General features: G+C 45.1%; 103 protein-coding genes (2 of these 103 running past the window's edge). 87 read left to right on the top strand and 16 right to left on the bottom strand.

The features are described from left to right. From ACE3MZ_RS09365 to ACE3MZ_RS09470, 22 genes are all read left to right on the top strand, one after another. On the top strand, nucleotides 1-326 hold the 3' portion of the coding sequence (locus ACE3MZ_RS09365; RefSeq protein ID WP_411346744.1) for a DUF3388 domain-containing protein. Its footprint begins 367 nt before the window's first position; 326 of the gene's 693 nt are visible here — the last part of the coding sequence; its start codon lies beyond the left edge, outside the window; its stop codon occupies nucleotides 324-326. A 57-nt stretch (nucleotides 327-383) separates the two neighbouring features. Next, nucleotides 384-1,493 carry a helix-turn-helix domain-containing protein gene (locus tag ACE3MZ_RS09370; RefSeq protein WP_411346168.1) on the top strand — a complete coding sequence of 370 codons (1,110 nt, stop codon included), beginning with the start codon at nucleotides 384-386 and terminating at the stop codon, nucleotides 1,491-1,493. A 224-nt stretch (nucleotides 1,494-1,717) separates the two neighbouring features. After that, the gene (locus ACE3MZ_RS09375; protein WP_411346169.1) at nucleotides 1,718-2,209 is read left to right on the top strand and encodes a YajQ family cyclic di-GMP-binding protein; all 492 of its coding nucleotides are present in this window, start codon (nucleotides 1,718-1,720) and stop codon (nucleotides 2,207-2,209) included. A 132-nt stretch (nucleotides 2,210-2,341) separates the two neighbouring features. Next, nucleotides 2,342-2,932 (top strand): CDP-diacylglycerol--glycerol-3-phosphate 3-phosphatidyltransferase, encoded by a 591-nt coding sequence (gene pgsA, locus ACE3MZ_RS09380; protein WP_411346170.1) that lies wholly within the window; start codon nucleotides 2,342-2,344, stop codon nucleotides 2,930-2,932. Between the two features lie 266 nt (nucleotides 2,933-3,198). Next, nucleotides 3,199-4,497, top strand: a complete 1,299-nt coding sequence (locus tag ACE3MZ_RS09385; protein WP_411346171.1) for a competence/damage-inducible protein A — start codon at nucleotides 3,199-3,201, stop codon at nucleotides 4,495-4,497. A gap of 314 nt (nucleotides 4,498-4,811) precedes the next feature. Continuing rightward, on the top strand, nucleotides 4,812-5,879 hold the full coding sequence (recA, locus tag ACE3MZ_RS09390) for a recombinase RecA (protein WP_411346172.1): 1,068 nt from the start codon (nucleotides 4,812-4,814) through the stop codon (nucleotides 5,877-5,879). Nucleotides 5,880-6,050: 171 nt separating this feature from the next. Next, entirely contained in the window at nucleotides 6,051-6,833 is a 783-nt protein-coding gene (locus tag ACE3MZ_RS09395; RefSeq protein ID WP_411346173.1) for a regulatory protein RecX, read from the top strand. A gap of 640 nt (nucleotides 6,834-7,473) precedes the next feature. Continuing rightward, on the top strand, nucleotides 7,474-9,015 hold the full coding sequence (gene rny, locus ACE3MZ_RS09400) for a ribonuclease Y (RefSeq protein WP_411346174.1): 1,542 nt from the start codon (nucleotides 7,474-7,476) through the stop codon (nucleotides 9,013-9,015). A 66-nt stretch (nucleotides 9,016-9,081) separates the two neighbouring features. Continuing rightward, a complete protein-coding gene (locus ACE3MZ_RS09405) occupies nucleotides 9,082-9,876 on the top strand; it encodes a TIGR00282 family metallophosphoesterase (RefSeq protein WP_411346745.1) in 795 nt (264 codons plus the stop codon). A 309-nt stretch (nucleotides 9,877-10,185) separates the two neighbouring features. Continuing rightward, nucleotides 10,186-10,446, top strand: coding sequence for a stage V sporulation protein S (locus ACE3MZ_RS09410; protein ID WP_017813748.1), 261 nt, complete (start codon nucleotides 10,186-10,188; stop codon nucleotides 10,444-10,446). Nucleotides 10,447-10,733: 287 nt separating this feature from the next. Then, on the top strand, nucleotides 10,734-11,306 hold the full coding sequence (gene pduL, locus ACE3MZ_RS09415; RefSeq protein WP_411346175.1) for a phosphate propanoyltransferase: 573 nt from the start codon (nucleotides 10,734-10,736) through the stop codon (nucleotides 11,304-11,306). Nucleotides 11,307-11,593: 287 nt separating this feature from the next. Next, the gene (locus ACE3MZ_RS09420) at nucleotides 11,594-12,298 is read left to right on the top strand and encodes a L,D-transpeptidase family protein (RefSeq protein ID WP_411346176.1); all 705 of its coding nucleotides are present in this window, start codon (nucleotides 11,594-11,596) and stop codon (nucleotides 12,296-12,298) included. 282 nt (nucleotides 12,299-12,580) lie between these two features. Continuing rightward, the gene (gene miaB / locus ACE3MZ_RS09425; RefSeq protein WP_411346177.1) at nucleotides 12,581-14,131 is read left to right on the top strand and encodes a tRNA (N6-isopentenyl adenosine(37)-C2)-methylthiotransferase MiaB; all 1,551 of its coding nucleotides are present in this window, start codon (nucleotides 12,581-12,583) and stop codon (nucleotides 14,129-14,131) included. A gap of 91 nt (nucleotides 14,132-14,222) precedes the next feature. Further along, nucleotides 14,223-14,648 (top strand): RicAFT regulatory complex protein RicA family protein, encoded by a 426-nt coding sequence (locus tag ACE3MZ_RS09430; RefSeq protein ID WP_411346746.1) that lies wholly within the window; start codon nucleotides 14,223-14,225, stop codon nucleotides 14,646-14,648. 346 nt (nucleotides 14,649-14,994) lie between these two features. Next, nucleotides 14,995-16,029, top strand: coding sequence for a GNAT family N-acetyltransferase (locus ACE3MZ_RS09435; protein WP_411346178.1), 1,035 nt, complete (start codon nucleotides 14,995-14,997; stop codon nucleotides 16,027-16,029). Between the two features lie 277 nt (nucleotides 16,030-16,306). Beyond that, the gene (locus tag ACE3MZ_RS09440; protein WP_411346179.1) at nucleotides 16,307-16,708 is read left to right on the top strand and encodes a PaaI family thioesterase; all 402 of its coding nucleotides are present in this window, start codon (nucleotides 16,307-16,309) and stop codon (nucleotides 16,706-16,708) included. Nucleotides 16,709-16,779: 71 nt separating this feature from the next. After that, nucleotides 16,780-17,553: an NUDIX domain-containing protein gene (locus ACE3MZ_RS09445; protein ID WP_411346180.1), complete on the top strand. Its 774-nt coding sequence runs from the start codon at nucleotides 16,780-16,782 to the stop codon at nucleotides 17,551-17,553. 12 nt (nucleotides 17,554-17,565) lie between these two features. Further along, complete coding sequence (locus tag ACE3MZ_RS09450; protein ID WP_411346181.1) at nucleotides 17,566-18,105, top strand: cysteine hydrolase family protein; 540 nt, start codon at nucleotides 17,566-17,568, stop codon at nucleotides 18,103-18,105. 94 nt (nucleotides 18,106-18,199) lie between these two features. Beyond that, nucleotides 18,200-19,654: a nicotinate phosphoribosyltransferase gene (locus ACE3MZ_RS09455; RefSeq protein ID WP_411346747.1), complete on the top strand. Its 1,455-nt coding sequence runs from the start codon at nucleotides 18,200-18,202 to the stop codon at nucleotides 19,652-19,654. Nucleotides 19,655-20,036: 382 nt separating this feature from the next. After that, nucleotides 20,037-21,800 (top strand): NAD-dependent malic enzyme, encoded by a 1,764-nt coding sequence (locus ACE3MZ_RS09460; protein ID WP_411346182.1) that lies wholly within the window; start codon nucleotides 20,037-20,039, stop codon nucleotides 21,798-21,800. 198 nt (nucleotides 21,801-21,998) lie between these two features. Then, nucleotides 21,999-23,486 carry an anion permease gene (locus ACE3MZ_RS09465; protein ID WP_411346183.1) on the top strand — a complete coding sequence of 496 codons (1,488 nt, stop codon included), beginning with the start codon at nucleotides 21,999-22,001 and terminating at the stop codon, nucleotides 23,484-23,486. A 172-nt stretch (nucleotides 23,487-23,658) separates the two neighbouring features. Then, nucleotides 23,659-24,657 (top strand): acryloyl-CoA reductase, encoded by a 999-nt coding sequence (locus tag ACE3MZ_RS09470; RefSeq protein ID WP_411346184.1) that lies wholly within the window; start codon nucleotides 23,659-23,661, stop codon nucleotides 24,655-24,657. Between the two features lie 67 nt (nucleotides 24,658-24,724). On the opposite strand, the gene ACE3MZ_RS09475 is transcribed toward ACE3MZ_RS09470, so the two are convergent. After that, nucleotides 24,725-25,237 (bottom strand): molybdenum cofactor biosynthesis protein B, encoded by a 513-nt coding sequence (locus ACE3MZ_RS09475; protein ID WP_411346185.1) that lies wholly within the window; start codon nucleotides 25,235-25,237, stop codon nucleotides 24,725-24,727. Nucleotides 25,238-25,541: 304 nt separating this feature from the next. Here ACE3MZ_RS09475 and ACE3MZ_RS09480 point away from each other — a divergent pair, with 304 nt between their 5' ends. The 4 genes from ACE3MZ_RS09480 (at nucleotide 25,542) to ACE3MZ_RS09495 (ending at nucleotide 30,900) form a co-directional block, all read left to right on the top strand. Further along, the gene (locus ACE3MZ_RS09480; RefSeq protein ID WP_411346186.1) at nucleotides 25,542-26,603 is read left to right on the top strand and encodes a CobW family GTP-binding protein; all 1,062 of its coding nucleotides are present in this window, start codon (nucleotides 25,542-25,544) and stop codon (nucleotides 26,601-26,603) included. Between the two features lie 123 nt (nucleotides 26,604-26,726). Continuing rightward, the gene (locus ACE3MZ_RS09485) at nucleotides 26,727-27,074 is read left to right on the top strand and encodes a four-helix bundle copper-binding protein (RefSeq protein ID WP_411346187.1); all 348 of its coding nucleotides are present in this window, start codon (nucleotides 26,727-26,729) and stop codon (nucleotides 27,072-27,074) included. Nucleotides 27,075-27,984: 910 nt separating this feature from the next. Further along, nucleotides 27,985-29,727, top strand: coding sequence for an arginine--tRNA ligase (gene argS / locus ACE3MZ_RS09490; protein WP_411346188.1), 1,743 nt, complete (start codon nucleotides 27,985-27,987; stop codon nucleotides 29,725-29,727). 228 nt (nucleotides 29,728-29,955) lie between these two features. Next, the gene (locus tag ACE3MZ_RS09495) at nucleotides 29,956-30,900 is read left to right on the top strand and encodes an S-layer homology domain-containing protein (RefSeq protein ID WP_411346189.1); all 945 of its coding nucleotides are present in this window, start codon (nucleotides 29,956-29,958) and stop codon (nucleotides 30,898-30,900) included. A 324-nt stretch (nucleotides 30,901-31,224) separates the two neighbouring features. On the opposite strand, the gene ACE3MZ_RS09500 is transcribed toward ACE3MZ_RS09495, so the two are convergent. Further along, nucleotides 31,225-32,424 (bottom strand): AI-2E family transporter, encoded by a 1,200-nt coding sequence (locus tag ACE3MZ_RS09500; RefSeq protein WP_411346190.1) that lies wholly within the window; start codon nucleotides 32,422-32,424, stop codon nucleotides 31,225-31,227. A gap of 292 nt (nucleotides 32,425-32,716) precedes the next feature. On the opposite strand from ACE3MZ_RS09500, the gene ACE3MZ_RS09505 reads away from it, so the two are divergent. After that, on the top strand, nucleotides 32,717-33,988 hold the full coding sequence (locus tag ACE3MZ_RS09505) for a methyl-accepting chemotaxis protein (protein ID WP_411346191.1): 1,272 nt from the start codon (nucleotides 32,717-32,719) through the stop codon (nucleotides 33,986-33,988). A 713-nt stretch (nucleotides 33,989-34,701) separates the two neighbouring features. On the opposite strand, the gene ACE3MZ_RS09510 is transcribed toward ACE3MZ_RS09505, so the two are convergent. Next, a complete protein-coding gene (locus tag ACE3MZ_RS09510; RefSeq protein ID WP_411346192.1) occupies nucleotides 34,702-36,840 on the bottom strand; it encodes an ABC transporter ATP-binding protein in 2,139 nt (712 codons plus the stop codon). Further along, on the bottom strand, nucleotides 36,840-38,594 hold the full coding sequence (locus ACE3MZ_RS09515; protein WP_411346193.1) for an ABC transporter ATP-binding protein: 1,755 nt from the start codon (nucleotides 38,592-38,594) through the stop codon (nucleotides 36,840-36,842). Before ACE3MZ_RS09515 ends, ACE3MZ_RS09510 begins: the two co-directional genes overlap by 1 nt. Nucleotides 38,595-39,453: 859 nt before the next feature. Here ACE3MZ_RS09515 and ACE3MZ_RS09520 point away from each other — a divergent pair. The 3 genes from ACE3MZ_RS09520 (at nucleotide 39,454) to ACE3MZ_RS09530 (ending at nucleotide 41,634) form a co-directional block, all read left to right on the top strand. Continuing rightward, on the top strand, nucleotides 39,454-39,759 hold the full coding sequence (locus ACE3MZ_RS09520) for a HesB/YadR/YfhF family protein (protein WP_411346194.1): 306 nt from the start codon (nucleotides 39,454-39,456) through the stop codon (nucleotides 39,757-39,759). 171 nt (nucleotides 39,760-39,930) lie between these two features. Beyond that, nucleotides 39,931-40,110 (top strand): hypothetical protein, encoded by a 180-nt coding sequence (locus ACE3MZ_RS09525; protein WP_411346195.1) that lies wholly within the window; start codon nucleotides 39,931-39,933, stop codon nucleotides 40,108-40,110. A gap of 240 nt (nucleotides 40,111-40,350) precedes the next feature. Further along, nucleotides 40,351-41,634 carry a hypothetical protein gene (locus ACE3MZ_RS09530; RefSeq protein ID WP_411346196.1) on the top strand — a complete coding sequence of 428 codons (1,284 nt, stop codon included), beginning with the start codon at nucleotides 40,351-40,353 and terminating at the stop codon, nucleotides 41,632-41,634. 98 nt (nucleotides 41,635-41,732) lie between these two features. Here the strand turns inward: ACE3MZ_RS09530 and ACE3MZ_RS09535 are convergent, their stop codons facing one another. The 3 genes from ACE3MZ_RS09535 to ACE3MZ_RS09545 all read right to left on the bottom strand — a co-directional run bounded on the left by ACE3MZ_RS09535 (nucleotide 41,733) and on the right by ACE3MZ_RS09545 (nucleotide 43,901). After that, nucleotides 41,733-42,239, bottom strand: a complete 507-nt coding sequence (locus ACE3MZ_RS09535) for an ADP-heptose synthase (RefSeq protein WP_411346197.1) — start codon at nucleotides 42,237-42,239, stop codon at nucleotides 41,733-41,735. Nucleotides 42,240-42,432: 193 nt separating this feature from the next. After that, entirely contained in the window at nucleotides 42,433-42,885 is a 453-nt protein-coding gene (locus tag ACE3MZ_RS09540; protein ID WP_411346198.1) for a DUF441 domain-containing protein, read from the bottom strand. Between the two features lie 38 nt (nucleotides 42,886-42,923). Next, the gene (locus ACE3MZ_RS09545) at nucleotides 42,924-43,901 is read right to left on the bottom strand and encodes a YpdA family putative bacillithiol disulfide reductase (protein ID WP_411346748.1); all 978 of its coding nucleotides are present in this window, start codon (nucleotides 43,899-43,901) and stop codon (nucleotides 42,924-42,926) included. 372 nt (nucleotides 43,902-44,273) lie between these two features. Between ACE3MZ_RS09545 and ACE3MZ_RS09550 the strand changes: the two genes are divergently transcribed. From ACE3MZ_RS09550 to ACE3MZ_RS09570, 5 genes are all read left to right on the top strand, one after another. Next, nucleotides 44,274-44,789, top strand: a complete 516-nt coding sequence (locus ACE3MZ_RS09550) for a DUF3939 domain-containing protein (RefSeq protein ID WP_411346199.1) — start codon at nucleotides 44,274-44,276, stop codon at nucleotides 44,787-44,789. A gap of 142 nt (nucleotides 44,790-44,931) precedes the next feature. After that, nucleotides 44,932-45,621 (top strand): HAD family hydrolase, encoded by a 690-nt coding sequence (locus tag ACE3MZ_RS09555; protein WP_411346200.1) that lies wholly within the window; start codon nucleotides 44,932-44,934, stop codon nucleotides 45,619-45,621. A 201-nt stretch (nucleotides 45,622-45,822) separates the two neighbouring features. Continuing rightward, nucleotides 45,823-46,524 (top strand): SDR family NAD(P)-dependent oxidoreductase, encoded by a 702-nt coding sequence (locus ACE3MZ_RS09560; RefSeq protein ID WP_411346201.1) that lies wholly within the window; start codon nucleotides 45,823-45,825, stop codon nucleotides 46,522-46,524. A 223-nt stretch (nucleotides 46,525-46,747) separates the two neighbouring features. Beyond that, nucleotides 46,748-47,155, top strand: a complete 408-nt coding sequence (locus ACE3MZ_RS09565) for a MarR family winged helix-turn-helix transcriptional regulator (RefSeq protein WP_411346749.1) — start codon at nucleotides 46,748-46,750, stop codon at nucleotides 47,153-47,155. 13 nt (nucleotides 47,156-47,168) lie between these two features. Beyond that, entirely contained in the window at nucleotides 47,169-47,711 is a 543-nt protein-coding gene (locus tag ACE3MZ_RS09570; RefSeq protein WP_411346202.1) for a GNAT family N-acetyltransferase, read from the top strand. Between the two features lie 339 nt (nucleotides 47,712-48,050). Here the strand turns inward: ACE3MZ_RS09570 and ACE3MZ_RS09575 are convergent, their stop codons facing one another. Continuing rightward, a complete protein-coding gene (locus tag ACE3MZ_RS09575) occupies nucleotides 48,051-48,776 on the bottom strand; it encodes an S-layer homology domain-containing protein (RefSeq protein ID WP_411346203.1) in 726 nt (241 codons plus the stop codon). A gap of 265 nt (nucleotides 48,777-49,041) precedes the next feature. On the opposite strand from ACE3MZ_RS09575, the gene ACE3MZ_RS09580 reads away from it, so the two are divergent. From ACE3MZ_RS09580 to ACE3MZ_RS09660, 17 genes are all read left to right on the top strand, one after another. Beyond that, complete coding sequence (locus ACE3MZ_RS09580; protein ID WP_411346204.1) at nucleotides 49,042-50,124, top strand: lactonase family protein; 1,083 nt, start codon at nucleotides 49,042-49,044, stop codon at nucleotides 50,122-50,124. A 325-nt stretch (nucleotides 50,125-50,449) separates the two neighbouring features. Further along, nucleotides 50,450-50,704 carry a hypothetical protein gene (locus ACE3MZ_RS09585; protein ID WP_411346205.1) on the top strand — a complete coding sequence of 85 codons (255 nt, stop codon included), beginning with the start codon at nucleotides 50,450-50,452 and terminating at the stop codon, nucleotides 50,702-50,704. Between the two features lie 114 nt (nucleotides 50,705-50,818). Next, nucleotides 50,819-51,130: a hypothetical protein gene (locus ACE3MZ_RS09590; protein WP_411346206.1), complete on the top strand. Its 312-nt coding sequence runs from the start codon at nucleotides 50,819-50,821 to the stop codon at nucleotides 51,128-51,130. Between the two features lie 546 nt (nucleotides 51,131-51,676). Continuing rightward, nucleotides 51,677-52,669, top strand: coding sequence for a LacI family DNA-binding transcriptional regulator (locus tag ACE3MZ_RS09595; RefSeq protein ID WP_411346207.1), 993 nt, complete (start codon nucleotides 51,677-51,679; stop codon nucleotides 52,667-52,669). 16 nt (nucleotides 52,670-52,685) lie between these two features. Further along, the gene (locus ACE3MZ_RS09600; RefSeq protein ID WP_411346208.1) at nucleotides 52,686-53,948 is read left to right on the top strand and encodes a sugar ABC transporter substrate-binding protein; all 1,263 of its coding nucleotides are present in this window, start codon (nucleotides 52,686-52,688) and stop codon (nucleotides 53,946-53,948) included. 229 nt (nucleotides 53,949-54,177) lie between these two features. Continuing rightward, entirely contained in the window at nucleotides 54,178-55,422 is a 1,245-nt protein-coding gene (locus ACE3MZ_RS09605; protein WP_411346209.1) for a sugar ABC transporter substrate-binding protein, read from the top strand. 122 nt (nucleotides 55,423-55,544) lie between these two features. After that, nucleotides 55,545-56,450, top strand: a complete 906-nt coding sequence (locus ACE3MZ_RS09610; protein ID WP_411346210.1) for a carbohydrate ABC transporter permease — start codon at nucleotides 55,545-55,547, stop codon at nucleotides 56,448-56,450. Nucleotides 56,451-56,507: 57 nt separating this feature from the next. Then, a complete protein-coding gene (locus ACE3MZ_RS09615; protein WP_411346211.1) occupies nucleotides 56,508-57,332 on the top strand; it encodes a carbohydrate ABC transporter permease in 825 nt (274 codons plus the stop codon). Nucleotides 57,333-57,420: 88 nt separating this feature from the next. Next, nucleotides 57,421-59,838 (top strand): GH36-type glycosyl hydrolase domain-containing protein, encoded by a 2,418-nt coding sequence (locus ACE3MZ_RS09620; RefSeq protein WP_411346212.1) that lies wholly within the window; start codon nucleotides 57,421-57,423, stop codon nucleotides 59,836-59,838. Nucleotides 59,839-60,000: 162 nt separating this feature from the next. Continuing rightward, a complete protein-coding gene (locus ACE3MZ_RS09625; protein ID WP_411346213.1) occupies nucleotides 60,001-60,468 on the top strand; it encodes a GNAT family N-acetyltransferase in 468 nt (155 codons plus the stop codon). 650 nt (nucleotides 60,469-61,118) lie between these two features. Further along, a complete protein-coding gene (locus ACE3MZ_RS09630; protein ID WP_411346214.1) occupies nucleotides 61,119-64,001 on the top strand; it encodes a 2-oxoglutarate dehydrogenase E1 component in 2,883 nt (960 codons plus the stop codon). 5 nt (nucleotides 64,002-64,006) lie between these two features. Then, nucleotides 64,007-65,275 (top strand): 2-oxoglutarate dehydrogenase complex dihydrolipoyllysine-residue succinyltransferase, encoded by a 1,269-nt coding sequence (gene odhB, locus ACE3MZ_RS09635; protein WP_411346215.1) that lies wholly within the window; start codon nucleotides 64,007-64,009, stop codon nucleotides 65,273-65,275. 102 nt (nucleotides 65,276-65,377) lie between these two features. Then, nucleotides 65,378-65,923 carry a GNAT family N-acetyltransferase gene (locus ACE3MZ_RS09640; RefSeq protein ID WP_411346216.1) on the top strand — a complete coding sequence of 182 codons (546 nt, stop codon included), beginning with the start codon at nucleotides 65,378-65,380 and terminating at the stop codon, nucleotides 65,921-65,923. 452 nt (nucleotides 65,924-66,375) lie between these two features. After that, nucleotides 66,376-67,824, top strand: coding sequence for a sugar porter family MFS transporter (locus ACE3MZ_RS09645; protein WP_411346217.1), 1,449 nt, complete (start codon nucleotides 66,376-66,378; stop codon nucleotides 67,822-67,824). Nucleotides 67,825-68,192: 368 nt separating this feature from the next. After that, nucleotides 68,193-69,152: an aldo/keto reductase gene (locus ACE3MZ_RS09650; RefSeq protein WP_411346218.1), complete on the top strand. Its 960-nt coding sequence runs from the start codon at nucleotides 68,193-68,195 to the stop codon at nucleotides 69,150-69,152. Nucleotides 69,153-69,666: 514 nt separating this feature from the next. Next, nucleotides 69,667-70,047 (top strand): DUF2809 domain-containing protein, encoded by a 381-nt coding sequence (locus tag ACE3MZ_RS09655; protein WP_411346219.1) that lies wholly within the window; start codon nucleotides 69,667-69,669, stop codon nucleotides 70,045-70,047. A gap of 24 nt (nucleotides 70,048-70,071) precedes the next feature. Continuing rightward, a complete protein-coding gene (locus tag ACE3MZ_RS09660; protein WP_411346220.1) occupies nucleotides 70,072-70,554 on the top strand; it encodes a hypothetical protein in 483 nt (160 codons plus the stop codon). Nucleotides 70,555-70,680: 126 nt separating this feature from the next. Here ACE3MZ_RS09660 and ACE3MZ_RS09665 read toward each other — a convergent pair whose 3' ends face one another. Further along, complete coding sequence (locus tag ACE3MZ_RS09665) at nucleotides 70,681-71,166, bottom strand: CYTH domain-containing protein (protein ID WP_411346221.1); 486 nt, start codon at nucleotides 71,164-71,166, stop codon at nucleotides 70,681-70,683. Between the two features lie 169 nt (nucleotides 71,167-71,335). Here ACE3MZ_RS09665 and ACE3MZ_RS09670 point away from each other — a divergent pair, with 169 nt between their 5' ends. From ACE3MZ_RS09670 to ACE3MZ_RS09710, 9 genes are all read left to right on the top strand, one after another. Next, nucleotides 71,336-71,797: a DIP1984 family protein gene (locus ACE3MZ_RS09670; protein WP_411346222.1), complete on the top strand. Its 462-nt coding sequence runs from the start codon at nucleotides 71,336-71,338 to the stop codon at nucleotides 71,795-71,797. 296 nt (nucleotides 71,798-72,093) lie between these two features. Beyond that, nucleotides 72,094-72,657, top strand: coding sequence for a nitroreductase (locus ACE3MZ_RS09675; RefSeq protein WP_411346223.1), 564 nt, complete (start codon nucleotides 72,094-72,096; stop codon nucleotides 72,655-72,657). 238 nt (nucleotides 72,658-72,895) lie between these two features. Continuing rightward, nucleotides 72,896-73,234, top strand: coding sequence for a TIGR04104 family putative zinc finger protein (locus tag ACE3MZ_RS09680; protein ID WP_411346224.1), 339 nt, complete (start codon nucleotides 72,896-72,898; stop codon nucleotides 73,232-73,234). A 276-nt stretch (nucleotides 73,235-73,510) separates the two neighbouring features. Next, complete coding sequence (gene rlmD / locus ACE3MZ_RS09685; RefSeq protein ID WP_411346225.1) at nucleotides 73,511-75,220, top strand: 23S rRNA (uracil(1939)-C(5))-methyltransferase RlmD; 1,710 nt, start codon at nucleotides 73,511-73,513, stop codon at nucleotides 75,218-75,220. Between the two features lie 224 nt (nucleotides 75,221-75,444). After that, on the top strand, nucleotides 75,445-76,446 hold the full coding sequence (locus ACE3MZ_RS09690) for a phosphotransferase enzyme family protein (RefSeq protein ID WP_411346226.1): 1,002 nt from the start codon (nucleotides 75,445-75,447) through the stop codon (nucleotides 76,444-76,446). A gap of 52 nt (nucleotides 76,447-76,498) precedes the next feature. Continuing rightward, nucleotides 76,499-77,830: a hypothetical protein gene (locus ACE3MZ_RS09695; RefSeq protein WP_411346227.1), complete on the top strand. Its 1,332-nt coding sequence runs from the start codon at nucleotides 76,499-76,501 to the stop codon at nucleotides 77,828-77,830. A 75-nt stretch (nucleotides 77,831-77,905) separates the two neighbouring features. Beyond that, nucleotides 77,906-78,532, top strand: a complete 627-nt coding sequence (locus tag ACE3MZ_RS09700; RefSeq protein ID WP_411346228.1) for a hypothetical protein — start codon at nucleotides 77,906-77,908, stop codon at nucleotides 78,530-78,532. Between the two features lie 543 nt (nucleotides 78,533-79,075). Then, nucleotides 79,076-79,783 (top strand): CPCC family cysteine-rich protein, encoded by a 708-nt coding sequence (locus tag ACE3MZ_RS09705; protein WP_411346229.1) that lies wholly within the window; start codon nucleotides 79,076-79,078, stop codon nucleotides 79,781-79,783. A gap of 81 nt (nucleotides 79,784-79,864) precedes the next feature. Further along, nucleotides 79,865-80,722, top strand: a complete 858-nt coding sequence (locus tag ACE3MZ_RS09710; RefSeq protein WP_411346230.1) for a copper amine oxidase N-terminal domain-containing protein — start codon at nucleotides 79,865-79,867, stop codon at nucleotides 80,720-80,722. A 119-nt stretch (nucleotides 80,723-80,841) separates the two neighbouring features. On the opposite strand, the gene ACE3MZ_RS09715 is transcribed toward ACE3MZ_RS09710, so the two are convergent. Further along, nucleotides 80,842-81,768 carry a GNAT family N-acetyltransferase gene (locus ACE3MZ_RS09715; RefSeq protein ID WP_411346231.1) on the bottom strand — a complete coding sequence of 309 codons (927 nt, stop codon included), beginning with the start codon at nucleotides 81,766-81,768 and terminating at the stop codon, nucleotides 80,842-80,844. Between the two features lie 271 nt (nucleotides 81,769-82,039). On the opposite strand from ACE3MZ_RS09715, the gene ACE3MZ_RS09720 reads away from it, so the two are divergent. The 5 genes from ACE3MZ_RS09720 (at nucleotide 82,040) to ACE3MZ_RS09740 (ending at nucleotide 87,569) form a co-directional block, all read left to right on the top strand. Next, nucleotides 82,040-82,747, top strand: a complete 708-nt coding sequence (locus ACE3MZ_RS09720; protein ID WP_411346232.1) for a metallophosphoesterase — start codon at nucleotides 82,040-82,042, stop codon at nucleotides 82,745-82,747. Nucleotides 82,748-83,371: 624 nt separating this feature from the next. Further along, nucleotides 83,372-84,571: a saccharopine dehydrogenase family protein gene (locus ACE3MZ_RS09725; RefSeq protein ID WP_411346233.1), complete on the top strand. Its 1,200-nt coding sequence runs from the start codon at nucleotides 83,372-83,374 to the stop codon at nucleotides 84,569-84,571. Between the two features lie 20 nt (nucleotides 84,572-84,591). Next, the gene (nspC, locus tag ACE3MZ_RS09730) at nucleotides 84,592-85,743 is read left to right on the top strand and encodes a carboxynorspermidine decarboxylase (RefSeq protein ID WP_411346234.1); all 1,152 of its coding nucleotides are present in this window, start codon (nucleotides 84,592-84,594) and stop codon (nucleotides 85,741-85,743) included. A 382-nt stretch (nucleotides 85,744-86,125) separates the two neighbouring features. Continuing rightward, complete coding sequence (locus tag ACE3MZ_RS09735; RefSeq protein WP_411346235.1) at nucleotides 86,126-86,782, top strand: RNA polymerase sigma factor; 657 nt, start codon at nucleotides 86,126-86,128, stop codon at nucleotides 86,780-86,782. Beyond that, on the top strand, nucleotides 86,772-87,569 hold the full coding sequence (locus ACE3MZ_RS09740) for a DUF4367 domain-containing protein (protein WP_411346236.1): 798 nt from the start codon (nucleotides 86,772-86,774) through the stop codon (nucleotides 87,567-87,569). The genes ACE3MZ_RS09735 and ACE3MZ_RS09740 overlap by 11 nt, the downstream gene beginning before the upstream one ends. Nucleotides 87,570-87,740: 171 nt before the next feature. Here the strand turns inward: ACE3MZ_RS09740 and ACE3MZ_RS09745 are convergent, their stop codons facing one another. Continuing rightward, nucleotides 87,741-88,265, bottom strand: a complete 525-nt coding sequence (locus ACE3MZ_RS09745; protein WP_411346237.1) for a pyridoxamine 5'-phosphate oxidase family protein — start codon at nucleotides 88,263-88,265, stop codon at nucleotides 87,741-87,743. Between the two features lie 345 nt (nucleotides 88,266-88,610). On the opposite strand from ACE3MZ_RS09745, the gene ACE3MZ_RS09750 reads away from it, so the two are divergent. Beyond that, nucleotides 88,611-90,203, top strand: coding sequence for a glycosyltransferase family 39 protein (locus ACE3MZ_RS09750; protein WP_411346238.1), 1,593 nt, complete (start codon nucleotides 88,611-88,613; stop codon nucleotides 90,201-90,203). Beyond that, entirely contained in the window at nucleotides 90,200-91,267 is a 1,068-nt protein-coding gene (locus ACE3MZ_RS09755; RefSeq protein WP_411346239.1) for a hypothetical protein, read from the top strand. The genes ACE3MZ_RS09750 and ACE3MZ_RS09755 overlap by 4 nt, the downstream gene beginning before the upstream one ends. Nucleotides 91,268-91,318: 51 nt before the next feature. Here the strand turns inward: ACE3MZ_RS09755 and ACE3MZ_RS09760 are convergent, their stop codons facing one another. Continuing rightward, complete coding sequence (locus tag ACE3MZ_RS09760) at nucleotides 91,319-91,726, bottom strand: zinc-ribbon domain-containing protein (RefSeq protein WP_411346240.1); 408 nt, start codon at nucleotides 91,724-91,726, stop codon at nucleotides 91,319-91,321. Nucleotides 91,727-92,306: 580 nt separating this feature from the next. Between ACE3MZ_RS09760 and ACE3MZ_RS09765 the strand changes: the two genes are divergently transcribed. The 3 genes from ACE3MZ_RS09765 (at nucleotide 92,307) to ACE3MZ_RS09775 (ending at nucleotide 96,002) form a co-directional block, all read left to right on the top strand. After that, entirely contained in the window at nucleotides 92,307-93,734 is a 1,428-nt protein-coding gene (locus tag ACE3MZ_RS09765) for an amino acid permease (RefSeq protein WP_411346241.1), read from the top strand. Between the two features lie 265 nt (nucleotides 93,735-93,999). Then, nucleotides 94,000-94,743, top strand: coding sequence for a tRNA pseudouridine(38-40) synthase TruA (gene truA / locus ACE3MZ_RS09770; protein WP_411346242.1), 744 nt, complete (start codon nucleotides 94,000-94,002; stop codon nucleotides 94,741-94,743). 317 nt (nucleotides 94,744-95,060) lie between these two features. Beyond that, nucleotides 95,061-96,002 (top strand): sugar phosphate isomerase/epimerase, encoded by a 942-nt coding sequence (locus ACE3MZ_RS09775; RefSeq protein ID WP_411346243.1) that lies wholly within the window; start codon nucleotides 95,061-95,063, stop codon nucleotides 96,000-96,002. 67 nt (nucleotides 96,003-96,069) lie between these two features. On the opposite strand, the gene ACE3MZ_RS09780 is transcribed toward ACE3MZ_RS09775, so the two are convergent. Further along, nucleotides 96,070-96,840, bottom strand: coding sequence for an aminoglycoside 3'-phosphotransferase (locus ACE3MZ_RS09780; RefSeq protein ID WP_411346244.1), 771 nt, complete (start codon nucleotides 96,838-96,840; stop codon nucleotides 96,070-96,072). Nucleotides 96,841-96,953: 113 nt separating this feature from the next. Here ACE3MZ_RS09780 and ACE3MZ_RS09785 point away from each other — a divergent pair, with 113 nt between their 5' ends. The 3 genes from ACE3MZ_RS09785 to ACE3MZ_RS09795 all read left to right on the top strand — a co-directional run bounded on the left by ACE3MZ_RS09785 (nucleotide 96,954) and on the right by ACE3MZ_RS09795 (nucleotide 99,055). Beyond that, nucleotides 96,954-97,526 (top strand): GNAT family N-acetyltransferase, encoded by a 573-nt coding sequence (locus ACE3MZ_RS09785; RefSeq protein ID WP_411346245.1) that lies wholly within the window; start codon nucleotides 96,954-96,956, stop codon nucleotides 97,524-97,526. Nucleotides 97,527-97,657: 131 nt separating this feature from the next. Beyond that, nucleotides 97,658-97,825, top strand: a complete 168-nt coding sequence (locus tag ACE3MZ_RS09790; protein WP_411346246.1) for a hypothetical protein — start codon at nucleotides 97,658-97,660, stop codon at nucleotides 97,823-97,825. A gap of 333 nt (nucleotides 97,826-98,158) precedes the next feature. Beyond that, nucleotides 98,159-99,055 carry an SDR family oxidoreductase gene (locus ACE3MZ_RS09795; RefSeq protein ID WP_411346247.1) on the top strand — a complete coding sequence of 299 codons (897 nt, stop codon included), beginning with the start codon at nucleotides 98,159-98,161 and terminating at the stop codon, nucleotides 99,053-99,055. A gap of 98 nt (nucleotides 99,056-99,153) precedes the next feature. On the opposite strand, the gene ACE3MZ_RS09800 is transcribed toward ACE3MZ_RS09795, so the two are convergent. Then, nucleotides 99,154-99,642, bottom strand: coding sequence for a DinB family protein (locus ACE3MZ_RS09800; protein ID WP_411346248.1), 489 nt, complete (start codon nucleotides 99,640-99,642; stop codon nucleotides 99,154-99,156). A 149-nt stretch (nucleotides 99,643-99,791) separates the two neighbouring features. On the opposite strand from ACE3MZ_RS09800, the gene ACE3MZ_RS09805 reads away from it, so the two are divergent. The 5 genes from ACE3MZ_RS09805 (at nucleotide 99,792) to ACE3MZ_RS09825 (ending at nucleotide 102,900) form a co-directional block, all read left to right on the top strand. Beyond that, complete coding sequence (locus ACE3MZ_RS09805) at nucleotides 99,792-100,058, top strand: histidine phosphatase family protein (RefSeq protein ID WP_411346249.1); 267 nt, start codon at nucleotides 99,792-99,794, stop codon at nucleotides 100,056-100,058. A gap of 79 nt (nucleotides 100,059-100,137) precedes the next feature. Next, complete coding sequence (locus ACE3MZ_RS09810) at nucleotides 100,138-101,241, top strand: NADH:flavin oxidoreductase (RefSeq protein ID WP_411346250.1); 1,104 nt, start codon at nucleotides 100,138-100,140, stop codon at nucleotides 101,239-101,241. Between the two features lie 536 nt (nucleotides 101,242-101,777). Next, entirely contained in the window at nucleotides 101,778-102,437 is a 660-nt protein-coding gene (locus tag ACE3MZ_RS09815; RefSeq protein WP_411346251.1) for a hypothetical protein, read from the top strand. A gap of 40 nt (nucleotides 102,438-102,477) precedes the next feature. Next, nucleotides 102,478-102,654, top strand: coding sequence for a hypothetical protein (locus tag ACE3MZ_RS09820; protein WP_411346252.1), 177 nt, complete (start codon nucleotides 102,478-102,480; stop codon nucleotides 102,652-102,654). 99 nt (nucleotides 102,655-102,753) lie between these two features. Continuing rightward, the gene (locus tag ACE3MZ_RS09825) at nucleotides 102,754-102,900 is read left to right on the top strand and encodes a hypothetical protein (RefSeq protein ID WP_411346253.1); all 147 of its coding nucleotides are present in this window, start codon (nucleotides 102,754-102,756) and stop codon (nucleotides 102,898-102,900) included. A gap of 126 nt (nucleotides 102,901-103,026) precedes the next feature. Here ACE3MZ_RS09825 and ACE3MZ_RS09830 read toward each other — a convergent pair whose 3' ends face one another. Next, the gene (locus ACE3MZ_RS09830) at nucleotides 103,027-104,394 is read right to left on the bottom strand and encodes an MFS transporter (RefSeq protein WP_411346254.1); all 1,368 of its coding nucleotides are present in this window, start codon (nucleotides 104,392-104,394) and stop codon (nucleotides 103,027-103,029) included. A 373-nt stretch (nucleotides 104,395-104,767) separates the two neighbouring features. Between ACE3MZ_RS09830 and ACE3MZ_RS09835 the strand changes: the two genes are divergently transcribed. The 3 genes from ACE3MZ_RS09835 to ACE3MZ_RS09845 all read left to right on the top strand — a co-directional run bounded on the left by ACE3MZ_RS09835 (nucleotide 104,768) and on the right by ACE3MZ_RS09845 (nucleotide 109,190). Beyond that, complete coding sequence (locus tag ACE3MZ_RS09835; RefSeq protein WP_411346255.1) at nucleotides 104,768-105,424, top strand: M48 family metallopeptidase; 657 nt, start codon at nucleotides 104,768-104,770, stop codon at nucleotides 105,422-105,424. 186 nt (nucleotides 105,425-105,610) lie between these two features. Then, nucleotides 105,611-107,368 (top strand): dihydroxyacetone kinase subunit DhaK, encoded by a 1,758-nt coding sequence (dhaK, locus tag ACE3MZ_RS09840; RefSeq protein WP_411346256.1) that lies wholly within the window; start codon nucleotides 105,611-105,613, stop codon nucleotides 107,366-107,368. Nucleotides 107,369-107,612: 244 nt separating this feature from the next. Then, nucleotides 107,613-109,190 (top strand): diguanylate cyclase domain-containing protein, encoded by a 1,578-nt coding sequence (locus tag ACE3MZ_RS09845; RefSeq protein ID WP_411346257.1) that lies wholly within the window; start codon nucleotides 107,613-107,615, stop codon nucleotides 109,188-109,190. 151 nt (nucleotides 109,191-109,341) lie between these two features. Here ACE3MZ_RS09845 and ACE3MZ_RS09850 read toward each other — a convergent pair whose 3' ends face one another. Further along, entirely contained in the window at nucleotides 109,342-109,926 is a 585-nt protein-coding gene (locus ACE3MZ_RS09850) for a TIGR00730 family Rossman fold protein (RefSeq protein ID WP_411346258.1), read from the bottom strand. Between the two features lie 313 nt (nucleotides 109,927-110,239). Between ACE3MZ_RS09850 and ACE3MZ_RS09855 the strand changes: the two genes are divergently transcribed. The 5 genes from ACE3MZ_RS09855 to ACE3MZ_RS09875 form a co-directional block, all read left to right on the top strand. After that, a complete protein-coding gene (locus ACE3MZ_RS09855; protein ID WP_411346259.1) occupies nucleotides 110,240-110,875 on the top strand; it encodes a TetR/AcrR family transcriptional regulator in 636 nt (211 codons plus the stop codon). 176 nt (nucleotides 110,876-111,051) lie between these two features. After that, a complete protein-coding gene (locus ACE3MZ_RS09860; protein ID WP_411346260.1) occupies nucleotides 111,052-111,705 on the top strand; it encodes an HlyD family secretion protein in 654 nt (217 codons plus the stop codon). 15 nt (nucleotides 111,706-111,720) lie between these two features. Further along, nucleotides 111,721-113,247 (top strand): DHA2 family efflux MFS transporter permease subunit, encoded by a 1,527-nt coding sequence (locus ACE3MZ_RS09865; protein ID WP_411346261.1) that lies wholly within the window; start codon nucleotides 111,721-111,723, stop codon nucleotides 113,245-113,247. 54 nt (nucleotides 113,248-113,301) lie between these two features. Next, nucleotides 113,302-114,816 (top strand): efflux RND transporter periplasmic adaptor subunit, encoded by a 1,515-nt coding sequence (locus tag ACE3MZ_RS09870; protein WP_411346262.1) that lies wholly within the window; start codon nucleotides 113,302-113,304, stop codon nucleotides 114,814-114,816. A gap of 366 nt (nucleotides 114,817-115,182) precedes the next feature. Beyond that, nucleotides 115,183-115,343 carry the 5' end (the start) of a diguanylate cyclase gene (locus ACE3MZ_RS09875; RefSeq protein ID WP_411346263.1) on the top strand. Its footprint extends 1,447 nt past the window's final position, so 161 of the gene's 1,608 nt are visible here — the first part of the coding sequence; its start codon is at nucleotides 115,183-115,185; the stop codon falls past the right edge of the window.

Consider the following 115,343-nt stretch of genomic DNA (forward strand, 5'->3'; position numbering starts at 1 on the left):
GCGCGATGAAGCGCTGGACGTTTGTCTCGTCGACACTGTTGCGCCAGACGGTGCGCAGTCAATTGTCCGAAGAGGAAATGAACCATGGCAATGTATTTATTATTGACGGGATCGTGAGTACCATTCGGTCAAATGAACGCCATTACCAGCTTTTGCAAGATATTATGCAGATGCCAAGTACGAAAGTAATTGAGCATCCCGATATCTTTGTACGGGAATCGGATTATGAGTACAGCGATTTCGACATTATTATCGAATTGCGCAACAATCCGGATGAAGAGATCGTTTATGATACATTCACGGAAACGTACACAGATGATATCTAAATGACCAATAAAGCTCAGTCTTTATGTGATAAAACAATCTAATCAGGAGGTAATCGTATGTCAGATCTGGGTCGCCAGTTACGGGACGCCCGCCTTGCACGGGGTTTATCGCTCGATGACGTGCAAGAAATGACCAAAATACGCAAGCGCTACTTGGAGGCCATCGAAGCGGGTGATTTCAAGGTGCTTCCCGGAAGTTTTTATGTTCGGGCATTTATCAAAACTTATGCAGAGGCTGTCGGTATTAGTCCGGACGAGCTGCTGCAAGAACATCAGGATGTTGTACCGGAGCCAGAGCCGGAAGCGGTGATGGAACCTGTTGCGCAACCGCGCAGAGCTGCACGGCGTAATGCCGCCGCTTCGGGACGTAGTGGCAAGTTGCTATCAACCATTTTAATGTGGGTGTTCCCGATTCTGATCATTGCACTGGTATGGATTTTTGTAATCAGCAAAAATTCTTCCCCGCAAATTGAAGAAACTGCAAGTAGTCAACAACAGGAACAGAATAATACACCGAATACTACCACTACCCCGCCTGCAACAGGTGGCAATGGCGGTACGACTCAAACTCCATCTGGTGCAGGTTCTGGACAGAATGGTGAATCTGCGGGTACAGGCACAAAGGAGAACCCAGAAGGCACGGGTACTACGGAAGGCACTGATCCAGAAGCGACTAACGGCGAAACGCCATCGACTGAAACGGGGACAACGGATGCTTCATCCACTCCGGTAGTCAGCGAAAGTGGCAAAGAAGGTCGCAATACTTTGTTCAATGTGAATTATACTGGTTCCGATACGTTGAAAGTAGACATTGCAGCTACTGGTCAAAGCTGGTTGGAAGTGTACAAATCTGCTGATTCCAGTGGTGAGCGTCTGTTCTTCAACAACACCGAGAGTGGACAAAACCTGTCCTACGATCTGACCGATTCCGGTCTGTATATTAAATCCGGTAATTCGCCAGCTACGAAGATTACGATCAATGGTCAGCCGATCACAGATGGCAAAGCGACTTCTCGTATCGTGCTAAAACTGGTAAAAGAAGCACCAACTACGGATGCAACTTCCACTTCCGGTACAACCGATGCGACAGGGACAACGGACGGTACGTCTACCTCTACCGACAGCACGGAAGGTACAACAACAGATTCCACATCCAGCAGTAACTGATAAACAATCACAAAGGACATCCCTTACTTCCGTTTTGCGGAACCGGATGTCCTTTTGCGAGTTTAGTTTATGTATGCAATGCATCTGAACGCATTCTTGTCTGAAGATGATCTTGAGTATTAGCTAGGAAGCGCATCATTAGCGTTTACACATCTGGATCACCGTTATCGTATTAGACTTGCACACCAATATCACCTATAATTTGACTAAAGGGGGAGACTTCTGTGGCTTCTGAAAATTCATTTGATATCGTATCCAAAATGGACATGCAAGAAATGACCAACGCAATTACTCAAACGGAAAAGGAAATCGCCAGCCGTTTTGATTTTAAAGGCAGCAAAAGTACACTGACATTGGAGAAAGAAACACTTGTGTTAGTATCCGATGACGATTACAAACTCGGTGCATTAATCGACGTTTTGCAATCGAAAATGGTAAAACGCGGTCTGCCGATCAAAAATATTGAATACGAAAAGGTCGAACCTGCTTCGATGGGAACCGTGCGTCAACGTCTCAAATTGAAGCAAGGCATTGATCAGGAAAATGCGAAAAAGATCAATATTCTCATTCGCGATTCCAAGCTAAAAGTGAAAAGTCAGATCCAAGGTGATCAAATCCGGGTAACGGGTAAAAACCGCGATGATCTGCAATCTATTATTCAACTGCTCCGCAAAGCGGATCTGCCGCTCGATCTTCAATTTACAAACCTGAAATAACAATTGCATGTAACGGTTTTGTTACAGGGCGGATGGAGGCTGCACGTTGATGTTGATAAACAAAATACGGTCGCATGCAGGTACATATAAGCGGCTATACCATAATGCTGGACTCAGCGTAGGAGGTACACTGTGAACCTGCCAAACCAAATCACGATGGCCCGCATTGCGCTTGTGCCGGTCATGATGCTGTTTTTGCTGGTTGATTTTCCTTTTGGCGAGCAGTTGTTGCATATCGGCAGTTCCTTTCAAGTAAGCTACAACGATCTGATTGCGGCATTTATTTTCATTGTTGCGGCAAGTACAGACGGAATTGACGGTCATATCGCACGTAGTCGCAATCTCGTTACCAACTTGGGCAAGCTGCTTGACCCACTGGCGGATAAGCTACTCGTATCCGCAGCGCTGATCTCGCTTGTATCCTTAGGCAAATGTGCGGCATGGATGGCGATTATTATCATCTTCCGCGAGTTTGCGATTACTGGTCTACGTCAGATTGCCTTATTGGAAGGCTCTGTCGTTGCAGCAAGCAACTGGGGCAAAGCAAAAACGATCACTCAAATCGTGGCGATCATTGCGCTAATGATTAACAATTTCCCATTTGCATTGATCGGTTTTCCATTTGCCGAAATTGCCATTTGGATTGCCACATTGATTACCCTATATTCGGGTGTCGATTATTTCATCAAAAATAAAAATTTGCTTCATTTTCATAATTCCTGATTAATGGTGAGCATAAGCTTCCAGCCGACGATGCAATAGTTATTTATAAGATCGTTGCAATCGGTAGTATGAACATGAAGCGGCAGTAAAGGCAATAGGGATCGCTCTATTGTCTTTTTCTGTGAGGATTCTTCGCTTTACAATGCTGCTTGTTTAAATCATGCAAACGTAACAGCAGAACAGCATAAGCATCCTCACATCCGCGTATGGAAGTAGATACACTATCAAACTCAATCATGCACTGTTTCAAAAGGGAGGATACAATCATGAAAGCCGTCAAAGCAGAAATTATCGCTGTTGGAACCGAGTTACTGCTCGGTCAAATTACAAATACGAATGCGCAATACCTGTCTCAGCAACTGTCTTATCTGGGCATTGATGTGTATTACCAGACCGTGGTTGGAGATAATCTAAACCGCTTGAAACAGGCAATCGAACTAGCAAGCAGTCGTGCGGATGTAGTTGTATTTTCCGGCGGAATCGGTCCAACGCAGGATGATCTGACCAAAGATGCTCTTGGTGAAGTACTGGGACGCTCACTGCACATCTATCCAGAAGCGATGCAAAAGATCGAAACGTTCTTTGAAGGTCGCGATAAGCCGATGACTGAAAATAACCGTCGTCAGGCAATTATTCTGGAGCATAGTCATCCGCTTGATAACGAAGTCGGTCTCGCAGTCGGAATCGCCATTAGTCAGAACGACAAGCATTATGTCGTGCTACCAGGACCACCGAAAGAACTCAAACCGATGTTTGAGCAGCAAGCAGTGCCTTGGTTATTGAGTAATGTGCTGTCCGGTGAGTATCCAATCTATTCCAAAATGTTGAAATTTGCCGGTATCGGTGAGTCCGCACTGGAAGACGCATTGCTGGATCTGATCAGCGCACAGACCGATCCGACGATTGCACCTTATGCCAAAGAAGCCGAAGTCACGATCCGCCTGACTACCAAAGCGCCGGATGAGAAACAAGCGATGGAGAAACTGAAAGCGATGGAAGCGGTCATTCGCGATCGTCTGCCAGATCATATGTATGCAGATCAGGATATCCGAATTGAGCAGCAGATTTTACAGATGATGACCGGTATGAAATTGACGCTTGCGGCGGCAGAGAGCTGCACCGGCGGTCTAATTATGGAAAATCTGACCAAAGTGCCAGGCAGTGCACTCGTATTTATGGGTGGAATCGTATCCTATTCCAACGAAATGAAAGAAAAGCTGCTTCAAATCCCGCATGATCTGCTGGAAGGCGAAGATGCACCGGGAGCCGTGAGTGAAGAGGTCGCGGAATTGATGGCACATGAAGCGCGCAAAATTCTGGATACTGACTTTGCCGTTGCAGTGACTGGAGTAGCAGGCCCGGGATCATCAGAACGCAAACCAGTCGGTCTGGTGTATATTGCTCTTGCCGAACGTGGACGAGATACAGCGGTATGGAAGCTGAACTTAAAAGGCAATCGCGAAGCCATTCGTATCCGCTCAGCTAAAAGTATCATGTATCGCCTCTGGCTTCGCCTCAAGCAGCTTCAACATGAACAACCTGGAATTACAGAGCACAAAGGGTAAACAGCCATTAGAGACGATCTGCGGGCTTGCAGATCGCATACAGCTATGCTATGATCACTGTAGCCGGAAGAACCGCAGCATACCATTGCTGCGGTTTTTTGTTTCATTAGGGAGAAAAGCATGTAATTCTTACATAACGGCTGCACAAAACAGTTTGAAAATAAGCCATTTTGTATTGTGATCACATTTTACAAAATTTGTAATATGGCGAACGGAGGGCTGCAAAAAGACGAATATATGTTCGAAAAAAGCTTGGCAAAAGGTGAAAATTGCAGTATAATTAGTTTATAAACATTGAGAAGGATGTGAGCTGATTGTCAGATCGTCGTGCTGCGCTGGATATGGCGCTTCGTCAAATAGAAAAACAATTCGGTAAAGGTTCCGTTATGAAACTCGGGGAATCTACGCATATGCAAGTTGAAGTTGTACCAAGTGGATCGATTGCTTTGGATATTGCTTTAGGAACAGGCGGAATGCCAAGAGGTCGTATCATTGAAATATACGGACCTGAATCTTCAGGTAAAACTACGGTTGCCCTTCATGCGGTTGCGGAAGTGCAAAAAGCCGGCGGTCAAGCAGCGTTTATCGATGCTGAGCACGCGCTGGACCCGCAATATGCTAAGAATCTGGGTGTAAATATCGATGAGCTGCTGCTGTCCCAGCCGGATACGGGTGAACAGGGTCTGGAAATCGCTGAAGCTCTCGTTCGTAGTGGTGCGGTTGATATCATCGTTATCGACTCCGTAGCAGCACTCGTGCCAAAAGCAGAGATCGAAGGCGAAATGGGTGACTCTCACGTCGGTTTGCAAGCACGTTTGATGTCTCAAGCGCTACGTAAACTGTCCGGTGCCATCAGCAAATCGAAAACAATCACTATCTTCATCAACCAATTACGTGAAAAAGTCGGCGTTATGTTCGGTAACCCGGAAACAACACCAGGTGGTCGTGCACTGAAATTCTACTCTACTGTACGTCTTGATGTGCGTCGTATTGAAGCTATCAAAAACGGTAACGACATCGTCGGTAACCGTACACGTATCAAAGTAGTAAAAAACAAAGTGGCACCTCCGTTCAAACAGGCAGAGATCGACATCATGTATGGTGAAGGTATCTCCAAAGAAGGTAGCTTAATCGATATCGGTACGGAAAAAGATATCGTAAATAAAAGTGGCGCTTGGTATTCGTATGATGGCGAGCGTATGGGTCAAGGTAGAGAAAATGCAAAGCAATTCCTGAAAGAAAATCCGCAAATCTCTCTGGTCATCGAAAACAGAATCCGTGAATTGAGCAACCTCAGTACACTGGTGGAAGCTCCTTCAGATGATCAAAAACGCAAAGAAGAATTGGAAGAGCAAGAACTGTTCTCGGAAGCAACAGAGTAATTCAGTCATTGCAGGTTCTATCATCCGAACATTTCGGATAGAGCAAATCAATACAGCCAGTCACTGATATGTGCCAGCATGTCAGTGACCCCAAGCGCCTGTAACGTGCATAACGTTCAGGCGCTTATTTTATATGCAAGTAAATCTGTACTCCAGAAGGGAACCATAGCGATGAATAACTTTAGATCGTTTCGCAAATCATCTCGCAAGTCGTCTCGTTCGCAGCAAGCCGAAGCTAACGAACAACCGAATGAATGGGAATTGGAAGAAGAATTCGATCAAAAAGCCGATCGACTAGATGATTTTCCGGATGATGGTGAATTGGAGATTATCTCTGTTGAACCGGTGCGCTGGCCGCGATTTCATTACCGGCTTACATTTGGCGAATTGAATCTGATCGTACACGAAGATGTTATGATCAAATATCGAATGCTAAAAGGGTATTCGTTTACGAAGGACGCATTACAGGAAATTATGGCTGCGAATGAGTTACAGGCAGCATATGCATCATCTGTCAATTATTTGAGTTACCGTTCCCGTACTCGTACGGAAGTTGCGCGTAAATTGCGTGAGAAAGAATATGAGAATCATGTGATTGAAGCAACATTAGAACGGTTGGAGCAGGAAAAGCTGATCGATGATGGACTGTTCGCCCAGCAGTGGGCAAAACAACGTGTGCGTACGCAAAAAAAAGGCAAAGTGTGGATTAGGCAGGAATTGCGACAAAAAGGTGTAGATCAGGAGCAAATCGAACAAGCACTTGGCGATATTGATGAAGACGAAGAGTTAAACAGTGCTGTACTGATGGCACAGAAGAAGTGGAACAGTACATCCGGTCAATGGCTGGACAAAAAGCGTAAAACGATGGCATACCTGATGCGTCGCGGATATTCTTCAGATCTGGTTCGCCGTGCATTGGCTCAGGTGGAGCAGAATCAAAATGAAGAGGAATAAGATTAATCCCTTCACGTTCTAATTTCTTCACTTCCTTATAGCAATAGGTAATACATGCGCAAAGTATACGACATAGACATTCAGCACTATAGGGGCCTAGATGCGGACTATGTGTATTTAGACGCTCATTGGAATAAAAGAATCATTTGAACAACATATAATAAAACAGAACTGGACAACTATTGTCCAACTCTAAATAAATACTGTTGTTTTGCACATTGGGGCGGATTCATAATTTTGTAATCAGAGAGCAGAACGCAAAAATCATCACAACACAATAATAACGAAATCAACTGTTTTTGCATTTATAGCGCCATCTATCGGCTGTTATGATACAAGTGTAAAGACAGAAATGCCAATTGCTTGACAATGTCTTTTGGCAAATAATAAAATGGATGTGTACAGTTTGTCATTTTTACGTCATTTTTAGCTTATTGACACCCGGTGGCGTAACGTCGACAGACTGTTGTACAAAGGCTTGAACAATGAAAATGTTTATCTCCCTTGAACAGGGAATTAGCACATGTACCCGCATGGGCGATGAAAGAGATTGTAAAGGGATGAAGCATTGCATTACCAATCAACAATGGTGGTAGTTCCCAAGGAATACCTTGGAGGAATCAGCGAGGAGGTGAACAGAATGGATTATCTCTGGATCATAATTCTCGTTGTTGCCGCATTATTCTTTGGGTTCGTGATCGGATATTTTATTCGCAAATCTCTTGCAGAAGCTAAAATTTCCAGTGCAGAAACTGCTGCCGCGCAAATCGTGGAAAATGCAAAAAAAGAAGCAGAAGCACTGAAAAAAGAAACAGTTCTGGAAGCAAAAGACGAAATCCACAAATTCAGAGCTGAAGCTGAAAAAGACATTCGTGAACGTCGGAATGAAAATCAACGGCTGGAAAGACGATTGTTGCAGAAGGAAGAGTCGCTGGATAAAAAGCTGGAATCACTGGAACGCAAAGAAGAACAAGTGGCTAACAAAGAGAAACGTATCGAAGAGACACAGCAACAAATCGAACAGCTATATGGCAGCCAGGTCGCAGAATTGGAACGTATCTCCAATCTGACCATGGAAGATGCACGCAGTATTATCCTGAGCAATGTTGAGCAGGAAGTGCGTCATGAAACTGCACAATTGATCAAAGATATTGAACAACAGGCGAAAAACGAAGCGGACAAAAAGTCGCGTGAAATCATCACACTTGCGATTCAGCGTTGTGCGGCGGACCACGTGGCAGAGACAACCGTTTCTGTTGTCACCTTGCCTAATGAAGAGATGAAAGGCCGGATTATCGGTCGTGAAGGTCGCAACATCCGTGCATTGGAAACATTAACGGGAATCGATCTGATTATCGATGATACACCGGAAGCGGTTATTTTATCCGGATTTGATCCGATTCGTCGTGAAATCGCTCGTACAGCATTGGAGAAATTGGTTGCTGACGGACGTATTCACCCGGCTCGTATCGAAGAGATGGTGGACAAATCCCGCCGCGAAGTGGATGAGCGCATTCGTGAATACGGAGAGCAATCGACATTCGAAGTCGGTGTACACGGTCTACACCCAGACCTGATCAAAATTCTGGGACGACTCAAGTTCCGTACCAGTTATGGTCAAAACGTGCTGAAACACTCCATGGAGGTCGCTTACCTTACTGGTCTGATGGCCGCCGAATTAGGTCAGGATATCACGCTTGCGAAACGTGCAGGCTTACTGCATGATATCGGTAAAGCGCTTGACCATGAAGTGGAAGGTTCACACGTAGAGATCGGTGTCGAACTGGCGAAGAAATACAAAGAGCATCCAGTCGTTATTAACAGTATCGCGTCTCACCACGGCGATACCGAAGCGACTTCGATTATCGCAATGCTGGTTGGTGCTGCTGACGCATTGTCTGCTGCTAGACCAGGAGCGAGACGCGAGACGCTGGAAACGTATATCCGTCGTCTGGAAAAGCTCGAAGAAATCTCAGAATCGTTCGATGGCGTCGAAAAATCGTATGCGATTCAAGCCGGACGCGAAATTCGCGTTATGGTGCAACCGGATAAGATTGACGATGCAGACAGTTTCCGACTGGCACGTGACATTACGAAAACGATTGAGAATGAACTGGATTATCCAGGGCATATCAAAGTTACCGTTATCCGTGAAACACGGGCGGTCGATTACGCAAAATAAAGAACATGCGAAAAGTGACCTGGATAACGGGTCACTTTTTGTATATGAAGACGGAGGAGAATCACCATCAAAGTTATTTTTATTGGAGATATTGTCGGTAGTACAGGGCGTAGAGCGATTAAAGCAAGCCTTCCTAGGTTAAAATCAAAGTATAACCCGGACATCATCATAGCAAACGCGGAGAATTCGGCTTCTGGCAGAGGGCTGACGCGCAAGATTGCCAATGAGCTGTTTGAACAAGGCATTCACGGGATTACAATGGGGAACCATACATGGGATAACAGAGAGATTTTCGATTTTATCGACGATGAACAGCGGATGGTTCGTCCAGCCAATTTCCCACCCGATACACCAGGTCGCGGATATACGATTATCAAAAACGGCGGTAAGCAGCTAGCGATCATTAACTTACAGGGACGCACGTTCTTGCCTGCGATCGATTGCCCTTTCCGCAAAGTGGATGAGATTCTGGATGAACTGAATGGTAAAACGAATGCGATTCTGGTCGATTTCCATGCAGAAGCAACATCTGAGAAGATCGCGATGGGCTGGTATTTGGAAGGTCGCGCTTCGATGGTAGTCGGCACGCATACTCACGTACAGAGCAATGACGACACCATTTTGCCGGGTGGTACAGCGTATCAAACGGATGTTGGTATGGTTGGTTCGCGTGAAGGTGTGCTTGGCATGGAGAAGGATGCGGTGCTGTACAAATTCCAAACGCAGCTACCTGCACGTTTTCAAGTGTGTGAAGGCAAATGGCATTTTCATGCGGTATTCGTAGATATCGACGATCAGACTGGCAAAGCGAAAAAAATCGAAAAAATACGCATGTACGAGGACGAATGGCATATGGATTAATGACAATGGATGCCGGATTCACGAAAATCCCTCATATCCTACGTTGTAGCGAGGGATAGAAGTCTCGCTCTCAAAGGCATTATTGCATCATGATCTTTCGTTCAACAACGGCGCCCCATCATCCCAATGAAGCCAATCGACGATATACTTGTACAGGCAAAAGCAAGGTCTGAAAATATATTTGTCAATTTGGCAATGTTCGGCTCAAAAAAAGAAGGAAACGAAAACAAATCCTCGAATACTAACTAGACGCAATTCCGATCATTTTTGAAGCTAAGCCATCATTCATTCCTAGGGGAGGTACTTAACATGGAAGTATTAAAAGTGTCAGCAAAATCCAACCCGAACTCAGTTGCAGGAGCCCTGGCAGGAGTGTTGCGCGAGCGCGGCGCTGCCGAGCTTCAAGCCATCGGAGCGGGTGCACTTAATCAAGCGATCAAAGCTGTAGCTATTGCCAGAGGATTTGTAGCACCAAGTGGAGTTGACTTGATTTGTATTCCTGCCTTTACTGATATTGTGATTGATGGAGAAGATAGAACAGCCATGAAGCTGATTGTGGAGCCGAGGTAATCATTCGCTAACGAGTGAATAAAGTAAAATATGTGACCTGTATGCCTTTTTACTGAAAGCATGCAGGTCTTTTTGCTGAATGGATTTTCATTTTCATAGTAAAAGATGTATAATGGCATAGTATGTATGTTAGCGTTTGTGGACGTGTTCATTAGCGGAATGAGATATTGTGATTGTCAATATCTTGTTAAGTCCGTTATGAATGATATGCGGCTTATTTTCTGATGTTCAGGAAGTACGTGTATTTTGTTACAAGCGTATAAAGAATAGCTGAGGAGTGACATTCAATGAGTAAAGTAGTACCTGTAGGCGTATCTGCCCGTCATATTCACCTGTCCCAAGAGCATGTAGAAATTCTGTTTGGTGCTGGTTATCAACTGACTGAATTCAAACCACTGTCCCAACCAGGTCAGTTTGCTGCCAACGAAACAGTTGAGGTTGTTGGCTCTAAAGGTTCTTTCCCTAAAGTTCGTATTCTGGGTCCTGCACGCGCAGCGACACAGCTGGAAATCTCTCTGACTGATTCGTTCGCAGTTGGCGTAAAAGCACCTGTACGCGAATCTGGTAATATCGCGGGTACACCAGGCATCCTGATCAAAGGACCAGCTGGTGAAGTAGAAATTCAGGAAGGCGTAATCGTGGCTGCCCGTCACATTCACTTCCACACATCTGATGCCGAAAAATGGGGTATCAAAGACCAGGATAAACTGAATGTTCGTCTGTCTGGCGAGCGTGGCATGGTACTGGAAAATGTGATTGCACGCGTATCTGATTCGTTTGCACTGGATATGCACATTGATACCGATGAAGCGAATGCTGCTGGTGCACGTACTGGCGACACTGCTGAAATTATCGACTAAGATCAATACGAATATAGTTAAAAACCAGGATCGTCTGTGAATCGTAATGAAGAGTATAGTATGTCTCTTTCATTATGGATCAACACAGCGATCCTGGTTTTTTTGATGCAACGTCAATTGCGATGCAGCATCAAGTTTGTGAAGTGGGTACTACATACATCAAGAAATGCATGAAGAACGGTGCTGATTCAGAAGTAATATTCTGCTACTATGAATACATATCAATTTCAACGAGCCAAGCTTCGATAATGAGTGAAGCTGAACTTCAGTTGCAGGAGGACATGATCATGAGTTATCGTATCCGTTTGACGTTGTTGCTGTTTCTATTCATAAGCTATATACCAGCGTATCATCAGGCGGATGCTGCATCTGCGCTGAATGAGCCAAAGTTGTTCAAAAAATTGGATCAGCTGAGCAGTGAGCAAGTCATCATCGTCACTGCTGATACACAGCGTTCCATCACGGGCAAACTGTATGTATACGAAAAGCAGGAAAGTGGCTGGAAAAGCCAGATAGGTCCAATACCAGTTGTATTGGGCAATAAAGGGCTTGGTAAAACAAAAGAAGGCGATGGCAAAACACCGCTTGGAACGTATACACTTGGCACTGCATTTGGCAGTAGTAACCAGGCGCCGACTGGATTGAAAACCGATTATCGCACAGCAGGGGAGGACGATTATTGGATTGATACGCCGGGATCACCGGATTATAACAGCTGGGTTTCATATGAAGGCAATCCGAAGGAACGCTGGTCTTCATTTGAACGATTGAATAATCCGTTGTACCAGTATGCGATGGTCATTAACTACAATATGAATCCTGTCGTTTCTGGCAAAGGCAGTGCGATTTTTATGCATATCTGGCGTGCGTCCAACAAGCCGACAGAAGGCTGTATTGCGATGTCCCAGGACAATCTGCTACGAGTAATGAAGATGATAGATCCAGACTCGAATCCGAAAATTCGTATCGGTGTAGGTTCGCAGATATATTGAATACAGCTTGCAAGTCACTCGGAAGTGAGTAGCAGTTGGGTATTCCTTGCTTTTTATATAGATAGTGCCATGCTATAATTATAGGTAATGCTTTTTTGTTCATTTGGTTGTTGATGTTGATAACAATACAATTCACATATCCGATAATGATTGATTTGCAGTTCGTTTACTAGCAAGGTCCGAAGGTAAACGTAGGGCGAAATAGACTCATATCACGCTCCGTAACAGCACTGCAAACGATATATTCTGGAAATGGTAATGGTGGGGGAGTGACAGCATAGCATGTCAAAACAGACAAAAGATTATTCCAAGTATTTTGACTTTTCCGATGCAAAAGTGATCTCGGAAGACGAACATGGCAAAAAAATCCGTATCCGCGGACGTGATATTCATATTGTCTCTGAACCGAATCAGCGCGAAGAGAAGAAGCGCGGTAAGCAAGACGTGCAGGTTATGTACGAAAATGCAGTGCCGGAAGAATTGCGTCATATCGGCGTTGGCAAGCATTATCTCGTATATACGTTTGGTTGCCAGATGAACGAGCATGATTCCGAAACGATCAAAGGTATGCTGGAGCAAATGGGTTATCAAGCGACCGAAAGCCGTGAAGAAGCGGATATCATTCTGCTGAATACGTGCGCTATTCGTGAAAATGCAGAAGATCGTGTATTTGGCGAACTCGGTCATCTGAAAACGCTGAAGCTAGAACGTCCGGGCTTGCTGCTTGGTGTCTGCGGTTGTATGGCACAGGAAGAAGGCGTTGTGAACCGGATTATGCAGCGACATAACTTTGTCGATATGATCTTTGGTACACATAATATCCATCGTCTGCCTCAGTTAGTACAAGGAGCATTGTTTAGCAAAGAAATGGTCGTCGAGGTGTGGTCCAAAGAAGGCGATATCGTCGAGAACCTGCCGAAAAAACGTCAAGGTATGCGTGGTTGGGTAAATATTATGTATGGCTGCGACAAATTTTGTACGTATTGCATCGTGCCGTATACGCGTGGCAAGGAGCGCAGCCGTCTGCCACAGGACGTCATTACCGAAGTGCGCGAGCTGGCACGTCAAGGCTTCAAAGAGATTACACTGCTGGGACAGAACGTGAATGCCTATGGCAAAGATCTGGAAGGCATGAATTATACATTTGGCGATCTGATGAATGATATTTCCAAAATTGATATTCCGCGTGTGCGCTTTACAACATCGCATCCGCGCGATTTTGATGATCGTCTAGTTGAAGTACTCGCTCAGGGTGGCAATCTAGTAGAACATATCCATCTGCCTGTACAGTCAGGTAGCACGGAAGTGTTGAAAAAGATGAGTCGTAAATACAGTCGCGAGCATTATTTGGAGCTGGTGGACAAAATCTATACTTCTATTCCGAACGCGGTGCTGACTACCGATATTATCGTTGGCTTCCCTGGGGAAACAGATGAGCAGTTTGAACAAACGCTGTCGCTTGTGCGTGAAGTGGGCTTTGACTCTGCGTATACGTTTATTTATTCGCCGCGCGAAGGTACGCCTGCCGCTTCGATGGAGGATAATGTGCCGATGGAAGTGAAAAAGCAGCGCTTGCAGCGTTTAAATGATACAATCAAACAGTACAGCCGCATTGGCAGCGAGAAGTTTCTCGGTCAGGTAGTGGAAGTACTCGTTGAAGGCGCCAGCAAAAACAATGAGCATGTGCTTGCCGGACGAACACGTTCCAACAAGCTCGTTCATTTTGAAGGTGCTGATGATCTGATTGGTGAATTTGTACATGTGCAGATTACCGATTACAAAACATTTTACATTAAAGGCGAGCTGGTGGCAGAACCTGTAGCCATAAGCTGATTACAGAGCATTCTGCCGGCATAGCCGTCTTTCTGGAAGGGAGATACTGCCCGTGCAGCAGCAGGAGCATAACGAACATCAACAGGAACCGGTGAATGCCATTCCTGATCTGGATACAAGCGGATTGCATATTCGCGAAGATATTATGGCGAAAACGAATCAACTCGCTTCTCTCATTTCTGAAAGTGAGGAAGTTGTCCATTTTCAAAAGGCAGAGCAGATGATTCTGACTCATGAGCGAGTGCAAAGTCTGATCTCGCAAATTAAGAAGAAGCAAAAAGAAGTGGTTGCCTTTGAGTCGATGCGTAATCAGAAGATGGTTGCTAACATTGAAGCCGAGATGGCAGCCTTGCAGCAGGAAATGGATGATATTCCATTGATCTCCGATTACCAAGAGTCGCAGGTAGAGATTAATGATCTGCTACAGATGGTTATGTCTGCTATTTACAATACGGTATCGGAGAAGATTCATGTAGAGAGTGGCAAAGATTCTCCGCCGCCATCGTGTGGAGACTGAATATTGTCTAGCTTTTGTTGTTCTCTTTGTAGTCATTGTATGATTACGAAGATAGAGCAGGAACATGAAGATCAAGAGCAATCCTGCTCTATAGGGAGCGGGTATAGTAAGGGCGCGGATAGTCAATCCGCGTCTTTTTTATCATCTTCAATCCGTCACGTATCACTTCATCACTCATGTATGGTCTTCAATCGATCATGTATCATCGCTAGAGTCTGTTTGTTAGGATTGTTGCTTGCAGATAACGTGCTACATCGCCTTTGCCTACGTCATGTTATATAATGAAGAACATAATGAATCTTCTGCCGCAGCATGCGGACAAACAAGACAGAAAGAAGTGGACCGTATGGAATCTTCGTCTTATGACCGCGCACCGGTACGGATACGGGAACATCAGCAGGGGGAAGACTTGCCGATCTCGCTACTCTTGTTAGCAGATCCAGACGAGAGCATGCTTCAACGCTATATGAATTACTGTCGCTGGTGGATGGCGGAATACGATGGAATACCTGTGGGTGCTTGTGGCGCGCTGCAACGTGGCAGCGAAGAGTGGGAGATTATGAATATAGCTGTATTGCCGGATTATGCAGGTCAGGGGATTGGCAGTGATTTACTCAGGCATGTACTGGAATCGCTTGAGCGCGCTGGTGGTAACTTGATCACCGTATGTACTGGTAATTCCAGTATTGGTCCACTGGCTTTGTACCAGAAGCATGGATTTCGGATTACTGATGTGGAAACGGATTATTTTGTGCGACATTATGGGGAGCCGATCATTGAGAATGGGATTACATGCCGCGACCGCATTACATTGACGCTTCATTGTGCTCCTTCACATAGTGGGCGAAATAAACCCTCTGTGCTGCCGGGATTTCAGGCAGCCGTTTATATTCGAATTGCTCAGATTCGCGATTCCGGTCCATTGATTCGGATGAAAAAGAAGTTGGATGCGCAGACGACATATATGCTGCTGGAACCGGGGGAACGAACGATGACTGAACCGGAACAGCGCGATATGATTCGCTATGCACTGCGAAGTGCCAACTCTAATATCTTTCTCGCAGAATATCAAGGGCAGATTATCGGCTATCTGGAAGCGATGGGCGGTAAGGTCGTACGCAACCGGCATACAATCTATATTGTAGTCGGTGTATTGCAGGAGTATGCCAATCGTGGTGTCGGTCGGCGTTTGTTTCATAGTATGCTGCACTGGGCAGAGGATCGTGGTGTGCATCGGATTGAGCTGACGGTACAATCGGTGAATGTACGGGGGCTACATTTGTATCGCTCACTTGGCTTTCGAATGGAAGGTATTCAGAAGGACGCACTGCTGGTGAACAATCAATATGTGGATTTGATCCAGATGAGCTTGCTGTTGTAGTTGGACAGACAAAGATATAATTGTAACTAGATAGCTGCAATTGATGTATGAACAATAATCACAAATGGTCAATATCTAGCTGGTGAATATCTACCGCAAATGATAGATGGTAATCACAAACGATAATCCTCAAGTGTAAATACCAAGCGTAACACATAGTCATAACACATCACGATATGATCACTGCCGGGTTTCCGGCGCAACAACGGGCGTAACGGAACCGACGAGCATACCAATAGTATATTCACACTCAACAACGAAAACGGAGGAACGCCCGATGACAGAATGGGATGACGTATTACAAGCAAGCGAGCAAATGTACTGGGGACTGCTAGGCTGCCGTCTAGTAGAAAGCCATCATGAATATATCAAAATTGGATTGACTGCTACAGCGAGTCATTTAAATCATATGCATATTGTCCATGGTGGGGTAATGATGTCTATGATGGATCAAGCAATGGGTATGATGGCGATGGCAGTGCAGGGTGGTCAACCGTGTGTAACAACCAATATGAATACGCATTTTGTGCAATCGATGACCGAGGGTGAGCTGTTTGCGAGTGCGCGCGTTATTCATCATGCTGGTCGTACGATGACGTTGCAGGCGGAGATTACGAACAGCGAAGATGTGACCGGAGCGATTGCGACAGCGACCTTTATCGCTACCCGCAGCAAATAAAGATTGACCTTGCATTATTAATAGTTCATAATGATATTATCAAAAAGATAAAATGAACAGTGGTGATAAAATTGACGGAAAACAACAAACAGCATACGTATGATGTTAAAAAGTACCGTACACCGGATGGAGCGCCCGCCGATATCGTCATGTTTACACTGACCAAAAAGGAGCGCAAAACCTTCACCAAAACATTGCCTCTACGCGAATTGAAGGTCATGCTGATTCGCCGCCGTTCGTGGCCGTTTGCCGGTAAATGGGCTTTACCGGGCGGATTCTCACGCGATAATGAGTCGCTATTTGAAGCTGCTCAGCGCGAACTCAAGGAAGAGACGGGAGTCGATGCACGCCATCTGGAATATCTGGGTGTGTACAGCAAGCCGGGACGTGATCCGCGTGGTTGGATTATCTCGCATGCTTTTTTTGCACTGGTAGAAGAGGAAGTGCTGGAAAAGCGTCGTGCCGCTGATGATGCCGAGGAGGTCGGCTTGTTTACGATTGAGGAAGCGCTGGACAAGCTGGAGCTTGGGTTTGATCATCATGATATTATTCGTGATGCGTACATGCGTATTCAGGAGCAGATGCTCAGTACGGTCATTGCCAAAAAGTTTCTGCCGCCAGAATTTACGCTCAGCGAGCTGTATCAGGTGATCAAGGCGGTTGTGCCGGATTTTGAAGAACCGAATTTTATTCGTAAAATTACGTCCACACGCAGCCGCAAAGGCATTATCGAGGAAGTGCGGGATGACGACGGTAATCCGCTCAGCTCCAATCAGTATTCCCAGCGCCCGGCACAGTTGTATCGGTTTACCGGTCTGGTGCCGCGTTTATCCATTTATTCGTAAGGAGGATATGTGATGAAAGCACTGATCGTAATTGATTATACGAATGATTTTGTGGATGGCAAGTTGCCAGTGGGACAGCCGGGTATTGAGATTGAGCAGCGAATAGTGGATTTGACTCAGCAGTTTGTAGAGCAGGGGGACTGGGTGGTGATGGCGGTCGATCTGCACGACGAGCAGGATGCTTTTCACCCGGAAGCGTCCTTGTTCCCGCCGCATAATATTCGCGGTACGGCAGGACGTGAGCTATATGGCAGACTGAAGCAGGTGTATGAGCAGAACCAGCAGCAGATCTACTGGATGGACAAGACGCGTTATAGCGCCTTTGCTGGTACGGATATGGAGATGCAGCTGCGTGCGCGTGGCATTACCGAGCTGCATCTGATCGGGGTATGTACCGACATCTGTGTGCTGCATACCGCTGTGGACGCCTACAACCGAGGATTCACGATGACAGTACATGAAGATGCGGTTGCTAGCTTCAATCCAGCGGGACATGAATGGGCTTTGCAGCATTTCAAAGGTACACTTGGCGCAAATGTGGTTAAAGGATAATCATTGCATCGTTTGCAGCATGCTGTAGCCGGAAATGTGATTAGGTTCACAATTTCGGCTATGGCGGTATTATCATTAAAGAGGTGAAGTCGTGATGAGACAATATGGACTTGCGTTACATACAGACAAATATCAAATCAATATGATGTACGCCCATTGGGTGAATGGTACACACAATCGACGTGCCGTATTCGAAGCGTATTTCCGCAAATTACCGTTCGGTAACGGGTATGCCGTATTTGCCGGATTAGAGCGGATTGTCAATTATATGAATCATCTGACATTTCATGAGGATGAGATTGCTTTTCTGGCAGAGCAAGAAGAGCAGTATGATGCGCGTTTTCTGGATGAATTGAGACAGTTCCGTTTTCGCGGCAATCTGTATGCGATGCAGGAAGGTGCAGTTGTATTCGCAGATGAGCCACTGCTTCGTGTAGAAGGTACGATTATGGAAGCACAGTTGGTCGAAACGGCGCTACTGAACTTTATGAACTATCAGACCTTGATTGCGACCAAAGCTTCGCGGATCAAGCAGGTAGCGGGCGACGATATTCTGCTGGAATTCGGTACACGTCGTGCACAGGAAGCAGATGCGGCAATCTGGGGCGCTCGTGCTGCTTATATCGCCGGGTTCCACGGTACATCGAATGTGCTTGCCGGTGCCAAATTTGGTATTCCTGCCAAAGGCACACATGCACACGCGTGGGTACAGAGCTTTGGCAACGAGCAGGAGGCATTTGATCGGTATGCAGCAGCATTGCCAGATGGCGTAACGCTGCTGGTGGATACATTCGATACACTCGGCAGCGGCGTTCCACATGCGATCAAGACTGCCAAAGATCTCGAAGCACGCGGTAAAAAGATGAGTGCCATCCGTCTGGATAGCGGTGATCTGGCGTATTTATCTATTCAAGCGCGTAAAATGCTGGATGATGCAGGGCTGCCATATGTGAAGATCGTCGCGTCCAATGATCTCGATGAAAATACAATTTTGGATTTGAAATCTCAAGGAGCACGTATTGACACATGGGGAGTAGGCACACAACTTATCACCGCTTCGGATCAGCCGTCACTTGGTGGTGTGTACAAGCTGGTAGAGTGCGAGATTGACGGCGAAATGAAGCCTGTCATCAAAATCTCCGCTAACCCGGAAAAAGTCACAACACCGGGCAGCAAGGATGTATACCGCATTATTAGTACAGGCAGCGGTAAAGCAATTGCCGACTATATTTGTTTCCCGAATGAATCGGAGCCGCGGGAAGGCAAGCGACTCAAGCTGTTCAATCCGCTGCATCCGTATATCCGTAAATATGTATCGGATTACGAAGCGGTAGCTTTGCTGCAACCGATCTTTGTTGAAGGCAAGCAAGTATACGAATTGCCTTCCCTGCAAGACATTCGTGCTTACCATGTAAGCCAGCTGTATCAGTTCTGGCCGGAATACCAGCGTAAGCTGAATCCAGAAATTTATCGTGTGAATATTAGTCCGAAAGCATGGGATATGAAGCAGCGTCTAATTGCTGAACACTTGCCACCGGAAGAAGCATAAGCTGCAATATCGTACTTGCTTCTTTTTTAAACTATTTAAAGTGATATCTCTGGACAATGATCAGATGACTGATCAGTAAGCAAAGCCCTGTATGACTGCATCCACCGCAACATGGTGAGAATGCAGTCATACAGGGCTTTTTGCTGTTCCTTTGCAGTGTTATCGATCACAACGATCCCTTCATTACATAATAATCGCCAATGAAAAGTTGTTACAATCATAGTTTTTATCAATGATATTTGCGATCATAATAGGTTTTCAAAACGCAACATTCGTTTACAATTAGGTATAAAGCGCATTACGATAGAAGCACAATATGCACAACATGTAGACAGAGAAGCGGGTTAGACTATCAAAAATGCATGAAAGAAGGCTGTTAACGATGAAAGCTTTTTATCTGGATCAGGATGGAACACTACGGACAGCACTACGTGGCAAAGACGTGCTGGCCAATGCAATTTTGAACAAAGGTGTGGCTTTTACAGCAGAGGAGCGCGACGAGCTGCATTTGAATGGTATTTTGCCACCGACGATTCTTACACTAGATCAGCAAATGAATCGTGTCTATGAACAGATTAAAAGTGAACCAAGCGATCTGCGCAAAAATATTATGCTCAATGATCTGTCCAACCGCAATGCGGTGCTATATTATCGGCTGTTAAGTCAACATCTGAGTGAGTTGCTGCCAATCGTATATACACCAACTGTAGGTCAGGCGATTCAAGAATATAGTCAGCACTACCATACACCGGGCGGCGTCTATCTGTCGATTGATAACATGGACGGTATTGAAGAAGCATTTCATAATAGCGGTGTACAGCCGGGAGATATTGATCTGATTGTCGCAACAGATGCGGAAAGTATTCTCGGTATTGGCGACTGGGGTGTAGGCGGTATTAATATCGCTATTGGCAAACTTGCTGTCTATACTGCCGCCGCTGGAATCAATCCCGGACGTGTATTGCCAGTCGTACTGGACGCAGGGACGAATAACAAAAAACTGCTGGAAGATCCACTCTATATCGGTAATCGGCATGAACGGATTCGTGGTGAACAGTATGAACAGCTGGTTGCTCGTTATGTAGAGGTAGCGCGGAAGCTGTTTCCCGAAGCATTACTGCACTGGGAAGACTTTGGCAATGTCAATGCCCGTAACATTATTAACAAGTACGGCGATCAGTTCCTGACCTTTAATGACGATATTCAAGGTACAGGTGCAGTGACACTGGCAGCGATCATTTCCGGTGTTCAGGTTAGCGGCACACCGTTACAAGAACAGCGCATTCTCGTATTTGGTCCCGGTGCCGCAGGCATTGGTAACGCTGATCAGATTCGTGATGCGATGATCAAGACTGGCTTATCAGAGCAGGATGCTGAACAGCGCTTCTGGGCATACGATTATCGTGGTCTGCTGACTGATCAAACGGAAGGTGTGCTTGATTTTCAAAAGCCGTATGTGCGCGATCACGATGAAGTGAAGGATTGGGATACTGATGAGGATGGCAAGATCAGTCTGCTGGAAGTGATTCGACAGGTGAAGCCGACAATTCTACTCGGTACATCCGGTGTGAAGGGTGCGTTTAGCGAAGAGATCGTGAAGGAAATGGCGAAGCATGTAGAGCGTCCTATCATTATGCCGATGTCCAATCCAACCTCGCTAGCGGAAGCAGTGCCTTCAGATTTGCTAAAATGGACAGATGGTAACGTGTTGATTGCGACGGGTAGCCCGTTTCCACCAGTAGAATATAATGGTGTGACGTATGATATTGGTCAGGCGAACAATGCGTTTATTTTCCCGGGACTAGGATTGGGTGCGATTGTGACCAAAGCCAAAGTATTCACCAAAGGCATGTTCACAGCTGCCGCAGATGCAGTTGCTCATGCAGTAGATTCGTCCAAACCGGGTGCATCGCTACTGCCGCATGTCAAAGGATTGCATCAAGTATCGCATGACGTAGCGATTGCCGTTGCCCGAGCGGCGATTCAAGATCAAGTAGCAAGATATGTACCGGATGATATCGAACAGGCGATTCAAGAGGCAGCATGGGAGCCAGCTTATCGCTCGGTCCGCGCGGCAGAAGCTGCGGAAGTAGTAGAGCAAGAGCAGAAGAAAGAACAGAAGAAAGAACAGCAGGTATCCTCTTAATTAGGAATGAACGCCTGCATAGTTGATACAATAGGGTAATAACCAATGAACGATGCAATAAGATATGTCGTACTTGTAAATGAACAGTTTGCTCCGGTTATGAATCGGGAGCGAACTGTTCATTTGTGCGGTCACTCGTATATAGCAACGACTATGATGTGTTTGGTAAGTATATGGAAGGATGGGGAGCGTACAGTGATGAAGGACGACACAGGAGCATCTTCTGTAAAAACGTCGACTGATGAGCCGTCAAGTGCAAGCGGCTCACCATCGCATGATAATCGCAATCGCTTGATCAAGCTTGGTGCACTGGTGCTGGTCGCTGTCATCATTTGGCTTATTCCGACACCAGCAGGATTGAAGCCGGAAGCATGGCATTTATTTGCTATTTTTGTCAGTACGATTCTGGGATTTATTTTGAAGCCATTGCCAATGGGCGGCATTGCAGTGCTGGGGATGACGGCATTATCGTTAACACATACGCTGACGATTTCCCAGACATTAAGCGGATTCGGCAATTCGACGATCTGGTTAATTGTGATTGCCTTTTTTATTTCGCGTGGATTTATAAAAACGGGATTGGGTGCGCGCATTGCTTACTTATTCGTAAACAAGTTCGGTCGCAAAACACTCGGGCTGTCCTATTCATTGCTGGCGAGTGATCTGATCCTGTCGCCTGCCATTCCAAGTAATACGGCACGAGCAGGCGGAGTGATCTATCCGATTATTTTGTCGCTAGCGGAATCATTCGGTTCCAAGCCAAGTAATGGCACACAACGTAAAATTGGTTCGTTTCTGATCTTTACGAGTTTTCAGGGCAATCTTGTAACATCAGCGATGTTCATGACGGCGATGGCAGCCAATCCGATGATTGCCGGATTCGCTAGCAGTGTGGCGGGTGTCAGTTTAACCTGGACAGGCTGGATGGTTGCCGGGATTGTGCCGGGTATCGTAACGCTGATTATTTTGCCACTCTTTCTGTATAAAGTCTATCCACCGGAAGTAAAAGAAACAGCAGGCGCATCGGAGATGGCAGCAGGCAAGCTACGCGAAATGGGGCGGTTCAAGCCTGCCGAGATCAGTATGTTATGTGTATTTCTGTTGGTACTAATTTTATGGATCGCCGGTGATCATCTGCATATCGATGCAACAACGACTGCACTGATCGGTCTGTCAGTACTGCTGATTACCCGTGTACTCACGTGGGATGATATTAAAAACGAACAGGGTGCCTGGGATACACTGGTCTGGTTTGCTGCGCTCGTTATGATGGCAGGCTATCTGAATGAACTGGGCATGGTCGGTTGGTTTAGCGATAAAATTGGCGATTCAGTTAGCGCCTTGCCATGGTCGCTGGCATTGATTATTCTGGCACTGGTATACTATTACAGTCACTACTTTTTTGCGAGTGCGACCGCACATATTAGTGCGATGTATAGCGCTTTTTTGGCAGTTATTTTAACCGTTGGCACGCCGCCGATGTTGGCAGTGCTGATTCTCGCTTTTTTCAGCAATTTATTCGGATCGACAACACATTATGGAGCAGGGGCGGCACCTGTATTTTTTGGCTCCGGCTATGTGAATCAGAATAAATGGTGGAGTCTTGGCTTTATGATCTCAATCCTTCATATTGTAATCTGGTTTGTTGTCGGAGGATTGTGGTGGAAGCTACTGGGACTGTGGTAAAAGCATGCTGACTTCATTGATAAGTTGAACAATGCAAAAGTGAAACAGTAGATGCCGCACTCCATACGCAAACAAAGTGGTAGCTCTGTCTGTGAACAAAGTTATGGCAACGTACTGTTCATATCCGGTACGTTGTATAGACAGCATGATGGAAGAGAGGATGATACTGCACATGGAACATACATTTCGCGCTTATATGCTGGAGAAGAATGGGGAAGAGGTCGAAGGAAGTATTCGTGAATTAACAGTCGATCAACTGCCACAAGGAAATGTAACGATCAAAGTTCATTATTCAGATGTCAATTATAAAGACGGTCTAGCAAGCACGACAAATGGTAAAGTCGTGAATGAGTATCCATTTATACCGGGCATTGATCTGGCTGGTGAAGTAGTGGAATCTCAGGATGAGCAGTTTAGCCCGGGTGATCTGGTTCTATGTACAGGTTATAAGTTAGGTGTAAGTCACTATGGCGGATATAGTGAATATGCACGAGTGCCGGGAGAGTGGCTGGTGCGTTTGCCAGCAGGCTTGTCATTAAAAGAAGTAATGATGATCGGCACAGCAGGCTTTACCGCAGCGATGTCGGTCGAATCGCTCATTCATGCAGGTGTTCAGCCGCAGGATGGACCGATTCTCGTTACTGGCGCAACAGGTGGAGTCGGCACGATGGCAATCTCGATTTTGAGTCGTCTCGGTTATGAAGTCTATGCGTCCTCTGGGAAACCAGAACAATCGCAATGGCTCAAAGATCTCGGCGCGCACGATGTGATCGCCCGTGCGGACAGCGAACAACTAGTCAAAGGAGCACTTGGCAAATCGCAATGGGCAGGAATCGTCGATGCTACTGGCGGCGCTGCGCTGGGCGAACGTCTAAAAAGTGTCCGTTACCGCGGGGCAGTAGCTGTATCTGGTAATACAGCAGGTGCGAAATTCGAGAGCAGTGTATTTCCATTCATTCTACGCGGCGTACAACTGATCGGGATTGATTCGGTCGCATGTCCAAGCGAACTACGTCAGCGCATCTGGCAGCATCTCGGTAGCGATTGGAAGCCGGAAACGGCACTGTCAACGGGCGTAACCGAATACAGTCTGGAACAGATTCCACAGGCGTTGGACACTGTACTTGCTGGACGCGCAGTCGGACGCCAACTGATCGTCATTGCCGAGTGATGATATCCAAGCAAGCGAATCATGCAAAAACGTATGCCTAAGCAAGAGGGCATACGTTTTTTTTGAGCTATGTTTTACGAATCTCCCGAATGACATGACCAATCTCCGGCAAAATAATCCGCTCCATCGCGAGCTTCACCGCGCCGCGCGAACCCGGCATGGAGAAAATCGCCGTCGCGCCTATCGTTCCGGCAATCGCACGACTCAAAATTGCCGCTGTACCGATATCCTCAGCAAAGCTCAAATATCGGAAAATCTCGCCAAAGCCCGGCAGTTCTTTATTGAGCAAACTTTGCACCGCTTCATAAGTTACATCGCGTGGAGCAATGCCTGTACCGCCTGTTAACAAAATAGCATCGACTTCGGCTCGTTCAGCATGATCATGCAGCAGCTCCCGAATCTGATTGTAATCATCACGAACGATTTGGTAATCGACGACTTCATGACCGTGTTCGCGTAGTAGCGATTGAATCAACTGCCCACCAGTGTCTGTTTCGACGGTACGGGTATCGGATACAGTCAGTACCATACATCTAACGATATCGGGCGCTTCCGCCCGGTGTTGATCTACAGAACGCATATAATTCACTCCTTGAATTCGCAGGCTGGAACACCTGCATTGAATCATTTAAAATGGTTTCAATAGGACCGATTCTATCTTAACATAATCCAGTATGATCGCAAAAATACTGGTTCCCATTATCCATATATCTTGATGCTACTGCTATGAAGAGATACGACAACATAGCCATAACGATACAAGATGCAACTATGTCGCCTCAGCTACGTGATATATAGGATTTGTAGACAGGATGATTTATAATGGAGAGATGACGATATATACTGCTGCGCCAAGGTTGGCGGATAGAACGGAGAGATGAGAGATGACAGTACCGATTTATATTTTGTCCGGCTTTCTAGGGAGTGGTAAGACGACATTGCTGCAACACATGCTGGAAAATTGGAAGGCTGAAGGCAAGACACCTGCTGTGGTGATGAATGAGATTGGTGATGTGAATCTGGATGGTATGATGCTCGGCGAGGATGTGGCAATGGCAGAGCTGTTAAGTGGATGTATCTGTTGCTCCAACCGCGCTGATCTAGGCACGGAATTGTACAATCTGATCCAAACCGGCGAACCGGATGTAATCGTGATTGAAGCATCTGGTGTTGCCAATCCTATAGAAATTCTAGATGCAGTAACTGAGATTTCGCTATATCATCGCATGGAGTTACGTAATCTGATTACTGTAGTCGATGCCGCTCATTTGTGGGAATTGTATGAACAGCAACAGGGCAAAACATATCGCTTGATGCAGGAGCAGATTCGTGCCGCATCGGTGTTAATGATTAACAAAAGCGATCTACTGGATGCGGATCGTCTGGAGCAGGTGCAACAAATCGCTCGTGGCTGGAATCCGTACGCGCCTATGCATGTGACTGTGCGCTGTGAACTAGATCGTGACTTGTATGAGCAAGCGAGTCATGCCTTAGCGGGAGAGCATCAGGCACCCAACGCAGACCAGCTGACAACTGATGAGTATAATCACCACAGTGCTAATCATGATCATGACCATAATCATCATAGTGACGACCATGATCATAGCCATTCCCATGATGAACATGAACGTGTGCATGCACCGCATCATTCGCATGAGCATGTGATGGTGTATACGCATTATTTTGAGCAGCCGATTAACAGCGAAGCATTTGAAGCTCTGATTGCTGGTTTACCTGCCGAGATTTATCGTGCCAAAGGAATCTTAACATTCAATGATACGAATAGCCGTTTTTTGTTCCAGTATGCTTACCGACAAAGCGACTTTATGAAGATCACTCCGCAAAAGCCGGTGCCGGATGTAGCAGTATTCATTGGAGAACATTTTGATAAACGCCATATTCAGGAATTATTGCTAACATTGGAGCGACAGGAAAGTGAAGCTTAACTAGTGACAAAGTTTCAATGTAAGGGACGCGCGGTTAATAGTTCAATAACAACCCGGTGCCCAGGATATGCTGGACGTTCAAGCAGGGTATTGATCACAACTATACAGGAGGTTCATTATACAATGACAACCACTAACCAGTACCGCCCTTACATCGAAGCCTGTGTTGAGGCTATGAATGCTTGTAATCTGTCGTATGTATCCAACTTAAAACAATACAATTTGGAAACGCTTGGCGATTGCATTCGTGTGAATCGTGATTGCGCGGAGATCTGCTCCTTCACTGTTCAAGCGCTGAGTCAAGGCAACGCATTTTCCAAGCAACTGGCAGAATTGTGTGCCAAAGCATGTGAAGCGTGCATTAATGAGTGCTCCCGACACGAGCAAACACATTGCCAAGAATGTGTAGCAGCATGCCGTAAATGCGCAGAAATGTGCTACGAGTTGGCAGGCGTAACTGCAATGGCATAATGATCTATCATGTTTACATACAGCGAAATTATAACGAGCGGAACTCGCTGTGAATGATAGAGCTTACGTCAGTTTCACCTTGTAACATCTGCTCTCATTAGCAAAGTAAGCACTATGTGCATTAACAAATCAGTATATCAACCAAATAGTATCAATCAATGCAATCACATAAAGTCGCAGGCTCTTTTTCTACATAAGATCACATGGTGTAAACCGATCTAGAGAAAAGGTGTAGCGGCTTTTTTGCGTGTTTTGGAAGTGGGATTTGCACCATTATGGAATCCGATGCGACACTTGCTCTTGTCAGCAGACAACGGTCGCGCTATAATACAGCTTAATATCTATGACATCACCTGTCATTTCGCGAATATTCACAATAGCACTGGATCGTTCATAATCATAATACGTATACATCTGTGATGGGGAGAGTAAACAGAAGATTCGTTTGTATAGCGAGCCGGGTTGGTGGAAGCCGGTACAACGACTGCTGTTGAAGCGCACCCCGGAGATGATTATCCCAAAGCATCGTTGATACAGTTGACTGTTAAACGGTGTGCATAAGGTAATCCGGTTGACCTCGTTATCGGTACACAAGTGACAGATGAGATTACATAAGCTAATCTGACTTTGCTATACAACGATGCCCATTGAGTAGACAAGATGGACATTTCGTAAAGCAGGTGTTGTTGGTTTGGATGATTTCCTCATTCTGTACATAGAGTGGCACCGCGGGAATGTCAATGATTTGGCTCTCGTCTCTACGTATGTCTAACGCATACGTAGCAGACGAGGGCTTTTTTGCATGTGCTTGGACTGTACAATGTGGAAATAGCTGTACATATTCAACCTATCCATACTTCAATTCATATCCCGGTGTATATCCCAATTCATAAATTAGGAGGTTTTCATAATGATCACGACAGAATTATTCAAGCAACAGGCGCTTCAGGTATTGCTTCCGCTTGTTGAGATAGAAGAACAAGCGATATACACCATGCTGGAGACTCCGCCTTCAACCGAGCTGGGCGATCTGGCTTTTCCATGCTTTGCACTGGCGAAAAGTTGGCGGCGTGCGCCGCAACAGATTGCCGCGGAACTGGCGCAGCGGATCAATGAACAGCTCCAATTTGCTCACCCTACAGAACATGCTCCTGTTCAAGCCCATGCCGCAGGTCCGTACATCAATCTCAGTTGGAATCGACAGCATATCGCACCGCAATTGTTACAAGCTCTGGCTGACCCAGAATATGCACAGCTGCAAATAGGGCAAGGTCAGCGTATCATTCTCGATATGTCATCGCCGAATATTGCCAAGCCGTTCGGTGTAGGTCATCTACGTTCCACTGTGATTGGAGCGGCGCTGCATCGTCTGTATACAGCAGCAGGCTATACCGTCGTTCGGGTCAATCACATCGGCGATTGGGGCACCCAGTTTGGTAAGCAAATTACAGCCCATCTGCGCTGGCATGATCCGGTACAAGCAGCTGCCGATCCGATTGGCGAAGCATTGCGCGTATATATTCAATTCCATGATGAAGTGAAGCAGCATCCAGAATTGGACGATGAAGCGCGTGATTGGTTCCGGCGGCTAGAGCAGGGGGATGCAGAAGCGCTGGAGCTATGGCATTATTTTGTCAAAGTCAGCATGGCATCACTGGATCTGATGTATCAACGGCTTAATGTCGAATTTGATGAAGTGCTGGGCGAGAGCTTTTATAATGATAAAATGCCTGCCGTCGTGCAGCAGCTACAAGCTGCGCATCTGTTGGAACAGAGTGATGGTGCACAGGTAGTGCGTTTGGACGAATACGATATGCCGCCATGTCTGATTTTGAAATCAGACGGCACAACCATTTATCCAACTCGTGATCTGGCAACTGCCATTTATCGTAAGCAGGTGATGCGTGGAGATCGGCTCGTTTATGTAGTCGGTGGTGAGCAAACATTGCATTTCCGTCAGGTTTTTGCGGTACTGGAGAAAATGGGATATGAATGGGCGCAGGATTGCACACATGTACCGTTTGGACTGATGAAGATCAATGGCAAGAAGATGTCCACCCGTAAAGGCAAAGTGGTATTTTTGGAGCAGGCGTTGGATGATGCTGTGCAGCGGGCAGATGATATTATTAGCGAAAAGAATCCGCAATTGCCCGAGCGTGAACAGGTAGCCCGTCAGGTTGGAATTGGAGCCGTCATTTTCAATGATCTCAAGAATTATCGGCAGAATGAGATCGATTTTGCGCCAGATCAGGCTGTTAGCTTTGAAGGGGAAACAGGTCCATATATCCAATATGTACATGCGCGGATTCAAAGTATTCTGCGCCGGGCACAAGAGCAATCGACTGAAATTCAGGCAGTGGTTGGATCTTCAATGGAAGGAGAGAGTTGGAGCGATGCCGCATGGGAATTACTCTGTCATCTGGGACGTTATCGGCAAACGCTTGAACGGGCAGTCCAGCAGCACGAGCCATCGGTAATGGCACGTTATGCTCTACACACAGCACGGCTGTTCAATCAATTTTATAGCCGTGACCGGATTGTAGATGCAGCACCATCAGAACGCGCGGTACGTCTGCAATTAACGGAAGTCACCGGACAATATATTAAGCGTATGCTGCATCTGCTTGGTATGGAAGCACCGAATCAAATGTAGAATAAGTGCAACCATTTGGATGCTTGTCCCGTCTGTGAGATTGAAGGTTCGGTAGTATTGTATGTGCAACACAGCGCAGCGCACAGGGATACCCTCATATCCGCTGGCATTTGCCCTGTATCGGTCCGCACAGTTGCAGTATCGCAGGTTTGACCGCTTGCCTCTTCAAGTGCTGCACCAGTTCACCGAAACCTGAATTTTAAAGCAGATCATGACGGAGGGATTATCATGTTGAATTATAAACCGAATACCAAAACAATTGCTGTACTGGCGCTATCTTGCGCTATCGTGGGTGGCAGTGTAGCTTCCGCAGCAGCATTTTCCGATGTAAAAGGTGACAATAACCAGAAGATTGTTAGTTCATTGCAGGAAAAAGGCATCATTAACGGCGTAACCGCCAGCCAGTTCAAACCAGATCAGACGCTAACTCAGGCGCAAGCGATCCAGATTTTGACCAAAGCATTTGAATTGAAAAAAGACGGTGCAGAAGTGTTGCCAGCCGCAGGCAAGCCATGGTATTCCGCAGCTGTCGAAGCTGCCAAAGCAAACAGCCTGTCTCTTCCAGATAGCATTCAGGCTTCGGAAAAAGTAAATCGTGAAGACTTCGCTTTGTGGCTGTATCAAGCAATTAATACAACAGGCACATATCCGGCAACGAAAATGTTTATCGTGTTTGATGATCAGGACAAAATTAGCACTGAAGCTTCCAACGCTATTCAGACGCTGGTGAATATGAATGTAATTCCACGCGATACAGTCGGCAAAGCGTTTAACCCGCAAACAGCCATTACGCGTATGGATGCAGCAACATGGGTAAGCAGCGCAGTCGATATGATCGAGCGTGCCAATGGCAACGAAAATAACGATGGTAGCGGTACGACCACGCCACCAACAGATAATGGATCGGAGGGATCGCAAGTGGGTTATGATCCGCAATTAAGCGTGAAATCCACTGCCGATGGCAAGCAAAAAGTAACATTGACCGTGCAACTGCCGAATCCGGGCTACAGCCTCAAGATTGATAAAGTCAATCTGACAGACGACAAAAAAGCAGTAATCTCTTACTCGCTCACCAAACCACAACCGGGCATGATGTATCCACAGGTAATTAGTGAAGGCTCTGCTGACACGATCATCCCAGCTGGATATACACCTGAATTGGCTGATAAGTAAGCCAGTCTAACTTATTAATTAGATGATCTAGATAACACATGTAGAAACACAGTAGCTAACAGGTAGGTTTTCACATCAGATGCCACATTAGGCTATAGAACCGAAGAGTATCATATCCAATGTCTGTGCTATACCTTCGGGTACGGCGCAGACATTTTATTTGATGCAAGCCTTGTTTTATAATAGAAAAGCAGCCATCCGGTATCATCTACCGATTAGGCTGCTTTTCGTCATTGACTGATGGATGATCAGCTATATCATATACGAGCTGTGAGTATTGGGATGGGTTGCACATTCAAGCATCCATCCGCTTGCGCGTCTATACTATAATTTTTTTGATTCCACTTCAATTGGTTGTTCGGTAATTTTCTCTGCTTCATACAGATTGGAGCTTTTCTTGAGCCATTCGAATAGATGGGTCACGACAACCTTTAAGACAGCATAACCCGGAACTGCCAACAGAATACCAACGACACCAAACAAATTACCCGCAGTCAAAATGACAAAAATAATCGTAATTGGATGGACTTTGAGCGATTTACCCATAATTTGTGGCGAGATCAGCTTGCCTTCGATCAACTGAACAGCTGTCCAGACTACGATCATTTTGAGCAGCATAACAGGCGAAGTGACCAGCGCGACAACCAGTGCAGGCGTAATCGCAATCGCTGGACCCAGATAAGGCACAATACTAGTAAAAGAAGCGGTAATCGCCAGCACCAGTGAATAATCCAGACCGATAATGTTATAGCCAATGTAGAGCAGACAGCCAATGCAAAAGCTAACAATAATCTGACCGCGGATATAGGAACTGATTTTGTTGTTCATTTCAGACATCACTTCAGACGTCTGACCACGCAGACCGACTGGAATGAATTGCAGTACATAAGGAACTAGACGTTTGCCATCTTTGAGCAGGTAGAACAGGATGAAGGGAACGGTCACAATTGACAGCACAATCTCAGTCAACGTACCGAGGAATCCACCGATGCCTGAGAAGGTATGCAGGAAACCAGAAGTACCACTACTGAACAGTGCGCCCCAGCGATTGGATAGACTTTGCAACAATTCCTGTGGATTAATATTCAAGGATTGCTGAATTTGTTGGAAAATATCGCCGCCCAGCCATTTCTGGATCTGCACAGTCGATTGCTCATACAGCGTCGGAATATTGCTAACCAATTCTTGGATCTGACGCTGAATGACCGGAATGACAAGACTAATAATCAATACGATGATACCGATAATAAGAATATAGAGCACAATGATAGAATAAATACGCTTTACTTTGTGCCGTTCCAGCAAATCAATCAGCGGATTGAACAGGTAAAATAAAATACCACTCAATATGATCGGTAGAATAACCGTTTTGACAAGCACGATGAACGGTGTAAACACATACGGAATTTTGGAAAGTAAGAAAATGTTTAACGAGATTAATACCAGTACAAGCAAAAAAATAACAAAGCGATTATTCAAAAAAAACAGCTTGAATCGTTCGCTCCATAGCCGGGCTCTTTCCATGAGCAGCTTCATCCCCTTTAGTATGTATCGTCTATGATTGTGGATACCAATATGGCTCTTTCTACATTCTAGCATAGCGGGAACAAGAGGATAGAGCAAGTGAGCATAAATGACAAAATTACAATTTTAAGGTAGACAAGACAGGAAAAAAGGTCTACATTGGATATTGGTTCAAAAGTCTTGAATTTTGCTTAGTCTGTGACTTAGATCACACCGCTTTTTTATTATTTTTGCTAAAATTTAAATTAATAAGATTGTGAATGAACAATTACAACTGCATAAGGAGAGCTGTATGAAACTATCCCTTGGTTCCAAACTAGTGGCAAGCTTTATTGCCGTGTCTGTTATTACGTATGGTACAAGCGCTTTCTTTATTTTTTATCTGAAATCTTATTTGGCTTCAAGTATGGCAGATTGGATGTATGTGTCGATCATTCTGTTGCTCGGTATTATGTGGAGTGGCATTCTCGGTTACATCATTTCTCGTTTCTTAACCCGTCCGATCGTCGCTTTGTCCCGAATTGCGGAAAAGGTCTCTGCTGGTGATCTCACTGTTGATATTCCAGAACGTCGTGAGCAGGATGAGATCAAAGTGCTGAACGATGCGTTTCGTATGATGGTGTCTAATATCAAAGGCATCGTGAACGACATTGCTCACAACACCAGCACGACTTCGCAAAACGCTGATTGTTTAAGCGGTTCCATTAATGAAGCGGCACAGCAGATCGAATCGTTGTCTGCTATTGCTGATGAGATCTACAACGGTGTACAGCAACAACGTGCCTCCAGCGAGACTTCGCTGCAAACGGCACAGCATATGATGGACTCGTTCCGCGAAATGAAGGACAAATCGTCGCATATGCTGAACCTGTCTACTACGATGGATCAATCTGTCCAATCAACACGCGATATTTTTGCTTCATTAAAATCCGGTATGGACACACTATCTACCTCACAAAATGAAGCTGAGCAAACGGTTCGCCTGTTGGACAATCAGGCATCCGATATCGGTGCTGTCAGTGGTACGGTAAAAGACCTTGCCGAGCAAACGCATCTGTTAGCATTGAACGCTTCGATTGAAGCCGCTCATGCGGGTGAACATGGAGCTGGATTCGCAGTAGTCGCTTCCGAAATTCGCAAGTTGGCTGAGCAGAGTAATGATTCCGCGCAACGCATTCAATCGCTGATTGGCGCTGTGCAATCACAAATTCATGCGACAGTAGACTTGATTCATAACCAGAATGAACTGGTACAGCGCGAGACTACACATACATCCCGAGTAGAAGAGACGTTGAATCAGTTTGCAACGATTGTGGACGAATTTATGTCAGCCGTTCAATTGATGGAAGGCTCGATCTCCGAGCAAAATGATCGGGTGGAACTAACTTACAGTCATGTACAGCAAATCCGCGAAATGGCGGACAAGTTCTACGAAGGCGCACGCCAGATTTCTACAGCGACACATGAGGAAACAGCGATTATGCAGGAAATCTCATCTTCTTCCGAAGAATTGAGCAGCATGACTACCCGCTTGCTGGAGAAAACCAAAGTATTTACTGCTTGATTACAATGAAGTAACGATACAACAGTATCACAACCGATGAGGTACGCGCTGCTCATTCATTAAAGTAACCATGCAACAGTGTCAAAATCGATACGTTACACGTTTCTCATTTATAAAGAAACACGCGAAAAATCAGACGTATATGCAACGACGTTGGCTACAGTCTGCTCGTATACACTTGTCGCGCACATAGCTATACACAAAATCCCCTTGCACATCCGGCGTAGTATATACGCGGAATGCAAGGGGATTTGTTCATTCATGACAAGTCTTCCGGCAGGAGCGATAAACAGGGCTTCAATGAATGCCGGTCAGACAGGTATAGCTAAGATCAAGCTAGACGATTATCGTTGTTGCTCATCAGGTAAAGATTATAATTATGATATGCAATTCTGCCACTGCTGTATGTCAGACAGGGCTATGATATAGGGAAAGCTAATTATGCTATGCATGACTCCGCATTCAAGGTATGTTGCAAAGAATGCGGTATACGATAAAGCTATCTGACAGCAGCTATATAGCGATTCTATACAATAGCTGCAACGCCAGTCAGTCTAATGATGCTTATATTGGTTATCATTCTTACTTATGGTATATCTACTGTTCTAGCTAATTTATATGCTCCTGCCTACATGCCAGACTTGTCAGCCCTGCTTATAACATGGGAGAAAAGCTGGATCATTCTAATCATTTCATCAAGTCGTTAGATTTGATCAAGTGGTGCGCAGTCCAGTGGGAACGGGAGCTTCGCGATCGTGTGGCTGTTCTGTGCCATCCAAAATAGCGTTAGAGCCGATGCCGGTTTGTACCCGGTACATTTGACGATATCGTCCATCGATCTCCATCAGCTCTTCATGCGAACCGCGTTCCACAATTTCGCCACGATGCAGTACTAGAATCTGATCTGCGCTGCGAATAGTGGAGAGGCGATGTGCCACGATAAAGGTAGTGCGTCCACGTTTCAATACTTCCAGCGCAGATTGGATCAGCGCTTCTGTCTCTGTATCGATATTGGCGGTTGCTTCATCCAGAATGAGAATGGCTGGATCGTAAGCCAGCGCCCGGGCAAAGGAGATCAATTGACGTTGACCTGCAGATAAGGTACTGCCTTTTTCTACTACTGGTTCGTCAAATCCTTTCGGCAGATCAGACAGAATCTGCTCGGCGCCTACATCGCGTAGCGCCTGTTCCAGCCGTTCGCGACTGATTTGCTCATTATCCAGACTGACATTGGAAGCAATCGTGCCGGTAAAGAGATAGGGATCTTGTAACACAATACCCATATGCTGACGAATCCATTGCTTCGGTAATTCGCGGATATTTTGTCCGTCAATTGTAATGGTGCCTTGCTGTGGATCATAGAAACGGAATAGTAGATTGATGATTGAGCTTTTACCGGAACCGGTATGACCGACCAACGCGACCGTCTGCCCTTGCTTCGCTTCAAAGTCGATGTGCTTGAGCACCGGATCTTTTTTGTAGGCAAATGTCACATCCTGAAACCGGACATTCCCTTTGTAACGTGGCATAGAACCGTCGGTAACGTGTTCGCCTTCTTCATCCAGCAGTTCAAATACACGTCCAGCCGATACCATGGACAGATCCAGTGCAGCCAGCTGATTGACCATACCCGTCATCGGTTGGAACAAGCGTCCCAGCACATCGACAAAGGCGTATAGTACACCAAGTGAAATTGCACTTTCAAAGCTACCAAGCGATGCTGAGCCAAAGTACCACAGCACCAAGGCAAACGTCAGATTTCGCAACACATTCACCAGATTGAACGACGTGAGGGAATTCAGACGCAGCATTTTGTTCTGAAAAAATTGATAGTCATTGTTAAGCTTCTCAAATTCATCCTCTGTCTGCTTTTGCTTACGGAAAATACGGATGATCGACATCCCTTGAATCGATTCATTGATAATCGCATTGATCTCGCTCAACCGTGAACGGATGATGCGATTATATTTGGTAGCGATGTTGCGATACAATATGATCCACAATATCAACAGTGGAACAAGGAATAAACAGACCATGCCGAGTCGGAAATCGAGAATAAACAGAGCGATATACACACCCAGCATATATACAGCACCTGAACTGAAATTGGATAGTACTGCGACGAACAGATCTTTGACGGCCTCTGTATCATTCGTTACCCGCGATACGACTTTACCAGCAGGTAGATTGTCAAAGAACGGCACCGGTAAACGCTGAATATGTGCGTACAGATCAATGCGCAGCTCCTGAATAACTTTATTCGCGGAAGATTGCATCCAATACGTTTTACCAAATTCAGTCACAATCGTAATCAGCAAAAAGATAAAATATAATCCAACCAGCTGATAAATGCCAGGTAGCTCCGGTTGGTAAAAGCTGAACAGCTCTGTGGAAGAGAGCGCCACCGCCGGGTATACTGCCTGTTCTCCCTGTGCAGTACGAATCGTTAGTGTACCATCGTCAAACGTTTTGTCGCCGGTAGTGTTATCCATTGGACCTTCGACAAAATAGAAGGACGTTCCACTTTGCACTACATGTACTTCCAGCCCTTTCGTTTCACCATCGCCCCAGAATCCTTGACGCTTGTAATAAGCACCATTGTATTCCGCAGCATGAGGATCATCCGCCGTTGTCTGGTAAAAAGGCTGGTTAATCGCAAACATATGATTGTCGATAATATTTTTGGCAATAAATGGACCTGCTAGCTCAGCGCCAACGCCGATAACGAGCATGATCAGTGCAACAACAAATGTCTTTTTGGCGCGTAAGGCGTATTGATACAGTCGCCTCGTAATCGTTTTATTGTCCAGCCGGGTTGTCGGCTGTTCGTTCAAATCCTGTGTCTCCAACATTAAGACACCTCCTCATCAAGGGAATCACTCACCTGCTGTCGCTCATATTGCTCATGATACCAGCCTTTGGCAGCCAGCAATTCGGCGTGCGTTCCTTCTTCAATAATGCTTCCTTTGTCCAGCACAACGATATGATCAGCATGTTCTACAGCAGACAGCCGGTGGGTAGCGATCAGTGTCGTTTTGCCAGCGCGTTCGGTACGAATATTTTCAATAATACGTGCTTCGGTACGAGCATCTACCGCGGACAGCGCATCATCCAGTATTAAAATATGGGGCTGCGCGATAAAAGCGCGTGCTAGCGAAACCCGTTGTTTTTGTCCACCTGAGAGGGCGACACCACGCTCACCGACAATGGTATCCAGTCCTTCCGGGAACGTATGCAGATCGGTATCGAAGGCAGCCGTACGAATTGCAGCCATGACATCCTCATCCGAAGCATCTGATTTGCCGAAGCGGATATTGTTGCGTACGCTGCGAGAGAATAGAATTTGCTCCTGTGGTACATAACCAAGCCAGCCGTGCAGCTCGTCTTTGGCGATATGCTGAATCGGTACACCACCAATATTCAGTTCACCGCTGCCTGTTGGATATTCATATAGAAGTTGCTTGAGCAGAGTGGACTTGCCGCTACCGGTTCGCCCAACGACACCAAGCGTTTCGCCAGCTTGAATGCGCAGCGATATATGTTGCAGATTGTCGACAGTAGAGGTCGGATAGCGGAAGACGACGTCATCAAATGTGATTTCATCCGGGTGCTCTACATGCACCGGTTCAGCAATATCCTCTACGTCCGGCTTCACTGCCAGCGTTTCGTTCACACGATCCAACGAGGCATTACCACGCTGCATAATGTTGATTAATTCACCAATGGCGAACATCGGCCAGATCATCATCCCGAGATAAATATTGAAGGACACCAGATCGCCAAGTGTCAGCTGATTGTGGAATACGAGGTACACCCCATAACCAAGACCGATAATATAACTCAGTCCGACAAACAGACGAATCGTCGGCTCGAATAGTCCATCGACTAGAGCAACTGCCAAGTTTTTGCGATATACATCATTCGTAATATGAGTAAACCGTTTCTCATCTTGACGCTCTTGTACATATGCACGAATGACACGCACACCGGCGATCGATTCCAGCACCTGATCATTCATATCACCAAAAGCATCCTGTGCCAGCGTATAACGGGAATGCACAACTTTGCCATAGATAGCCATCGAAATGGCGATAAACGGTAATGGCAAAATCGCAGCCAGTGTCAATTTCCAACTGATCAGAAAGCCCATTGCTAACAGAACAGTGAGCAGATATACCGTAGAGTCGGTCAACGTCAGCATTCCGAATCCAACGGTTACTGCAACCGAGCGCAGATCATTGGTTGCCCGTGCCATCAGATCACCCGTACGACTCCGTTCAAAAAAAGGAGGCGTCATGCGCAGCAGATGAGCCATAAAGCGTTTACGCAGCAGGCGCTCTACCAAATTGGAGCCGCCGAACAGACTGTGCATCCATATATACGTGATGCCATAAATGATCACCACGATCAACGCGATTGCACCTGTATAATACATCAACGCTTGAAACGTAATCGTACCCGAGGAAATTCGGTCAATTGCATCGCCAAGCAATTTGGGCGGTGCTAGTTCAAACACACCTACAATTGCCAGCATGATAATACCGATCAGATAACGTTTTCGTTCGCGGCTGAAAAACCAGCCGAGATTTTTTAAAACAGCAAACATCGTTTCACTACCTTTCCGTTGCATTGCTTCTTCAATGCAGGATATTCATCCTTGTATTCAACAACTGTATGGCTCAAAAGGCAGCCATATCACCCATTCTTTCCTCAAATTCCCTGTAGTAATCCAAAAAAAAGACACGTCGTGTGCAATATGCAAACGACGTGTCCTGTGTAGGTGTCATTAAGCGCACGGTTATGAACAACCGCGCGGATAGTATCATCCATTATGGATACTTTTCAGGTGTGATCTACCGTTCAATCACCGAGAAGAAGAATCTCCATCTGCTGGGTTGCTCCATTGTTCAGTTGTTGGATTGCGTTCATATCATTGCCTTGGTTATGTACAATCATTGGTTGATACATCATGGAGTTCCCCTTTCTTCAGTCAATTGGATAGTAGCAGATGGTAATAACTTGAAACTCTTACTGCCCTGCGTCTGATTGTAGCATTGTAATTTTTGACTTGTCAACGAATTTATTCAATATTTCTTCACAAAATATTCATTTGATGGTGAATTTGTTATCGAAACACGTAAAATTAGTTTACATAAACAAAATGCGAAAATGAAATTATGTTATCTCTGAATACGGATAACAACGCTTTATGATTATCAAGAAGCAAAGTAGCTACATTTCATGTAAACTATACAAAATTGATAAGAACAGACCAGGATAATATTTAGAATTGGATACACCAACTATAGCAGCGAAATACACACAATCGTCGCAAATATAAAGGGATAATTTACTGGAAAAAACACCATTATGACGCTTTGGGGCATGACATGGTATAATATCCACACAGCACGGGTAATGATTACACAAGTGCAATTCAGAAATAGGGAAAGGTGGGATTGATCATGACGATTGCAGTATCCAATGAAGCAGCACAATGGTACAAAAAAGAGCTTGATCTCCAGGAAGGTGATCATATTCGTTTTTATGCGCGCTATAGCAGCAATAGCGATATCCACCCAGGATTCTCACTTGGCATTTCCGTAGAGCCGCCGGTTAGTCCAGGTCTGGAGCAAGAAGCGGAAGGTATTCAATTTTATATGGAATCGCAGGATCTGTGGTATTTGAATGGATATCAGTTAAATGTAGAGTATGTGGATCAGGAGGATGACATCCGTTACGCATATGTGCCGGAGTCGCAGAACGCCTGAATAACAATAACCGATCACCGTATGGATCGTTATCATGCTATAAGGATGGCGCATACGATATTCTAAGGCAATCATAAGCATATTTTTAGACGGGCTTAAGCAGCCCGTCATTTTTTATTCATGAAACTCGTCTATAATTCACTGTATCGAACAGAAGGGATTGTGATTTTCATGACGACACTCGTAATTGTAATGTGGATGATGGTTAGTATACTATTTGCAACAGCAGCCGTTTATTTTACAAAACAAAAAGTATTGCGCGGACGCTATGCAGTATTGTGGCTCTCGACCAGCTTCTCGATGCTCGGTTTGTCGCTACTTAGCCTGTACGGTACAGGATTAACTGCATGAGGTGGAGAACGGAAAAGAGCAGGAAACGAAGAAGATTGGATCAGATGTATGATTTGAATTAAGCAGCTTTCTAAGGGGGAATAGCCGAGGAAAAGCTGCTTTTTGCATATTATCGTTAAATTGTAGTGTCTAAAGGCTTGGGTTTATTGTACTATATTATAAGAATGAGTCATATACTTTCAATTGGATTGTATAACTACGACACATCATACATAGATAGAGATGAGGAATAAAGGAAAAATGAAATATTTGCGCATCATAACTGCAAGTTTAGTTATTTTAGCTGTGAGCAGTGTATGGGGAGTAGCTTACAATTGGATTACACCCAAAGCCCATGCTTCGTCAACAGCGGATCAAGAGATCATATCATCCGATATCACGATTACGTATGATGGCAAGCTGTTGAACAATCAACAAGCCTATTGGAAAAATGGGTACTTGATGATCTCTTTAGAAGCCTTTGTGTTAGAAATGGGTTATACATTTAAAAAAGAGGATATTGAAGGGTATTTAATTTACAATGTTGATGTGGACGATGAACATAATGGATTTAGTATTGACCAAGCCAGTATTTACAAGTATGGATATAGCGAAATGAAAATCTACAATTTCCCTGAAGAAGCGGATACAATCAACGGAAAAATGTATATTCCTATTTTGTCCATAATTAACTATTTTAACGCTGATGCTTCTTACGATCCTACTACTCGTCAGTTAACTATACAGTCATGGAGCAGTTTGGATCAAACTGATTTTGAGAAGCTCTTACAAGCGTATTACGGCAATGGAAGCACGTATCCTTCTTCATCGATCATTGATACTAAAATGAAAAAGAAAGTATTTTACCAGCAGACCCCTTTTTTAAACGCATTACCTTGGCAAGTCAAAGCTAATGTATACAAAATTGAATATATGCGGAGAGACAAAGCAAGGTTATATGTGGAAGGAACGATAGAATCTCCTGTACTTGTTAAAAAGATCAGTGGAGATTTGATGTTACTCAATCGCGGTAAAGGTTGGAAAGTATTTCAAATAATGACCAGCGAGCCTATTGGCTATATTCCAGAATCAGCAATTCCGCTCAAAGAACAATTACTGCAAAATAAACCTCAAACAGTAGCCAATATTCAGCAAGCTTTTGCCCCTTTTATTGATGCATATAATGCTAAAAGTACTACAAAGTTATCTGCTTTATTATCGAGTGAGTATATTCAATATTTAAAAACATACGCCAAACGACCAGGAAGTACAGAAACTTCTCAGTTGTATATAAACAATATAATTCGAGATGTGAATAATGAATATGGTGAGAATCTAACACTGCGAAAAAGTAGTGTATGGTATATTGGAGCCAAACAAGCGATGTTACTAGTTCAGATTGACTCTGTAAAATTTGTCGATTATCAAAATAACAAACCAATCTACAAACAAACAGATAGCTACTGGATTGTATCGATGGATCGCGAAGCCAACGGCAAATGGAAGATTGGGCGCATGAAGCAATTTCAACCAGACCTCGAGTGAGTAGCATCAGACTAGTAAGTAGCAGTATACAGATATGAATGAACTCATCCAACAAAAAGAACCTTCACCGACAATCCGGTGAAGGTTCTTGGGCATGGTTACACAGGCGAAATGCCTTCCAGTGCATACGAGAAATCTTCGATATCGTATACCTGTACAGGTACTTTGGCATCGATCAGGCGCTGGATCATCTCGAACTGGTCAGTCAGCATGGGAGCTTCCTTTTTCAGCGAGGAGAGGATCAGTTCTGTTTCGATAGGATCAAAGGATTCGCCGTAATGTGCATTGTCGAGCGCATTGACGACCGACAGCTGTACCTGATCGCTGAAGACGATGCCTGAGCTTTGTGACCAAGGCATTTGCAGGCAACGCTGAATTTTCTTTTTATTCAGCGGCTCTTCTAGATAGCGAATCAGCTCTTGAATTCGGTCGCGTACTTCACGGTCTTCGACCGGGTTGTTCATAAGCGGCTCTTCGCTCTCTGCGAATTCGTACAGCTCCATAATGGTAGTGTACGGCACAATATAAGTGACCGGTTTATCCGGGTTAAGTAACTGGCCATAGATGGCAATCATGACTGCTTCAATTACAAACGCCTGGGACATGGGAAATCCTCCTGGAAATGCATACGTGTATACATAGTTGAATGTCAGCCTACATGGAAAGGCTGGTATTGGAAGTATATCATATCCTGCTGTTGGCGATAACCTTCAACTTCACAACACGTCCAAGCCTGCTGTTTCATTCGTGTACATGAATAGCTCCGCACATAAACGAAGCGGCAAATTTATGTGTAGATTACGATCTGCCGATTAGTAACGATAGTAAACCAGCTGCAATCAATGGGCCGACCGGTACACCTTTGAAAAAGGCAACCCCAAGTAACGTCCCGATCAACAGCCCTGCTACAACGGTCGGCTGATTGGTCATCAGTATCGTTCCGCGTCCGCCGAGATAAGCAACAAATAGACCGATACCAACCGCTGCAAGCGATTTCCAGCTCAGAAAAGAGTTCCAAATCACATCCATCGAGATTCTGCCGCTGGCAAGTGGCGTCATGACACCAATCGTCAAAATTGTAATCCCAATCGTTAGTCCGTATTTTTCCAGCCACGGAAACGCTTGATTCCAGCCGAGCACACGAACTAGCAACAGTACCAACATTGCGATGGTGACCGTTGTATTTTTGCCGACGATCCCGAGTCCTGCCATGACTAGCAGCACGAGAGCAGGCATATCGATAGCGCCCATAGTTATTCACCCTTTCCAGTTATGCTGCTCCCGTATCATCAGGAGTTGGCAACGATATGCTTGGCGATCAGTGCACCATGGCGGCGTCCCGTTTCAATAAACACTTCGTTTGCATTACGACCGGAGGCGATAACACCAGCGACGTACAGACCTTCGATATTTGTTTCCATCGTATCCGGGTCAAAGCGAGGCTTGTCCATATCGTCACTCATTGTTACACCCATCGAAGTGATTAATTTGCGATCAGGGCGGAAGCCAGTCATCGCGAGTACGAAGTCATTGTGCAGCATCTCGATTTTACCGTCATTATGGGTTAACTCAACTTCCGAGTCATGAATTTCGGTCACACGCGCATTCAGATGAAGCGCGATTTTGCCTTTCATAACCAGACTTTCAAAAATAGGACGCACCCATGATTTGATATTGGCGGACAGATCATTGCCACGATAGACCATATCGACTTTGGCACCGACGCGCACAATTTCTAGCGCAGCATCGACTGCGGAGTTACTGCCCCCAATAATCGCTACACGCATACCGGTATACGGATGAGCTTCGCGGAAATAATGAGTAACTTTGTCCAGATCTTCGCCCGGAATACCCAGATAGTTCGGATGGTCAAAATAACCGGTGGAAATGATCACTTTGCGCGCTTCATACGTATGCTGTTGCCCCTGACGATTCACCGTATGCAGGGAGAACGTACCGTTCTCGTGGCGCTCTATGCCTGTCGCTTCGGTATATGGCTGAATATTCAATTTGTAATGTTCCGCAGCACGGCGATAATATGCCAGCGCTTCATGTCGGAATGGCTTCTCATTAGGAGATGGAAACGGCAAATTGCCAATTTCCAGCAATTCTGCTGTACTGAAAAATTGCATATTGGTCGGGTACAGGAAAATCGAGTGCACCACATTGTACTTTTCAATCACTAACGTATTCAAACCGAGGCGCTCACATTCAATCGCTGCGGATAAGCCGCATGGACCAGCGCCCACAATAATAACATCTTGCATCACAGGGTCATTCTCCTTCCATTTCCTTAAAATCTGTCTATAAAAACGCTACTTTTTATCATACCATATTTGGAGGGAAACGGCAGAACTCTAACGTATAGCGTATCTTCTATATGATAAGGAGATAGTAGAGAAGGAACATGTTCATGCAAGATGCTACGATAGGGCTATAGATTACGCTGAGTCGCTTTAGTCAGACAGAACTATTTTGTCAGAAACGCGCATGAATTTGTAAAATCGTGCATCATTTATTGTAAAATGCGGTATAGTTATAGTAAGGAAAGCAAAAAAGGAAGTATTCCTTGTATGTATAACTGAAAACGTTTTCTGTCGTGTCCCTTGTGCACCCACTCTCAGGGAGGAGAGATTGTGATGTCTATACTGGAACGCTTGAAAGGCAGAAGCAAAAAGATCGGAGGCGGAATGCCCTCAGTTCATGTAACAATGGACGAATTGCGCAGCGCGGTATTGCAGTTTGAACGCGATATGGGCGATGGTATCAATCGTACCGTATTAATGCAGGAGGATGGAACACTTGATTTGTCCAGATTGAACCGTTATCTGGGCGGGCAATGTGATCAGAAGTTTTATCTATCTCGTGAGACATTTGAGTTGTTTGAAGAACAGGAGCGGCATATTCCGTACCATCTGGATCGTGTACAATGGGCGGTGGACGACTATGCTAGTGAAACCGGGAAAATGCCAGTGATCGAGGATTCACCGCACTTTGAGGTGGATTGCCGTAAGCTGTATCAGCAGCGCTATTTACACGAAATTCCTGACTTTCGCGTATTCGTCACCGATCAGGAAATGATGGTCACCCATCGTGAGCCAGCTATTTTACCGGAGAGTAAAGCACAGACAGATAAAAACTATGTGCTGTTGTAATGCGTATCATAAGATGAGAATACAGATGAATACCTTGACCCGGCTGTCATGCAGTCGGGTTTTTGATGTTTACATATGCGGTATAATAAGCTGTAGTATGTATAGAAATGTGAAGCAAGGAATTGCCAAAGACAGGAGCAGAATGATGACACAACAACCAATCAAAGCAGTGATTTTCGATTTGGACAATACATTAATGGATCGGGATTATACGTTTCGCGCTTTTTCCGAGCGATTGATTCGCGATTATCTGGGTCATCTGAATGAGGAGCAGGTGCGTGACATCATCGGGTATATGCGTATTGCTGATGCAGACGGATATCGAGATAAGCGGGGGTTTTTTGAGGAATTGGTAGAGCGTTTGCCATGGTCGGAAAAGCCAGATGCAGATGGTCTATTTGCGTATTATGATGAGCATTATATGAAGGAAGCGCGCCTGATGAATCATGCGCTGGAAGCGATTCAGGCTTGTCGCGAGCAGGGGTATAAGCTGGGCATGTTGACCAATGGACGTTATGAGGTGCAGTTTGGCAAAGTGAAGCATCTGGGGCTGGAATCGTATTTTGATGTGATTTTGACATCAGGTGAAGCGGGAATCAACAAGCCAGATAAGCGGATTTATGAGATGGTGCTGGAGCGATTGGGTACGAGTGGAGAAGAGACGGTATTTGTAGGGGATCATCCAGAGAATGATATTTGGGGTGCAGCGCAGGTGGGGATGAGAGGGATTTTCTTACGGCGTAGTTTTGAGTGGGATGGTAGTCTGGGATTAGAGCCGTGGAAGCGGATTGAGCAGTTGGATGAGTTGGCAGGGATTTGGGATCAAGAATAGATAGGCTATCGTAGTTTGCTTACAACAGGGTCTCCATTGTTAATAGTATTGGAGACTCTTTGTAATCGAGTGGAACTACATAAAACAGTTGCTAAATAGAATCGTTACGCTTAAACTGTTGATATATCAACGTTGATATATCAACAGATATGAATGCTTATTATCGAATATATCATCTTCAATACAAAAGGAGAATCAACGATGACAAAAACTGCTTTCGTTACTGGTGCTAACAAAGGGATTGGATACGAAATTGCCAAACGTCTGTTGGAAGAAGGATATCGTGTTCTAGTAGGTGCACGTAATCAAGAGCGTGGCGAAGCAGCAGTAGCGGCTCTGCAAGCATTTGGTGATGCACATTTGATCGTGTTGGATATTGCTGATTTGCAAAGTATTGATCGTGCAGTTGCAACGATTACGAACCAGTATCCAGAGCTGTCCTTATTAGTAAATAATGCCGGTATTCCGGGTGATATGCACAAAGTTGGCTGGGAATTCGATGTTGAAGAACTTCAAGCCACGCATCGCGTTAATTTTATCGGACCATTTGCACTTTCAAAAGGATTGCTGCCGTTGCTAATTGCAAACAAAGGAACGATTCAAAACATAAGCATACCTATTGAACCTTTGCCTTACTTTAATACCTTTGCATATACAACTTCCAAAGCTCCTCTAAATGTAATGACCAAGTCTTGGGGAATGAGCTTTGAGAAAGAAAATCTACCTGTAACTATTTTTGCCGTAATGCCCGGTGGCGTTACGACAGATTTAAATGGAAATATGACAGGCGATTTTATGAAAACTCCGGCTCAGGCTGCCCAATTGATTGTTGGTTTTCTTTTGGATGGCGAGAATCATAATGGACAGGTTATTAATTATGATGGTACGTTAGCAGTATATTGAATAGAAGGTTAATGGAATATCCTTTTAGCACGACGCTCTTTCGAATCGGGAAGAGCGTCGTTTCTTTTCATAAGATCGACGTACAAGGCAATTTACTTGTAAAAAAGGATTTTAAGTTGTATATTGGCAAGTACATTATGAGCCTTTACCTACAAATTATGTATATGAAAGATGTGATATTTTGAGTCAGGAACGGTCGAAGGAGTCTCAATTATTGTATCAAATGTATCGCGTGAATAATGCTATAAACACGACGTTTGATGCTTACATTAGTATTAGCCAGTCTCGTTTTGAAATACTGGCATTGTTATGTCAAGAGAACGAAATCAGTCAGGGAGATTTACAAAAAAAAGTAACTTTGGATAAGGCAGCAGTTGCTCGACATCTCAAGCAACTTGAAGCCTCTAAGCTGGTGACACGAAGAAAAAAAGAAGGCGACAACCGCATAACTTTAGTTCAATTGACCGATCAGGGCAAACAATTAATTGAAACTTCTCAGCAAGAAAAAGAGCAGTTTGCAAAGGACTTGTTACATGGTATTAGCGCAGAAGAATTCGATACACTACAAACTATTTTGGCGCAATTAAATACAAATATCGATCAGTTGCATGGCAAAGGTGAACGAAAATAGGAGAGATTATCGTATGCAATTTAACACGATTGGATTGACAATGAAACCACTATTAGTAGAACATGCGGAAGCGTTGTTACAGCTTCGGCTGGATAATCGCGAATATATGAGCAGATACGATCCGATTCGACCGGAGCATTATTGGACCATCGAGACTCAGCGTGAGTTGCTGGCGAATGGGCAATTGCAGTATGAGCAAGGCATTGGGTATACATTTGGCATGTTTACAAATGATACGGGGCAGCTTATTGGCAGAATCGAAATGAGCGGAGTATCGCGCGGACCTTTTCAAAATGCGAATATCGGCTATTTTGTAGATACGCGGCATCATGGACAGGGGTATGCGACAGAAGCAGTGCGCTGGTGTGTGCAGTTTGCTTTTCGGGAAGCGGGATTGCATCGTCTGCAAGCAGGTGTGATGACGTGGAATACGCCATCCAGTCGTGTGTTAGAAAAATCGGGCTTTCGTCGCGAGGGACTGGCGGAGCGCTATCTCTGCATCAATGGCAAATGGGAAGACCATGTGTTATATGCGATTACATCAGAAGAAATCTGAGTATTGCTATAATTGGAAGAATTCATACACAGAAACAATCACGGCACAAAGCCAAACACAAAGCCAAACACAAAGCCAAACACAAAGCCATCCCCGAGTTAAACCTGTATTGGTTTGCATCTTAGGGATGGCTTTGGCTATATGCATTATAGGAAGGTCAGTAATAATAACATTTGAATTTTTATACTACTGTTCTCTCGCAGATGGTGCATATCTACAAGAATGTTACATAGTTCTCAGAACGTTTGAAAAGAAAGAGCTTTAGCGCACAACGTCATTGTATTATTCGTACACCCTTATTCCAATCCAAAGTATTCATATGCAAACCAGTAGTAATCGTTACTTACTGTCATCCACCTTCGCATCATCAGAATGAGTATCGTCCGCTTGATTGTCTGCATTCGGCTGGATTTTGCCAGTCAGCTCCAGAGCATTGTACAGCATCACTGCTGCTTCTGCGCGCGTAATCGGCACATCTGGGCGGAAGTTGCCTTCTGCATCGACACTAGCAATATCGCTGTCGATGACTTGAGACAGGACATCGCGCTGAGAATCGTTCAATGAGTCATCATCTTTGATTGTTATCGCCTCATCTTGCAAGGCACCTGTCGCGCCGCCAGATTCATGAATATCCGGGTCAAGCTGCTCAACACCTTGCCACAGCAAAGAGGCAAACTGCACCCGGCTCATCGTAGCGCTTGTATCGATACTTTGCGCCAGTTCGAGGCCGTTCAACTGGGCAATCATCATATCCGTGCTATACCATGCGCTATCATCCATCCCTATAAAATAGTCGCTTGCCTTAGGAGCCTTGATAAACCGGAGATTGTCGATATTCAAATCCAAACCTTTCACTAGAAAGGCAACACCTTGCGCATTGGTCAATGGTGCATCCGGCTGAAATTCGGTTCCGGTGATACCCGCAATGATGTCATGAGTTTTCAAGTATTGGATCTCCTCTCTGCCGTTAGTTTGTTCCAGATCGTCAAAAGCAAGAGCATTACCCGGTGCAGCAATCAGCAGCGCACCGGTGAGTCCGATCATCCATTTACGAATAAACATCATACTCACTCCATTCTGATCATGATGGATCTGAAGACGTTATCCTATTAGGTTGTATATTGATTTTAGTGTAATTGAAATTCCAATTCCTGTATATATGGAAACAAGGAAGAGGAAATTTTTGATTTTTTCGGTCACAACGGTTAAGTTATATAATAGGGTGTTTCGCAAAAGTACGTGCTGTTATGCAGATATATGATATATCTGCCTTTGCAGCCATCACGGAGTTGGTATAACAAAAACAGGTAACTTATTGGAGGAGAATAGTATGGCTAATCCATCTCAACGTTTGCTCGTGTTTGCGGGCTCTTATGCAGAAGCTGCTGATCCTGGCGTATATGTGTATGAATGTAATGAACAAACTGGTGAATTGACAGCGACGGATTCCTTTTCCGGTATCCAGAATCCAACCTTCCTGAATGTGGATGCAGCGTCCAAACGTCTGTATGCACTCGGTGAGACCGTATCTGAAACGGGTGCAAAAGGCAAAGGCGGCGAAGCAGCTGCATTTGCAATTGATGCAGCTACCGGTAAGCTGGAACTGCTGAATCGTGTTCGAACAATCGATGGTCCACCATGCCATATTCAACGTTCCGACGACAACCGTTATTTGACAATGGTCAGCTATCATGGCGGTATGGTCGGTTTGATTTCGCTAAAAGAAGATGGCAGTGTAGGCGAGCTACTGGACGTGCATCAGCATGAAGGACACAGTGTTGATCCGCAAAATCAGGATCGTCCACATCCACACTCTACCTTTTTCGATCCATCTGGCAAATACTTGATCGTACAGGATCTCGGTCTGGATCGTGTGCGTACGTATGAACTGAAACCAGAATCGAACGAATTGAAATTTACAGTTGATGTAGCGGCAACACCGGGCGCAGGACCGCGTCACCTCGTATTCCATCCAAACGGTCAGTTTGCGTTTGTGATCAACGAGTTGAATTCGACAGTCACTTCCTATCGTTATGATGCGGGTGTGCTGAACGAAGTACAGAGTATTCCGACATTGCCTGCTGACTACGATGGCTTCAATGGCTGCGCGGAGATTGCCATTTCGGAAGATGGTCGTTATCTGTATGGCTCGAACCGTGGACATGACAGCATCGTACAGTACGCGGTGAACAGCGAGACTGGCAAACTGACGCTGGTACAGCATGTATCGACCGAAGGTGGTCATCCACGTCACTTCTCACTGCTGCCAGGTGGCAAATATGCGTTGGTAGCTAACCGCGACGGCAACAACATCGTTGTGTTTGCAATCGATAGTGAAAGTGGCAAGCTGAGCTATACTGGCAAAAGTGCAGAAGTATCCAAACCGGTATGTGTCTGGGGCGCGTATTTCTAAATCATTGTAGTAGTAATCTTTGTTTACTCTTTCGTTTATGAAAGTATAGGTCTACTATAAAAGCTTATATCTAAAAAAGCATATGTCTAACAAATGCTTTAACCGCTCTACCAGCTAGTAGGGACACAACGCATGTATCTGTCGATTCATTACAGATCATCACGTTTGGCTCATACTAGTTAAGTAGGGCGGTTTTTGTTTGATGGGACGTAAATGTCAACTTCCTGTTTCATTTCCAATTGTAGAGGTAAAAGAACAGTAATACGGTTCGCCGGCAATGCCGGATATGCAGCAACAAGCCGAATCCGCAAAGGAGATGGGAAACATGACAGAACCGCGTAAAAATGACAAAGTACAAAATCAGGCAGGCAAGCGCGACAATGCCGAACAGTATCCAACTGAAAATGAAAGTTTATTTGATCGCTTCGAGTCAGAGCAAACGGTCGATTCAATTCCGGTAGAGGATCTGAAGCTGGAACGTAAGGAAGAAAAGGATGGCGAAGCGACCAAACGTTCTTCTTCGAGTCAGAATGCGTATCCTGAAGGCGATTCCAAAGACGATTCAGATATTGTCCGCTGATCGTACAGCATTTACAATCATAACAGTAGCATAGATAAGGAACAGTGATGCCCGTTGGGAGCAGCTGTTCCTTTTCACGGGTTGGTACAGCCGGGAAAGGTGATACGAACGCATATGGCATTTGGAATCAACAGAACACAATTGAATGACTGGAAGCGACAAGTAGAGGCGGGCAAGATCGCCTTTTTGACGCATTACTGGATTGATGAACGATTTCCGGGGATACGTACGGTCACCAAAGTGGGCTGTAACGATCTTCAACGGTTACGGGAATGGTGTCAATCGTATGGGCTAAATCCGCGTTATATTCATCATCGGGATCGGTATCCGCATTTTGATCTGCTTGGACGTGAACAAGTACGCATTTTGCAGGCAGAAGGATTGCAGGATCATATTGATCATTTTCGATTGATGGAACGAGGGTGATGTGTTTTTGGGATAGATCGTGCCGTAATGGGAATTGATGATGCCAAGCGGCAGCGATAGATCCATGTTGTACTATATTCGACAGTATATGTATTAGATTCAGCGTGTTTCATCCATTTATTTACATACAATGATCAGGATAATCCATTACGATTAGCAATGAACAGCTAGATATATCCGACCCGCAATAGTATCATTTCCGCATGACACCGCCATGTAATCCTCTGTTTCAGGAAACATGCTTCGACAAAATAACAAAAATTTTTCAAAACCAGTTGAAATCGGTTACACGCAGCGCTATAATATCGTTGTAGAAACGTTTCGACAAATGAACGGAATTTCAAATTCTGTTTAGCAGCCGCCATCATGACTATTTTTGAAGTCGATAAGGGTAAATTTGTTGTTTTGAGCCAAAAATCACAAATTAAAAGTTGCTTTCGCTATCTAAAACTGTATTTTCCAAATAAATACAGAAGTGCATTTTAGTCTTAAATCGAAACGTTTCGATATGTTGAAACCATTTTCAAGGAACAGGGGTGAGCAGAGATGGGGGCAACGATCAAAGACGTAGCCGCTCTGGCGGGTGTGGCGGTATCGACAGCGTCTTATGCGCTGAATGGAATTGGCCGTGTAAGTTCAAAGACGCGAGGCAGGGTGCTGGAAGCTGCCCGTGAGTTGAATTATCAGAAGAACGGAATTGCTTCCGATCTGAAGCGCTCCCGCACCAATACGATTGCTTTGCTGCTGAGTGATTTGTCCGGTCCGTATTATTCCAGTCTGATCAAGGGTGTACAGGAAGTTAGCCTGAACAATGGCTATGACCTGATTGCTTGCAGTTCCATTGGAGGGGATACATCGACAGCGGTGAAGTTCATCAAGGAGAAACGGGTAGACGGAGCGATTATTCTCGCTCATAACATTCCAGATCGAACGATTATGGAATCGGCACGGGAAGGCTTCCCAATCGTCATGCTAGATCGCCGGTTGGAGCATGAGAGCCTCTGTTATGTAGAAGCTGATCATGAGAAGGGTGGCTTACTTGCTACCAATTATTTGATTGAGAGCGGTCATCGTCGTATCGCGTTTGTATCTGGCCCGGCTAGCAGCAAGCATAATAAGGATCGGTACAATGGATTCTCGCAGGCGATGCAGCAGCATGGATTAACGATCGAGCCGCGCTGGAATCTGGTTGGTAACTTTACGGAGGAAGGCGGCTATCGTGCAGTCAAGCTGATGATTGCACAGGGCGATCTACCGGAGGCGGTATTTTTCGCTAACGATGAGATGGCACTGGGTGGCATCACCGCTCTGAATGAGGCAGGCATCCGGGTGCCGGAAGATATCTCGGTGGTCGGCTTCGATGATATTGTTCAGGCTCGTTTCCTAACACCTGCACTGACAACGGTACGGCAGCCAGATTATGAGGTCGGCGCGCTCGCTGTGCATCTGATTTTCCAGATTTTAAAAGGAGAATCGGTTGCCAAGCATTACACACTAGATACTGAACTCGTCATTCGTGGCACTGTCCGAATGAACTAAAAAAGAGGTGTACCTGATGAAAACATGGTGGAAACCGGCGGTATCGGGTCTGCTGATCTTTTCCTTCCTGCTTGCTGGATGTTCTGGCGGTCAGGAGCAGACCACAACCTCCGAAGGCAAACGGATACTGAAAGTATGGGGCATGGGTGCTGAAGGTACGGCACTGGCACAGATGGCACCGGATTTTGAAGCGAAGAACCCGGACATCAAGGTGGAAGTGCAGTCCATTCCATGGGATAACGCACATGACAAGCTGCTGACAGCGGTCGCTTCGCAAAGTGGACCGGATATAGTACAGATGGGAATGAGCTGGATTCCGGAATTTGCCGATGCTGGCGCTTTACAAGATCTGACTTCCTATGTGGAAAAATATCCGAATTTGAAAGCGGATCATTATTTTGAGGGTGCCCGTACTAAGATGACTTACAATGACAAATTGGTCGGTATTCCTTGGTACATTGATACACGCGTATTGTTCTACCGCAAGGATCTATTGCAGCAGGTTGGCTATAATAAAGCTCCTCAAACATGGGATGAGCTAAAAGATGCAGCGACCAAGCTGGCTGCACGCGGGAATGGCAATTACGGCATCCTACTGGATAGTAAGGATCAGCTGTTTACTCTTCCTTTTGCATGGGAGAATGGCAGTGAAGTGATTAACAGCAACAACCAGGCACAGTTGAACCAGCCTCCTTATGTGGAGACGATTCAATATTTAAGTAGCTTTTTCAAAGAAGGCATTGCTCCAACCCAGAGTGATATGCAGTTGATTCCGTCGTTCGGTGAAGGCATTCTGCCTATGTTTATTAGCGGTCCATGGACTGTGAACCAGATCAAAACCGAATTGCCGGAACTGAAGCCAGATCAATGGGGAACGGCAGTCATTCCTGCCAAAGAGCAGGGTGGTGAAAGCGCATCCGTACTCGGTGGTTCGAATCTGTCCGTATTCAGCAGTTCCAAGAACACCGAAGATGCTGTGAAGTTCATCTCGTATTTGAACGATCCGGCGACTCAGGTGAAATGGTATGAGCTGACTCAGGATTTGCCATCCACTACCAAAGCATGGGATGACAAAGCATTTCAGGACAGCCCGAATATCCAGACGTTCCGTACCCAGATGGATACGGCGCGCTCCACACCATCGGTCAAAGAATGGGAAACGATTGCGAAGCAAATTTCCGACGCATTTGACCAGATTGTTGTCGGCGGCGAGGATATTCAGACCCAATTGGATCAATTGAATGAGCAAGCTGATTCTACGCTTCAAAGTGGCAATTAAACCTGTCGTCCTGTCACACTGCACCAGATGCAACTGATTGAAAAGGGGGGTCTGATGCTCTGTAGTCGTCATGGACGCAGGCATCGACCACAGCAAGTAAGGATTATCGTTTGATTCTGTGTACCGGCGAAGATTTTGCCGTACGTCCTGATTCCGCGCTTATTCGTAATCCGAACGGCATCTTTGCTGTAATTTTTCATCCAAATATAAATAAAGAGGTGGCCCACGAATGGCTAAATTATGGAAATCCACGATTGTATGTATGCTCGTATTTTCACTCATACTGGCTGGATGCGGTAAAGAAGAGACAACAACCGCGGATGGAAAACGGATTTTGAAAGTGTGGGGCATGGGCGGTGAAGGTGGCTCGTTGCCGGATATGGTTGCAGCTTTTGAAAAAGCAAACCCGGATATCGATGTACAGGTACAGCAGATTCCTTGGGATTCAGCGCATGACAAGTTGCTGACCGCAGTCGCTTCCAAAAATGGTCCTGACGTAATCCAAATGGGGATGACCTGGATTCCCGAGTTTGCCAATGCAGGTGCATTGCTGGATCTGACTTCCTATGTGGATCAGTATCCGAACCTGAAACAAGAGAACTTCTTTGAAGGCGCACGTGAAACGATGACATACGACAACAAGCTGATCGCGATCCCATGGTATATGGAAACTCGCGTCCTGTACTATCGTACGGACTTGCTCAAAGAAGTAGGCTACGATCAGGCACCTAAAACCTGGGATGAGCTGAAAGATGCAGCCGACAAACTCGCAGCACGCGGCAACGGCAACTACGGTATTCTGTTGGACAACCAGGATGCGGCATTCACACTGCCATTTGCTTGGGAAAACGGTAGTGAAGTAATCAGTAGCGATAACAAAGCACAATTCAACCAACAGCCTTATATCGAAGCCGTACAATATCTGACCAGCTTCTACAAAGACGGTGCAGCTCCAACGCAGAGCGATATGCAGCTGTTGCCAGCTTTCGGTCAAGGTATTATCCCGATGTTCTTCAGCGGTCCGTGGTCGATTAACCAGATTCACGAAACGGTGCCACAAATCGATGGCAAATGGGCGACAGCAGTCATTCCTGCCAAAGAAGAAGGCGGCAAAAGCGCATCTGTACTGGGCGGTTCCAACTGGAGCGTATTCAGTAGTGCAGCGAACAAAGACGATGCTGTGAAATTCGTATCGTTCATGAGTGACCCTGCGAACCAGATTGAATACTACAAACTGTCCAAAGACCTTCCGTCCACGCTGAAAGCATGGGATGACAAAGCACTCGATGGCGAGCAAATCAGCACATTCCGTGATCAAATGGAAACATCTCGTCCTTCTCCATTTGTACCACAATGGGAAGCAGTTGGTCAGCTGATCAAAGCAGCACTGCAACAAATTGTCGTTGGTGGCACAGATGTGAATACACAAATGGAAGATCTTAATACACAAGCAGACGCCTTACTGCAAAAGTAAGCTGTATCGTTACAACGTGCATGAAGCAATTTAAGGTACAGAACGACGCTCCCGTGCTGTGAATGCAGCCGGGAGATGCCGTTCCACCGGAAGACCATCTTCCGTAAAGGAGGGAACAGAATATGCAAAAGGCCTGGCAGTCGTTGGCGAAGTACAAGTATCCGTACCTGTTCATTGCGCCGACGTTAATCATTCTTTTTATTTTCTCATTTATACCGATTCTGGTTGCTGTGTTTATCAGCTTTACCAATATGAATCTGGCAGGGCTGGCTGACTGGTCCAACATTGAGTTCAATGGTGTACAGAACTTTGTCCAGTTGTTCGGTGATGCGGTATTCCGCAAATCCATGTTCAATACGCTGATCTATGTCGTGGTAGGCGTTCCGCTTGTCGTTATCGTTTCGATGGCGATTGCGATTCTGATCAATCAGGGTACGAGCTGGATTTTCAAAACGTTTCGCGTCATTTACTACATGCCTTCCATTACGAATATCGTAGCGATTGCCGTAATCTGGGGCTATCTGTACAACTCCCAGTACGGTCTGATCAACCATATGCTCGAAGCGGTTGGTATCTCGCCAGTACGCTGGCTGCAAGACCCGACAATTGCCAAGTTTTCCTTGATCATTATGGCGGTGTGGAAAGCGATTGGTCTGAACATGATCATCTTCCTGGCAGCATTGCAGGGCATTCCGCGTACGTATTATGAAGCGGCACAGATTGACGGTGCTAGCCGCTGGCAACAGCTGATGCGTATTACGGTTCCGCTGCTTGGATTCGCGACATTCTTCGTATCGATCACCACGCTGATCGGTTGGATTCAATTCTTCGAAGAACCGCTCGTTATGACGAAGGGTGATCCGCTCAATGGAACAACCTCGATGGCGCTGTTTATTTACCAGACGGGCTTCCAACGCAGTGATTTCGGTTATGCAGCAGCAGGTTCAATCGTGTTGTTCGTTATCATTATCTTAGTCACTCTTGTTCAATTCAAAGCACGCAAAAAAGACAGCGATGTCGAATATTGATATCCGAACAGCCTGAATGAGCTGATGCCGGAGCACACTGTGAGAGGAGGTTCCGTTATGGATCTTCGCATAAAACCTGTTTATAAAGGCATTATCGTTGTCGCTCTGCTGATCGGTGCGATCGCCATGTGTATTCCTTTTGTATGGATGATCCTGTCATCGTTCAAGCCGGAGAGTGAGGTTACATCGCTAACCCCGAGCTTCTGGCCGCAAGCGCCAACGCTGCACAACTTTGAACGATTGTTTACGGAAATGAACTTCCAGAAATATCTGGTCAATACGTTAATCATCGTATTCTTCTCGTTTATTGGACTATTCCTCAATGCGGCAGCCGGTTATGCGTTTGCCAAGTTCCAATTTCCGGGTCGTAACGTACTGTACTATCTCGTACTTGGTACGATGATGATTCCATCCCAGGTAACGATGATTCCGGTCTACCTGATTTTGAACGAAATGCATCTGACCAATACAATGGCGGGGATTGTTCTGCCAGGTATGGTAAACGCATTTGGTATTTTCTTATTCCGTCAGTTTATGACGAGTATTCCGAACGATCTGATCGAGGCATCGCGTCTGGATGGAGCGGGTGAGATTCGTACCTTCTTCCAGCTGATTATTCCGATTGCCAAACCGATCTTTGCGGTACAAGGAATTCTGACCTTTATCGGCGGCTGGAATAGCTTCCTGTGGCCGTTGATCGTAGCGAACGACGAGAGTCTGTATACGTTGTCCGTCGGTCTGCAATTGCTGAAAGGTCAATATGGTGGTGACTTTGCTATCCAAATGGCAGGCGCATCGTTTATGGTCATCCCGATTCTGATTATTTTCATTTTCGCACAGCGTCACATTATTGAAGGCTATACCATTTCTGGTATGAAATAAGAGTCATAACAATGCAATGCGATTGTTCGCAATAACGAACACCCACCTACAGAGATACAGAAATTTATACACTACGGAGGGATTCAGTATGTCTACTGTACAAAACCAGCAAAACCAAGTACCAAGCGATGCACTTTTCCAAAATGAATATGGCTATTTCACTGCCAACGGGCGCGAATATGTCATCACGAACCCGCGCACGCCGCGTCCGTGGAGCAACATTATTAGTAACGGTGATTACTCCTTTATGGTGTCTCAGGCAGGCGGCGGCGCATCATGGCGCGGCAATGCCGGTCAGAACCGGATTACTCGCTTATTTCAAGATGTGATCAAAGATTCATGGGGCAAATTCGTATACTTGCGCGATCGCAATTCTGGACAGTACTGGTCAGCAGCGTGGAAGCCAGTTATGGCAGAGTTTGAAGAATATGAAGTACGCCATGGTATCGGTTATAGCGTATTCACCCAGCAGGTAAACGGAATCCGCAGCGAAATGACTGTATTCGTTGCACCGGATGCACCTTTGGAATTAATAAAGTTAAAAATTACCAATAACAGCGAACAGACGCGCGAGTTAGATGCGACAACATATTTTGAATGGGCGCCGGGCTTTGCACCGGATGAACATCGCGAATTCCACAAAATCTTTATGAATTCCGAATACCGCGACGATCTGAACGCGATTCAATTGGAAAAATACCTGTGGGGCTTCCCAGATGAGAAAGGACGCAGCAACAATGTGAGCTGGCCGTACACCGCTTTCCACGCAGCTAGTGAAAAGCCATCCTCATATGATGCGGACAAAGAGTCATTTGTCGGCATGTACGGTGAGGAAGCTCGTCCGCAGGCGATGCAGGATCAAGAATTGGCTGGTCATACCGGACGCTTTGGCGACGCAGCTGCTTCATTGCGTGTAGCCTTTAAGTTGGAGCCGGGCACATCTCATACGGTTGTATTCACCATTGGTGCCGCGGAGCACGAGAAGGAAGACGCCGCCGCATTGATCAAAGAATACACAAGCGTGGAAGCAGCGGATCGTACGCTGGCAAGAGTGCATGAATTCTGGAGTGAATTGATCGATCAGGAAGAGATTCAGACGCCGGATCCAGCGATGAATATTATGACCAACGTCTGGTTGAAATATCAATCCATCTCCTGCCGCCTATGGGGCAAAACGGCTTATTATCAAGTGAGTGCCGGCTACGGTTATCGTGACCAATTGCAGGATTCCCAAATCTTCCTGACCAGCAAACCGGAATTGATGCGCAAGCAGATTCTGATGCATGCATCTCAGCAATTCCAAGAAGGGGATGTACTGCACTGGTGGTTCACGATCAAAGGCGGCGGTCCGCGTACACGTTGTTCCGATGACCTGTTATGGCTGCCGTTCATTCTCGATCCGTATCTGAAGGAAACACAGGATTACGATATTCTCGACGAAGTAACGCCGTTCCTCGATGGCGGCGAAGCGACGGTATACGAGCACTGCAAACGTGCCATTGAGAAGACGTTCAAACGTTTCAGCCCGCGCGGTGTACCGCTGATGGGTGAGCATGACTGGAACGATGGGCTGAGTGCCATCGGTTACGATTGGAAAGGCGAAAGCTTCTGGGTCGGTGAGTTCTTGTACATGATTCTGGGCAGCTTTGCTCCTGTTGCTGCGAAACGTGGCGATCAAGCATTTGCCGATAAAATGCTGGACGTACAAAGCAGTCTGAAAAAGGCGCTTAACGATCATGGCTGGGATGGCGAATGGTATCTGCAAGCGACTACCGATGACGGTCTCAAAGTCGGTTCCAAAGAAAACGAAGAAGGTCAAATCTTCCTCAACCCGCAAATTTGGGCGGTCATTTCCGGTGTAGCGGACGAGGAGCGTGGTCAGCAGGCGATGGAGAGCGTGAGCAAGCATCTGCTGCGTGATTACGGCTCACTGCTGCTATATCCGGCTTATACCAAAGTTCGCCGTGATATCGGCTATATCACACGCTATGCACCGGGTCTGCGTGAAAATGGCGGTGTCTATACACATGCTGCAACATGGGCGGTCTGGGCATACACACTGGCTGGTCAACCGGAAAAAGCATACGAAGCGTACAGCAAAATCTGTCCGCCAAACCGTTCCCACGAGCCAAACAGCTATGTTGGCGAACCGTATGTAACACCGGGTAACTCCGACGGTCCGATTTCGCCAAACTACGGTCGTGGCGGCTGGACATGGTATACCGGTTCTTCCCAATGGCTGCAACGTATGGCAACCAACTGGATTCTGGGCGTGCGCGCAGAGAATGAAGGTCTGTTGATCGATCCGAGCATTCCATCCGAATGGCCGGAATTCAGCTACCGTCGTAATTTCCGCGGTGCTACTTACCTGATCCATGTGGATAACAGCGCAGGCGTATCTCGCGGTGTGAAGTCCATTACTGTAGATGGCAAGATCATTGAAGGCAATATTCTGCCTGATTTCCAAGATGGCAAAGAGCATGAAGTGAAAGTGGTATTGGGGTAAACGTGAACGTATGATCTGGTGCGAAAAAGCATGGCTATGAAGAAAGGTAGCCATGCTTTTTTCGTTTTGTCTGCGATGCTGACGATGTATTGTTCAAATGCGAAGGAATGTACTATAATTTCAAAAAGCAATCTGGATATAGAGGAGAAGTGAAGCGGGACGATGACATGGCAAATTAAGCATTTTAACGAATTGAGTACGGCGGAGTTGTATTGCATTTTGAAGGAGCGAACGGATATTTTTGTAGTAGAACAGAATTGTCCGTATCCAGAAGTGGATGGTAAGGATGTGCATTGTTATCATCTGTTGAAATGGGAAGGTGAGCAGATTGTAGCGTATGCGCGTCTGCTGCCGCCGGGTATCGCGTACAAGCAAGCATCGATTGGGCGAGTGATCGTACGAGCGTCTCATCGAGGGCAGGGGCTGGCAGGAGAGTTATTTGCACGCGCGATTGATTATATTCAGCAGCAATTACACGAAACCGAGATCAAGATCCAAGCACAACAATATTTATGCAAATTTTATGGGTCTTATGGATTCGAGCCGATTTCGGAATCGTATCTGGAGGACGGTATTCCGCATGTGGATATGCTGCTGACGAAGCGGCTGGAGCCATTGTCCGCGTTATAGCATTATTTGTACCTTATGATAAAAATGCTTTTTCCTATTGTCATACAGCAACAAGCCGCTCATCGCATTCTCAATGAGCGGCTTGTTGTTGCATAAGCGATATATTACTGAACTTCCTTTCCTTCAAACCATAGACACAAACATCATCCATATGACAAAAATAACGAACACAGACACAATTTCGCCTTATCCAAAACAAGCTATTCAAAATACGACCACCACTGTAAATATAAACATAGTGCTGTAACTGGTTAGATTTGGACAAAATAGCTAAAAATTAAAATTGGAAATTCGTAACTCACTGGTGTAGAATGGGAAATGTAAACAGGATCACAGCAGAAGCAAGGGGGCATGAACAGCTCAGTATTACTTCGAAATATGCTCAATGTTACGGACAAATGGTAGACGAACGATTTGTTAAAATTGGTTTTTTTTGTACAGCACTCAAATTCCGTGATAATCGGGCTAAAAAACCCAAATTATTCTTTATGTACACCAAAGAAAACGTTTTCTTAATGCAGGGTCGCTTTTCCTCGCTTATGGTCCCATTTTAGGCTATTCTGTGATTAATAAGATAGAGGTATAATGAAAAGTGTTGCAATTCCGTCACAAAAATATTCACAAAAAATTCAAGACGGAGGGAATCCTCGATGACAATCGACGAATCGAACAGACCATCGTTATGGCAATCGTATTATGGACCCAATCTGGGGTACGTACAAGAGCAGTATGAAAAGTACAAACAAGATCCTAATTCTGTAGAAGAAGGATACCGTGAGCTTTTTGAACGTCATGGGGAACCAGTTGCTCCGGCAACGTCCATCTCTGACACAGCAGGTGAAAGTGGGACAAGTGCGCCGGGCAAAGTAGACACCAATCTGTTAAAGAAAGCGGTTGCAGCAGAACGGCTGGTATGGAACATCCGTACATACGGGCATCTGGCAGCAGATATTGATCCGCTTGGACTCAGCACGCCATCTGATGTGCGTTTGCTTGATCCAGAGCAGTACGGTCTCGGTCAGCGCGATCTGGCGCAGCTTCCTGCATCATTGATCTGGGAAAATGCACCGGACGAAGCAAGAGACGGCTGGGAAGCGATTCAGATTTTGCGCAAAAAGTATACCGGTCCGCTGGCATACGAATTTGCACATGTGCATGATGAGCAGGAGCGTAACTGGCTGAACCGTCAAGTAGAAACGAACTCTGCTTCGCAAACCCTTACCAACGAAGAACGTGTGGAGCTGCTGCATCGTCTCGTGGAAGTGGAACAATTTGAAGAATTCCTGCACAAAACATTTGTAGGACAAAAGCGTTTTTCCATTGAAGGAAATGACGCGCTCGTACCGATGTTGGATACGATCGTGCGCATCGCTGCGCGTGGTGGCGCTCGCCACGTATTGATGGGTATGGCTCACCGTGGTCGTTTGAATGTACTGGCACATGTGTTGAACAAACCATACGCCAAAATTTTCTCTGAATTCCATCATTCCCCGAACAAAGATATGATTCCATCGGAAGGCTCGATGGGCATTAACTTTGGCTGGACGGGGGATGTTAAATACCATCTGGGTGCACGTTATTCACTGACTGGCGACAATCAGAGCTACGACACCCGCCTGACACTGGCGAATAACCCGAGTCACTTGGAATACGTGAATCCGGTTGTGGAAGGCTTTACACGCGCGGCGCAAGATGATCGCAGTGAGAAGGGCTATCCGCGTCAGGACAAGGACAAAGCGGCAGCGATCATTATGCACGGTGATGCAGCATTTGCTGGTGAAGGTATTGTAGCGGAGACGCTGAACTTCAACCAGCTGCCGGGCTTCCAAAACGGTGGTACCATTCACATCATCGTCAACAACCGTCTCGGATTCACGACCGACAGCAAGGATTCTCGTTCTACGCATTATGCGAGTGACCTGGCAAAAGGATATGAGATTCCAGTCGTACACGTGAATGCGGATGATCCAGAAGCTTGTATTCGTGCAGCGGAGCTGGCAATGCAATACCGCAGCCTGTTTAAAAAGGATTTCCTGATCGATCTGATCGGGTATCGCCGTTACGGTCACAACGAAGCGGATGATCCAGAAACAACTCAACCGCTCATGTATGGCAAAGTGAAAAACCATCTGCGCGTTGCTTCTATTTATGGCAAACGTCTAGCTGAGCGCAGTGTTACGCAAACGGATAAATACGAAGATTTCAAAAACGAAGTACAAGATCAATTGAAAAACATCTACGATGAAGTGAAACAGAATGAAACGCAAAGTGCATTTGGACCAGTGAATCCGGCAGGCGAAGGCGCAACCAAAGCGTCCAACCAAACTGCTATCGCTGCACCGTTATTGAATCAGATCAATGAAGGGCTATTGACTTGGCCGGAAAACTTCAGCGTGTATCCAAAACTGCAACGTATTCTGGAACGTCGTCGTAATGCGCTGACTCCAGAAGGTCGCGTCGATTGGGGCCATGCGGAGACACTGGCGTTTGCATCCATTCTGGCAGAAGGCAAGCCGATTCGTATTACGGGTCAGGATGCGGAGCGTGCAACCTTTGCACACCGTAACTTGGTACTGCATGACGCGAAGACAGGCGAAGAATTCTGCCCGCTGCATCGCTTACCTGAAGCCAAGGCATCATTTGCCATTCATAACAGTCCGCTGTCTGAAGCAGCTGTGATCGGTTTTGAATACGGCTACAATGTGTATGCACCGGAGACGCTGGTCATCTGGGAAGCTCAATACGGCGACTTCGTGAATGCTGGTCAAGTATTGATCGACCAATTCATCTCGGCTGGACGCAGCAAATGGACACAGAAATCGAGTCTTGTGATGCTGCTGCCACACGGTTATGAAGGTATGGGACCGGAGCACTCTAGCGCACGTCCAGAGCGTTTCTTGCAGCTGGCGGCTGAAGAGAACTTTACGATTGCCAATCTGACATCTGCTTCCCAATACTTCCATCTGCTGCGCCGTCAAGCGCTGAGCACGGAAACGGAGGAAGCGCGTCCACTTGTCGTTGTAGCGCCGAAAAGTCTGATCCGTAACCAGCGTGTAACGGTTCCTGCTGCTGAGCTAAGCGAAGGTAGCTTCCGTCCGATTCTGGAACAAGCGGGTCTAGGTGGCAACAAAGATGCAGTGGAACGTGTACTCTTATGTACTGGTAAAGTAGCAATTGACCTTGAAGAAGCGCTGGAGAAGGAAAAAGATACCGATTTCTCCTGGTTGCATATTATTCGTGTGGAGCAGCTGTATCCGTTCCCGCAAGAAGAAATCACGAGCGTACTGTCCGGCTTCAAAAACCTGCAAGAAATCATCTGGGTACAGGAAGAACCGCAAAACATGGGGTACTGGACGTATACCGATTCCCGATTGCGTGCGTTGTCTAACGGCGTTGAAGTTAGCTATATCGGTCGTCCGGAACGTTCCAGCCCGGCAAGCGGCTACCAGCACGTTCACGCAGTTGAACAACAACGCATCCTGACATCAGCACTCAAACCAAATTCGTTGAAAAACATATCCCTTGGGAGGTAACAGCTGTGAGTGAAATTAAAGTACCGGAAATGGGCGAATCAATCACCGAAGGAACCGTATCAAAATGGGTTGTGAAAGAAGGGGATACGGTCAGCCAGGGCGATGTTCTGTTGGAACTGGAAACGGACAAAGTCAATCTGGAAATCAGTGCCGAAGAAGATGGCGTGATTGAATCGATCACACGTCAGGAAGGCGATACCGTTCAAGTCGGCGAATCAGTCGGTGTGATCGGCGCGGGTACAGGCGCTCCTAAAGCACCGGAAGCGCCACCAGCCAAACCGGAAGCACCTGCTGCACCAGCTAACGAGCAAGCTCGTGAGCCCAAAACAGATCTGGCTGCGGCAGCAGCGGCAGGCAAACCAGACAGCGATACGATCGCTACACCGGCAGCACGCAAGCTGGCACGTGAGCGCGGCATCGATCTGAACGCGGTACAGGGCAATGACCCAATCGGACGCGTGAAGCATGATGATGTACGCAAGCATGACGACAAGCCTACGAACCTCGGTGCACCGCCAAGCAAACCAGCTCCACCAGCGCCAAAAGCACCAGCAGCGGATAGCAATCCGGCGAAACCAGCAGATGTTGTACCAATGTCGCGTCGTCGTCGTACGATTGCGAATCGTCTCGTAGAAGCACAGCACAATGCTGCGATGTTGACCACATTTAACGAAGTGGATATGACTGCCATTCTCGATGTGCGCAAACGCCGCAAAGACAAATTCAAAGAAAAACATGATGTCGGTCTCGGCTTTATGTCCTTCTTTACCAAAGCAGTTGTCGGTGCGCTGAAAGCTTATCCGATGGTTAACTCCGAAATCAATGGTGAAGATGTTATTATCAAAAAATACTACGATATCGGTATTGCCGTATCTGCGAAGGAAGGTCTGGTGGTACCAGTCGTTCGCGATGCAGATCGTCTGGGCTTCGCCGGTATTGAAAAAGAAATCGCCAGCCTCGCGTCCAAAGCGCGCAATAACAGCCTGGCATTGTCCGAGCTGCAAGGCGGTACATTTACGATCACTAACGGTGGTGTATTCGGTTCCTTGCTGTCTACACCAATCTTGAACGCGCCACAGGTCGGTATTCTGGGTATGCACAAAATCCAGCTTCGTCCGATTGCGATTGACGAGACACGTATGGAAAACCGTCCGATGATGTATATCGCGCTGTCGTATGATCACCGGATCATCGATGGTAGTGAAGCGGTAAGCTTCCTGGTAAAAGTAAAAGAATTGCTGGAAGATCCAGAAACACTGTTGATCGAAGGCTAATGGAGCATATGGCAACATAACATCCCTATGATCTACAAAAGAGCTTCCTCCATTGGGGAAGCTCTTTTTGTTCCTATATTGATGGAAACGAGGAATTCTACTATGCTGATTAGCGAGCAAGTATACGATATCAAAGGATTAAATTATGTCATTCGCTGCGCCCAACCGGAAGATGCAGATCATCTGGCAGAAGTACGTCTACAAATTGACGGCGAAACAGAAAATATGGATCGTCGTCGTGGTGAAGCCTACATGGACCCCGAGGGCTTCGCTGCCTTGATCCAAAGTGATCAGGACAATCCCACCAATCTGTTTCTAGTGGCAGAAGCGAATGAGCGTATTGTTGGCTACTCTCGTTGCGAGGGAAGCCCGCTTAGCCGAATGGCACACAAGGTGGAATTTGGCGTTGGTGTGATTCGCGATTACTGGGGACATGGAATCGGTAGACAACTGTTAGATCGTTCAGTAGCTTGGTCCGATGAAGCTGGTATTCAAAAGATGACGCTTCATGTGATCGAAACGAATGTAAAAGCAATCGATATGTACAAAAAAGTAGGCTTTGAGATTGAAGGTGTCTTAAAGCGAGATCGCTTGCTCACGGATGGCAATTATTACAACACCATTGCAATGGGACGGTTTAGATTGTAATCCTAGGGCTGGTTACGTTGCACCCAAAGAATTGAATATACAAGAAGAAGTAAATATACAAGTAGCCGCATGATACATTCATGCGGCTACTTGTATATGAGCAGGTAGTACGAAATGCGAAGACGGCAAGCAAGGTATGATTAGAACTATGCTAGACTGGTTATATTTACACATAGATGATTGCTGATGAGTATATTTGAAATGATATAATGGGTAAATCTATCATCACATAATCAAAATATATTCATTTGCAGGAAAAAGCAGTTTGGCGGAAGATCCATCAGTTGTCGGGAGAATAGATTCGATAGAACAAGCATAACTATCTATTCAGGCAATTGACGAGTAGCCGCTAATGTTTTTATACTTCCACTGACAGGCTAATGCAGCGCTTGACGTCTTCAATTGTTGTTGTCATTGCCGTGTTGGTACATACAGAAAACAGGAGTGGTTTGATGAGTACGATTCAAAATGAACAAAACGATGAAGCAAGTCGCAAGGCATTTCTACGCAAAGTTATTCTCATTTCCACACTTGGCGGTTTGTTGTTCGGTTACGATACAGGCGTGATCAACGGTGCACTGCCGTTCATGTCTGCCAAAGATCAGCTAAACCTGACATCGTTAACGGAAGGTATGGTAACAAGTTCTCTGCTCTTAGGAGCTGCATTCGGCGCTGTATTCGGCGGTCGACTTGCGGATGCGATTGGTCGCAGACAAAGTATTCGCTATCTGGCTGTATTATTTTTCTGTGCAACCATTGGATCGGCACTGGCGCCCAATGTCCCGATTATGGTCGTCTGTCGCTTGATTCTCGGTCTGGCTGTTGGTGGTGCATCGGTTACCGTACCGTCGTATCTGGCAGAGATTGCCCCTGCGAGTCAACGCGGCGGTATCGTCACACGGAATGAGCTGATGATTGTTAGCGGTCAGCTGCTCGCTTTTATCTTCAATGCCATTCTCGGCACTACACTTGGTCACAACGGTCATATCTGGCGTTATATGCTGGCGATGGCGGCGATTCCAGCAGTGTTCCTGTTTATCGGTATGTTCCGTGTACCGGAAAGCCCGCGCTGGCTCGTTACGCAGGATGAACATAAACGTGCATTTGGGATTTTGAAACGGATGCGGAGTATCAAACAGGCAAAACGCGAATTGAACGAAATCAAAACCAATGCAGAAGCGCAAGAAGAGACAGAACAGGCAAGTTTCCGCGATCTGGCTACGCCATGGATTCGCCGGATCGTCCTGATTGGTATCGGAATCGGAGTTGTACAACAGATTACGGGTGTAAACTCCATCATGTATTATGGTACAGAAATTTTACGTGAGTCCGGTTTCGGAACCAATGCGGCGCTTATCGGGAATATCGCGAATGGCGTCATCTCGGTGGCAGCAACTTTCCTGGGCATGTGGCTTGTCGGTCGTGTCGGTCGTCGTCCGATGCTGATTACAGGTCTTGCCGGTACGACAACAGCATTGCTGTTGATCGCGATCTTTTCCAACATGCTGGCTGGTACAGCAGCTCTGCCATACGTCATTCTAGGATTGACCGTCACATTCCTCGCCTTCCAACAAGGTGCAGTATCGCCAGTAACTTGGTTGATGTTGTCTGAAGTATTCCCGCAACGTTTACGCGGCTTCGGTATGGGAATCAGTGTATTTTGTAGCTGGATGGTTAACTTTTCGGTTGGATTGCTGTTCCCGATCTTGACAGGTAGTATTGGACTATCGTGGACATTTTATGTGTTTGTGGTGCTAGGTGTAGGTGCTCTCGGCTTTATTATCAAGTTCCTACCTGAAACAAGAGGGCTGACACTGGAGCAAGTGGAACAGAAATTCCGTTCATTTGGCAAAGATGCAGATGCTTCGGTTACAAATACGTCAGGCGGTAATCCTGCGTGAAAAGGCTAAAAATATCAGATTCGAAAAGATAAGTGTAACGGATTCACACCAGATTATTGTAGCTTATACCAAAGTAAGGGCATATATCAAATAGATACGTGTCCATACTAGTAAATAACCGATAAGGAACAATCCCTATGTCCTGACAGCATAGTCGATTGTTCCTTTTTGATATGTTTAGCGAAAAAGTAACAAGGGTATTAAAAGTTACAGCTTGCGTAGCGTTTATCCATTAAGATATCTGATCCGTTTCCGAATGTACGCATTCAACTTCATCATAATGAAACAGGAATCATAACGCGGATCATACAATGATAGACGACGTGAGTCAAACTATATCGTGCAGGACGGAAAGGAGATTGTACAGAATGAGACAGCAAGTACGTATTGGCACCACAGATCTGCTCGTAACACCGATTGGACTTGGAACAAATAAGGTTGGCGGTCATAATCTGTTCCCCAACCTGAATGACGAAGATGGTAAACATATCGTTCGTGAAGCGCTGGATCTGGGCATTAATTTCCTAGATACTGCTTATATTTATGGTCCTGAGCATTCGGAGCGCTTGATTGGCGAAGTACTTAAGGAAACCGGCAAGCGCGACAGTGTTGTACTCGCAACCAAAGGTGCACATAAGATCGGCGAAGATGGTCAGACGACAATTGATAATTCGCCCGCATTTCTGCGTTCGCAGGTGGAGAATAGTTTGAAGCGTCTGCAAACCGATCATATTGATCTCTATTATATTCATTTCCCAGATGAGCACACGCCAAAAGACGAAGCCATCGGCGAATTGAAAAAGCTGAAAGAAGAGGGCAAAATCCGCTCTATCGGCGTATCGAACTTCTCCTTGAAACAGCTCAAAGAAGCGAATATTCATGGCGATGTAGATGTGCTGCAATCCAATTACAATTTGCTGGAACGCGAAGTGGAGCAGGAATACTTCCCATATCTGATCCAAAACAAAATATCATTTGTTCCTTACTTCCCATTGGCATCTGGTCTGCTGGGTGGTAAATATAACAAGGATACGCAGCTAAGCGATAGTCAGAAGAAAAAGCCGCTGTTCCAGGACGGCAATTATGAGAAAAATCTAGCTAAAATCGAGCACTTGCATCAGATTGCTAAAGAGCTGAATACCGAAGTAGCCAATGTGGTACTCGCCTGGTATCTAACTCGTGCACCGATTGATGTCGTCATTCCAGGTACCAAAGATACACGTCAACTGCATAACAACCTGAAGACACTGGATGTGCAGTTATCTCCGCAACATATTCAACATATTGACGAAGTATTCGCACTACAGCAACAGGGTGCAAGCAAGTAATATGCGTCTAGATTGAAGACGAAATCGTTCGTATTTGTAGCCATCAATTCACCAATCAGATCAATGCGCTTCCCTATACAAATGACTACGAGCGATAGGAATAGTGGAGTCGGCGAAGAACCTTAACAGGTTCCGCCGACTTTTCCTGTGTCTATTTTGGCTCTTTTCAAACGATCTATCACTATATTTATAATTTCAATACATGAAAAATTCATAATAGTAATATGCTCGTACTTTGTTCCCTTATTCGAATCTCACTTTACGAACGGGTATAATGAGAAAAGTAACAGTAAAAAAAGTGTCCAACTATATTTCGATACACATATCATGCATATGAATTCCTTCTATTAAATAATAAAACAAGTAAAGCAAAACGGTAGGTGACTATAGCATGAATAATCCTGATTCACATTTCAGAAGTAATCAGCAATCGAATCTTCATCAACATTCGTCTTCATTTTGCCAAAGGAATCATCGCCAATTACGTTATTATCCTAACAATAACAAATGGCGTATGATCTATAGTATAACTACTCTGCTAACAATGTTGCTCGGTTTGGCATCGCGTCGGTATGATCATATACTGCCAACATGGCTGGCAGAACAAATAGGAGATGCGTTATGGGCAGGCATGATCTACTGGGGGTTACGTGTATTGACCGTACCGCGCAGTGCAATCTTTTCATTGCTAGGAGCCTTGCTATTGAGCTATGGAATAGAATGCAGTCAGTTGTATCAAGCAGATTGGATCAATGATATTCGCGCTACGACAATTGGCGCACTGGTGTTAGGACACGGATTTCTGGTAGCTGATTTGTTTCGTTATACCGTAGGCGTACTTTGTATGTACATAATGAATGTTCTCATCATGAAGAAGCAATGTATTCCATTCTGAATCCATCGACAGACAGGAGATTATATGATGACACGAAGACCGGATTTTGATAATGACAATAACGAAGACGTTCCCGATCCCATGCAGCAACAACCTGACGGTGCGCGCCGTCAAGGGTTGGCAGCTATGCCACCACCGCAACTACAACATGAACTCGATGGAGAGCAAGGATCGTTTATTTTAAAATTACGAGTCGATCTGTGCTGGGAACCACAGCATGTGCTAACATTGCTGAAGCAAATGTACGAATACATCATCTCTGTTGAAAATGCCGCTCAATTGAATCGCAAGACAGCAGGTGAATTGTGGTTCGTCATTCATTTTATTCAAAATTGGTCATCCCATGAAGCGTTCCGACATGCCAATCCGTATCCAGACGATTACTATCGCGATGTGTATGAACTACTATTCATGCTGGGCGATTGGTATTTTACCGGCGAATGTCCGTATACGAACCCCGGCTCCATGCTGGATGAGATTCGCAGTCTGGAACAAGGAAATGGATAATACTTTTGCAAGGTCAAGATGGTTACTGCATGATAGTGATTGCAGTAGCCATCTTTTAGATTAGCAATAGTGGAACCAATAATGAATATATTGCTTGAGGTAATGATGATAGATGTTTAACTACACTTAGTTGTGGTGCTGTTGAATCTGTTCCCATAGCTGACTGTTTACATATTGCGATTGCCCGGTAACATCTTCGCCAAACCAGTCAGGTGCGGTGTAGGCATGAAATTGCTCTTCACTGTCAAATTCAATCTCAATAGTAATAAGCCCTTGCTGCACGGTATTGTGGTAAATATCCAGATCGTACGCATGACCATCCCATTTTACTTTATGCCGTGTTTTCTTCAAGGGAATGACGTGTAAGCGTGAAGTCAATTGCTCGTACAGTTCGCTGCCGATCTGAAATTCCGTTTCATCGCGGGAGATGCCGGAACCTGCTTTATGAGTCATGGTAAAGGTTTCTTCGCCGTTACTGAGTAGTCGGCGCACACGCAGCGATTCGTTCTCGGTAGAAGCAAGATACGTCTGATCAATCTCCTGTGTACGTGCAATAGTTAGATCATCTGGATAGCCGGTAAGTAAATATTTGCGTTCAATTTCCTTAGCCATAGTCAATATAAACCTCCTGTAAAGTGAAAATGAAATTGCTAGCATACGTGGTGCCATTGCAGAGAATCGTATTCACTGATTTGCAATGTACCATTAGGTGTAACTATAATACTATACAATTCTAACTTTGCCGAATAATGAATATACATATAAGGATGAGGTGATTCGCTTGAGATTGGCAGAAGCATTGATTGTACGATCCGATATACAGAAACGTGTAGAACAGGTCAAATCGCGATTGAATTTGAATGCAAAGATTCAAGAGGGCGAACAACCTGCGGAGCAGCCAGCCGAACTGTTGCGTGAATTGCAGGAACTGCTGTATCAGCTCGGTTCGTTGATTCGCCGGATCAATCGAACGAATGCACAGACGGCGTTTGACGATCAACGCACACTAGCAGATGCGCTGACAGACCGGGATATATTATCCCTGCATCGCAATGCGCTATCGGAGCTGATCCAATCGGCGAGCGTACGACAGGATCGGTTTACGCGTTCTGAGATCAAATTCCTTTCTACGGTCGATATTGCTGCGCTTCAGCGACAAGTCGATCAACTTGCCAAAGACTATCGTCAACTGGATACACGTGTGCAGGAGTTGAACTGGTTAACTGATGTGTTAGAGGAATAATCGATCTCTTCCGTAAGCAGGTAGCGACCCACAATGAAGCGAGCACGAACCGCCAACTGGTCAAGTTGGAACTTGAAGGGGGATGCGGGGCAATCCCGGGGTGCAAATCCCCATGTACAACTAAGCCTTGTAAAGTGACAAGCGTACACATCACACATACGATTTACTACCGTGTGCTGGTCATTGGGATCGTGAGGGCGGGTTTGGGGTTTTACGGAAGATTAGAGATTTGTTCGCAATTGGTGTACAATACATAATAGGTATTCATTGAGAATGATTATCAAGGAGGAATATCCATGTCTATATCTGAAACAATTCGTAATCGTCGCTCGGTTGGTAAAGTGAAACCCGATGCAATTGCACATGAGCAGATCAAACAGATTCTGGAAGCAGGCATCTGGGCACCGAATCATCGTTTGACGGAACCTTGGAAGTTTTTCGTATTGGAAGGAGACGGTCGGTATAAACTGGGCGATGCTCTTGCTAATGTCGCTCGTGCTCAAGGTGCAGACGACGAGAAAGCCGCTTCTGCTCGCAGCAAAGTGGAGCGTGCGCCGATCATTATCGCTGTAGCCGTAGAGCCAGTCGATAACGCTAAGATTATTGAACTGGAAGAATACGGTGCCGTCTTTGCAGCGATTCAGAATATGCTGCTAGAGATTCACGAGCTGGGTCTTGGCGCTGTATGGAGAAGTGGTGAGCCTTGTTATCACCAAGAAATGAATAAAGCTTTCGGTCTGAGCGAAACAGGCAAAATGCTTGGCTTTATTTACCTAGGCGTACCGGAACGTACTGATCTGACTAGCAAACGTACACCATTTGCCGAGAAAACCGAATGGATTAGCGAATATAACGGTTGATTTCAAGCACGAGGGTACAGAAAAAAGTACAATTCCACAATCATATTAAATGTAAATTAGAACATATCGAAACAGGCGGTCACCTACAATGGTGACTGCCTGTTTTTTCAAAAAAATGATCAGAAAAGTTTACGTTATAAGTGCACTACTTATACATACCTAGATACCATTCTTCTAAGCATGCAAGTGTATCCGATACATCCATCTATGATAAAATATAGATAAAAGGAGGAGTTATATGAAACTTCATCTACCAACATGCCCGAACTGCCATCATCAGTATACATGGAAAGAATCTTGGAAGCTGGCATATGACGAAGGACCATTGGATCGACCTGTCTACACACGAATGTGTCTGAAATGCTATGCCGATCTGTATCCGACTAGCAAAGCACGAACACGTGTATTTGTGATTGCGATAAGTATACAATTCCTACTCTTCTTTATTCTACTCATCTGTCATGCGTCGAATGCCATCTTATTGTCTTTGCCCATCATTTATGGCATCACAGTGTATACGATTCGTCCGTTCACTTACCGGTATCAGCAATACGACGAACCATTGTTCCGACTGTAAATGCAATGCTATGTAGCCAGACTCATATAGCGGTAGGCAAGTCTCTAATCAATCCAAATCAATTTGCCAACGAGTTCATACTAACCAGCTATGATTGTACTGCGTATACATACGTTCATAAGAATCCACATGGAACCAAGCAACGGGAAACAGAGCAAATAGCGATTGTAGCTATTCTATTCCATCCAAATAACAATCTCTGGTTAACCCGCGCCGCCGTTTATGGTAAGATGGGACACGACAATATTCCATGAAACGGAACGGAGAATTAGCATCATGACAGATAAGCAGCGCTCCAGCAAAGGGAGCCTTAACCATAAACCACAATCTCAATCGCCCGCACAGAGCAAATCTCGTAAACCCAACCCATCGTCCGGAAGCAATCCCAACTCCAAAGCGGTGCATTCCACCAATCGCTCTAACACCAATGCACCGCGTTCGGAAAAAAGTACATCCCAGTCCCGCCAACCTTCTGGTAGCGGTAAGCCTAAGTCACAACCGTTTACCAAAAAGAAGCCAAACCATAAACCAGCTGACAGCAACCAGCGACAACCAAGTACATTTACGCAGTCTAAAAATAAATCTGTTACCAAGCCGGTTAACCGCGACAATGCCGAGGAACTACGCGCTGGCGACAAAATCGTAGTTACAATCAAACGTCTTGGTATCAATGGCGAAGGCGTAGGCTATTACCGCCGCAAAGCAGTCTTTATCGAAGGTGCACTGCCAGATGAAGTGATCAAAGCGAGCGTTACCGAAACGCAGCCCAAATTCATCAAAGCGACGGTTACTGGCATCGAGAAAAGATCCAAACAACGCGTCGAGCCACCATGCCCGGTGTTCAACGTATGTGGCGGTTGTCAGATCCAGCATCTGTCCTATAAAGGTCAGTTGCAGGCAAAGACGGACATTGTACGCGAAGCGTTTAACCGCTACACCGAACTTGGGCAGGTGAAAATCAAGCCTATGCTTGGTATGGAGCATCCGTGGGCATACCGCAACAAAGCGCAGCTGCAAACTGGACGTGATAAGCAGGAGCATGTGATTGCAGGGCTGTACGAAATGAACAGCCACGATATCGTCGACATCAGCGGCTGCCCTATCCAGCATCCGAAAGTGAATAGTACAATCGAAACAGTCAAAGCTGCCCTGGAAGAACTACAAATCCCTCTGCACAAAGACAGCGGTGCACGCGATGGCGTTCGTACGATTGTGGTACGGTATGGATTTCAGTCCAATCAACTGCAAATTACATTGATTACGACCAGCACGCGTCTGCCGCGTCAGGATGATCTGATTCGTAACCTGCGTCTGGCATTGCCGGAAATGACCGGAATCTCGATCAACGTCAACAACAAGAAAACGTCGCTGATCTTCGGCGATCATACCGCCACATTGTGGGGTCAGGATACGATGTTAGAATCGCTCGGCGATCTGGAATTTGCTCTGTCACCGCGAGCCTTTTTCCAATTGAATCCACAGCAGACAGTAAAATTGTACGAATCCGTTCGCGCTGCTGCTGGACTAACAGGCAAAGAAACGGTGGTTGATGCTTACTGTGGTACGGGCACGATTGGACTGTGGCTTGCTCCATATGCGAAAGAAGTGCACGGTATCGAAACGATTGCCGAAGCTGTCGAGGATGCAAGGCAAAATGCCAGTCGTAACGGACGCGACAATGCTACATTCCATGTTGGTAAAGCGGAAGAACTGCTGCCGCGTTGGGTGAAAAAAGGACTGACTCCTGACGTCATCATCGCCGATCCGCCGCGAACAGGGCTGGATCGTCAGTTTCTGGATACGGTGCTGAGAACAAAGCCGAAGCGGATGGTGTATGTATCATGTAATGCGTCAACACTGGCAAAGGATTGCAAAGTGCTGCTGGATGGTGGGTATGAAATTCAGTGGGTACAGCCGGTGGATATGTTCCCACAGACGAGTCATGTGGAAGCTGTGACGTTGTTGGTTAGAAGTAATAAAGAATAAAGAGACGAAGAGCCGAGAATGTACAAAGAGTCCTCGTATCTTCGTCATTCGCTTATGCTTGGTATGAATTCAAATGCACATGTTGGGAATAGAATAAAGGAAACAAACAAGATCCATCTGATGTTGTATATGAGGGATCTTGTTTGTGTATGTACGATAATAAATACCAGCTAAAAGCATATGCAAGATGTTTATGTTACAACATTACCAATTAGGAGGATGCAATGAATCCAATCGAAATCCTGCAAACAGCTTTAAAAGACTATACATTGGATTTAACGAATCTGAAAATCGTAAAAGAACTGCATTCGAGCAACTGGCATGGCGATTTGCATTTCCAGATTTATATTGATCATAGATATTATGCTGCAAGATTTGTTGGTACTCAGCGATATGAAACAGATGCTTTTATAAAGCTGTCCGACGAAGTATTACATGAGCAAATGAGGTTTTGCAACTTTCTAATCGATGCAGAAATTCCCTTTATGAAGCCAGTAGCAACAATACACGGAGATTTTTTTGTGGTTGTAGCTATAGGTGGGGAAATATGGCGATTTTTGCTTTTTGAATGGATGGAAGGACAGCATATTACCCATGGGGATACAGCTGTTTCGCGAGCGTTTGGTGTATTTACACGCAAGTTATATCATGTATCTACTGCATTCGAAACGAGTCGTTTTCCAAGGCAGTCTCATGTGCAGGGGTATACGGAATTTTACAATAAAATGATTCAGTGTGCTGATGCACATGTACTGTTAACGAATGAGTTATTAAAAAAGTATATGCATCAGGTGGAGTATCATTTGGAACAGGCGAGCACGCATGTGTATGAATTCATTGTTCAATCTGATCTTAATCCGTTAAATATTCTTTGGGATGATCATAAGCAGATTACAGGCATCGTTGATTTTGAATCGATTACGTATACGGATCGATTGGAAGGATTGGCTTGGTTGATCAAATGGTATTCCAGAATAGATGGAATCGGTGCGCACATGATGTCACCTGTGCTAGCGCAATCTTTCTTACAAGGATATGGTGCTGATAACATGCTCACTTCAAATGATCGACTACGATTGCGATCGTTGACATGGTTAACGGGTTGTTTGAATTGGAATTTTACGCAAAAGACGCTAGAATTAATAAAGACAGAGCAAGAGGATATGTTAAAGGTACATCTGACTCATTACAGCAAACGTGGGGAACAATTGCTTGCCTTAATATGATGCTTTAATCTTTAACATAAAATATAGTCTGATCGAAAAAGGAGAAGTGTATTTGAGAGAAAAGAAATGGAGTAGAACCCGATTTAAACAGGAATTCAAGCGCGGATTAGGCAGTTCGTTTATGGAATTGCAACGAACGTCCAATCGTGAGCAGTACAAAGATATTGTATTATGGGCATGTCTGCACAATACCTGTTACGATATGCAGAGTGAAGGCGGACGAAGCGAATTTTTGTACCAAGCGATTAAGCTGTATGAAGACAGTGCATATTTTGAGAGTGAAATTATACATACATTTATGAAAAGTCCCAAAGATTCAAGTGCGTTTGATCAAATATGTGAGCTTGTCTATTCTTTTGCTGCGGATGGCAGTATCCAAGCTAAAAAAGCAATGTATGAAAAGTATGATTCGTTACTCGAAACATGTTCTCGATATTCTGCTTCCTTTCAAGAAGATAACTTAGAAGTACTTTGTATATGTCTAACTTCATTAGATGGATTTACGGCTTTTGAGAAAATTGTTGCAGAGCTCGGTGAGAAGATTCATACCAAACAAGCATCGTTGCAATTCTCATGGTTTTACTGTAATGCCGAATCCAAATTTGGAAAGCAAAGAGTAGTTACATATCTTGAGAAACATGCTGAGCAGCAGGATAATATCAAAGCTTTTTTTGATGTTGTTACGAGTTCCTACTTTATTGCTCGTTCGACCGACAGTACTGTTTCTGTAACATTGCAGGATGTGTTGAATGCAGCGCGTATCGGTTTTGCACGGGGAATTTCGCTGCGTTTTGCCAAGATTGCTTCTGATGCTGATTTGATTACTTTAGCGAATGTTGCCGTACAAGAAACTGATCCACGTATTCAATTGGAGTTGTTATGGACATTTCGCAAAGTGCCTTTTCCGTTACATCCAGATTGGATTTTTCAACTGGCAGAGCATAAGCAAGTAGATTTGAGGGAGATTGCCTTTACAATGATGCAGCACCTTCCTATCGAGCAGGTTCGGGATTACGCATTGAATGTACTACATCAGCAAAAAGAAGCTGCTAATGTACTAGAATTATTGTGTTCCTGCTATCGTCCGGGCGATGAACCTATGTTATATAAAGGAATCAAAAGTTTATCCATTTCCTATGCAACTGGAGAATGGCACAGCGTATTTATGAGTGCAAAAAAGCTGTTGAACAATCGTTCCAATCAGATGACCTCACAACTATTTATGTATATGTACCGTACAACCCTATGTTCACATTGCCGTTATGATCTGGTTCGTAAAATGTATGACCAAAATATGCTGACAGATCACATATTGCAACAGTGTTTGTATGATAGTCATGAAGATACAAGGGCATTTGCTAGACGTAAACTCCAGAACATTTAGAGGATACAATCGCAGATTGGTGATCGTATGAAGCCGAATTATATCTATTGAAATAAAAATTAAAGGACTGATAAGATGATAACTAATACAAAGAAAATACGTGGCTGGAAGCGTAAGGTGAAGCAGATTGAAGAGTGGAAGCAGCGTTACATAAAACTGGATATGGACTATATCACTTCTTACCAGCGAGACTATGTCAAGCTGTGGATTGATCCCTTTTATCGGTTGGATCGGCGTAATCCGCCGGGCTGGTATGCTCGGTTGTTGCTAGCAGCAATGATGGAGGTTTATTACAGTTGGGATGATCAGATGAAGCAACTACAAGAACCGTATTATCTGAAAATATGGCTGTATGCGCCTCATTTTATCAACTCGCAAATTGTAGTGGCTTGTCGAGATCAATTACATTTTTACGATCACACATTTGAAAAGGCTACCGATAAAGCTAAGTTGTCACATCATTACGCTATGGTACCGGGTATCAATGATTTTCAATGGGAAACTTGTATCGATACGGCATATGAATCATTGCTGGATTTACAACGGGATGTAGAAATGAATTTGAGACAGCCGAGTGATATCTTGCATATTCAGCATAAAGCTTACCATGCAGAGTCTGTAATATCCGCTGGACAAGCAGATACGCTCTATTGGATTAAAGACGGCATTGTATGGGTTGGAGCATTGGAAGTAGAAAGTTGAAATAGGAAAAGGCTCTTTGCTCTATAACTGCGATCGCTAGAATATATAATTGCAAGATCAGTATATCGATAAGATAACATTCGGTAGGTTCAGCAGTCGTGTGATCTGAATCCCAAATCGTTTCAAAATCTATATCTTTCGCGACTGTGTAATGTTGAGCGCTAGCGCGAGATTGACTTCCGCAATGAATGCAGTGTCTCCCTGATCGATATCAGTGCGGATTCTCAAGTAAGGAGCTATATTAGGAACAGTAACCTTTGTCATATTAAAGCAGATCGTACATTGGATTGTGAATATTCAAGCGGTATGCAATCATATTGCCAAGCGCGTCTTTTGTTGTAAATCGTCTTTATACGCATCTACATAATCGGCATGCTAATCGCTGTATTGGACGAAGCATCTAACATTTGGTGATTTTTAAGATATCATATGAAAATTTGATAAATATGTATAGTAGACTGATATAGATATAGAAAGCAGAAACAAAATGGTTTATGTTTAGTTGAAATCAGTCTGCTTTGTAAAACGAAAGGAGTCTGCGATATGGAACGATATAACTGTCCATGCTGTGGATATTCAACATTGGATGAGCCAAAGAGCTGGGATATTTGCTATTTATGCGATTGGGAAGATGATGGTCAGGATGATTATAATGCTGATCAGATCAAAGGAGGTCCGAACGGCGATTATTCATTGACAGAAGCTCGTAGAAATTTCAAAAAATATTATATAATGTATCGTCATCACGAGTCCAAGTTGCCTGATGATCCGCAGCATATAGCAAAAGTGGTTTCATTAAAACAAATGCTTATGAAGAAAATGGATCAGTTGAATAATGTAAGCGACACAGAGGATCGTTGGAATCGCATTATTTTACTTGAAGATAGATTGGCTATGCTTGTTCATGAACAGATGGAACGTCGTAGTAGAAACATAGAGCAGAATCACAAAGCCATCCAAATGATTCAATCAAACGATCCAGAGCAGATCGTAAACGGATTACTTGCGCTGTCCATGAATGCGCACGATGGAGCATTTGCACAACAATATATGCTTCAATATTCGCAACATGATAATGAAAATGTGCGTGGTATAGCGATTCTTGGCTTGGGACATATTGCGCGTATTCATGGTACGCTTGATCAAGCACGAGTACTGCCTATTATTGAAAAAGCATTGCAAGATACAAGCGAATTCGTGCGCGGTCATGCAGATTCAGCAATAGATGATATTTCTCGTTTTTCAAAATAATTAACTAATAAGAAACATTTTACATTTATATACGTCTGTTATTGTGCAACTACATACTACAGTAGCAGAGGAGTTATACGGATGAATAAACAGATATGTGCTATCTTTTTCATTATGTTGCTAAGTCTAGTATCTTCGATCCCAGCGCAAGCGGCTACGACCGCGCCCGATCTTCGGATTGATGGTATCGACGTAACAGCAACCGTCAAGCCGGAAATGAAAAACAATCATATGATGGTGCCACTGCGTGCTGTCAGTGAAAGTCTCGGCGCAACTGCACAACAGACGAAGAATGGTATTCAGATCATACAAGCTGACAAGCAGATTATGTTACAGCCCGGCAATACAAAAGCAGTTCAAAACGGTAAAACGATCAAGCTAGACGCCAAGCCATACATCAGCAAAGGAGTAACCTATGTTCCTTTGCGATTCGTTGCAGAGACGATGGGTGCTACAGTCGGTTATAGCCGTAATATCATCACGATCGACAGTCAACCGCTGTGGATCGGTAGCGCCAAAATCAAAGCTACCCAATACGAATACCATATGACGATGGGCGGCGTTGTAGAGCAAGTATACGGTAATGCTTACAATACACAGCTGTATCACATTCTGACTTCCAATAAAGGCAAGCAGGTGCAAGCACCGGAGCATTTCTCTTGGCAGTATACACTTGATATTCCGGGTTCGTACTCGAAGAATGCCCAATATGAATTTCTGGATACAAAAGGCAAGACAATTGCTCAATATGATACGTATAATCTCGTGTCGAATATAGAAAATGATTCATCGAAAAACCTTCCTGCTAAACTACTTCATGATGTGACAGCCAACCGCTGGTATGTGACAAAGCAAGACATTGCAAAATTGACTATGATCCAGTTGGATCGTGCTTGGAAGAATGGGTTTATCGTCGTAATCAGCGACACCGTAGTATAAAATCAGTCATACGCTAGTATGAAAGTATAAAAGATAGCATAAAATATGAAGCAAACAGCCTCTTTTCCATCTCGAAAAGGGGCTGTTTAGATTGGTTTTATACATAATCGTTGTTGATATCAGTCTAGTAGTATGCCATAGCGAACTTCTTCCTTTTCTATCTCGAATCCGGCAGATTGATACAAGGACAACGCATTGGTATTATTCGTAAGCACAGTCAGGGTGGCAGCAGACAGATGATGATGCTGAATATAATGAAGCGCCTGTGTCAGCAGATAACGGGCAATGCCTCGTTTACGCCAGTGGGGATGCACCCAGACATCTTCGATCACGCCTTCATCATCTTCCTTCCATACCATAAGCCCGCCGATCGGTTGCCCCTGATGACGCACAACCATGCTTGTCCACAGCGGTTGTTGCTGATTTTCATTCAATTGCTCCAACCCAATTGGCGCTTCTGGCCAGATGCTCTTATCAATCTCCAAATACTGTTGCTGTTCTGCCAGTGTTGATATCGACCAGTGCTGAAATTCCAGTTCTTCTGGCAACAAAATGTCAGGCAGCGGACTTACAAAATGATGAATCATATGAAACTGGCTATTCAAATAACGATATTGCTTGTTTTGAAAAAACGCATTATTTTCTGTCTCGGTTGCATAATTACCGACGCACAGCATAGTCGGGTATGTAGTAGGTAGTGTAGCTTTTAATTGCTTGGCTCTTGCTAAAAGAGATAGATATAACGGATTCAGTACCTCGTCATGCGATTGGCATTCTACAACTGTTTTAAGGTTCAGATAGATCGCATGATAATGCTCACTAACGAAGCCAGAAGTGATGGTGCTTACGATGTCGACTTGACCTTTGGCGAGCATTTTCCCGTTGGCAAACGCGCCGTATACATTGCTCCAGTTGGCAGGTTCACCAACCCACCAGAATACCGTATCTTCGCATTGCATAATATTCTCATACAATTCGCCAAGTAAAGGCAGATCCGATTGTTGGAACGGTCGAACAATTAGTCCTTCATATGTTGTTGTATTCAATCCAAAACCCCTTTCAAAAGTATACGGATAGTGTAATGGAAATGAATAAAAGATGCAATCGCTTCCAAAAATGGAATGAGTTCTACTTCAGAAGGAGTGGATGCTCTTAACTAAATCTTCTTGCTATCTTGCTGCAAGGATGAATGTGTAGCTTATATTGTGGTATACTGGATATTCTATCCAGTACATAAAGTGGTTTGTATATCATTGTTACTGAACGATGGATTTATAGGAAAGAATGAGTTTGCACGATGTAGAAAGGAGCGTGATCATGGACTATTTTATGACCGACATTCATGGTGATTATACCGCTATGATTGCGCTGCTGGAGCAGCCTGATCTGAATTGGGAACATGACAAGCTAGTGCTGGGCGGAGATATGATCAATCGTGGTCCACAGAGCGGGGATGTGCTTCAGTATATGTATCAGCTGCAACAACAGTACCCTCAGCAGATCAAGGTTCTGTGCGGCAATCACGAGCAAATGTTGTTGGATTATTACCGTCATAATGATCCTTTTTGGTTACGGTTTGGTGGTAAGGAAACGTTAAAAGATTTACAAAAGAAATATGATTCCGCTTATATCCTACAAATGGTGGATTGGTTGGAACAGCTACCGATTGTGCATGAGGATGAGCAGTACGTGTATACGCACTCGGGCTTGGATATACAGCAACTACTGGATCAGCAGACACGCGAGATTTTATGGATGACAGAAGCCGATTTGTATCAATGTGATGCAGCAGCATTATTGCAACTGACAGGTAATCGTCCGATTGTGCATGGGCATACACCAGTGGAACGTATTTATTTTGATTCTGTGCGATTGAACTGTGATCTAGGTAGCCAGACGTATCCGATTGTAGAGGCACGCGGCGTAGCACTGGTGAATCTAACACATATGAATTATCAAGTGTATCGTCCATTTTCGGGCAAAGTTGAACAGCATCGCATTCTGCATTATGACAGTAGTAGGTAAGCATACCAATCTATTGATATGAATATATGGAACAAATACTAGAATGAAATGGAGAGATGTGTGAGGAAATGGATCTGTTTATTTTACAAAATTGATATTCTGATCAAGACAGCGATCATTCTCGCTTAATATTTATCCGGTAAAATGAATAAATGGAGAAATAGTTATCCTTTTATCGCTACTAATTTTAAGTAAATTATGGATCTATTATAGATTTTGATCTGCTACAAATGAGAGATACTCCTAAGTTATATGCTCAAGGATGGTTTATTCTATTCAATGGAAAATCAACTGTAAATCATCGTGTTTGAATATCATGTATAAATATTCATTTTTTAAAATCAAATAGATAACAAATCAAAATGTACCCACACCATTTACTGTACTAAAGCTTGCAAAACACAGCATTCACGCGCATTTCAGAGGATTATTAAGAAAATATGGACTAAAATCTAGCGAATAACGGAATTTGTCGATTTTTATTGATTTACTGCGATCAGTTATGTATAATCAACGTTGGCGTTTTTGATTGGCAGGTGAGACTTTGTACCTGCCCATCTCGTTGATCAGGCGTAACCCTGATGATTCAAGCAAAACGAAACGGACTTTAAGGAGGTCAATATTTTGGGAAAAGCGTTAATTATCGGCGCCGGCGGCGTAGCTAGTGTGGTCGTGCACAAATGTGTTCAGAATCCAGATGTATTCGAGGAAATCTGCATCGCAAGCCGTACAGTTGAAAAATGTGAAGCTTTGAAAAATAAATTGGACGGAGGGAAGACCAAGATTAGTACCGCGCAGCTGGACGCCGACAACACGGATGAAATCATCGCTCTGATCGAGAACTTCCGTCCAGACGTTGTTATCAACGTTGCGCTTCCGTACCAGGATTTGACCATTATGGACGCATGTCTTGCGACCAAGACTCACTACCTGGATACAGCAAACTACGAACCGCCTGAAACGGCAAAATTCGAGTATAGCTGGCAGTGGGCTTATAAACAGAAATTTGAAGAAGCTGGCATTATGGCTCTGCTGGGCTGCGGCTTTGACCCGGGTGTAACTGGCGTATTCTCCGCATATGCTGTCAAACACTATTTCGATGAGATTCACACGATCGATATCGTGGATGCCAATGCTGGTGACCACGGGTATCCGTTTGCAACCAACTTTAACCCGGAGATCAACATCCGCGAAATTACCGCCAACGGTCGTTACTACGAAAATGGCGAATGGATCGAGACACCTCCACTGTCGGAGAAAAAAGTATACGATCTGCCGGAGATCGGTCCAAAAGATATCTACCTGCTGTATCATGAAGAGCTGGAGTCCCTGGCGAAAAACATCCCTGGCATCAAAAAAATCCGCTTCTGGATGACGTTCTCGCAAAACTACCTGACTCACCTGAAAGTACTGGAAAATGTCGGCATGACTGCAATTGAGCCGATCAACTTTGAAGGTAAAGAAATCATTCCACTGCAATTCCTGAAAGCGATTCTGCCTGACCCGGCATCGCTCGGACCAAGAACCAAAGGTAAAACGAACATTGGGATCATCGCTCAAGGCACCAAAAACGGCGAAGAGAAAACATACTATGTGTACAACGTATGTGATCACCAAGAGTGTTATCGCGAAGTTGGTTCTCAGGCAATCTCTTACACAACTGGCGTTCCAGCCATGATCGGCGCAATGCTGATGATGAAGGGGGAATGGATGAAACCGGGCGTGTACAATGTAGAGGAAATGAACCCGGATCCATTCATGGAGCAATTGAACAAACAAGGGCTGCCTTGGCAAGAAGATTTCTCGCCAACGCTGCTTGACTAAGTCAGGGTAAGGATACGTAAATGACTGATAACCTGAAACCAATCGACTATAGCGCGGTTCCCTCTCCAAGCTATGTCGTGGACGAGCGTCTGCTTGTCAAAAACTTGGAAATTCTTGATTCTGTTCAGCAGCGCACAGGCGCACACATCCTGCTTGCCCAGAAGGGCTTCTCGATGCATGCTCTGTATCCGCTCGTTGGTCAATATTTGAAAGGTGTAACGTCCAGTTCTCTGTTCGAGGCACGCCTCGGTTATGAGAAAATGGGCAAGGAAACGCATGTGTACGCACCGGCTTATGTCGATGCCGAATTCGAAGAGATCATGACATACAGCGATCATATCGTATTCAACTCGTTCTCCCAATGGCACCGTTTCAAGGATCGCGTACAACATGCAGATAAACAGATCAGCTGCGGAATTCGTATCAATCCAGAGTATTCCGAGATTGAAGTGCCGCTGTACGATCCGTGCTATAACAACTCTCGTATGGGTACTACACTGGACAATTTCCATCCAGATGATCTGGACGGTATTGACGGTCTGCATTTCCATACGATGTGCGAACAGGATTCCGACACATTGGAGCGTACGCTGCAAGTGGTGGAAGAGAAGTTCGGCAAATATATGCATAATATGAAATGGGTGAACTTCGGCGGCGGTCATCATATTACCCGTGAGGGCTATGATCTGGATACACTGTGCCGCTGCATCACGCATATCAAAGAAACGTATAATGTGGAAGTATACTTGGAGCCGGGCGAAGCAATTGCGCTGAATGCCGGGTATCTCGTAGCGACCGTACTGGATACGATGAAGAACGGAATGGATATCGCGATTCTCGATACATCTGCTGAATGCCATATGCCTGACGTGCTGGCAATGCCATATCGTCCGCATATTATTGGCTCCGGCAAAGCAGGTGAGCATCCATATACGTATCGTCTGGGCGGTCTGACCTGTCTAGCAGGCGACATCATCGGTGACTATTCGTTCCCTGAGCCATTACAGCCGGGTGATCGTCTCGTGTTTACTGATATGGCGATCTACAGCATGGTCAAAAACCATATGTTCAACGGTGTCAATCTGCCGTCCATCGTTAGTTATAACGATGAAGAAGGTATCCGCGTAATCCGCGAATTCAAATTCGAAGATTTCAGTGGTCGTCTGTCCTAAGACGAAATCTTTGTATCTAATCATGAACGATATCATCGTTAAGATAACACAACTATAAAATATCGCAATAACAGATATACCCGCAGTATCGCCGTATGGCATATTGCATACAAAGCGAAAGGCTTACTGCACCAGACGGTGGAGATAGCCTTTCGCTTTTTTTATGCCTTATCAAATATTGCCGCCGACTTGCAACAATAGGCAGGCTGAAGGTGTGTATATAACAGGAGTGTATTTGGCTATCATCCCTGTACACTTGCTTTGGGATGAAGTGGATGGCAAGTTAGGACGACTGACAACAAATCCTTCTCTTTGCAAAAAACGGGGATATGTTATGCTAATAAATAACAATGGATGCGAAACGCTGGGAGGTCTTGATTTGTTGAGTACAATACAGATAATGGAGAACCGGATGCAGAATGGACTGCGTTGTATGCAGTCACTGATCATATGGCTGACTGGCATACTGCGTCTGTCTATTCGTACGGAAGAGCAGCCAACGGAGGTGCTGGATCGCGATAGGCTAGCCATAGTAGATGCAGAGCAGGAACGAGAACTGGCAAATCAGCGCGCAGAGCAGATGCTGGAGCAGTATGGGAATTCGATTTTGCGGCTGGCATATTCGTATATGCACAGTCTGTCAGATGCGGAGGATGTACTACAGGATACGCTAATTCAGTATATGCGCTCGGCACCGTCATCGTTTAATGGAGCTTCTCATGAAAAGGCGTGGCTATTACGTGTAGCGATCAATCAATGTAAGAATCGACTGCGCTACAATCAACGTCGTCAGACGACAGAGCTAGACGAAGGACTCATTGCCGACGAGGAAGAGGATTTGCGTTTTGTATGGGAGGCGGTCACCCGGCTGCCGCAGATGTATAGCGAAGTCATGCATCTGTTTTATGAGGAGGGTTACCCGACCGCCAAGATTGCAGAGATTCTGGGCAAAAAGGAAACGACGATCCGTTCCTTGTTGCACCGTGCACGGGAGAAGCTCAAGCTCGTTTTGAAGGAGGAATACGATTTTGCCGACTAAATACAACAGATTGATGAGCAGAGTAGAAGTAACACCGGATATGCATGAACGCATCATGAATACTATTCGCAAAGCAGATCTGCATACAACAGACAAACCGGCGCAGCCCAATCGTTGGCTAGCACGTTATCGTAAATATGCGTTTGCAGCTGCAACATTGCTAGTACTGCTGGGCGGTGTGCTGATCGCCTACCAGAATCAAAATCAAAATCACCAGAGCGAGACGACTCCGTCCGTTGCGACGATGAATCCTGCCGATCCGCCTACTGGTGCAGAGGGACCGATGGCGCCGCAGAACGATATGCGGGTTGAGAGTAAGCGCGGAAACGTAGAAGGTGATAAAGATGCTTCCTCAAGCATGTCTATTGAAGGTACGGACGAGCCGCAAATGAATACATTTGATGCCAGTGCTGTGCAGACGCTACAACAGTTGCAAGACACGGTAGGATTTAACGTGAAAACAGTACAAGCATTGCCGTTCAAAGGTGAGCAGCCGATGTATACAGCAATCGGCGGGACCCTTGCTCAGATTCAATATACCGGTAATGACGGCACTGATATGCTGACCTTCCGAATGTCGGCAGAGTCTGGCGATAACAGCGGTGATTATACGAATTATGCTGACGTTCGCACCGTGCAGATCAACGGATACGATGTCATTCTTAAAGGCAGCAATGCCAAATATCAACTCGCTTCATGGCAGCAGGATGGCTACTCCTATTCGATTAAGCTGATCAATGGTGTGACTGAGCAGCAAATGCAGAACATGATCCAATCGGTACAATAATGTGCTGATATCCAATCAAGCTTATATAGAATGAATGAATGAATGGATGGATGGATGAAAAATAAGAACGAATCAAGTGTCAGCTGAAATGTGTATAGACGCGAAACACAACAAAGCCGGAGCATCCCGCAAATGGGTAGCTTCGGCTTTTTCTACTTCTATTATTGTGAATTACAAACGTTCCGTTTGCGGCGGTTGTGTTAGATCTACGGTTTCGTTCAAACCGGGTTCTGAACGTGGATCGGAATGTTTGCCGACTGCTTTTTTGAGCAGATGGGAAATCATTTTGGTGGCACTGCCGCTTTCCCAGTATTCGGCGGTTTCGGTATGGATTTTGATCAAAACGAGATTCGGATCATCATAGGACACATCCAGAATCGTTTCATACAGCTTGTTCCACAATTCCTTTTTGCGTTCCAGATCTTCAACGAACTCGGCTTTCCCGCTGATCGATACATAGGATTTGCCTGCATATGCTAGATTCACACGCGGATCAGCGAGCAACTCGCTATATTTAGCGGTATCTTTCTTGGATAAAAACCACAGATCGCCATCAAACTCGATATCCTGCGTCTTCATTGGACGCGATACAAGTCGATCACCGGAGATCGTTGTTAACATTGCGGTTTCGATATCTTTTATCAAATCTCGGACTGTCTCTACTGCTTCGGCATGCGTTGTTGCTTGATGAGCCATAATAGAAAACCACCCTTCGTAGTATAAAGTATCGTATTTGCATCAATCTGTACTCCATTAAACGTTAAACCGGGTCATTAAAACATCATGTGCTTTTATACGAGCATTTAAAGAAGCATGTAAAGAAGATATGCAGGATATTAAATTTTTATGCTTTCCTTTATGAATTTTCAGCAATTTTTCATGTTCAGCATTTATAATGGGTCTGCGATAGGTCAAATCGAACGATAGAGATAGATTGATCTGCCCCGTTCACCACATCATGGACGAATTACGCATCATCTTTGCATCGGAAAAAGGGATACAGCGGACAAAACACATATATCACCGCAAAGGGGTTTTTGCATGCCGACGTTTATTCAGAGGTTTTGTTATGGATTACTTATTTTCTTTGTAGCGCTGTTTATCGTATCGTGCTTTTTTGTACGTGCGGAATATATTTATGCGGTGTATGCGGATAATCCGTTGCTGGAGAGTCAGCGACTGTACATTTTCATACCGCTTATTATCGTTATGTTGCTGCTAAGTGTCGTATTGTATCGACTCTGTTTGAAGCTGAACGCCTATCGTACGCGGAATGTCATCCCGCTCGTGCTGATCGGGTCATTTGTACTTCAACTGGCGATCATCTTTATTTTCCCTCGTCAGCCGACTGATGATTCTCAGACGGTGCTTGGACTGGCGATGAATATGTTGTACAACGGCGATTATTCCACCTTTGAATCCGGTGGGTATCTGCATATGTTCCCATTTAACTATTCGATTGTGTTGTATTTGGAAGCATTGCTAGCGATCTTCCCGGATAATTATCTGGTGATCAAAATCTTCAATATTCTGTTTATGCTGCTGACGACGCTAATGATCTACCTGATCTACAAGCAGATCAATCCGGGTATGCAGCGTAGAGATTACGGTGTTCTCGTATTCGCTGCGACTTTTATTCCGGCGCTATTTATGAACAATCTGATCTATAACGATGTGATCGGTACAGCGCTGCTGACAACGGCATTTTATTTTGGTATCAAATTTATTAAGCAACATCATATTCGCGATATTATCATTGCGGCTGTACTGCTGGCGATCGGCAACTATTTCCGTAGTATCGGTATTATTTTCTTGCTGGCAATTGCTATTACGATGTTGCTGAGATTGCGCAGTATCGGTGTGAAAAAAGTGATTTTGTCCATTTGCATCATGGGTGTATTGTTTAGCACACCAGCACTTGCACAAAATGCCTTACTACAAGCAACCGGCAAAGTGGAAAGCTCTGTTACTACGAATTCGGCACCGATATACATGTGGCTGAATATGGGCATCAATCTGGAGCGCTTCGGCTTCTGGGACAATATGGCGAGTTACCAGATTTACCAGCGTCAGGCGAATTACAACAAGGCAGAGAGCAGTGAACTGTTCAAGCAGTCGATTGAGCAGAAGCTGTCTGACGCGAGCTTTGGCGAATTAACTGCGATGTATTATAAAAAGCTGATCTGGACTTGGACGGAAGGTACGTATCAGCTGGAACGTTACGGTATCGGTAGCGATAATAGCGCTTCTGGCGGACAGCGAAATATGGGCATTATGGGCAGCTATAGTTATACCAATGCTGTAACGGAACTGTTTGCCGGTAATTCCGCATATCGTACAGGAACACTGTGGATTGCTTATACGATCAGCTTCCTAATGTACTGCTTTGCACTGGTACGTCTGATTGGCAGCTTCCGTGCCAAACGGTATGAAGAAGTGCCGCTTGTGCTGGTGCTGCTAGGCTTTATCGGATTTTACCTATTATGGGAAATCAAATCTCGGTATCTGTTCCCGGTATATCCATTGCTGATTCTGCTGTCGTATATGGGCTTCCGCGATGTATACAGTTGGGCGCAAAACAAGCAAAGTCTCAAATGGCTGACCGGTGGAAACAAACAGGGAGGTGAAGCATGATGAACAACAAGCTAGCACAGACTACAACGCAACATCATTCATCCTCACCACATAGGAAAAAGAAACGCGGCAAAACAGCATATGCAGCATCAATGATGACTGTACTGTTAGGCAGTGCATTCATGCTCAGTGCCTGTAACCCGATTACAGCACAAAATATTAGCATGAACGCTTCCGCAGGCTCAGGTGCTGGTGCCGGTATGATGGGCGGTGGTATGGATGGTGGACGAAATGGCGGGATGCGTGGCATGATGAATGCCGACGTCATTGGCAGAGTCGTGTCTGTCAGCGATAGTACGATCAAGGTTGAACTGATGGAATCGACGCGTACTAACAATCGCAATGGTAGAGGCAATACGGGTAGCACATCTAGCTCCTCTTCTAGCACAAGCACCGACACCTCCAATGGAAGTGCCACTGGAAATAACACAGGAAATGCAGCGACTCCTGGCGCAGCTGGCTCGACCAATACTGGTGGAGTCGCGACTGGGAATACTGGTAACGGCACTGGCGGCGGTACGACGCAAGGCGGCAACAGCGCGCCAGGCGGTGCAGGTGCCCCGGCTGGAAGTGGCAATGCAGCAGGGCAAGGCATGGGCGGTGGCTCACGTTCCGGCGGTTTCGGTAGTACAAGTGCTTCCGACTATACGACGACTGGCGAACAGAAGACAATCAAGTTAGCGGAAGGTGTGGACATTTCCGAAATCACTAGTCTCTTTCAACAGGGGAATACTGGTGGCGGCAGTTTTGGAGGTAATGCAGCAGGAGGAATGAATGGTACTTCGACTGGGACTACAGGCAGTACAAGTACTGGCACTGGTCAACCCCCTGGTAACACTGGCGGTACTTCCACAAGTACAGGAACGGGTACAAGTACTGGAACAAGGAATGGCAATGCAGCCGGTACAGGAAATGCAGCAGGCGGATCGACAGGGATGAATGGTGCTGCCAACAGCAATTCCGAGATGAAAGCTTCCGATCTGAAGGCTGGCGATATCGTTATGATTTGGTACAAAGAAGATACAGAAACGGCAGAGCGAATCGTAATCGTGCCGACTGAATAGTAATATATAGCAAAGCAGCAGACGAGTAATAACGTCTGCTGCTTTTTCTATTCAAGTAAAAAAATATTCGACTAAAATTTGAAGAAATTTAAACGATAAAAAAGAGAATACAGTCCCTATATAAAAGCAATAGAACAAAGACCCAGCAATTCGGTGAAACTTTCCAAAGTCTCTGCCACAATGTGGACAATAACGTACTTTTTTAGATACTTGTTGATCACAGGAGGGACAATACTCTAAGCGGTTGTCTCTGTTCCAGCCTTTTCCAGATACCCATCGGATAATCTTACCGATACGATCAATTACTCCCATAATAAAGCCTGTAATCATAAAAATAGCAGCAGCTGAAAACATAATAAAAATCATACTTACAATCAAAAATCCAAATAAATCTTCGAGATTATCTACATTGAAATTCTCAATCCGTAATCTGTCAAAATTGATACCGATAAAATCCATTGTCACTTCCTCCATATGCGTATGTACGTTAATCTGATTACTTTTTATGCATCTTTTTATATTGCTGTTTAAGTAACTATGAATTCCTACTATTTATCGGTTAAAGCGAAGAGATTTTGAATTGTTTATATAGAATATTAATAAAGCGCTTCATTATGCCCTGTCACAATTCGTTCAAAAAGTCCACTTCTAATGGACAGTATCTTTATCTAGGATACGATAATAAGAGATGGTAATGAAAAAGATTTTAGTTCCTATGTAGATTAAAGAAGTACTTTTTTTACTAAAATGAATGAAATACTCTATTTTACATATGTTTACATAAATATGTAGAAAGAAAACTAGTTTCAAAAATTAGAAAAACGAAATATAGCATATTTTTAGATTAATCATATTTAATTTTATTTGTACATCTCCACTGGACAATGTATATGCTAACCATACTTTGTATACATTCCGCTGTAATGTGAACTATTGAAATCACATAACCTTTACATTACAATGTCACAATGAAACTCTTCACTACGTTAATGCGTTTTATCGTTTAAGAGCAAGTAGTTTGAATAAAGGGGAGCTTGTTGTGGAAGCAAAAGCAGGAGAAGAAAAGCAACTGAGCAGAGGCTTGAAATCGCGTCATATCGAATTGATCGCACTCGGGGGAACGATTGGGGTCGGTTTATTCATGGGATCGTCCAGCACGATTCAATGGGCAGGACCATCGGTATTGCTAGCGTATTTGCTCGCAGGTATCATTATGCTGTTCGTGATGCGCATAATGGGAGAAATGCTAATTGTACAGCCGGTGACTGGTTCATTTGCCACCTTTGCACATCGGTATATTAGTCCGCTAGCAGGCTTTGTGACTGCATGGAGTTACTGGTTTCTGTGGGTAACGGTCGGAATGGCGGAAGTCACAGCCATCGGCATTTACGTCAATTACTGGTTTGCGGATATTCCGCAATGGTTGCCTGCACTGGCAGGGGTTGCGATTATTGCAGCTGCGAATCTGGCGGCAGTTAAGTTTTATGGTGAGTTTGAATTCTGGTTTGCGATGATTAAGATTGTGGCAATTGTATTCATGCTCATTCTCGGTACAGCGATCATTTTCTTCGGTCTGGGCAATGGCGGCGTACCGATTGGATTGTCCAATCTCTACAGTCATGGTGGATTTTTTGCGGGTGGGTTAAAAGGATTTCTGTTTGCGCTCTGTATAGTCACGGCGGCTTATCAGGGCATTGAGATGATCGGGATTACTGCTGGTGAAGCCGAGAATCCAAAGGAAACATTGCGCAAATCGATCAAAAATATTATTTGGCGGATTCTGATCTTCTACGCAGGTGCGATCTTTGTGATCGTTACGATTTATCCTTGGAATGAAGTCGGACAGAATGGCAGTCCGTTTGTACTGACCTTTGCAAAAGTTGGTATCGTCGCAGCAGCCGGTATTATCAACTTTGTTGTGCTAACAGCGGCGATGTCTGGTTGCAATAGCGGCATTTACAGTGCTGGTCGGATGCTGTATACACTGGCGCAAAATGGACAGGCTCCGAAATTTTTTGCTCGTGTTGCCAAAGACAGCGGTGTGCCGCGCAACAGTATTATTACAACGATTGCGCTGCTGCTGATCGGCGTGTTGTTTAACTATTTGTTCCCGGATTCCAAGCTGTTTCTGTACATTTATAGTGCCAGCATTTTACCGGGAATGGTGCCGTGGTTTGCACTGGCAATTAGTCAATTCAAGTTCCGTCGTCAGAATCGGGAAGATATGAAAGGACACACGTTCAAATCACTCTTTTTCCCGGTTAGTAACTATATTGTGATCATTTATCTGCTATGTGTGCTGGTGGGAATGTGCTTTAACCCGGATACACGCGTTCCGCTGATTGTAGGTGCGGTATTCATCGCAATCGTGATCGTTGGTTATTTTGTTTTTCGGATTGATAAAGGGGAACGGATGAAGGAGCAGGCGAATGTAGAGAAACTGGGCAATGAACAGCTAAATTCGTAATCTGCTACATCATATGATGTGAGTGAAGTTTAGATGGATGGAATGATGAGTAGCGCAATAAGTGAGAATTTGTAGGATATGAAACAGGCAGCGCCCTCTACGCGACGGGGGAGCTGTCTGTTTTGTGTTGCGACAATGTATAGTATCATTCAAACGACAATTTTGATAAGCTTAGGAGCAGGCTGTACATGCAGAGATTTTGTTGTATACGTCAAAAGAATCTGTCATGCGTGACACCTTATTTTGCATATTCAGGAGAAGTGGGATGAACAATTATAAATTAACGATCCAGTACGATGGCAACCGATACAAAGGCTGGCAGCGTCTGGGAGATAGTGACAGTACGATTCAGGGGAAAATTGAAAAAGCCATTTCCGTATTAACGGGTGAGGCGATTGAGATTATCGGTTCCAGCCGCACAGATGCGGGTGTCCATGCGCTGCATCAAGTGGCAAATGTGAAAATAGCACAGCCATTGACAACGGAGCGAATGATGAGCTTTCTGAATCATTATTTGCCGCCGGATATTAGTGTGATTCAAGTAGAGCAGGTCGACGAACGATTCCATGCACGCTTTCATGCGACTGACAAAACATATGTGTATAAAATATGGAATCGCGAATACAGCCAGCCTTTTTTGCGTAAATACAGCATGCATGTAGTGAAACCGCTGGACGTGCTCAAAATCAAAGAAGCTGCTGCGCATTTTATCGGAGAGCATGACTTTACAGCGTATGCCAATGCAAAGTCGAAGAAAAAAGATTCTGTCCGTACCATTTATAGTCTGGACTTGGTTGAGCAGGATGGCATGTTGGAGCTGCGTGTAACCGGCAACGGATTCCTGTACAATATGGTTCGTAAAATCGTAGGTACGCTGATTGCTGCAGGTTTGGGTGAAATACAACCTGATCATATCCCGGCGATTATCGCGTCCAAAGATCGCGCACAAACAGGCGGAATGGCAGATGCGGAAGGATTGTATTTGGAGCATATTCGTTTTAAAGAGTAGAGTAGAACGAGCAAATGAGCGAGTGTTATTTTATAACGGATGGGAAATGCCGAAGACGATGAATGTTGAGCATAATGAATGATGTAGATTGAAAGATAGATGTTTCGATCTCTGAATCAAGCCTACGTTATTTACTGGATTGCAAACCGTGCTTGTGTCAGCGATAAGGTGATGGATTGCAATGTATCAAGTCCCGTGGAAGCGGGATTTACATAAGGATTGTGCAGAATTGTATCGTATAACCAGATGATGTAGATTGTAATGATTGAAATGTAATACAAATAAAAACAAGCATGCGTCGAAATGGAGAAATCCTAATGAATACAAGTTTGACGGAACATTCAATAGAAAATCAATATATGATTGGTATGTATGGTAGCTTGGATGAGTTCAAATTCAAACGCGATTATCGGGATTCTTTTTATGGAATAGAAGCTTGTCTATTTGAAAATGAAAGTGATATGGACAAGTTAAAACAACTTGCAGATCAGTATGCATTGAAGATCGGTGTTCATTTCCCATTACGCGCAGGCAAATATTCTTTTCGTGATGCGCCTATACTGGCAGAACATAAAGAACTGCGCGATGAAGCATATCGAGCAATTCAACAAGAGTTAGACTACTTGTCGGCGTATCAACCAGTACATGTATTGTTTCATTATCCTAAACCGGTTATTTTAGACAGCCATATAGATTGGAGTAGCTGGAAATTTGGAGATTCCAGTGAATATGAGTATACGAATCAAACTTCGATCACTAGAATTCAACGTCTGAGTAAAGAGTGGTTTGAATGGATTCAGTTACAAGGAGAGCGTTATCATTTTGTTCCGGTAATGGAATTGGACGCATGGAGTAGCTGGTTCTGGAAGGATTATCGCTGGTTTCTTAATTTATTGGATACATATTCGAATATACGGATTTGTCTGGACATGCAGCGTCTTTATTTACAGCAGAGAATAGATCCACATTTCGATGTATTAAACACCATTCGTAAGCTTGCACCTTATACCTACAGCATTCATTTATCGAATATGCAATATTCTGCGAATGGAGAAATATTAAACAGGCACCAGCCTGTACTGCCTGAACAAACTATAGTAGCAGGATGGGCGCCTATTGATGATTATTTGAAGACCATATTCAGACTAAATAGCAATGTGAAAATCATGTTCGAGCATCGTTCCGAACTTATTTCTGAAACCGATCTTGAGCGTTGTTATGCATATGTTCGAGAAACCATTCAAGCTGCCCAAGCATAAGCATAGATTCTATTGCCATATATTCATTCATGTAGATGTACAACGTATCATATATAGCTATACCGCTTTAAAACTCCTGACTATCAATAATTTTGCGAAAATAAGCAATACCGTTGAGATCAATAAGCTCTCTACCATATCCATCTAGAAAATAATCATCATATTCATGCGTATCGAGATTATAATGCAGCGACCACAACCCCCATGCCAGATCATAATGCAGATCGCCGATTCCGCCATCGCCCACGTCGATAAAGCCGGATAGCGTCAGATCATCGTGCATCATCACATTAGGCAGACAGTAATCACCATGAATCAATACGGTATCAACAGGCTGATATTGCAATGGTTGCAGATCGTCATGTGGGAAGAATGCTAATTCTTCTTGCAATTCTGTCTGTACAGACGGAGAAGCTTCCCTGAAAATCTCCTGACTACGATTAGGATACGGACATCCTTCCACAGGCAAAGCATGCAGCTTACGCAAATGCTGCCCTAGCGCGGTTGCCAGCCGTTCTGGTTGTTGTAGAAATGTCTCTGCAATACCATCTTGTCCCACTACGGCTGCTGTCAGCAAATAGTCGTGCTGCGCCGTTGTGGTGTAAGCAATCACCGCAGGCGATAACGCATATGTATGCAAAAATAGATTCATACGGTATTCACGTTCCAATCGACCGGAAGGCATGATTTTGAGGAAAACGGATGGAGTTCCTTGAAACAGCAACGTTCTCGCTTCAGCAGACGAGCTACTGTCGTGAACGATGGTATCGTACTTCAAATGTTGGGCGATGACTGGTGGCAGGCTGGTAATATCAAACTCGATTTTTGTTGTTTTCATTATGTAGGCTCCTGTCGTTCATTGGGTATATGACTCCATATGATCTAATATGTTACTCGATTATACTTACGTATCTGCTAATAGCTTAATTCATTTACAAAGGAGCATCAACCATGAACAATGATCGTGTTATTCTTGTACAACACCGCAAGCTCAAAAGTCAGCGGCTTATTTTGCGCTGGCTGGAATTAAGTGATGCACCGGATTTGTTTGAAGTTGTCTCTGATCAGGAGACTACGCGTTTTCTGTTTCCGCCGCATCATAATGTGCAACAAACAGAGCGTATGATTGCGAATTATTATATGGCAGAACCGCAGGGCAAATACGCAGTCGTGTTAAAGGAAACGGGCAAAGTCATCGGTACATTCGAATTTCGTGTACACGACCACAATCGAAGCGGCGAGATCGGCTTTACGCTAGGCAGTTCTTACTGGGGCAATGGCTATATGACAGAAGCAGGACGACTGATTTTGGAATTGGCTTTCCGTGAATTGAATCTGGAACGTGTGTATGCGATGCACGATACGACCAATCCGGCATCTGGTCGGTTGATGCAGCGACTGGGCATGACGCTTGAAGGCGTATTGCGGCATGAACGGATGGATGGCAATCGCTGGGTGGATAGTGCACATTATTCGATTTTACAAACAGAGTATTTGCATCTGGACGAAAATCCCACAAGTTGAAGACGTTGGGTATGTACAAAAAACATTTTGTTCCTACAGCCCAAAGCAGGTTTAGATCGGCATGAATCGGTTTAATAAGACTCAAATCACTTAACAACCAAAGGCTTCACAGCCGAAAGGAAGCGAGACTTATGAACGAAAACCGTAATGTTGATGTAGACAAAAGAGAGGTGCGCGTAGAGCGCAAATCGGATTCCGGGCTGGTTGCATCGACTTTTATTAAATACGCTGCATACATTATCATTCTGGGACTTGTATTATGGTTCCTGATCAAATATTTGCTGCCAATGTTCCAGTAATGTTATGAATATGTTGAGCATGCTGGATATGATGAATTCATAATATGATTGCGTCGATTTAGCCGCATCCAACATCCGTTTTGTGCTAACTAGCTTCACTCCCGACTATGTATATAGTGCAGGAGTGAGGCTTTTTGCTGTTGTTGTACAATGTACACCTATTGCTCATATCCAACATACGTTTGAATAAAAACCTTAATTTTCCATTTTAGAAATGAGAATATTTCTAGCTTATCATCGGTTTAAAGGTTGTCCGTACAGGTTACATAATGAGAGTTGGGATAGACGATACACAGCAAGATACTTACATCCATTCAGAGGAGGAAATCAATCATGGCAGACCTGTACACCATGCAAGATCCGACGAAACAATTTCCCAAGGCAGGACCAGAGTTGAAACAACAGCAGGAAGAACCAGGCCTGCAAACGAAAATGAATCCGATCCCAGATTCCGGCGAAGAAACATACCGTGGCACCGGCAGACTGACCGGACGTAAAGCTCTTGTTACTGGCGCCGATAGCGGTATTGGTCGTGCAGCAGCGATTGCTTATGCACGAGAAGGCGCAGACGTCGTTATTGCTTACTTACCTGAGGAAGAAGAAGATGCACAACAGGTTATTCAATTGATCGAAGCTGAAGGACGCAAAGCGGTAGCTGTACCGGGCGATCTGAAGGACGAGCAATACTGTGTGCAACTGATCGAAACGACAGTCAAAGAACTGGGCGGTATCGATATTTTGGCGAATGTTGCCGGTAAACAGCAGCATGTCAAAGATATTGCCGATCTGACAACAGAGCAATTCGATCATACATTCAAAACAAACGTATACTCGCTGTTCTGGCTCTGTAAAGCAGCCATCAAGCACATGAAGCCGGGTAGCAGTATCATTAATACATCCTCGATTCAGGCGTATAGCCCATCGGAGATTCTATTGGATTATGCAACAACCAAATCCGCGATCAATACATTTAGTAAAGCACTGGCACAGCAAGTTGGACCAAAAGGAATTCGTGTCAACGTTGTTGCACCAGGTCCGGTATGGACACCACTACAAATTGTAGGTGGTCAACCGGCAGAAGCATTGCCTGAATTTGGCTCACAAACACCACTGGGTCGTCCCGGTCAACCGGTTGAGATGGCTCCGGCGTATGTATTCCTGGCAAGTCAGGAATCGAGCTATGTTAGCGGTGAAACGCTGAATGCTAATGGCGGTATGCCAACTCCATAAGTTTTCAGTATATAAAATACGAGCCCGGATACGAAGCAGCACATGCTGCTCCTATCCGGGCTTTTTAGTACTTTGTGTCTTGCTTGCTGTGTTTATTTCTAATCTTTTGTGCCCAAAATATCTGTATTTGGCGGCACATACCCCATTCGACGTGCGATAGCCATTAATTGTCCCTTATGATGAAATTCGTGAGTGATGGTGTGCATCAGTAGTTTACTTGGCGTCATAGATATCGTCTCGTTTCCTTCTCTCCATGGAATGTTTCGCTGGATCGGTTCATCCATTTTATGTACGTACGTTTGCAATACTTGATCTACATAATGATCCACCTGCGCAAAGCGAGCCTGAATTGCTGCCACATCGAAGGAGGACAGGTTTTCCTTGGGCGTGATCGGTGTCTTGGTTTGTAGTAAAATATAGGAGCCTAGCCAAGCATCATAACAGTCTGCTATGTGAACTAGGATATCTCTAATACTTTGAGAACTATGTTCAGGACAGCGAGTAAAATCATCTGAGCTTAGCTCACCACAAAAATGAAGTAAAATGGCTCGCGTCTGTCTAACCCATTGATATTGATTTGGATACACATGATCTCCTCCAGTATGTAGATGTTCGTATTCGTTCAAACTAATGTTTGTGCTACCGTAGTTTCCGTTTGATGATAACGTAATATGTCGGTCATGTAAAAGTTATTGTGGTCGTAAGCATTTCGTCAATGTTGAAAGGAGCAATCTGCATGCAAGAACTATACATCATTCGTCACTGTCAGGCAGAAGGACAGGAACCCAATGCGCCATTAACTATGCTTGGACAGGAGCAGGCAGATCGCCTTGCCGCACAATTCGATGCCATTCCGCTGGATGTTATCATTTCTAGCCCTTACCTACGAGCGATCCAGACGATTCAACCTTTAGCGGAGAATAAGAAGCTTTTGACCAATCCGGATGTATATCGGTTGTCGCTTGATGCAGTGCCACCAGCGATTGAGCGTATACCCGTTTGATTTACATATAACACTATGTTAAGGTATTGCTGTTACGAAACATAATCAACTAATACATCATATACAAGGAGGAAGTTTGATGAGTACAGAATCCTTATTCCAACCTTTTCATAGTGAAAAATTAAGTCTGAGCAACCGAATCGTCATGGCACCAATGACGCGCGGGTTCTCTCCGGGCAATGTGCCGGACGAGGATGTGGCGGAATATTATCGTCGCCGCGCAGCCGGTGGTGTCGGGCTGATTGTCACCGAAGGAACAGGCATCAATCATCCATCCTCTATTGGCGGAGCTAGCATTCCGGTCTTCCACGGTGAAGAAGCGCTGGCAGGCTGGCAAAAAGTCGTGGAAGCTGTACATGCAGAAGGCGGCAAAATCGCTCCACAACTATGGCATGTCGGTATGGCACGCAAACCGGGCGATGAGCCCAATCCCGATGTGGCAGCCGTCGGACCATCCGGTCTTGACTTGCAAGGTGTTGAAAAGGGTGTACCGCTTAGTGAAGTGGAGATCGACGACCTGATTCAAGCGTATGCACAAGCAGCTTCCGATGCGAAGAAAATTGGCTTTGATGCGATTGAGCTGCATGGAGCGCATGGTTATTTGATCGACCAATTTTTGTGGGAGCGTACGAATCGTCGTACCGACCGTTTTGGCGGTGACCTGCTTGGTCGGGCTACCTTTGCGATTGAAGTGGTCAAAGCATGCCGGGCAGCGGTAGGCGAAGAGTTCCCGATCATTTTCCGATTCTCGCAATGGAAGATGTCTGATTATACAGCAAAATTAGCAGAAACGCCGGAGCAATTGAAGGAGCTGCTGCAACCGCTGGCAGATGCAGGGGTTGATATTTTCCATGCGTCTACACGTCGTTTCTGGTTGCCAGAATTTGAAGGCTCTGATCTGAATCTGGCAGGCTGGACGCAAAAGCTGACTGGCAAACCAGCAATCTCAGTCGGTTCGGTTGGACTGAAAGCCGAATTCACACCGGGACAAAATCAGCCAGTCGAAGACGATCCAACTGCACATCTGGATGAGCTGATTACGCATCTGGATAAAGGAGAATTTGATCTGATCGCCATCGGTCGCGCACTCATCAGTGACGCCGAGTGGCCGAACAAAATCCGCGATCAACGCAGCACAGATATTCAAATCTATAGTAAAGAAGCGTTACATTCGCTTGTGTAACTAGGATTTGCTAGAGGAATGTGGGCAATATAGAACCTGTAATTGCATTATTTTCCAATAGGCGGTATAAGCAATGAAAAGAAAGAAACATGAGCAGATCTCATTGTGGGATGCTTGCTTATGTTTCTTTTTGGTATATTTTTATGTATGGAAATATTTACTCAAACAGAAGACCTGGGACTTTCAAAGTTCTCATCCTACAGAAAACTGTCGATTGCCCATCGTTCTGCCCGCAACCAACGAAGCATATAGGAAGCATATAGTATGAAGAAGGTCATAATGGATTGGGATCAATTAAAATTAATAAATATGACGTGATATATACATAATCAAACGCTACGAAGCCTGTTATACGGGTACTACATGCTTAATAAGTGTAAGCTTGAGAAATGAAATAAGTCGTTCGTATAATTCAATGTCATATGTCAGTTTGTACTAAGACAGACGTTGTGATTTGTTCATATAGGTATTCACAGACGATGGAATATAGTAGTGTTTAACCTGTATTTTCCAAATAAACCGAAAAGGAGATTATTATGCCGAAAACATGGAGTCGCTGTTTTATCCCGTTTCTTGTTATGATCCTTGCCTTTACGTCAGTATTCTCCAGCTATGCACATGCGGAAGTACAAAAAGATGAGGTAAGCCAGCAAGCGCTTGACCGTGCCAAACAGGTTGCATCCATGACTGAACAAGAGAGGCAGCAGGAGCTTGGCAGTATTCCAGATCTGGAACAAAAACAAACAGCTCTATCTGAGTCGCTTGTATATCAACAGGATACCGGTACAATTGTAATCAACCAGGTGAAAGCCAAACAACTGTATTCTTTTTCTGAACAAGAATTAAAAGGGTATACTACTTTTCTAAACAGTCTTACTCCTGAGGAAACGAATGACTTACTACAGGCTTATGGTGTTGACGTATCGACGACAAATGCAACCGATGGGAATGTAGTCACACCTCAGATTGCTCCGATTATCTGGATTGGGATCATAGCTATTGGAGTGATTGCTGGTGGTGTGATATTCAGCGCTCTTTATTTTAATCATCAACAAAAAATGACTTTGATCAATCGATGCTACGATGAAGGTGGCACGCCAAAAATTGATAGTCGGGATCAAAGTGGGCTTAACGGAACAACCAATAGTGGCGCAGCAGAAGGTGCCAATGGATACAAATTTGAATGCATCAAATAATATATAATCAAGTATGTTATCGAACAGGAGGGATACAGACATGGGATTGACAATATTAATGTACAGTTTGGCTGTGCTGGTTGTTGGTGTAATTGCGCTTGCCTTTTACACAACGGTACAAACGTATAAATTAAAACAGCGTGAACTGGAATTGCAGCATATGGAGCTTCAAAGCAAAGGAGCAACGCGAGAGACTGTAGCAGGTTCAACTTCCTGATCGCTACCCCTACCCAATCCATACGATATTCAGTAACTCTAAGAACGGAGCCGTAGGGCGTAACAGCGGAGCAAAGCTGAACTAGAGGATGTGACAGATATGATCGTGGAATGGATGTACTATTTGCTTGCTCTTATCGTGATCGTTGTCATCGTGCTTGCCTTTTACCATACGATTCAACATTTTAAAACCAAGCACCGACATCTCGACGAACGCGAATTGCAATTGCGGCAAAAGCTCAAATGAATATTGGATTGAAATTGCATATAAGAATGGCAAAAACATAAGAATAACAAAACACTCTGTCGCTCAGGACAGAGTGTTTTGTTATGATCCTTGTGCGGCTATAGCTATAGCCACATACTATCAAGCCTACGACTTCGCCACTGCCGCTTTGTTCGCCAATGCGAGACGCTCATTCCGAACGTGATCGAAGTTGCCATACCGTTCCTGTACGAGTAGAAACGCGACACTTCCAAGTAAACATGGAATAGCGAAGAACATAAATGCTTTTTGCGGAGCGATGTTGGTCGCCAGCAGTAAGCCGATAAGCACCGGAGCCAGAATCGCACCAATCCGTCCTACGCCTACACTAACTCCGACGCCGGTCGCACGAATTTCGCGTGGATAAAATTCGGAAATATACGGATTGATTAGATTTTGCGTACCGACTGTGCAGGCACCGCCAAAAGCGATCAATACATATAACAGCGCCGTGCTGGATGTCAGACTCAGGCAAACGAAGCAGATCGAACCAAGCAGGAAGTACGTTACCAGTACGACGCGATGCCCGACCTTTTCCACCAGATAGCCGCCCAATAGTGAACCGCCAATCTGTCCGACAGCCAGTACAAGACCAAAGGAAAGGCTAGATGTGATGCCGTAACCGGAACCTTGCATAATTTTTGGCAACCAGGTGTTCAAGCCGTAAATCATAAGCAAACAACTGAAAACCGCTACCCAGAAGGCAAATGTGCTTAATGCCCGATGTTGGATAAATAGCTTTTTGACCGGGGTTCCTTCCGCGCGCTTCTGTACCGCTTCATATTCAAAATCGTCCTGTGCTGTATACGCACCCTGTGGATGAATACGATTCAAAATACTAGCCACAGCTGCACCCTGCTTGCGCACAATATGATACGACAACGATTCAGGAAACTGTTTCCAGAAGAAAGGCAAAGTGAACAGGGGAATGATACCGAGCCAGTATAGGAAGCGCCAGCCCAGATGTTCCATCACATACATCCCGACTAACGAAGCGGCGATACTGCCGATCGAATATCCGCAATACATAATCGCTACTGTTAGCGCACGGTTCTTTTTCGGTGAGTATTCTGTCATTAACGAGATTACAGCAGGCATCAAGCCGCCCATTCCGATCCCGGCGATAAAACGCATGACTGTAAATACTTGTGCGTTGGGAGCCAGTCCCGCTAACAGGGAGAATACGCTGAACAACAGCATACAGATGGCGAGAACCTTTTTGCGACCGATGACGTCGGATAAAGCACTCAGTACAAATGCACCAATCATCATCCCAACGAGTGTATAACTACCAATAGCGCCCGCTGATACTGGTGTCAATCCGTAATCCTCCATCATCAGCGGTAAGCCGATGCCATAGGTAGCAATGTCGAATCCGTCAAACCCAATCGCAAAAAAGCACCATAAAAAGACAAGCAAATGAAATGAATTGAATCGGCTATCTGCGATAACCTGATGTGGTAATACGTTACGCATAATGAATCCCCTTTTTATCTCTGTTTTGTTGGCGTAATCATATCATGCGTGGGAGAATCGACGGTAACTGTTAATCCTGATAGTTGGTTATAGGATGAGACTATGCCCGATTTTGGAGTTATAAGATATCCAGTCATAAAGAGACTGATAATAAACAGACTGATCAGGAAGGTGGTAGGAAGGTAGTAGCGTATGAATTGTCTTAGCATCAATGCGTCATACTACACAGAGATGTCATGATATAATGAGATCGCAAAACCTATATCTGATGCAACGAACGATGTCGAATGCCTGATTAAGGCTATCCATTACAATCGTTCACCAATGAACAATCAGGATCGTACGATCCAAATCTACCAACGAGGTTATTGGCATGAATATTATAATTAACAATGAATCCATCCACTGTCATGTGGAATATTCCAAACGCAAAAAAGTAGCTATTCAGCTTGATCCCAATGGCTTGCTTACAGTGAAAGTACCGAATGGCACATCGGACGAGGACATTACCCGTTTCGTGCAGCGTAACAGCAAGCCCATTCTTGATTATCTGCACAAGCTGGCAGAGCGTCAGCCACTACCGGAAACGAGAACATATGCCGAAGCCGAGGATACATTTATGTATCTGGGCAAGGAGCAGCCGTTACAATCATTAATCTCAGTAGAAGATGCTGATGAAGAGGAACTGCGTGTACGCCTGAAGAAGTTCTATTTTACCAGCTGCAAAAAGATCATTCTGGAACGGATGCAGCCTTATATGCAGCAGCTCAAGGTCAAGCCGAAAAGTGTAGATATCGTTGAGTCCACTACTCGCTGGGGTAGCTGTAGCTACGACAAAAAGCTCACTTTCAACTACCGACTGGCGATGGCGCCAATCGAGGTGATTGATTATGTTATTGTGCATGAGCTATGCCATCTCCTGCATATGAATCACGATCGTTCCTTCTGGCGCAAAGTAGGCGGATTGATGCCAGATTACAAAGATAAGGAAGAATATCTGGCGCGCTACGGACGGTATATGAGCCTGTAATTTTGGAAATGAGGGAAGATACATTTGTGACAATCAGAAGAGGGACGGGTAATCAATAGTGGTTGCCCGCTAGAAGATTCGTCATTCATGTCCATTGATATCGTATGAACGCAGTACAGAGATGATCTGCACAGTATTCTTGACAGTATTCATACGGCATCAGTGCATAAACAGGAGGGAACAAGTATGAAAAAAGTAATGAATCGTGCGGAAGATATGGTGCTCGAAATGGCAAAAGGCATGGTGCTCGCGCATCCCGAACTGGAGCTTATCCCCAAATACAAAGTGATCAAGAAAAAGCAGCTGAATCCCGATAAAGTGGCGCTCATCAGTGGTGGCGGCAGTGGACACGAACCGGCACATGCAGGCTATATCGGCGAAGGGATGTTGGACGCAGCTGTATGCGGCGATATATTTGCTTCACCATCGCAAATTCAGGTGTATCAGGCGATTAAGGCAACTGCTGGTAATAAAGGTGCATTATTGATTATCAAAAACTATAGCGGCGATATGATGAATTTCAAAAATGCAGCCCATCTGGCACAGGAAGATGGCATTGCGGTCGATTATGTCAAAGTCGATGACGATATTGCCGTTGAGGATAGTCTATACACCGTCGGTCGCCGAGGCGTGGCAGGAACGATATTTGTACATAAAATCGCGGGTGCTGCCGCCGAGGAAGGACGCGATCTGCAAGCTGTCAAAGCCGTTGCGGAAAAAGCGGCTGCCCATGTGCGCAGCATTGGTTTTGCGCTCACGTCCTGTACCGTGCCTGCCAAAGGCTCACCGACCTTTGCATTGGGCGAGCAAGAAATGGAGTATGGCGTCGGCATTCATGGCGAGCCGGGCATGGAACGGATAGATATGACGAATGCCCATGAGCTGGCAAAACGGATGGTCAACGATCTGCTGCGCGATATGAAGCTGGAGCAGGGCAGTGAGATTGCTGTATTGATCAACGGCTTTGGTGCGACTCCGCTTCAGGAATTGTATTTGTTCAATCACGATGTTACTCGTGAACTGGCAGAGCACGGCATCGTGATCAACCGTACATTTGTAGGTGATTATATGACAAGTATCGATATGGCAGGCTTGTCTGTTACGTTTATGAAGCTGGATGATGAATTGAAAACGCTATTGTCGCGTCCAAGCGATACACCAGGCTTCAAAGTATCCGGTCCGGTGGAATCGGTGAGCTATAGCGAAGCAGCGGAAGAACCGGCAGATGATTATCCGGTTTCTTATAAAGTAGAAACGAATCCTGCTGCCGCCAAGATTCATGGTGATCAACTTACATTGGACAATCTGATCTATCTGATCGATCATATGAGCGAGATTATTATCGATAATGAAGTACCATTCTGCGATCTGGATTCACATGCGGGCGATGGCGATTTTGGCATGAGTGTCGCGAAGGGATTCCGGCAATTGAAGCGCGAGTGGAAGGAGATTGTAGCAGAAGAACATCTGACGATCGGTAGCTTTTTACATCATGTATCACTGATTATTATGGAATCGTGCGGCGGCGCATCTGGTCCGATCTGGGGTTCGGCATTCCGTGCTGCTGGTCGTGCTGCTAACGAGCAGACCGTCGTTGATGTACATCAATTTGCCGAGATGTTGCAGGCAGCGGTGGAAGGCATTCAGTCTACGGGAGAACGTTCCTTTGGACGTGGGGCTGTCGTTGGCGACAAAACGCTAATTGATGCGCTCATTCCGTGTGCAGATAGCTGGACGCAAAGTGCACAGAATGGTGATGATATGCGAACCGCTTTCCGCAAAGGAGCGGAAGCCGCAGTACGCGGTGCTGAGAGCACCAAAGACATCGTTGCCCGTATGGGTCGAGCGGGAGCGGTTGGCGAGCGAAGTCTCGGTTACCCGGATGCTGGTGCGCACGCGCTTGGTGTTATCTTTACCGCCTTGGCGGAAGGCTTGAATGAATGACAAGGATATCAATATAGAGGAGAAAGGCGCTGCGAATTTCCTCGTTCTGGGACAATATCCAGACTGATGCAGCAAACGCTGATAAAATCGCGTGTTTTGCTGATTTTTGTTGTCAAAATCGTCTGAATTCCTTACGATGATTGTAACGGAAACTTATACTGTAACGAAGAAACATCACAGCTATGTGAATCGGAAAGTAGTATAGGCTTTATTCTGAACATCTCGGATGGAAAGGACCATGCGAATGAACGCTTTGTTCATGGATTTTTTGACGATCCAGTTGCCTACCTACTTTTTTCTTTATATGGCGATTACCCTGCTATATCGCAATCGTAAAAGCAAAATTAACCGCATCGCCGCGCTGTTAATGATGGCGCTGGTGATGTACTTTTTGTTTGAATATTTGAAAACTTCGTTGTTGCCGCAGTATCAGATGCAGCTGGTATTGTACGGAAGTGCGCCTGCCTTGCTGCTATTTGTTTGTACACTGGTGCATTTGAGTGTGTTGTTGGGTGATCAGCTTACTCGTCCTTTGCGCAAATGGTTGCCGCTTGTGTACGCGTCGCCGTATACGTTGTGGCTGTGTTTTCTGCTTGGCTGGGATCATCATCTGCTGTATAACGAACATGTGACCGATGGGCGTAGCCCGCTACATCCGACGTATTTACTCATGTCGATTACATTTATTATTGGCTATATTTTTATATCGGCGTTACTGCTAGCATATAGCTGGTTACGTTCAAAAGAACCGCGTCGCAAAGTCATCTATCGTTCGCTGTTGCTGAATGACTTTCAGCTGTTTGGTACGTTTGCTCTGATTACGACCTTGCTGCAAAGTGGTGTCATCATTACGCGTGTCTCGATGATCTTTTATTTTATTGGTTATCTGGTGTGGGCGATGCGATTGCGTCATCTGATCGGCAAGTACAATATTATGCCGGACTACCGCAAGCTCTTTCAGATTTTGTTCGAGTCGGCACCGAATGCCATTTTGCTGCTGGACTTGAAAGGCAATGTAAAAGAAATGAATCCGCGTGCGCAGCGCTGGTTTGCAGATGTGCCAGTGGAACAGATTCCGGCGCAGTTTGAATTGGATAACGGGCAAAATTTGCAGCAATTGTTGTCGTCGCGACTGGATCAGCCTCAGAGCGGAGAGCATCTGGAAATGCGGATGAACAATCACGGGCAGACCAATCTGGATCTGATCGCTGGTATGGATCGTATTGCCGGAGCAAATGAAGACTTGGTTGTGCTGCATCTGACGGATGTGACGTCACTCAAGGAAACAGAGCGACGACTGATCCAATCTGAGCAGAATTACAAGCATAGCGCACATCACGATGCGCTAACCGGGCTGTATAACCGCGCGGCAGTAGAGGAGCAATTGCAATTCAAAATTGCCAGTAACGAGCGGTTTGCACTGGTAATGATTGACCTGAATCATTTTAAGCCGATCAATGATACGTATGGGCATATAGTGGGAGATCAGTATTTGCAATATATTGCTCAGCAACTGCGTACACTGGCGCAAAAGCCTGGCGATCTGATCGGACGCATTGGCGGCGATGAATTTGTACTAGTGCTGTCTTGTCCAGAACATGTCGATATCTCACTGATGGTGCAGACTCGTTTATCACTACTGGATGATAAAGTTTTCCGTCAGGATGATCTGAACATTCCGGTTTCGTTTGCCGCTGGGCTGAGTGTGTATCCAGAAGATGCCCCTGATATCATCGGATTGCTGCGATATGCAGATCAGCAGATGTACAATCGCAAACGGCAAAAGCATCTGGATACTGTGTTACATGTTAACGAGCTATAACGTCACAGCGAATCTATGGGTCAGATCCAGTCAAAAGTACAGTAAGCCTATATTCCAACTTATATCAAACATACAAATGCCAATCCATCTACATTTTGCATTCAGCAGGGAGTAAATGGATTGGCATTTTGCTTGTCAAGAAGTGGAGAGATTACGTTTGCGTTTGATCCTTGAGGTACGTTTTCACCGTAGGTGCTTCATACGTTGCAAATTGATCCAATAGCGTTGCTGCTCCCGTATCATTTAGAACAATTTCACGATATTTTGCTTGCATAAACTGCTGATCCAGCATCGTATCAAACATGGACAGTAATGGATCAAAGTATCCGTGTATATTTAGCAATCCGCATGGTTTGCTGTGCAATCCAAGCTGTGCCCAGGTGAAGATCTCAAAATATTCTTCCAACGTTCCTGGGCCGCCCGGCAGTGCAATAAAGCCATCTGCTAGCTCCGCCATTTTTGCTTTACGCTCATGCATGGATTCCACCACAATCAATTCGCTTAATCCGGTATGAGCAATTTCACGATCTTGTAGGAAGTGTGGCAATACACCAATTACGTGTCCACCCGCAGCCAGTGTACCGTCTGCAACTGCGCCCATCAGCCCGACATTCGCTCCGCCATATACAAGCGTTAAACCACGCTTAGCTAACTCCTGTCCCAACGCAAACGCTTGCTCTCGATACAACTCCAGTGCACCATTACTAGAGCCGCAAAATACCGCAATATTGTTCATGTACTCCACTCCTTATGTATCGTTCTGGTCTGGCAGCCTACTCTGTCATCATTCAAATCGGTATCCAGATTAACATAGAAATGAAATGATGGGAAGGAGCAACGATAGCAATACAGATAACAAGTATTTTGCGCTATATATGTACAAATTTTAATAATAAGATTGACACATGACACCGTGTCACATATAATTCTTTATGTAACTTTTGACAACAAATTGTGCCTGCCTACATCTGATGGAATGTTCTGCTTGCAGCAACAGGTCCTGATCGTCGTCATAAACCGGAGGTTGCGGGAGGCAGTGGAGTGAATGTATGCCTACAAAAACCTTTTTTAATTTGCCGGATGAAAAGCGGCAAAATTTGATGAATGCGGCGATGCGGGAATTTTCCAGAGCTTCGCTGGCGGATGCGTCGATTGCGAATATTATTAAGGATGCTTGCATTCCGCGTGGCAGTTTTTATCAGTATTTTGAAGACAAGGCAGATTTGTTTTTTTACATTTTGGAGGAACACAGCGCTAGCAACCGTGAGCTGATGATGTCACTGGCGGTCAAGCACCAAGGCGATCTGTTTGCCTCATCGGCGGAGTTTTTCCAATCTACGTTGCATCGGTTCATGCATCATGAACATCGCGATTTTGCGCGGAACATTTTCCTCAATATGAATTACAAGATTGAGTACAAGCTGATTTTGGATGTGAAAAATCCCACGACTCGTCAGCGGATTAGTGAATTTTACCGCAGCTATATGGGGTTGATTGATACGAGCGGACTCAATATTCATAGCGAACAGGAATTGTTTCATTTGATCAAAATTTTGCGAGCGATCATTATCCAGAACTTTATCCAGTTTTTCGCCGGGGAGGCGCAAGAGCAGGAAGTGATTCGTAACTTCACACTGGAGCTGGAATTGCTGCAACGAGGGTTGTACACCCCTGTGGACAATTAACGATGTAAGGAGCGAAGATTTCGCACACCGACATAGAATTCGGGGCATCTAACTGCCATGTGTGTGGACACAGTTCCTTGCTTTTTTTGTGCGCTGTATTGTCTTAAGATCAAGAATTTAGCATTACAGTATGTTTTGTTTTTACCAAATTATGATAACTGTAGAGGTGGAGTACGTTGAAAAGAAAGATTATTTTATCGATCCTGATCGTGCTGCTGGTCGTTAGTGGCGGTACGCTTGGTTATTACTACTGGTATCAGGGCACCCATTATGTAAAAAGTGATGATGCTCGTATTACAGCGGACCAGTATAAAGTGATGCCGCAAATTACAGCGGAAATTGACCATATCGATGTAGAAGAAGGCGATGTGCTCACGCGCAACGAGCCGATTGCAGAACAAAATGTATCCGGTCTGGATTCCAATGTAATTAGCAAATCCGTGCTGCGAGCTCCGATTAACGGTACGGTCATCAAAGTGTATTCCAAAGAACATGAGATTGCTTCCCCAAGCTCGGCGGTAGCAGTGATGGCAGACATGAACAATTTGTATGTGTCGACCAATATTGAAGAAACAGATATCAATCGCATCAAGCCAGGCGCACTGGTAGATGTGACCTTGGATGCAGCTGGCGATCAGGTCATTCAAGGTAAAGTACGCAAAGTAGGCGAAGCATCCAATTCCGTCTTTGCTGTTATTGCATCGACGAACACTAGCGGTAACTTTAACAAAGTCACCCAGCGTATCCCAGTAGAAGTTGCACTGAATGTACCGAAAGGCATGACACTCATTCCGGGTACGAACGTGGAAGTGAAAATCCACACATCATAATGAAGGGAGGGGTCGATGGTGGCTTCCGAAATTAATGCCGCTGCTCCTCCGGTCGATTCGCCGCGTGAGAAATGGCTTGCCTTTTTCGCGATTGTGCTGGGCGCCTTTGTGGCGATCCTTAATAACAGTTTGATCAACGTGGCGATTCCTCAGCTGACTACGGATCTGGGCTCAACCACATCACGTATTCAATGGGTAATCACCGGCTATACGCTAGCATCCGGTATTATCGTTCCGATTACTGGCTTTATGGAACAGCGCATCGGTTATAAAAAGTTTCTAATTGCGGCGTTGAGCTTGTTTACGCTCGGAACCGTATTTTGCATTTTCGCTTGGAGCGATACATCGCTAATTGCAGCTCGTATTGTGGCAGGGCTTGGCGGTGGTGTCATTATGCCGCTCAGTATGACAATCGTGTACAAGATCATCCCGCGTGAACAAATTGGTATGGCACTTGGTATCTGGGGTATCGCCGCAATGGCAGCACCAGCGATCGGTCCAACTCTAAGCGGATATCTGATCGAATGGTTTGATTGGCGCTTCCTGTTCATCGTCTGTGTGCCGGTTGCTCTGTTTGCGATTCTGATGGTAGTCTTGCTTATCAAAGAACCGCCCAAAGGCGCGATCGTCAAATTCGATCTGCTCGGCTTCCTGTTGGCGGCAACGTGTGCAGGTACACTACTGTACGCCTTGTCCAGCGGTTCCTCCGACGGCTGGGGTTCATTCAAGATCGTTGGACTATTCTTTATCGCTTTCTGGGCGCTAGTGTTCTTGATCTTCGTCGAGAGTGGGCAGGAGAATCCAGTTATTGATATTTCCTTATTCAAAAATTATAAATTTGCAATTAGTGTTGTGACATCGAGCTTTGTCATGATGGGATTGTACGGTGGTACATTCTTATCCCCACTATTTCTGCAAAATATCCAATCGGTATCACCGGTACACACCGGGATTATCCTGCTGCCACAAGCGATTGCGATGGCGGTCATGATGCCATTTGCCGGTAAATTATTTGACAAAATTGGCATTGTGCCGATCGGTCTGGTTGGGCTGACACTAACAAGTGTGATGACGTATCATCTGCATACGCTCACTCCGCAAACCCCGCATCTATGGCTGCAAATCGTGCTCATGTTCCGCGGAATGGGTATCGGAATCTGTATGATGCCACTCTCTACGGTTGGCATGAACGCTGTACCGAAGGAAAAAGTCGGCAAAGCGTCGACCGCTTCCAATCTTGTACGGACAATTGCAGGCTCGATGGCAATCGCCATTTTGACCTTCTTGATGCAAAATCGGACAGCGCTGCACAGTCAGCAGATTTCCGAATCGATTACACCGGATGCGGCGCAAACATTCCAGTCGCTACTTGGGACTTCATGGACATCGACCGTATCCGGGCTAATTACGCTCGACGCATATTCGCGCGGAATTGCTGATACATTCCTTGTCTCATCTATTCCGTTGTTCTGCTCAATTCCATTCGTCTTCCTATTCATCAGCAGACGCAAACAGAAACAATTACAGGAAACTCAGGTGTAATGCTTCACCTGAACACTCCTGTTATCTCCACTACAGAAAGAAAGGGACCATGCAATGAAAATTAGAAAATGGGAAGTTACCGCTGGTGCTTTGCTGCTTAGCACCGTAATGCTCGCTGGCTGTTCCACGGCGAATAATGATGCAGCGCAGGAGATGAGTGTCAACGTCAAAGTTGCTAGCGCTCAAAAAGGTCTGATCGGTCAGGGCGACATCTATACCGGAACCGTGACACCGTCCGAAACGGTCAATATTATGCCGAAGATCTCCGGCAAAGTCTCTGCCTTGTCCGTGGATGTAGGTAGTGAAGTGAAAAAAGGACAAGTATTGTTCAAGCTCGAAGATAACGATCTGCGTAACAATCTGTCAATCGCCAAATCGAATGTGGATGCAGCCGCAGCTGGAGTGAACAGCGCTCGCGATTCCCGCGAATCTGGACTTGTATCCGCCAATTCTGGCGTAGTCAGTTCGAAGAACGGCATCATTTCTTCCAAAAGCTCTATTACACAAGCCAAAGGCAATATCAACTCTGCTCAAGGCGCGGTAAATCAAGCGCAAACTGCTGCGAAACAGGCACAAACCGCCGTATCCAGCGCGGACAATTCGATCAAACAAGCGAAAGAAGCACTGGATAGCGCACAGAAAACACTAACCCGTACCCAATCGCTATTCGATAATTCTCTGGCAACACAAGCCGATTTGGAAAAAGCGCAAGCAGCACAGGTTAGTGCCCAAACGGCGTATGACAATGCAGTTAATGCCAAAGCCAACGCTCAGGATCAACTGGCAGGTACGCAAAAATCGCTGGAAACTGCACAAAAAGCATTATCCACTGCTCAAGAAGCGTACGGAAATGCAACCAGCAGCTATGAAAACGCCAATTCTGGTTATTCCAATGCCCAGCGTCAAGCTGAAGTAGCACAAAGCACTGCTGGTATCGAAGCCAGTCAGCAAAAGCTGGATCAAGCACAGCTAAATGTTCAAATCGCTCAAGATTCACTTGGAGATACCGTTGTAAAATCACCAATCAACGGAATCATTACTACCAAAAATGCCGAAGTTGGCGAAATGGCTGGTCCATCCGCAGCTTCGCTCGTTATCGCTGATCTGAGCACCGTCAATATGCTGATTTATGTACCTGCTGATGAGATCAATCAGGTGAAAACAGGGGATCAGGTGCAAGTGCGAGTAGCTTCATCTGATATTGTAACGAGCGGGAAAGTGAAAAATATCAATCCAATGGATTCCAGCGGTAACGGTTATCCTGTTCAAATTACCGTGTCCAATACTGATAATAAGCTGAAATCCGGTATGCTAGCAGACATCAGCTTTGTTGGCAAAGACGCCAAACAAGGATTGATCTTGCCAAGCAAAGCAGTTCAAACCGAAGGCGACAAACATTATGTATACGTCGTGACAAACGGTCACGCAGTTCGCAAAGAAGTAACGGTCGGTACAGAAACCGGTTCTCAAGTGCTGATTACCAGCGGTCTGAACGGTGGAGAGAAAGTAGCTGAGAATAATTTGGCACTGCTTGGCGACAACACTCCGGTCACTACTTCCCAATATTAATCCTAAGCTACAAAAGAATAGATGGAATGAAGCCAGCTTTTGCTATGTATTGCAGAGCTGGTTTTTTGTTATTTCATTAATATCAATATTCTGCTAAAATAACCATTTAACGTAATTAATGAGTGAAAAAACAGCCGCTAACTATGTATTGTCAAAAAGAGTTTGCTTTTCATTGATAATTACTTTAAATTCATGGCGTATGATTTAAAAAACGATGGTTGTGATATAGACAAGTTTTATTATTAATAAAACAATCTTGTAGCGCAGGATGCCATTTATTGTAAAGCGATTATCTAATGAAGTGATTAAGGGAAATCGCCGATATAATGAGAAAGAAAGCGACCATGTAAGCGAGGAGAGTACAGGATGTTGTTTTCCGTTATACGTCAAGCCAGAAGATACAAATTGTCTACCGTCATGTGCGGATTGGCTTTTTGTACATTTTTCTTCATTTTGGCTGCCTGTTTGACCATTGGATATGTAAGCCAAAAGCAATCAGTCGAACAACAGACGCTACAGCTGAATGA

Source organism: Paenibacillus sp. WLX1005, assembly GCF_046603685.1.
Classification (GTDB): domain Bacteria; phylum Bacillota; class Bacilli; order Paenibacillales; family Paenibacillaceae; genus Saccharibacillus.

Excerpts from the sequence above, each read along its gene's own strand:
- ACE3MZ_RS09370 (WP_411346168.1), top strand. The coding sequence starts at position 384 with ATGTCAGATCTGGGTCGCCAGTTACGGGACGCCCGCCTTGCACGGGGT.
- ACE3MZ_RS09385 (WP_411346171.1), top strand. The coding sequence starts at position 3,199 with ATGAAAGCCGTCAAAGCAGAAATTATCGCTGTTGGAACCGAGTTACTG.
- ACE3MZ_RS09395 (WP_411346173.1), top strand. The coding sequence starts at position 6,051 with ATGAATAACTTTAGATCGTTTCGCAAATCATCTCGCAAGTCGTCTCGT.
- rny (WP_411346174.1), top strand. The coding sequence starts at position 7,474 with ATGGATTATCTCTGGATCATAATTCTCGTTGTTGCCGCATTATTCTTT.
- ACE3MZ_RS09410 (WP_017813748.1), top strand. The coding sequence starts at position 10,186 with ATGGAAGTATTAAAAGTGTCAGCAAAATCCAACCCGAACTCAGTTGCA.
- pduL (WP_411346175.1), top strand. The coding sequence starts at position 10,734 with ATGAGTAAAGTAGTACCTGTAGGCGTATCTGCCCGTCATATTCACCTG.
- ACE3MZ_RS09420 (WP_411346176.1), top strand. The coding sequence starts at position 11,594 with ATGAGTTATCGTATCCGTTTGACGTTGTTGCTGTTTCTATTCATAAGC.
- miaB (WP_411346177.1), top strand. The coding sequence starts at position 12,581 with ATGTCAAAACAGACAAAAGATTATTCCAAGTATTTTGACTTTTCCGAT.
- ACE3MZ_RS09435 (WP_411346178.1), top strand. The coding sequence starts at position 14,995 with ATGGAATCTTCGTCTTATGACCGCGCACCGGTACGGATACGGGAACAT.
- ACE3MZ_RS09440 (WP_411346179.1), top strand. The coding sequence starts at position 16,307 with ATGACAGAATGGGATGACGTATTACAAGCAAGCGAGCAAATGTACTGG.
- ACE3MZ_RS09450 (WP_411346181.1), top strand. The coding sequence starts at position 17,566 with ATGAAAGCACTGATCGTAATTGATTATACGAATGATTTTGTGGATGGC.
- ACE3MZ_RS09455 (WP_411346747.1), top strand. The coding sequence starts at position 18,200 with ATGAGACAATATGGACTTGCGTTACATACAGACAAATATCAAATCAAT.
- ACE3MZ_RS09460 (WP_411346182.1), top strand. The coding sequence starts at position 20,037 with ATGAAAGCTTTTTATCTGGATCAGGATGGAACACTACGGACAGCACTA.
- ACE3MZ_RS09465 (WP_411346183.1), top strand. The coding sequence starts at position 21,999 with ATGAAGGACGACACAGGAGCATCTTCTGTAAAAACGTCGACTGATGAG.
- ACE3MZ_RS09470 (WP_411346184.1), top strand. The coding sequence starts at position 23,659 with ATGGAACATACATTTCGCGCTTATATGCTGGAGAAGAATGGGGAAGAG.
- ACE3MZ_RS09475 (WP_411346185.1), bottom strand. The coding sequence starts at position 25,237 with ATGCGTTCTGTAGATCAACACCGGGCGGAAGCGCCCGATATCGTTAGA.
- ACE3MZ_RS09480 (WP_411346186.1), top strand. The coding sequence starts at position 25,542 with ATGACAGTACCGATTTATATTTTGTCCGGCTTTCTAGGGAGTGGTAAG.
- ACE3MZ_RS09485 (WP_411346187.1), top strand. The coding sequence starts at position 26,727 with ATGACAACCACTAACCAGTACCGCCCTTACATCGAAGCCTGTGTTGAG.
- argS (WP_411346188.1), top strand. The coding sequence starts at position 27,985 with ATGATCACGACAGAATTATTCAAGCAACAGGCGCTTCAGGTATTGCTT.
- ACE3MZ_RS09495 (WP_411346189.1), top strand. The coding sequence starts at position 29,956 with ATGTTGAATTATAAACCGAATACCAAAACAATTGCTGTACTGGCGCTA.
- ACE3MZ_RS09500 (WP_411346190.1), bottom strand. The coding sequence starts at position 32,424 with ATGGAAAGAGCCCGGCTATGGAGCGAACGATTCAAGCTGTTTTTTTTG.
- ACE3MZ_RS09505 (WP_411346191.1), top strand. The coding sequence starts at position 32,717 with ATGAAACTATCCCTTGGTTCCAAACTAGTGGCAAGCTTTATTGCCGTG.
- ACE3MZ_RS09510 (WP_411346192.1), bottom strand. The coding sequence starts at position 36,840 with ATGTTGGAGACACAGGATTTGAACGAACAGCCGACAACCCGGCTGGAC.
- ACE3MZ_RS09515 (WP_411346193.1), bottom strand. The coding sequence starts at position 38,594 with ATGTTTGCTGTTTTAAAAAATCTCGGCTGGTTTTTCAGCCGCGAACGA.
- ACE3MZ_RS09520 (WP_411346194.1), top strand. The coding sequence starts at position 39,454 with ATGACGATTGCAGTATCCAATGAAGCAGCACAATGGTACAAAAAAGAG.
- ACE3MZ_RS09525 (WP_411346195.1), top strand. The coding sequence starts at position 39,931 with ATGACGACACTCGTAATTGTAATGTGGATGATGGTTAGTATACTATTT.
- ACE3MZ_RS09530 (WP_411346196.1), top strand. The coding sequence starts at position 40,351 with ATGAAATATTTGCGCATCATAACTGCAAGTTTAGTTATTTTAGCTGTG.
- ACE3MZ_RS09535 (WP_411346197.1), bottom strand. The coding sequence starts at position 42,239 with ATGTCCCAGGCGTTTGTAATTGAAGCAGTCATGATTGCCATCTATGGC.
- ACE3MZ_RS09540 (WP_411346198.1), bottom strand. The coding sequence starts at position 42,885 with ATGGGCGCTATCGATATGCCTGCTCTCGTGCTGCTAGTCATGGCAGGA.
- ACE3MZ_RS09545 (WP_411346748.1), bottom strand. The coding sequence starts at position 43,901 with ATGCAAGATGTTATTATTGTGGGCGCTGGTCCATGCGGCTTATCCGCA.
- ACE3MZ_RS09550 (WP_411346199.1), top strand. The coding sequence starts at position 44,274 with ATGTCTATACTGGAACGCTTGAAAGGCAGAAGCAAAAAGATCGGAGGC.
- ACE3MZ_RS09555 (WP_411346200.1), top strand. The coding sequence starts at position 44,932 with ATGATGACACAACAACCAATCAAAGCAGTGATTTTCGATTTGGACAAT.
- ACE3MZ_RS09560 (WP_411346201.1), top strand. The coding sequence starts at position 45,823 with ATGACAAAAACTGCTTTCGTTACTGGTGCTAACAAAGGGATTGGATAC.
- ACE3MZ_RS09565 (WP_411346749.1), top strand. The coding sequence starts at position 46,748 with ATGTATCGCGTGAATAATGCTATAAACACGACGTTTGATGCTTACATT.
- ACE3MZ_RS09570 (WP_411346202.1), top strand. The coding sequence starts at position 47,169 with ATGCAATTTAACACGATTGGATTGACAATGAAACCACTATTAGTAGAA.
- ACE3MZ_RS09575 (WP_411346203.1), bottom strand. The coding sequence starts at position 48,776 with ATGATGTTTATTCGTAAATGGATGATCGGACTCACCGGTGCGCTGCTG.
- ACE3MZ_RS09580 (WP_411346204.1), top strand. The coding sequence starts at position 49,042 with ATGGCTAATCCATCTCAACGTTTGCTCGTGTTTGCGGGCTCTTATGCA.
- ACE3MZ_RS09585 (WP_411346205.1), top strand. The coding sequence starts at position 50,450 with ATGACAGAACCGCGTAAAAATGACAAAGTACAAAATCAGGCAGGCAAG.
- ACE3MZ_RS09590 (WP_411346206.1), top strand. The coding sequence starts at position 50,819 with ATGGCATTTGGAATCAACAGAACACAATTGAATGACTGGAAGCGACAA.
- ACE3MZ_RS09595 (WP_411346207.1), top strand. The coding sequence starts at position 51,677 with ATGGGGGCAACGATCAAAGACGTAGCCGCTCTGGCGGGTGTGGCGGTA.
- ACE3MZ_RS09600 (WP_411346208.1), top strand. The coding sequence starts at position 52,686 with ATGAAAACATGGTGGAAACCGGCGGTATCGGGTCTGCTGATCTTTTCC.
- ACE3MZ_RS09605 (WP_411346209.1), top strand. The coding sequence starts at position 54,178 with ATGGCTAAATTATGGAAATCCACGATTGTATGTATGCTCGTATTTTCA.
- ACE3MZ_RS09610 (WP_411346210.1), top strand. The coding sequence starts at position 55,545 with ATGCAAAAGGCCTGGCAGTCGTTGGCGAAGTACAAGTATCCGTACCTG.
- ACE3MZ_RS09615 (WP_411346211.1), top strand. The coding sequence starts at position 56,508 with ATGGATCTTCGCATAAAACCTGTTTATAAAGGCATTATCGTTGTCGCT.
- ACE3MZ_RS09620 (WP_411346212.1), top strand. The coding sequence starts at position 57,421 with ATGTCTACTGTACAAAACCAGCAAAACCAAGTACCAAGCGATGCACTT.
- ACE3MZ_RS09625 (WP_411346213.1), top strand. The coding sequence starts at position 60,001 with ATGACATGGCAAATTAAGCATTTTAACGAATTGAGTACGGCGGAGTTG.
- ACE3MZ_RS09630 (WP_411346214.1), top strand. The coding sequence starts at position 61,119 with ATGACAATCGACGAATCGAACAGACCATCGTTATGGCAATCGTATTAT.
- ACE3MZ_RS09640 (WP_411346216.1), top strand. The coding sequence starts at position 65,378 with ATGCTGATTAGCGAGCAAGTATACGATATCAAAGGATTAAATTATGTC.
- ACE3MZ_RS09645 (WP_411346217.1), top strand. The coding sequence starts at position 66,376 with ATGAGTACGATTCAAAATGAACAAAACGATGAAGCAAGTCGCAAGGCA.
- ACE3MZ_RS09650 (WP_411346218.1), top strand. The coding sequence starts at position 68,193 with ATGAGACAGCAAGTACGTATTGGCACCACAGATCTGCTCGTAACACCG.
- ACE3MZ_RS09655 (WP_411346219.1), top strand. The coding sequence starts at position 69,667 with ATGATCTATAGTATAACTACTCTGCTAACAATGTTGCTCGGTTTGGCA.
- ACE3MZ_RS09660 (WP_411346220.1), top strand. The coding sequence starts at position 70,072 with ATGATGACACGAAGACCGGATTTTGATAATGACAATAACGAAGACGTT.
- ACE3MZ_RS09665 (WP_411346221.1), bottom strand. The coding sequence starts at position 71,166 with ATGGCTAAGGAAATTGAACGCAAATATTTACTTACCGGCTATCCAGAT.
- ACE3MZ_RS09675 (WP_411346223.1), top strand. The coding sequence starts at position 72,094 with ATGTCTATATCTGAAACAATTCGTAATCGTCGCTCGGTTGGTAAAGTG.
- ACE3MZ_RS09680 (WP_411346224.1), top strand. The coding sequence starts at position 72,896 with ATGAAACTTCATCTACCAACATGCCCGAACTGCCATCATCAGTATACA.
- rlmD (WP_411346225.1), top strand. The coding sequence starts at position 73,511 with ATGACAGATAAGCAGCGCTCCAGCAAAGGGAGCCTTAACCATAAACCA.
- ACE3MZ_RS09690 (WP_411346226.1), top strand. The coding sequence starts at position 75,445 with ATGAATCCAATCGAAATCCTGCAAACAGCTTTAAAAGACTATACATTG.
- ACE3MZ_RS09700 (WP_411346228.1), top strand. The coding sequence starts at position 77,906 with ATGATAACTAATACAAAGAAAATACGTGGCTGGAAGCGTAAGGTGAAG.
- ACE3MZ_RS09705 (WP_411346229.1), top strand. The coding sequence starts at position 79,076 with ATGGAACGATATAACTGTCCATGCTGTGGATATTCAACATTGGATGAG.
- ACE3MZ_RS09710 (WP_411346230.1), top strand. The coding sequence starts at position 79,865 with ATGAATAAACAGATATGTGCTATCTTTTTCATTATGTTGCTAAGTCTA.
- ACE3MZ_RS09720 (WP_411346232.1), top strand. The coding sequence starts at position 82,040 with ATGGACTATTTTATGACCGACATTCATGGTGATTATACCGCTATGATT.
- nspC (WP_411346234.1), top strand. The coding sequence starts at position 84,592 with ATGACTGATAACCTGAAACCAATCGACTATAGCGCGGTTCCCTCTCCA.
- ACE3MZ_RS09745 (WP_411346237.1), bottom strand. The coding sequence starts at position 88,265 with ATGGCTCATCAAGCAACAACGCATGCCGAAGCAGTAGAGACAGTCCGA.
- ACE3MZ_RS09750 (WP_411346238.1), top strand. The coding sequence starts at position 88,611 with ATGCCGACGTTTATTCAGAGGTTTTGTTATGGATTACTTATTTTCTTT.
- ACE3MZ_RS09755 (WP_411346239.1), top strand. The coding sequence starts at position 90,200 with ATGATGAACAACAAGCTAGCACAGACTACAACGCAACATCATTCATCC.
- ACE3MZ_RS09760 (WP_411346240.1), bottom strand. The coding sequence starts at position 91,726 with ATGGATTTTATCGGTATCAATTTTGACAGATTACGGATTGAGAATTTC.
- truA (WP_411346242.1), top strand. The coding sequence starts at position 94,000 with ATGAACAATTATAAATTAACGATCCAGTACGATGGCAACCGATACAAA.
- ACE3MZ_RS09775 (WP_411346243.1), top strand. The coding sequence starts at position 95,061 with ATGAATACAAGTTTGACGGAACATTCAATAGAAAATCAATATATGATT.
- ACE3MZ_RS09780 (WP_411346244.1), bottom strand. The coding sequence starts at position 96,840 with ATGAAAACAACAAAAATCGAGTTTGATATTACCAGCCTGCCACCAGTC.
- ACE3MZ_RS09785 (WP_411346245.1), top strand. The coding sequence starts at position 96,954 with ATGAACAATGATCGTGTTATTCTTGTACAACACCGCAAGCTCAAAAGT.
- ACE3MZ_RS09790 (WP_411346246.1), top strand. The coding sequence starts at position 97,658 with ATGAACGAAAACCGTAATGTTGATGTAGACAAAAGAGAGGTGCGCGTA.
- ACE3MZ_RS09795 (WP_411346247.1), top strand. The coding sequence starts at position 98,159 with ATGGCAGACCTGTACACCATGCAAGATCCGACGAAACAATTTCCCAAG.
- ACE3MZ_RS09805 (WP_411346249.1), top strand. The coding sequence starts at position 99,792 with ATGCAAGAACTATACATCATTCGTCACTGTCAGGCAGAAGGACAGGAA.
- ACE3MZ_RS09810 (WP_411346250.1), top strand. The coding sequence starts at position 100,138 with ATGAGTACAGAATCCTTATTCCAACCTTTTCATAGTGAAAAATTAAGT.
- ACE3MZ_RS09815 (WP_411346251.1), top strand. The coding sequence starts at position 101,778 with ATGCCGAAAACATGGAGTCGCTGTTTTATCCCGTTTCTTGTTATGATC.
- ACE3MZ_RS09820 (WP_411346252.1), top strand. The coding sequence starts at position 102,478 with ATGGGATTGACAATATTAATGTACAGTTTGGCTGTGCTGGTTGTTGGT.
- ACE3MZ_RS09825 (WP_411346253.1), top strand. The coding sequence starts at position 102,754 with ATGATCGTGGAATGGATGTACTATTTGCTTGCTCTTATCGTGATCGTT.
- ACE3MZ_RS09830 (WP_411346254.1), bottom strand. The coding sequence starts at position 104,394 with ATGCGTAACGTATTACCACATCAGGTTATCGCAGATAGCCGATTCAAT.
- ACE3MZ_RS09835 (WP_411346255.1), top strand. The coding sequence starts at position 104,768 with ATGAATATTATAATTAACAATGAATCCATCCACTGTCATGTGGAATAT.
- dhaK (WP_411346256.1), top strand. The coding sequence starts at position 105,611 with ATGAAAAAAGTAATGAATCGTGCGGAAGATATGGTGCTCGAAATGGCA.
- ACE3MZ_RS09845 (WP_411346257.1), top strand. The coding sequence starts at position 107,613 with ATGAACGCTTTGTTCATGGATTTTTTGACGATCCAGTTGCCTACCTAC.
- ACE3MZ_RS09850 (WP_411346258.1), bottom strand. The coding sequence starts at position 109,926 with ATGAACAATATTGCGGTATTTTGCGGCTCTAGTAATGGTGCACTGGAG.
- ACE3MZ_RS09855 (WP_411346259.1), top strand. The coding sequence starts at position 110,240 with ATGCCTACAAAAACCTTTTTTAATTTGCCGGATGAAAAGCGGCAAAAT.
- ACE3MZ_RS09865 (WP_411346261.1), top strand. The coding sequence starts at position 111,721 with ATGGTGGCTTCCGAAATTAATGCCGCTGCTCCTCCGGTCGATTCGCCG.
- ACE3MZ_RS09870 (WP_411346262.1), top strand. The coding sequence starts at position 113,302 with ATGAAAATTAGAAAATGGGAAGTTACCGCTGGTGCTTTGCTGCTTAGC.